Source organism: Bradyrhizobium sp. USDA 4449 (assembly GCF_054056275.1).
On record NZ_JBSRYD010000001.1, the window covers coordinates 3,125,409 to 3,240,751 of the forward strand.

Genomic DNA, 115,343 nt, shown 5'->3' on the forward strand with positions numbered 1-115,343 from the left:
CAGAGCATGGCTTTGGCGTTTTCACGTACCCACAAGACCGAGCGGTCCTTCCTGACTTTCTGGGCATCCCACGTGCGCGTTTGTCCGACATTCTCAAGGCAGCTGCGAACGCATTCGCGAGCGAACGCGCGATCCTCCTCGAGAAATACGTCCAGCACACATCGGCCGATCAGTTCGGCACGAGTATAGCCGAGTTGTGTCGCGCCGAGCGTATTGACGTTGAGGATAGTACCGGCTTCATCGACCATGACGTACATGGCCGGGTTGTGCTCGAAGATCGCGCGCCAGAGTTTTTCGCGATCCTCCAAATCCGCCGCACTCCGCTGAAGTTGGGCTGCGGCCCCACGCGCAGTCTCTCGTTCCTGGCGGAGCTTGCCCATCAGGTACGTTCCCGCAACGGAGACAATAAAAAATGCAACGACGACTGGAAGATCGTGGGGGTCATCGAATCGCAGACTGAACGCCGGCGGCGCAAAGTAGTACGCGAGAACAGCGATCGCTGCGACGCAAAGCGCGGACGACGCGATGAAGATGCCCATTAACGAAAATAGCAATACTACTAACATATAGGCGAACGCCGCCGCGGCAAAATGCGCCTGAAGGTATACGCATATCAATGTAACGGCGGCGAGCGTCATGCCGCCGAAGGTGAACTGCGGGGCTGAACGTTTACGACTGCTGATCTGGACAAACATTTTGAGACCGTCCGGCCTGTTCTCCGGCGAGAGCTATAGCATTTTCGGCAAAAATGGGGCAATCTTCAACGCTTGGGTTTAGCGTGTGCGAGATTGGTCACCTCCGACCGAACTCAGCACGCGCCGGGAAAAAACGCATTATAAACATACGTATAATTGTCCTAAACTTTCCGATGGGTGTCACTGACGGGGCTGCAGGCGAAGCTTAAACGTCTGCTTTGCGCCGCCTCCGGTAGCCATTCGGCGCACTCGCTCGCTCGTTTGGCCGATGCACCCTCTACACCCGCTGCGTACTGCCGAACCACTCACCTCGCCGGCAAGGCCGCTTCTACGAAGAACTGCAAGTTCAGGCGCCGAAACAGACGCCGGCGTTACGTGAGTGCTACCTATCGGATCAGGCCATCACGAGTAGTCGCAAAAGACTCGTCTCCAACCGGTGTCGCTGGAATTGAGCGCCGACGCCGAAGCCAGCGCAGCCTTATATGACCCGCGACTGCTCCGTCGAGTGCCATCTAATCCAAGCTGATCACCGCCATGGCTTGAATGAGGCAGCGCGCATGAGGAAATGCCGCTTATTAAGAGTATTCGTCGGCGGAGAAATTCCCAGTTCGGCATGCGGAAATCACTCTTGATCTGGTTCGCCAAACGCTCCCCAAGCATTGCACCGCCGGTAGCCCCTGACCGCGAAAGAGAAGCCGCGAAAGGAGCCTCTACTTCTTTGCTCGCCTGCCTCTAGGATAAGCTGCCTGGCAGCGGTGCTGACCGAGGGCCCTACGCCAGAAGCGCACGGGATAAAGTTCGTGTCGGACGGGCGGCGGATAAGTTCCGGAACCTACCTCGTTGTGCTTGTCGAGTCGCTAGTGGTGGAAACGTTAGGCTGGTTGAGCCGAGACTGCAGCGTTGCGTGATCGAGCTCGCCTTCCCACCAGGATACGAACACGCACGCGATGCCATTGCCGATGATGTTGGTAAGGGCGCGCACCTCGCTCATGAACTTGTCGATCGAAAACACGATCGCCATGCCGGGCACCAGAGCTGGGTTTACCACCGACAATGTCGCAGCGAGCGTGATGAACCCTGCGCCGGTGACGCCGCTGGCTCCCTTCGACGTTAGCATTGCTACGAGCAAAATCGTGAGCTGCTGGCCAAACGTGAGATCGACGCCGAGTGCCTGCGCAATGAACAATGTTGCAAGTGTCATATAGATATTGGTGCCGTCGAGGTTGAAGGAGTAGCCAGTTGGCACCACCAGCCCGACCACCGGCTTAGAGCAGCCTAGCCGCTCGAGCTTCTCCATCAATTGCGGCAGCGCGCTTTCGGAGGACGAAGTGCCGAGCACGATTAGAATCTCGTCCTTGATATAGACAAGGAACTTGAATATCGAAAAGCCAACGAGGCGGGCGATTAGACCAAGCACTACCAACACGAATAGCGCGGCCGTCACGTAGAATAGCGCGATCAGACCGATGAGATTGCCGAGTGCTCCGGGCCCGAACTTACCGACTGTGAAAGCCATGGCGCCGAAGGCACCGATCGGAGCCGCTTTCATTATGATAGCGATCACCCCGAACGCCGCGTGCGCGACGTCGTCAATCATGCCGCGCAGACGCTCTCCCCGCTTTCCCAGCGCCATCAGCGAGAATCCGAAAAGGATCGCGAAAAGGAGAACTTGCAGAACATCGCCGCGAGCGAAGGCGCCGACCACGCTATCGGGAATGATGTTGAGAATAAAGTCGACGCTCTTCGAGGCTTCCGCCTGCTTGACGTAATTGGCGACCGCCGCAGCATCTGGCTTGACCGCAAGGCCATGGCCAATTCGTACCAGATTGCCCATAACGAGGCCCAACAGTAAGGCAAAGCTGGAAACAATCTCGAAATAGAACAGCGCCTTGACGCCGACGGACCCGACTTTCTTTGCATCCTGAATATGGGCAATGCCAGATGCGACGGTGCAGAATATAATCGGCGCGATCACCATCTTGATGAGCTTGATGAACCCGTCACCGAGCGCCTTAACCCAATCGTTGGTGGCGACAGACGGCAAGAGGCAGCCGAGCACCGCGCCAATCAAGATTGCGATTAGCACTTGCACGTAGAGTATCTTATACCAAACTTGCGACGCGCGTAGAGGCGATGCAGCTGCCATGGTAGTCATGACGCTTCCTTCCCGAAAATACTCGTTGAGACGCCGAGTCGCTGCGAGGCGACAGCGTCATACGAGACTCATCATTTTAGCCGTGTCCGATTGAAGGCAGTTCCGGGAGCCGGTGCGACCATCTAAAGGCAGGCGTTTAGTTGCGTTATCCATTTTCCGTAAGCAAGATCTGCACCAGATGTCCGAACTGGGCCGATCAACTAGCGGCCGACAACTCTTCTTTCGTCAGCGGCACCGGCTCACTGGTATGACCTCGTTCCCAAGGTCGAGCACAAAAATGGAGCATAGCGGGCTCAAGCGGCGTAACTTCCCGGCCGTAGGTGCGGAGTGCTGAGATCGATGCATCAATACGTAGCATCGGTAAAATTGATAATTTGGATTTCTGTATTTGCTGTATGGAAGCCCGGTTTAAGCACTATCTTGCGCGAAAAATTCTTGGCATGAGCTGCGTTGTGGCTAGCGGCTAAGCTCGTTCTTGCAAGGAGGGCGCCAAGGCTGCGCTGACGATCCGCATCAGCCAAGTCGGTCAGAAGCGGCATTCACTGGCGGGCCGTCGCACCCTTTTGCCAAGTCGCAGAAGCAGCCTACGGCGTTTCTTAGCTGCACCCTTTGTGTTGCCGCCATACACAGGCTTCCTGCGCGGCGCGAACCGTCTACCATTCTTAGTAACATCTTTTCGGGAGAAAAATTCCGATGCTTCGTTGTGCGGCTGTCGCTGTCTGCTCAGGAACAAAGGATGCCGGAACCCTGACAGAGCGTCGTTAGGTCCGCTCCAAAGCGGCATTGGCACGAACCCGACTTTCTCTCACATTTGAGGATAGAGACCTCAAGGTTCGTAAGCGGCACAAGAATTGCTGATGACAGTGAGAAACGACCTGTCAGATGAATCGAGGCGGACCCGCCACCGGGGTTGTCGATGAAGCTCGCGATGTTGGTCTTTCTCCTAGACGAGGCGCGCGTGAATTTGGCCGCGGCGACGACCTGCGGCGCGAGCAAATCGCGATTCGCGCCACATCACCAGGTGAGACCGGCGTACAAGCGATCGATGTCTCGATACGGTGACCTGCGCCCACCTGTGAGCTGACGCACGTGGATGTCGTTTGGGCAAAGATTTCGCAATCTGTTGTGCTCACGATCGAGCTCGCCAGCGTAACGACCGTGATCCTTCTCATGGTTGGAGTGCCCCTCGCTTGGTGGTTGGCGCGTTCGAAGACTCTCGCAAGTGAGGCGGTGGCCGCGGTTATCGTCTTACCGCTAGTGCTACCGCCCACGGCTCTCGGCTTTTGCGTAGTGGTTTTGCTTGGCCCCCACGGACCGGCTGGCGTTATCGCCTTTTTCTGAGGCGAGCGCACGCTCTCCTTTACTTTCGCAGGAATCGTGGTCGGATCGGTCCTGTCGGCGCTGCCGCTGGTCGTGCAGCCGATCCGCAACGCCTTTGTTGCGATGGACGATTGCCCGTTGGAAACGAACCGGCGCGTTTCGCCGTTGCATGCCTTCGGCGCCGTGAGCGCGCCGCTGGCGCGACTGGAGTTTGTCAAAGCCGCCCTAATTGGCTTTTCTCATACGATCGGCACATTTGGCGTGGTGATGATGATCGGGGCAATATTCCTGGGCGCACCAAAGTGCTGTCGGCTTACGTCGTAGACTACGTCCAGGCGGCGCGCTGGCGCGAAGCAAGCGTGCTTGTGGGTGGTATGATGATGTTCGCTTTGGCCATAATCTTCACTTTGGCGCTGCTCAACAGACATAGTGCCGGCAGGATTACCTAATCGTCTTAGATCTGCCGCCCGACGTATCTGAGCAAGCAGCGGTCTTGCAAACCGGCCCATCGATCCTTGTGAGCTTGCAATGAACAAGCTAGTTGTAGCCGCAGCCGCTGCTGGAATCGATCTCAAATCAATGCACTCCGCGCCTCTGCCCGAGCGACGGCCGATGAGGTTGGCGTTTCTCAGCAGCGCCTTGGCAAACTAGACGAGTTCTGCGCTAGCGAGATCGCGAGCAAACGCGTGCCGGGTGCGGTGATCGCAATTGCCAGAGGCGGCAAGCTGATTCACTATAAAGCGTGCTGGCAACTCGATGCGGCAACGGGACCGTGGATGCGGAACTTCGTCAAGACTGGAGTTGGTTGTTGGTCTTCTGGGAGCGGAGACCGCAAATTCGCACCGATGTATCCCTATCGCGCAGTTTTGACGGTCGGCCAATATGTCGCACGATCCGCTCGGCACACGCGGGTTTGAAATCCTGCGAAGGGTGTCAAATATCGCTTAATTCCTGCGTCATTTTGGCCGGGTGCGTCGCGATATCGCTGCGCACTTCCGATAAGAAGGGCGCATCAGGCTGGGAGTGTTCAAATGAAGGTCGGAGTCCCGAAGGAAATCAAGACGCACGAATATCGCGTGGGTCTTACCCCTGGAGCTGCCCGCGAGTATGTGGCAGCGGGCCACCATGTGGCGATCGAGACCAATGCCGGTGTTGGCATTGGTGCAACCGATGACGATTATCGCAAGGCTGGCGCGACGGTTCTGACCTCGGCAGCTGAGGTATTCGCATCGAGCGAGATGATCGTAAAGGTCAAGGAGCCTCAGCCGTCGGAGTGGGCTCAGCTTCGTGAGGATCACATTCTGTTCACTTATCTGCATCTGGCTCCCGACCCTGATCAAGCTAGGGGCCTCTTGGAATCTGGATGCACCGCGATCGCGTATGAGACCGTAACTGATGCGCATGGCGGTCTTCCACTGCTGGCGCCGATGAGCGAGGTCGCGGGTAGGCTTGCGATCGAAGCAGCGGGTAGCGCACTGAAACGCAGTACAGGCGGACGAGGGCTGCTGATCGGTGGGGTGCCCGGTGTTCAGCCTGCCCGAATCGTAGTGATCGGGGGTGGCGTGGTTGGCACTCACGCGGCACGCATGGCGGTCGGCCTGGGCGCAGAAGTCACCATCATCGATCGGTCGATAATCCGGCTACGCGAGCTGGACGAGCTATTCGAAGGGCGCGTTCGCACCAGGTTTTCGACCATCGAGTCCATAGAGGAAGAGGTATTTGCGGCGGATGTGGTGATTGGTGCGGTGCTCGTTCCAGGTGCGAGCGCGCCGAAGCTGGTCAGCCGGAGCATGCTGCGCTCAATGCGCAAGAGGGCGGTGCTCGTGGACGTCGCTATCGATCAGGGCGGCTGCTTTGAGACATCGCACCCGACCACTCACGCTGAACCAACTTACGAAGTAGATGGCGTTATTCATTATTGTGTAGCCAATATGCCCGGAGCGGTGCCGCTTACGTCGAGCCAGGCACTGAATAACGCGACTCTGCCGTTTGGTTTGGCTCTGGCCAACAAGGGGTTTTCCGCCGTACTCGAGAACCCACATCTGCGCACAGGCCTCAACGTCCATCGGGGCCGGCTAACTTACAAAGCGGTGGCCGAGAGTCTCGGGCTGCCCTTCTCACCGATCGAACAGGCTGCTGCCTGATCCCAGAGGCCCTCATGGGCGTTTCCTCCCTGACTTAAGGCCACCTTTCGGGGTGGCTTTTTTTTTGGCTGCATCAATCGGCTACATCAATCCGATGACCTCCGCATATTTGAAGTGCGGAGCGAAGCAGAGGATCACCAGACTAGCGCTCGCCTCACCTGCCACCAAGATGAAGACAAATGTTCTGACCCCTGCAGACAACTGAGAATGCATCCCTAGGTCCAGGGGATGCCCAGGACCGGCGCGACTCTACTTGAGGCAATCGCTGCGGCCATTCTGAAGGGGCTTTGGAGACGCGGTCCCGACCTGCGATGACCAGCGTGATGCTGTCGCCTAAGTCGCAGCTGTCCTGGTGACTGGAGCCGACGCGATGCGCTCGGGGCAGACCTGATCCTCCCCGGACCACTTTTTGATGTGGCTTGATGCGTCGATTGTAGTCGCGATACGGTCCCCTTGGAACAGTCTCAGATCGTATCCGTGAGGCTAGCATGGTTCACGTGACCGCGGTGCCGTGACATCGATCATGTGCAAACCCCAGCATCAAGATCAAGCTGTCGTGTTTCGTTGTAGGATTTGCGACACGTGTCCACGCGGCGACTTGCGGCAACGAAAAGACTTCGGACGATTCAAGCGTAAACTGCCTGGCACAAGACTTGATAGCGAGAAACTGTCCCGCACCTTTGCTTATGGAACCGCAGTGATGGCCTACAAGATAATTGCATCCCAGTGCACCGTCTGCGGTGCGTGTGAGTTCGAGTGTCCAAATGCTGCGATCAGCTTGAAGAACGACATATATGTGATCAATCCGTCCCAGTGTACCCAGTGTGAGGGACATTTTGACGCGCCCCAATGCGCCGTCGTTTGCCCCGTGCCAGATACCTGCGTGCCAGCACAGGTGGGCTAGCCGATGGGCGGATCTCCTGCACGACACATGATGAAGGCGCTTTCGACAAAACGCCGGCTTTCCGATCGGTCTCCTGCTTTTCCACTCACTAGCCCCATATTCGAAGTGACTTGCGGGAGCCGCTCTCGCAATCCTCGCTGGCGGGGAGCTGCCGTTGCGCGAGTGGAGCGGGCAATGGTAGCTGACCGAGCGATGGTCGAGCGCGTCAAGCGCATCGACGTCGATAGGTATCGTTATGGGTTTGCGGCCCTGATCGAGTCCGACAAGGCCCCCGAGGGGCTAGCGGAATAGGCCGTTGAGCTGAAGAAGGCCGGCGTGCCTTTCATGCCGATCTCGGAGGCGATCCGAACCGGTGCAGAAATATCTCGGCTCGGCGGTTCCGCCCTCAGATAATTTCTACGCGACGCTGAACTCGGCGGTGTTGTCCTACGGCTCGTTCATCTACGTGCATCCTGCGCGGCGATAACTCCCGCGGTGAGCTCTACTCCATCGCGATCTCGAACGGCTTCCAGCAGGTCGACTCGGGCACCAAAACGATCCATCTCGGCAAGATCACGTCGAGCCACATCATCTCCAAGGTCATCGCCGCCGGCAAGTCGCTGAACACCTGTCGTGACCTCGTCACCGCGCACCGCAAGGCGGTCGGCGTGCGATAACTTCACGGTCTGCGATTCCCTGATGATCAGCGTGCGTGCACTTATCAACGCGGAAACTGCTCACGTGATTGGTGGCCCTACGCATCTTGCACTGTGATCGGACCTATGAGGTCGCGTGCGCAGCACCTGAGATAGACGCTTGGCAAGCCTCGGTTGGTAAGCGCGCATTGCAGGCAAGTTCCCCCTTTCGTCGCATGAGGCTGCTGCCGCGGGCAAGCGCGAAGAAGAGTGACCCACGACGCGCCTTCTTCCATTTCGAACAAGGCAAAGCGAGAGTTCTCTGACAAAGCGTGATGTCGGATTTGCAACAACACCTCGGTTACGGGACTAAGCGCACTAAGCAATTTTGATTATTTGACTTTTTGGTGCTCGCGGCTCGCTGGCATGCTGGTTGCAAAAGTCTTGGATCAAGAAGCCTCCCTCGCAACAGCTAACCTTTGAAGGACATCAGATGAGTCTGGCCACGACCCGGAGCACCGCAGAAATCAGGGCTCGCAACAAGGAGCTGATCGAGGAGGTGCTGAAGGTCTATCCGGAAAAAACCGCGAAACGGCGTGCCAAGCACCTCAACGTTCACCAGGCCGGCAAGGCCGATTGCGGCGTGAAGTCTAACATTAAATCCATACCTGGCGTGATGACGATTAGGGGATGCGCTTATGCAGGCTCAAAGGGGGTGGTCTGGGGACCCATCAAGGACATGGTCCATATCAGTCATGGCCCGGTAGGCTGCGGCCAGTATTCGTGGGGGTCCCGGCGCAACTATTACGTTGGGACGACGGGCATCGATAGCTTCGTGACTTTGCAGTTCACCTCCGACTTCCAGGAAAAAGATATTGTATTCGGCGGCGACAAAAAGCTTGTCAAAGTCCTTGATGAGATCCAGGAGCTCTTTCCCCTCAACAACGGCATAACGATCCAATCGGAATGCCCGATCGGCCTGATCGGTGACGATATCGAGGCCGTCTCAAGAGCGAAATCCAAGGAATATGGAGGCAAGACCATCGTTCCCGTCCGTTGTGAGGGTTTCCGGGGCGTGTCGCAATCATTAGGCCATCACATTGCAAACGATGCGGTGCGCGACTGGATTTTTGATCATATCGAGTCCGACGGAAAACCGAAGTTCGAGCCGACGCCGTACGATGTTGCGATCATTGGCGACTACAACATCGGTGGTGACGCCTGGTCGTCGCGAATTATGCTGGAGGAAATGGGCCTGCGGGTAATTGCTCAGTGGTCCGGAGATGGTTCACTTGCAGAGCTCGAAGCAACCCCTAAGGCAAAACTCAACATTCTGCATTGCTATCGTTCCATGAACTACATCTCGCGTCACATGGAAGAAAAGTTCGGTATCCCTTGGTGCGAGTACAACTTCTTTGGACCCTCAAAAATAGCGGAGTCGTTGCGCAGGATCGCCGGATATTTCGACGACAAGGTCAAGGAGGGTGCCGAGAGAGTGATCGAGAAGTACCAGCCGCTAGTGGACGCGGTGATCGCAAAATTTCGCCCGCGCCTGGAGGGCAAGTCGGTGATGCTGTACGTCGGTGGCCTCCGTCCACGTCACGTGATTGGCGCATACGAGGATCTCGGCATGAATGTCATTGGCACCGGATACGAGTTCGGTCACAACGACGACTATCAGCGCACAGCTCAGCATTACGTGAAGGACAGCACGCTCATTTACGACGACGTCAATGGCTACGAGTTCGAGCGCTTCGTCGAAAAACTCCAACCCGATCTTGTCGGCTCGGGCATCAAGGAAAAGTACGTTTTCCAAAAGATGGGTGTGCCGTTCCGGCAGATGCATTCGTGGGACTATTCGGGGCCATATCACGGGTACGATGGGTTTGCGATCTTTGCGCGCGACATGGACATGGCCATCAACTCGCCGGTTTGGAAAAAAACGAAGGCTCCCTGGAAGAAAGCGCCGATCGCCGAGCTCCAGGCTGCAGAATAAAGCCATTCATTTCGCTCCGTGGGAAAGCCCGGGCGATGCCAATCTCGATAGTGAAGGATTTCACCAATGGCGCAGAGTGCCGAACACGTGCTCGATCATGTCGAACTGTTTCGCGGTCCAGAATACCAGCAAATGCTGGAGAAGAAGAAAATATTTGAGAATCCTCGCGATCCCGCCGAGGTCGAACGTATAAAGGAATGGACGAAAACGGCCGAATACCGCGAGAAGAACTTCGCGCGGGAGGCGCTAACTGTCAATCCGGCCAAGGCGTGCCAGCCCCTTGGCGCAGTATTCGCTTCTGTTGGCTTTGAGCGCACGTTGCCCTTCGTCCACGGCTCGCAAGGCTGTGTGGCCTATTACCGCAGTCATTTGTCGCGGCACTTCAAGGAGCCGAGCTCCTGTGTCTCTTCATCAATGACGGAAGACGCCGCCGTATTCGGCGGTCTGAACAATATGACCGATGGGCTCGCGAACAGCTACAACATGTACAAGCCCAAGATGATTGCGGTCTCCACAACCTGCATGGCCGAGGTGATCGGCGATGACCTTAACGCCTTCATCAAGACGTCGAAAGAAAAAGGCTCGGTTCCGGCGGACTTCGACGTGCCGTTCGCCCACACGCCGGCGTTCGTCGGCAGCCACGTCACGGGCTATGACAACGCGCTCAAGGGCATTCTGGAACATTTTTGGGATGGTAAGGCGGGAACAGCGCCGAAGCTGGAGCGCAAACCTAATGGAGCGATCAACATCATTGGTGGGTTCGATGGCTATACCGTCGGGAACCTTCGCGAGATCAAGCGCATCTTAGAATTGCTGGGCATCCAGCACACGGTTCTCGCCGACAATTCCGACGTGTTTGATACTCCTACAGATGGCGAATTCCGGATGTATGACGGTGGCACGACTCTGGAGGACGCCGCGAGCGCGATTCACGCCAAGGCGACGATCTCCATGCAGCAATGGTGCACGGAAAAAACGCTAACCTTCGTGGCGGAGCATGGACAGGACGTCCTATCCTTTAATTACCCGGTCGGCTTATCCGCAACGGATGACTTCATCGTCGCGCTGTCACGCATCAGCGGCAGAGAAATTCCCGAGCAGCTCGAGCGAGAACGTGGTCGCCTGGTGGATGCCATTGCCGACTCGAGCGCTCATGTACATGGCAAGAAGTTCGCTATCTATGGCGACCCGGATCTTTGCTATGGACTGGCAGCGTTTCTGCTCGAACTCGGCGCCGAGCCGAGGCATGTGCTGTGCACCAACGGCAACAAAGCGTGGCAGGAGAAAATGCAAGCGCTGTTTGGAAGCTCGCCATTTGGGCAGGGCTGTCAAGCTTATCCGGGCCGAGATCTCTGGCATATGCGCTCACTCTTGTTCACTGAGCCGGTCGATTTTCTGATCGGCAACACCTACGGGAAGTACCTGGAACGTGATACCGGAACACCGCTGATTCGGATCGGCTTTCCGATTTTTGATCGGCATCACCATCACCGCTCCCCAGTATGGGGCTACCAAGGCGGCCTGAATGTGCTGGTGAAGATCCTGGACAAGATCTTCGACGAGATCGACAAGAACACTAACGTTCTTGGCAAGACGGACTACAGTTTCGACATCATTCGCTGAGGCGCGTTGGGCGTGCCATCGCCCAACGCAATGGCACGTTCGATGCTACGCGACGGCTTTCATTGTTTGCCCTGAGAGGATACCGGATGACTGCACTAGCGGCCACGGTCCAGAATGTGTTCGATGAGCCGGGCTGCGCCAAGAATGGCAGTAAGTCGGAGGCTGAGCGCAGGAACGGCTGTACCAAACAGCTGCACCCGGGTAGTGCTGCCGGCGGCTGTGCCTTCGATGGCGCCAAGGTTGCGCTACAGCCGTTCACCGATGTCGCTCACTTGGTGCATGGTCCCATCGCCTGCGAAGGTAATTCCTGGGATAATCGCGGTGCGGCGTCATCGGGTTCGAACCTATGGCGCACCTCATTCACAACTGATTTGACCGAAACCGATATTGTATTCGGCGGCGAGAAGCGGCTCTGCAAAGCGATCAAGGAGATCATCGACAAGTGGGATCCGCCCGCCATCTTTGTCTATCAAACCTGCATCCCCGCGATGATCGGCGACGACATCAACGCAGTTTGCAAGGCAGCATCTGAAAGATTTGCCAAGCCCGTCATCCCAATCAATTCCCCTGGATTCGTCGGCTCGAAGAACCTCGGTAACAAGCTCGCGGGCGAGGCTTTACTCGATTATGTGATCGGAACGCGTGAGCCTGACCACGTGACACCGTATGACATCAATCTGATCGGAGAATACAACCTTTCGGGAGAGCTCTGGCAAGTGAAGCCGTTGCTGGACGAGCTTGGAGTGCGGATCCTCTCCTGCATCTCTGGCGATGGCAAATATCACGAAGTCGCTTCATCTCATCGCGCGCGGGCAGCGATGTTGGTGTGCTCAAAGTCCATGATCAACGTGGCACGCAAGATGGAGCAACGATACGCGATCCCATTCTTCGAGGGGTCGTTCTACGGTATTCAAGATTCAAGTGAAGCGTTACGGCAGCTAGCCCGCTTGCTGGTGGAACGCGGCGCCCCGACAGATCTGGTCGGGCGCACCGAAGCGGTGATTGCGCGCGAGGAAGCGCGGGCCTGGGCTGCCATCGAGCCGTACAAGCGGCGGTTCGAAGGCAAAAAGGCGTTGCTGATCACGGGCGGTGTCAAATCATGGTCAGTCGTTGCCGCACTCCAGGAATCCGGGCTGGAGTTAGTCGGAACCAGTACCAAGAAATCGACCCGAGAAGACAAGGCGCGCATCAAGGAGCTGATGGGGCAGGACGCCCACATGATCGAAGACATGACCGCCCGCGAAATGTACAAGATGTTGAAGGACGCAAAAGCGGATATCATGCTATCGGGTGGCAAATCGCAGTTTGTTGCGCTGAAGGCGGCGGTGCCATGGCTTGATATCAACCAGGAGCGTTGCCACGCCTATATGGGCTACGTCGGAATGGTCAAGCTGGTGCAGGAGATAGATAAGTCGCTCTCCAGTCCGATGTGGGAGGAGGTACGCAGACCAGCGCCATGGGAGGCTTTGGCCAAGGCGAGGGAGCAGATGCAATCTCGCATGGTCGCGGTCACCCCCGATCCGGCGCACGCCGAAGCGGCGCGCCGCACGCGAAAGATCTGTGAGTGTAACAACGTTGGTCTGGCTACGATTGAGGATGCAATTTACCCGCACGGCTTGAGGAGCGTCGCGGCGGTCCGAGAGCATACCAATGCGGTCGGTGGCTGCTGCCAGAGGCGCATCGAAGGCATGTCGGTGTGTGAGCCATCTGATATGCGACAAGCTGCGGAGTAGGGAATCGTCATGGCCCTGCTCCTGCCGCCATCAAAAGCCTGCACTGTCAACCCGCTCAAAATGAGCCAGCCGATCGGCGGCGCATACGCCTTCATGGGGCTGCGCGGGGCGATGCCGCTTCTGCACGGCTCCCAAGGGTGCACATCCTTTGGATTGACGTTGTTTGTTCGGCATTTCAAAGAAGCAATACCCCTGCAGACCACCGCGATGAGTGAGGTGGCGACCGTCCTCGGCGGCTACGAGAATCTCGAGCAGGCGATACTGAATATCTCTAACCGCACCAAGCCGAAGGTCATCGGAATCTGTTCGACCGGTGTCACCGAGACCAACGGCGACGATGTAGATGCTTACCTAAAACTAATCCGGAGCAAGTATCCGCAGCTTGCAAAGTTGCGGCTCGTATATGTATCAACGCCTGATTTCAAGGGTGCGTTCCAGGATGGCTGGGAGAAGGCGGTCGCACGCATGGTGGAGATGCTGGTGGCCGGGGCCAGCGCCCATGGCCTGCGGGATCCATCAAAGGTCAATGTTCTACCGGGGTGTCACCTGACCCCCGGCGACCTTGATGAACTCCGTGTCATCATGGAGGATTTCGGATTGTGCCCCTCCTTCCTCCCTAACATTGCGGGATCGCTCGACGGGCATATCCCCGATGAGTTTACGTCAACGACCCTGGGCGGCATTGACATCGACGAAATCGCGAGCATGGGGCGCGCGGGCTGGACGATTGCAGTCGGCGCGCAGATGCTGCGGCCAGCTGAGGTCATGCAGGCCAAGACCGGTGTGCCTTTTCGTGTGTTCGAGCGGCTGTGTGGTCTCGGTCCGAACGACGAATTCATGACGTTTTTGAGCGAGATTAGCGGTCGCCCCATACCCCAAAAGTATCGACGTCAACGCGGTCAGCTCGCGGATGCTATGCTTGACGCTCACTTCCACATTGGTGGTCGGAAAGTCGCGATCGGTGCTGAGCCAGACCTTCTATTTGATTTGTCCGGCATGCTGCACGATATGGGCGCGCAGGTGACCGTCGCCGTGACAACCACTCAGTCGGAGGTGATCGAGCGGATTAAGACCAAGGAAGTTCTCATTGGCGACCTCGAAGATCTGGAAGGGCTTGCCAAAAAGAGGCATTGCGACCTGCTGATCACGCATTCGCATGGAAGGCAAGCGGCGGCCCGGCTGAAAGTGCCCTTCCACCGTGCCGGCTTTCCGATGTTCGATCGAGTTGGCGCTGGGCATCAGGTATCGGTGGGCTATCGTGGTACCCGGAATCTGATCTTCGAAATTGCCAATCTCGTGATCGCGCATCGCGAGGAGAACGAAAGGCCTACGCCACATAGCTGGCGGACGCCCCCCGGACTACCGCAACGTTCGCCGCATCACCGCTCCGCCGAGGCGACTGAAAGGTCATTTGCATGAAGGTCGCTTTTGCCACTCAGGACCTGAGACGCGTCGACGCTCATTTTGGTTGGGCGAAGAATATCGCAATCTACGATGTCTCGCCCGACGCCCATGTGTTCCTAAATGCGATAGAGTTTGAGGGTGATCTTAAGGAAGACGGCAGCGATGATAAGTTGACGCCGAAGATCGAGGCAATCAAGGATTGCGCAATCCTCTATGTCGCTGCCATTGGTGGTGCCGCGGCCGCGCGAGTGGTGGCTAACAAAATCCATCCTATCAAAGTGGGCAAACCGGAAAGCATTCTGGTGTTGCTAGAAAAGCTCAACGGGGTGCTGAAGGGTACGCCACCTCCTTGGCTGCGCAAGGTCCTGGCAAAGGACCAACCGCGAACGTTCGAGTTCGACGAATGAGGTGATATGACCACAAAAAGTGAGCATGAGAGCAACGAGGCAGCGTTCCTCATCGAACTGGCCAAGATTTGGCGTGCTCAGGACACTAACGGAGCTTGGGGCGGGAAGAGCGATCTTGATCTGCTTGAACCCTATATCTTGAACAAGGAGAAACGGCGCGCATTGCCGATTATTGGTGATCCAGATCCCAATACACTGTGGCGAATTGAGCTGTTCTTCAATGCGGTCGCGCTGTCAATAGAAAGGGAAACCGGCATTATGATCCAGCCGATACTGAAGCTGCATCCTGAAGGGTTTGGCCGCGTAGTGCTCATCGCAGGGCGGTTGGTGGCCGTAAACAAGCAGCTTCGCGATGTGCATCGCTTCGGATTCGATAATTGCGCCAAGCTGGCTCAGGGGGGCGACAAATATGTCAGCGAGGGAATCGGCCTGATCAGGAAATTTCCAGACGTGGCGAACTATTGAGGATACTCGCTGATGGGCGATCGTGAAACACTTAAGGCCGAGCTAAGAAAATTGTCCGTCAAGGCGATACAAGCCAAGATGGATCTGCACGACCTTTCGGAAGAATTACCTACCAACTGGATCTCCATCATGGCAGTGGCGCAGAAGGCGTACGATGCGTATGCCGAACTTGAGCGCAAGGCTTGCGACTTGAAGGCGCTAGAAAATACCTGAAGGGGCAACGCATGTCGTTTCAAACACGAGACGGGCGCGACTGGATACCACAATACCTGATCTCGATCGATCCCAAGAAGTGCATCGGATGTGGCCGCTGTTTCAAGGTGTGCGGCCGAGATGTCATGAATTTGAAAGGAATCGGTGAGGACGGCGAACTTGTCAACGCCGACGACGAAGACGATGAGATCGAAAAGAAGATTATGGTTCTGAAAGATCAGGGCGCCTGTGTCGGATGCGGTGCATGCGCCAGGGTTTGCCCGGCCAATTGCCAGACTCACAGTTCGGCCGAATCTGAAGCGGCTTGAGCGAACACTCGAGTCGCAGCCGGCGAGATATAAGTGTGCGAAAGCTCTATTGCGATCAGGTGAACTCATGGCGAGGCGGCGCGCCAGGAAGGTGTCGGTCAGACATCGAACATCAGGATCGAGCGAGCTAACGCGCTCGCAAGGACCGGCAATGGTTGGGCGCGAGCCACGCATGCCGATACCATAACCGTTGCCCAGAAACACTCGGTCTCTGATAGTCCCACGTATTCGTGGAAAGCGAACTGCGCCTCGCGCAACTATAAGTCGATCAAAGTGCTGTCAGGATGAGCAGAGTTCAAAAGTAGTTAGCCACACATCAGGCGGTCTGATCGAAGCCGATGCTATGCACGTCCGCTTGCGGATCGGGAGAAGGCTAGTTGGCCGCAGCTGCCGATATGTCCGCCTAGATGGTTGGTTGATTCCTTGATAACGTGAGCCAGAAACGCCTCAGTTGGTCTATGGGCGCGTCTGGGCGGCACGACATTTCGCTGGACAGCGGTCCTTGCAACAAACAGCGGGCATCGAGAGCACATTGCAAAATCTCGACACGGTTCGCACGCTTGTTTCCAAATCTCCGTTGCGCGCATTCTTGGGCCAATGTGCCTACTTGGCCGAGTACCATGGGCTATCAGGAGAGGGCGGGTCATCGCCATTAAGCGTTAGCTTCTTGGAAGGACCCGGTTTAGGGAGCCCCTACAATTCACGCGCAGATTGCATCCGTAGTCGCGACCAGGCGCTCAGGAAGCTCTGGTCAGACTGTGGTCAGCTAGGATTATTATCCTTGTCGGCAGAGCTTGCACGGCACGAGCTCGATTGCGTGCAATTTTGCCGATAGGAGAGCGGTCTGATGTATGGCAGAATCGTTGGCTCATCCAGCCAGTTCACAAGCGGTAACCAAGCTGACGATTCGTCAGAGGCGGGAGATAGTCCTCGCTTTGCGGATACAGTTGCGCGGATGGGGCTGGCGGGCTCTTCATCCGAACCAGCGCCGTCATACTCTCTCGTCCCCGAACCGCCCATTCGAAAGATCGACCGCAAAACGTTCAACGATGAAGTTCGCAGATACTTGGGCAGTGATATCAGGCACATCGCCGAGAACCCAGAAGAGTACTCGCCATTCGTGGCTAACAAGGCTGCGCGTGCAGCAATGGTTGCTGGAAGCTACGCTAACACCTATGACGATCCAGATAAGCCAGCACGATTTTTCGGCTACCATTTGGGCGACGAAATTGTCGGAGTTCTAAGAGCCGGAGGTCCGGCGCGGATTAAAGGAGATCATTTTAAACAACAGTTTGGGCGCAACGATATCACATCCGTCGTAGATCTTAGGCTGACTCATCCACTTGTCGAGAACGCTGGCGACATCCTGCTAGAACATCAACTGCGAGAAGACGGCGAACATCCGCTCATCATGTCGCGGCCGGCCTTAGCAGGCATGGAACCGCGTCTTGCCGAAATGGGGTTTGTTCCCGTAGGTCGAGACCACTGGGTGCTTGATCCTCACCAGAACCCGGATGCCTGGACGAAGAACGAAAATGACCAGTGGCAGCGGGTAGGCAAGCCTACGCAGTATCTTTCGAAGGCTGGGGGCGATGACGTCGGTCCGCAAAGAAGCTACGAAACGGATTCGTCGGACGATGATCCTGCATTCTACTTGGAGCGGGCTCTTAGTGGGATGCGCATGGATTGAATTGGCTGCATACAGCAACGGTTTAGGAGTGACGGATTTCACCGTTCTAACCGGGCTCGGTGGTCTTGCTTCACAGGGGGGACGCACGCTCGCGGCGTCCTCCCTCGTTGGCTGAAATGACTGTTCAATCCTTCTCAGAAGGCAGCTATGGCGCTGCCGCGAGATGCACGGTCCGCGGTCATAACGGAGCTTGGTGGCATTAATGGGAAGCAACGACTAGCCACGGCGTCAGCTACCCGGCCAACGGAGTAGAATGCATAGAGCTCAAAGCCGCAGTTGCGCAGCCATCATGGAAAGGGCATCCAATCGCCGAACAAGTTCGGAGTTTGCGCCGGATAGTTGGATGAGCGACCAGACTAGTCGGGTTGGGTCACCACGGACACGAAACGCTCCAGGACTTGTACGGTTCTTGCAAGTCGATTGCACGCCGACATGAACAGCGTCTTCCAACAAACGTGCGATGAAGCAGACCATACCAATCTACGCCATTTGCGGCTTTAAGGACATTCCGAGCCGCCAGGCCATAGGATTCCATCTTATGGTCGTCGAACATGACGGCAAGCAACGGCCGTGGCCCGTTGTCGTAGTTCGGTGGGGCAAAAACGTGCTTGGCTATGTCAATGAATGCCCGCACAACAGCGTCCGATTGGATTGGGAGCAGAACCAATTCCTCGATCCATACGGTATCCGGTTGATGTGCGGCAAGCACGGTTCGACCTTCGAACTCGGCAGCGGCCGGTGTGTCGAAGGTCCATGTCACGGTAGAGCGCTCACGCCGATCGCGTTGGCCGTTCTGGAGGGCGATATCTGCGTCGTGGGTGTTCATCTTGTCGAAGACGATGCATCGACCATCGACTGAAAAGCCCTCTCAGACCGGTCGGTTCTCATTGCGGTTTTTCACAGCGTCCATCCTCTTTAGTCCATCCTCATACGAGATGTCATCATAAGACAGATCGATTTTGTTTGCAGCATCGAGGAGGATATCTAGCTTGCCGCCCGGGTCCAGCCTCTTGATGTCGTCCCTGTTCAGCCCAGTCAGGTCCATCATCTCCTTCCAAACTGTGGACTCGTCGCACGGTAAGACGTGGAAGTTTATATCGCCAAACTTGACTCGGTACTTCGCCAGCAGATCGACGTTGTTGCAGAACATAAAATAGCTGCCTGTGGGGCTTAAGGCGCCGTTAAGAACGGTCGAAACGTCTCCGAGATAGGCAAAGGAGTGTAGGTAGCCGGCCAGCACCGGAATGGTGTGTTCTCCGTCCTGCGCGATGGTTAGAACTTGCTCGATCGAGTAGTCCGGCGGTCGTTTCTCATCCGCGAGCTGAGTTTGGAACTTCAGCGCGATGTCACCGCGAAAACCGAATCGACCCGGCTTGGTAGTCGCGCCTTTGAGTACGGCGTTGAGCAGGCGGCCCTCTCTCTCAAGTCTGCCGAGTGCGGTATTTTCGATTGAAGTCATCAATTTGGTCCTCGATCTAAGGTCTTCACCGGCCCACGGGCCAGGAAGCCAAATGCGATGCAATTTGCCTGCCGCCGGATGTGGAGCGGCCGAGCTTGAAAGAAAGCGGGTTGGTGACTTCGGGCGCCGCAACTACTTGTCAGGAATCTGACTGTTGTTCCAAACCTTACGGCACCGAACCAAGTATCAATAAGAAGCTGCGCGGTGGCACGTGACTTGCTCTTTGCGAGGTCCACTATTGATGAGGCAAAGACATGATCAACCTGACCGACAGTGCGGTGAATGCGATCAAGGGCGCGATGTCATCATCGACGCACTCGCCTGGCGGTCTGCGCGTCGCGATTGAAGCGGGCGGCTGCAATGGATTCAAATACAAAATGGGTCTGGCGGAAGAGCCAAAGCCTGACGAGACCGTGATCGAGTACGCTGGTCTGAAGGTGTTCGTCGATAACAACAGTCGAGAGTATCTGGTCGGTACGACCATTGATTTCGTGCTGGCAACGGAGAGCCCTGGATTCACCTTTCACAACCCGAACGCGACAGCGAATTGCTCCTGCGGAAAATCGTTCAGATGATGGACGGACCTGATCGGCCGATGAGGATGAAAACATTGAACCATGTTGACGGAGCCAGAGCAACTGAAGAAGTTGTCGCTGTGGCGAGGCCGGCCAGTGCTTGTACGTCGTCAAAGATTTCGAGTGTACGGTTTGCAGGTATTCAGGCGCAATTGGGGCGTGAGATCGGAGGATTGGATCGCCTGGTCCTCGTTGCTGCTGCAGACGAGGTGCTGGATTGAGCAAAAATCAAGCACCGATTTACCTCGATAACAATGCAACAACGCGGACTGATCCATCCGTCGTGCAGGCCATGTTGCCGTTCTTTACGGAGCAATTCGGCAATGCGTCGTCCACGCACGCCTTCGGCAACGAGGTCGCAATCGCTCTGAGGCAGGCCCGGAGAGGCTTGAGGCGCCTGGTAGGTAGTGCATACGATCACGAAATCGTCTTTACCTCGGGAGGGACCGAAGCCAATAATGCGGCAATTCTTTCTGCGCTTGCGACGCAGGAAGGTAGAGACGAAGTGGTCACCACTTCGGTTGAGCACTCGGCTGTACTTGCGCTGACGGAGCAATTGAAGACAAGGGGAGTCAAGACGCACATTGTATCCGTAGATGCCTGCGGCCGGCTAGACATCGAGGCGTTTCGCTGTGCTCTTGGACCACGGACAGCGATTGCCTCTGTTATGCTGGCCAATAACGAGACCGGAACGATCTTTCCTGTGGAGTTTTTGGCCGGGTTGACCCGAGAGGCAGGCGCGCTGTTTCACACGGATGCGGTCCAAGCCATTGGCAAGGTGGGTTTGAACCTAAAGGACAGCGCGATCGACATGCTGTCGCTATCCGCGCACAAGCTGCACGGTCCCAAGGGCGTCGGCGCGTTATATCTGCGCAAAGGGACGAAATTCCGGCCGCTGATCCGCGGCGGATCACAGGAAAGAGGGCGTCGCGGGGGGACCGAGAATGTTCCCGGAATTATCGGCCTGGGAAAAGCTGCCGAGCTTGCGGCGGAACGGCTTGAACCTGAGCGCATTCGCATCGGCGCTTTGCGCGACCGCCTTGAACAGGGGATTTTACACAATGGCGGGTGCGTTGTGCTCGGCGACGTCACCAATCGGCTCGCTAACACGACCAATATCGCCTTCGACCATCTTGAAGGCGAAGCCATCGCGCACCATCTCAATCAGGCGGGCATCGCCGTGTCGCTCGGATCAGCCTGCAGCTCCGGCTCAATGCAGCCATCGCACGTCCTGCGCGCTATGCAGGTGCCTACCTGGCGGATGCACGGCGCCGTGCGCTTCTCGCTTTCGCGTGAAACCTCGTTCGCTCAAGTCGATGAAGTCGTTTGCGCAGTGTCAGATATCGTGGCTCGCATGCGCGCCAACTCCCGCCTTACAGTCGGAGAGTAGACTCTATGAAAATCATGATCCGCCGTTCTCCGGATACGGGTCTGTCGATCTACGTACCAAAAAAAGACCTCGAGGAGCCAATCATAGCCTCAGAGTACGAAACCCTTTGGGGCGGCTGGATCAAGGTAGCTAACGGCTGGGTGCTCGATCTGCCCGAGATGGCGAGCGACACGCGATTACCGATTACAATCGACGCGAAGAAGCGGGACGAAAACGGCGGCGATCCGTGAAGGACTCACGCAAATCACTTTGCTGATGCGGATGCAGAGGTCACTGTCGTGGGCCCGGCGCTGGGCCTTCGGACTGCGAGCATTGCACCTATGTCGTTCGGGCATCAGGGAATTATGCAGACGCGATGGACTGAAGGCCGGCCAGGCGCGTCAGCCTGCCTTTGCGCTGGCAAGTTGGCGAGATCCCGCCGTCTCTGGGGAACGAATGGCTCTCGTCGTAGCATATTGAGATCAGCAGAACTACTCCACGACGGCGTTGATGATACAAGGTTTGCTTGGCCATCGGGCAGAAGGGATCGCACTATCATCTTTGGCCCTCATTTCTGCCTGTCAGCGTAGGGCGCGTCGTAGCGGTATTGGCCTTACAAGTCCGAGGCGGCCGGTTCGGATCCGCTTGTTGTGAGAGCGGCAACGCGTGAACCCCATTTAGCTGGAGTCAGGTCGGGCGATCGCAGCGCGAGAATGAAAGCACAAGCATGGAGCTCTGGGTGAGACTGCGACCCATCTGTCGCTTTGATAACAAGCTCATCATTGCTGTTCCTGCAAGCGCGAGTGCGAGCTACGCTAACTCGATAGACCGCGACCTTAATTACTTAATTCTTGCTATGGCATGCAAGTTGCTACCTGGGTTCCTGAGGCTCGCTCGAGGATGATCTTGGGAGGGCGATGATGGTGGGGAAAATAAAATGATCGCGGTCGACGGACGCGGAAAATATGTCGGAGCTGCAATGAACAGCAGCGAGAGGACGCGATCCGCCACCGAGCACGGGGGCTGCAGCGCTTCTGCTAAGACTGGACAGGCGAGCTGCGGCTCCGCAACCGGCCAAGGCGGGCTCCCGACCAAAATTTGGGAAAAGGTCAAAAACCATCCCTGCTATAGCGAGGATGCGCACCATTACTTCGCTCGCATGCATGTCGCGGTTGCGCCTGCCTGCAACATCCAGTGCAATTACTGCAACCGAAAATACGACTGCGCCAATGAATCGCGCCCGGGCGTGGTGAGCGAGAAACTCACCCCTGAGCAGGCGGCAAAAAAAGTGATCGCAGTCGCGACGGCAATTCCGCAGATGACAGTGCTTGGCATTGCTGGTCCCGGCGACGCCCTGGCCAATCCCGCAAAGACGTTCAAAACGTTCGAGCTGGTCACCAAGGCTGCTCCCGACATAAAGCTGTGTCTGTCAACCAACGGACTCGCGCTGGCAGACTATGTTGACACCATCGCGAAGGCCAAAATCGACCACGTCACCATCACCATCAACATGATCGATCCGGAAATCGGAGCCAAGATTTATCCTTGGATCTTCTTCAACCACAAGCGATATACCGGCGTCGAGGCGGCAAGGATACTCACTCATCGTCAGCTGAAAGGCCTCGAGATGCTTACCGATCGGGGCATCTTGTGCAAGATCAACTCAGTGATGATCCCCAACATCAACGATGACCACCTAGTCGAGGTCAACAAGGCGGTCACCTCACGCGGTGCCTTCCTCCACAATATCATGCCGCTGATCTCCGCGCCCGAGCACGGCACCGCGTTTGGCCTCAAAGGTCAGCGCGGGCCGACGGCACAAGAACTGAAGGCACTGCAAGATGCTTGCGAAGGGCAGATAAGCATGATGCGGCATTGCCGTCAGTGCCGCGCCGATGCGGTCGGTCTACTCGGCGAGGATCGCAGCGCAGAGTTCAGTACGGATCAGGTGATGAAAATGGACGTCCGTTATGACTTGGAGAAGCGCGAGGCGTATCAAAAGAGAATAGAGGATGAGCGAGTTGCCAAATTCGCGGTCGGCCAACAGGAGCTGATCGAAACCTATGGAAACATGAGCGCCATAACCGTTCTAGTGGCTGTCGCAACCAAAGGCTCTGGGTTGATCAACGAGCACTTTGGACATGCCAAGGAATTCCTGGTGTACGAGCTTTCCACATCCGGCGCCAAGTTCATCGGTCCGCGTCGTGTGCAGGGGTACTGTCAGGGCGGGTATGGTGAGGAAGATAGGCTATCCTCCATCATGCGCGACATTAGGGACTGCCATGCTGTCTTCGTGGCTAAGATTGGCGGCTGTCCGAAAAACAATCTGATAGAGGCGGGCATTGAGCCGGTGGATCAATTCGCCCATGAGTTCATTGAGAAATCGATGATCGCGTGGTTCAGAGCCTATCTAGGCAAGGTAAAGCGCGGTGAGATCCACCACATGCACCGCGGAGAGCACGCGTATCGTTTGGTAGATAGCATCTCTACGGCCTAAGGAGGAATATGTGCCATTCAAAATCGTAGCCTCGCAGTGCACGGGCTGCTCAGCTTGCGAACCTCTATGCCCGAACATTGCTATCTCTGAGAAGGGCGGGAGCTTTGCTATTGAAGGGGCCAGATGCACCGAGTGCGTTGGCCATTTTGATGAGCCGCAATGTGTCGCTGCCTGCCCGGTCGACAATACCTGCGTGGTTGACAGATCCTTGCCTCGCTACCAACCGCCAGTTTAAAGCGTGAAGCTGAGCGGTGCCCCAAAGCGTTGGCATGAGGAGTGGCAGATGAGCAGAATTCCTCGGGACAGCGACATCGTCGAGCTAAGCGGCCCGCCAGTCTTCAGCTTTGGCCAAAAGCTTCGAGCCAATCGCGTCATCCGAAATGATGGCACCTATCGCGGGAGGGAGGTCGGCGAGGTCTTAGTAAAAAGGGGGGAGATCGGTTACGTCGTCTCGATCGGAACATTCTTGCAGCAATTCTATATCTACGGCGTGGAGTTCTTGGAGAGTGGCCACCGCGTTGGCATGAAACGCAACGAACTAGAGACAATGGATGCCTACGAGGAGGTCGATGATTTGCCATTACCGGAGGAGTCATGACTCAGCAGAAACTTCCGAAAGATCGGCGAGGCGCGCGGACCCAAGCCGCAGTCGACCTTGTCCAAGACTGCTCATTGGCAAAACGGAACACTGGAGTTTCGCTCCCCGTCGGAGCAACGCGCAAGACCATCATCGCCGTTCTCAATAACGAAGCTCACGAGCCAATCTATGTTGTTCGATTCTGTTCAGGCGTCTCATTGGGTGTCTTGAAGAGGAAAACACGGTGCTTTGAAAGGAGGCCTTCGCGATGAATGGCGAGCTGATGAGGAAAGTGAAGGCGGGGCCGGTGTCTCACCCCAACGAGCTTGATCGCAAGCGCATCGAACGCGGCTTGTGCGAGCGCAAGCGTTATCTCTATGTCTCACCAAGCGTGAGGCTGGTGAGGGGTGGCTATCTCATCGAGAGCCCTTGTTGCTCGCGCAACATCGACAAGGATGGCGCTCTCGTCGATGTAGCTCTCATTCTTTATGATGCCGTGAGCGGCATCTGGAAGCTGTTTCGCAAGAATCACGCGGTCGGAATCTGGGAGATTTACAGCCTTTACGATCGCTTGACTCCTGCTATCGAGGAATTGAGCGCGGATCCAGAGCGCCTGTTCTGGCAGTGAGGGACAACCGTCCTCGAGGCATAGAGAGCGACGATGGCACTCACCACGGAGGAACTGATCGAAATGGAGCGACTGCTTTCTGCCGATGGAGCCGAGGTCGGGAAATTGTCTGAGCTGCGCCGCCGCTTTCCGCAGCTTGCTTTTGTGCGGTGTGATGCGTCGGACTTGTCAGATGTGCCGTTTCGGCAGGCTCCTCGCTTCGATCTTCATCTGCTCGATGGATCGAATCACTGCGCGCAGATAACGGGCGAACCAACGCGAGCGAGTGGGATCGTATTGGCCAAAAGGAAAGATACGAGGTGAGTACCGGGCCCGCAAGCTTTTCGATGAAGTCCTAGAGTGGCGTCGAATGGCCGAGCAGCATTCCGAGCGCATCTGCAGCTTCCGGTGCCCGAAATCACCTTCAACTCCGGCCGTCACGCGGCCAATTCCTGGATTGGATCAGATGTGCGATCGCGTCATGGCACGCCCATTTCGTACCGGTCCCATGAACAAGTGGCTCGAGTTCATCGTTTAGAGCGGGATGCATCGACAGACCTCGCGATCGAGCAAGAGTCTCGTCCCTAAGATACGGAAGCACGGGGAGTTCATTGTGATCATTGTAGGGTTTATCAGGGGGAGGTGGCAAGCTCATGAGTAATGTGTACCAGCGTCGCCAACCTTGAAGTACGCGCCAACACCTCCGCAATCAAACACATTAAAAGGGAGATTGTCGGTGTCCGGATCGTGATCGTAAGTGACCAAAAGCAGGGACCGATATGGACTCACAAGAAATCATAATCCACCTCCGCTTCGCCCCGAACGGGAGGGTGATACAGATCAACGAGCGTCCAGCAAAGCTCAGTCCTAACCAATGGTTTGATGTCCTAAACACCCGTGACGCCTCGGCTTATCGGCCGCTGTCTCGTGGCCGCGGGGTGTTTCGGTTGAGCCGGACTGCCGTCGATGATTTCAAGCAGCAAACCGAGGGGCTTGGATGAGAAAACCGAGGCCCGGCGACTTGATGAGCCGATCTGTCGGACCGATGCCACCAGTCTAGGTGAGAGGAAGGGCTTTTAGCACGTCTCGGATCGCTCATAGGAGCGATGAGCGCCGGCAATGGCAGCGCTAAATTGTGAAGAATGTGCGGGACGCCTCTGGTGTTAGGCTTCCCTTGGAGCAGATCGACCATTAGTGGGTGATGCGGGTGATTGCAATGATGGACGAACAGGTTGGTCGCAATCAGGACTTCGAACGGGAATGTATCGCTCGCTCATCATGCGCGAAGAGAATGACTATAGCGCCTGATGGCTCTCAGCGGCTTTCGCAAGCGAGAGCGAGAACCAGTAACATATACCGGCCAACGGTCGTTCAATCATTAGGCATTGTGGGCCGCCATCGCTTCAGCTGAAGTTGAGTAGCAGAGGATAGTCGCGTGAGCTCAGAAACTGAAATTGCTCCTCCCCAGATCTACAGGCATCATGTCTTTGCGTGCAACACGCAACGTCCGCCAAGCCATTCCCACGGCAGTTGTGGTGCCTCGGGGGCGCAAGCGTTGTGGGATCGAATGAGCAAAGCGATCGAAGCGCAACGATTAAACGATATCGGTTTCGCGACGGCGGGGTGCCTCGGCTTTTGTAACTCTGGTCCCTTGCTGGTTGTCTATCCTGACGGAGTCTGGTATCGCGCGAGCACGCCTGAGGACGTCGACGAGATCGTCATCTCGCACCTCAAGCAGGGCAAACGTGTCGATCGACTTGTCATGGTGCTCAAGCGAAGCTAAGGGCGTGGCTTGGCGGCGTCGCTTGCCGGTCTCGGCAAGCATGGACGGCTTGCTCGACCATGAGCCTGCCGTTGGGAGCCGCTGGTCTGAGCTAGCCTGGCACTTCGCGCTTACTATGCCGTTTACCTATAAGCTTGGCGGCGTCATATGACTGCTGACTACGTCCGCTTCGCTCCAATTGCGAGCGAGAGCGAGCGGCGGCGTGATATGTCGCGATGGCCCACAGCCGACGTTCTGATAGCGCGTTCGTATCGAGGTCGCTCAGATCATGCCGAGCCACCGCCAGTACGTCGATGCGCAAATCGCATAGACGATGCAGGCGAGTAGGCTGACCGGGACACCTACCTTTGGGAAGTCGAGGACCGTCAAGCGGCCCGTGCCGTAGACCATGATATTCGGCAGCGTGTTGTAGAACATCAGTACCGGGTAACCGCCAATGATCATGCCGGCCGGCAGGACGAGCACACGAGGATCCACCTGAGCGGTCTCCGCGAGAGCCAACACGATCGGAATGATGCCTGTCGCCATCGCAGTTGTCCCGACGAAGAGCACATGGAGCAGCTGCAGGACGATCATGACAATAAGCAGCATAGTGACCCGGCCTGCCCCGCCCAGACCGAGTCCATGAAAAATCTCCACTGCAAGCCAGTCCGCAGCCCCGGTCTTGATCAGCAGATCGCCGAGCGTGATGCCGCCTCCGGATACGAGGATGACTTGCCAAGATATCTGTCGGTTGGCATCGGCCCAGTCGATCACGCCGAGTTTCGGCAGGAACAGCAAACCGGCACCGGTCAGGCAGATGACGGTCGTGTCGAGTTTCGACCATCCCTGGGTCACCCACCCGACTACGACTAGAACGAAGATCACAAGGGTTCGCCATTCCGCGGGGGTGGTGCGGCCCATCTCGGAAAGCCGCTTTGCGATAGCATCGCCGGCCAGAGGCGCGTCATGTCGTTCTTCGGTCCCGACGACCACTTGAACGACGAACAACGTCAGGAAGGTCATGATCAGCGCCGGCGGAAAGCCGTAGATCAGCCAGTCGACGTAGGTCACTGGCCGTTCCGCCTCGGCAAGAAAATCGGCGGTCACCGGATTTGGTAGCGTCGCGGTCAGGATTCCGGCGCTGATCGTCGCATTCGTGTAGGCAAGCGTCAGGAGGAGACTCACGACGAATCGGATGCGGCCTTCGCCTTCGATCACAGAGGCGATGCCAAGACACACCGGGAGCAGCACGGCAGTTCGTGCGGTTGAGGACGGGATCAGGAAGGCAAGCACGATATTGGCGATCGTTACTCCGAGAGTAGTACGGGTCGTTGTCCCGCCGGCGACCTTGAGAATTCCGTATGTAATCCGCTCGGCGAGCCGCGTCTTGACCATCGCTGCGGCGAGAATGAATGCGCCGAGGATGAGATAGACGGATGACGAGGAGAATCCACTCAAGGAACTCGCCGGCGTCGCAATGCCCAGAAGAACGGCCGCTGGCGCGATGACCAGGCTGGTGATCGCGAGCGGGATGGCTTCCGTGAGATAGAGAATGAACACCGCCGAGAACAGAACGAGCGCGCGATGACCCAACGGCGAGAGCCCCTCGGGCGCGCCAGCCGTCCAGACGGCAAGGCCTATGCCCACCGCGAGCGGAATACCCACCCCGCGCCGTATCGCGTCGAACGAGGCATGATCCGTCAAATCAAAGCGCTCTTTGCGCGTCGCAGATGACAACCGTCTCATTGTATGGCCGCAGAATAGAACCCACGAAAGCTACAACGTAGACCGCGAACAGACGCCACCGTTCTAACGTCAACCCGGCAGGCATCGCGGAGAGCAACACGATGCCCGGCGCGAGAATGCAGGCCAGGAGCCGCCATTGGCCGAGCGCTTTCTTGAGCAAATTTAACTTTAGAACGGCCTGTAGCGCGATATCAATGGACGACATTTAATGATCCCTAGCGTATTTGGCGACTGCGCTTCTTTTGGAGCCTCGTTCATGATCGTTAGGCCGGGCTGAAGTCGCGTGGTGGCTTCCCTGTGTAAGAATAGGGGACGCCTGGAGGCATCGGCCCCTTGATACGACCGCCCTGCTGCTTCTGTTCCCAGGCATGCGCGAGAATGCCCACCGAGCGCGACAAGATGAAAAGTCCTCGCCCGAGTGCCGGCGCGAAACCGAGTTCGGAGTAGATGACGGCGGTGGACCCGTCGATGTTCATCGGGACCTTGCGGCCCTTTCCCTTTTCGAGATGGGCTTCTACCGCACGGCCGATGTCGGCAAACTTGCCGGAAATCACGCCGCGCTCATGAGCGGCATCGACCAGAGACAGCAGCTTCGGTGAGCGAGGGTCGATCGGGTGAAAGCGATGGCCAAAACCGGGCAAGACTTTCCCGTGTGTTCCGACGGAGGCTGCCATGCCGGCCTGCGTCGCCGCTACAAGCGGCGTACCTTCACTCATCCGTCGCGCGATGTCGGCGTACAGCTCCATGCATTGTTGACCGGCGCCTCCATGAACGTCGTCGAGCAAATTGATGGCCGACGCCATTGCTCCGTTGAGCGGCAAGCCGCAGGTGATGGACATCCGGCCGACCGCGATCGAAGGCGCCTGCGGTCCGTGATCGACCGCAGCCACAAGGGCTGCTTCAAGCAGAGCGGCATGATCGGGCGACGGGAGGTCGCCGCGCAACAGAAGCCATATCATCTGTGGAAAGCTGATCGAGCCAATCATCTGCTCGATCGGAAAGCCACGAAAGCGGATGACGCCCGGCTTCATGTCGATAATGTCGGTCGACCACCATTTGGTTGCCGCGGTCAGGAGATCCGCGGGAGTGGATTCGGACATGGCCAGGATTCCTTTTCATGCGACGCGCACCACGCCCCGTTCGGCCATTTGATCGATCTGCGCGCGCGTGTAGCCGAGCCGTCCGAGCCATATCGCCGTGTCGGCGCCAAGTAACGGGGGAACGGACGGTTCGGGAAAGCCTTCGTCCAGAAGGAAGCCTGGGCGCGTCACCTGTAGCTGTCGCCCTTCGGTCGGTTCGAGAGGCAGCCGCTCGACGAACCGGCGTTCGACCAGCTGCGGCTGCTGCAGTGCGTCCTGGACCGAGAGCACGCACCCGGCCGGAACGCCGGCGGCGTTGAAAACCTCCTCCCATTCCTCGGCGGATTTCGACTTGAGCGCCTTGTTGATCTCGTCCCTCAGGGCTGCGCGATGCAGCTTGCGCGTGTGGCGTTCACCGAACCGTTCCTCACTCAGCAGATTGGGTCTTCCGATCAGTTCGCACAGCTTCTCGAATTGCTTCTGTTCGTTGGCAGAAATGTTGAGCGGACCGGTCTTCGTCTTGAACGTGCCGGATGGGGCCGCCGTGAAATTCTCGTTTCCCATTGGCTCGGGGAGCATGCCGGCGTTGAGGTGGTTAGAGACCACCCAGCCCATTGCCGCCAGAGTCGATTCCAAGAGTGACACATCGATGAACCGGCCGCGGCCGGTCAAACGCTGAGCGACCAGCGCCGCCGAGATTGCGAAGGCTGCCGTGATACCGGCCATGGTGTCGGAGATCGGAAAGCCGGTGCGCAACGGCGCCGATCGGTGATCGCCGGTTACGCTCATCGCGCCCGAGAGACCTTGCACGATCTGGTCGTAGGCGGGCCGGTTTGCCCAAGGGCCTTCCTGACCGAAGCCGGATATGGCGCAGTAGATCAGCCCGGGGTTGCGCTTCGCGAGGACCGCATAGCCTAGGCCGAGCCGCTCCAAGACTTTGGGTCGGAAGTTCTCGAGCAGCACGTCGGCCTGGTCGACAAGTCGAAGGAATGCATCCCGACCCTCCGGCGATTTCAAGTCGATCGCGATCGATTGTTTACAGGCATTCACCGCAACAAAGGACAGGCCGAACAGGCGCTGTGCCATCGCCGGATCTGCCCCGAGACGACGAGCCAGATCGCCGCCCTTCGGATTTTCGATCTTGATCACTTCGGCGCCGATCCGGGCCAAGTTGTAGCCACAGAAGGGTCCGGCGAGCACGTTGGACAGATCGAGGACGCGTACGCCGTGAAGCGGCAAACTCATGGCGATCTCCCTAAGGCAATCTACCCTACGCGGAACGTGAACGACCGGTAGCAACTGCCATTGTCGGTCATGACGCGGGTGGCGGTGACGCCGAGGCTTTTGTGGTAGGCAGCCACGGCTGCTTTGAGAAGCCAACGGCACTGTCGGTCGGCTTGTCCGGCTTGATCTCGGAGAACGCGAGGCGGGAGTGGTCGTCAATGCAGACGTGCACGAAATCCAAGCCAGCGCCGCGGCTCTTCTTCGGATCACTCGGATCACCGGTGATCCGGTGGCCGACCCGCCGGAAACGCCCGAGCTTTTTTGATGTCGATGTGAATGATCCCGCTGGGGTTCTCGCGCTCATAGCGGCGCTCCGGCTCGAGCGACCTCCAAATGCGTATCCGGTTCAACCCCAGGCGGCGTAGGACGCGGCTGACGGTAGCCGGCGAGATCTCGACCCCGGCTGCAATCTGCTTGCCCGTTTGGCGCTGCCGGCGCAAGGCCTCGATGGCGGTGCACGTGGCTGCGGGGGTTGGCTGGCGATGAATGAAGTCGCGACGTGCGATCGAGCAAGCCATCCACACCTTCTGCGCGGAAGCGCTTGGTCCATTTGGCGACGGTCTTCGGCATCCTGTTGAAAAGGTCAGCCGCGCCGGCCTGGCTCAACCCATTCCAGACTACGCTTCGCATCATCGCCTCTCGACCTTTGGGCGTCAAAGGCGCATTCTTATGGACGTTCATCTGGTCTCTTCTTGGAACACTGAAGCTTCGCAACCTCAGCTTTCTTGGTTGAGACCAGATGAACAACCTCCTGACAGACCACATCCTAGTACGCCGAAACTTCCGTGTCGCGTACCGAATGTCTATTTGGATAACAAGGAAATTGCGCCCTTGCAGCGTGCGACAAGGCAAACATCTCATATGCGGTATCGATCTATCTGTTGTCGGTTACCTACGCGCGGCGCGATCCCTTAATGGGAAGCGCGAACGATGCTACGAACCGTTCTCTCTCTCTCTCTCTCTCTCTCTCCCGTTCGCGAGCGAGCTGAGGCGTTGACGCGTCAGCCGGTCTCCAACCACGCTGCGGTAACGAGGAGGAGACGCGCTCGACGAGCTTGCTGCGTTCCGAGTTGATCAAACGAAGTCCTCTTTCTGGCCCATTCTGGCGTCAGAACTTGTAAGCGACGCCGCCGCTGACGAGCCATGGATCGATATTGGCGCGTCCGCTAACGGCAACCGCATTGTTCACAGTTGCGGAGTACTCCGGCCGCAGCCACAGCTTTTTCACGTTGGCGCCACAGGAACATTAACCGAACTTCCTCCGGTATCCGGCAAAACGCCGAGCGCGCGCAGGCGGATCATCCACGGGTTGGAGGGTTCGATTGGAGGCGCTTTATAGTAGACCGGATTCGACCCCAAATCCGCACCGCGGACCGAGTTGCTGGCCAACGAGGTCGCTAGCGCGAGGGTCGATGCCGTGGCCAGAACTGTTCTTGCTCTCATCGAATTCTCAATTCCAAGAGTCGCGCGAGAAACCGCGCAAGGTCGCTGTTGCGCATACGGAAGACTGAAGAGTTGATATTGTGAAAAAAACTTCGCAATTCGTCCGCTTGCCATGGCTTCTTCAAGACGTCTCGAATGACCATTGCGCGGCGCTCCTGCATCCGCGAGCCGCTTCGAACTGTCTGCCGGCCAGCTCCGATATCGGCGTGCCGAGTGTCACAATGCATTTGCGAGAATCCCTGCTGGTTGGGATGATTGGAGCGCCTCCGGCATATTCACTCTTCTCGAATTGCTGGCGTTGCGAGAGGATCAGCAAGTTCCGTTCCATAACTGCAGACGTCGAAATGGTCCGACCCCCACCATTTCTTGCGCGTTGATGCTTGCAGTTTTTTGTTCGTTGTCTGACAGCGACGCAGATACTCTGTCAGATCCAAAACGCTCAACGAACACGCAAACTGCTGGCTGCATTTTGCAGTGCAATCATAAACTTAAGGTACGTAGTCGAGTGTTGGCACAGCCATTGCTACCAAGGGGCAGCAACACTGAGTGAGGGCTGAGTGCACGCCGACGCGCAAAGCGAGCGATGCGCTCCTTCCCTTGATCCCGTGTGCCCGCGCTTTTGTGAGAGAAACAAGCTCGCACAAGAAACGCGCAACTTTTGGCAAATCGGTTAATGGAGAACAACATGTCTTCACTAAGACAAATCGCGTTCTACGGGAAAGGTGGCATCGGGAAGTCCACCACTTCGCAGAACACGCTGGCGGCGTTGGCCGAGATGGGGCAGAAAATTCTGATTGTGGGCTGCGATCCGAAGGCGGACTCGACCCGGCTGATTCTGCACGCCAAGGCGCAAGATACGATTTTGAGCCTTGCGGCCAGCGCCGGCAGCGTGGAGGATCTAGAACTCGAAGACGTAATGAAGGTCGGCTACCGGGACATTCGTTGCGTGGAGTCCGGCGGTCCTGAGCCAGGTGTCGGCTGTGCGGGTCGCGGCGTCATCACCTCGATCAATTTTCTGGAAGAGAACGGCGCCTACGAGAACATTGACTATGTCTCATACGACGTGCTTGGCGACGTCGTATGCGGCGGCTTTGCCATGCCGATCCGCGAGAATAAGGCGCAGGAAATTTACATTGTGATGTCCGGTGAAATGATGGCGATGTATGCCGCAAACAATATCTCGAAGGGCATCCTAAAGTACGCCAACTCTGGAGGGGTGCGGCTGGGGGGACTGATCTGTAACGAGCGGCAGACCGACAAGGAACTGGAATTGGCAGAAGCGCTGGCCAAAAAGCTGGGCACTCAGTTGATCTACTTCGTGCCGCGTGACAACGTGGTGCAGCATGCAGAGCTACGCCGTATGACGGTTCTTGAATATGCACCCGATTCCAAGCAGGCCGATCACTACCGGAAGCTCGCTCATAAGGTTCATAACAATGGCGGTAAAGGTATCATCCCGACCCCGATCTCCATGGATGAGCTGGAGGACATGCTGATGGAGCACGGCATTATGAAGCCGGTGGATGAATCGATCATCGGGAAGACCGCCGCCGAGCTCGCAGCCTCGTAAAGGTCGCGAGTCGCGGCCTTGTAAGGGCGCGCGACAGATGCCGGTCTCCTCACCGTCCCCTCCCGGGAGACCGGCATACTGACGATCGACCGTCGCCAAACTCAATGCGCGCCCATGCAGACCTCGCGATTGTGAAAACTCACAAGATTATGTCCGACCCGCACGTCGCTTCGTTCATGGCTGTAGGCCCTGCTGCTTGCATCAGCCAGCTGCACGTGGGAGTTGCCGCCTACCGTTTGCTCACCGGTGAGGCTCCTGCGGATGCTAATATCGCTACAGACGCTAACCTCGATCGCCATGTCCTGGCGTCCATCCTGGCGGCTGCCGCTATGGACGGTGGCTCCCTTCTTGAGAAGGTTGGCCTCTCCGGCGTTGAACTGGCGGCCCTGCTGGAGAAGTACTTCCCCTCAACCACGATCAATGCTGCGCAGCAGGCCTCGCCCTCCGAGGGCGCGGATCACGAGGAGATCGCAATGCTTCGCGATCTTTTACTCAAGGAGCGCTCGACGCAAGGGGACATCGGACGATGGCTGGCTGCAATGATCGCACGTCGCGCCATGGAGTCGGACCATTTGTGGGAAGCTCTCGGCTTGCGCAATCGTGGCGAACTCGTTCTCGTGCTGAGCCGTCATTTCGGGCCGCTCGCCGCGCGCAACGTCAATAATATGCGGTGGAAGCGTTTTTTCTACCGCATGCTTTGCGAGAACGATGGCGTTGTGATGTGTACGACACCCGTGTGCGACCAATGCAACGAATTCAACGTCTGCTTCGGTGAAGAAAGCGGCGAGAGCCGGATGGCCGAGCGGCGGCGCGATTTGCAAGAGCCTGCTCGGTAGGTTGTGGTCGGCGACCCCTCATCTGAACAGTCGAAACGGTCGGAAGTTGCATCGTCATCCGAGAAGGCCACGCCGGATCTGTAGGCAGCGCGGGGAGGAGCCTAGTTATGACGTTTGGCTGCAGGCGCATGGCCATGCGTCCAAGGCGGCAGCGTGAGGACTGGCGATCGGAACACGATACGCGCCGTGAAGCCTGGCGCGAACCGCGCATCGGCGAGGCGGCCGGGAACACAGGGCTTAATGAACTCGCGGTGACATTCGACCAGAGTTACCGGAGGCCCGCGTCATGCTCCCGAAGTTCAGGAGCGCGCCCAAGCGCTAGCCAGCCACACCGCATGTGCGACGGTCATGAGCACTGCGGAGTCGGCGAGTGCGTATTTGCGCAGGGATCCGGCGGTCATTCCATTCCAAAGTCCAGCACACCTATCTCGCTTGATCATTGTTTGCTTGAGCGCGACCCAGAGGTAATCGGAAGGAGATTGCTTGATGATCAACTCGTCCCCGGCAGCCGGTATCCTGGATCGGCTCGGCAAGGCTTGTGCGGCAGAGGAGTTTTTTTCGCTACTTGGCGTCGAATACGATCCTAAGATCGTCAATGTCGCGCGCCTTCATATACTAAGGCGAATGGGACAATACTTCGCCCAAGAGCAATTCGCTGATGCATCAGAGGCGGAAATAAGAGCGCGGTGCAAGGCGATGCTGGAGCAAGCCTATGCCGATTTCGTAGCTTCTTCGCCGATCGAGCAGCGGGTATTCAAAGTGTTAAAGGATGCTGTCGCAGATCCTAAGAAGATTGGGGCCTTTGTTCCTTTGAGCGAGTTGAAGTAATGAGCACTCCACTGTAAGCCAACTGCGCCCCACGGACGCCGAGGCACTTCGTTCGCGTGGGCGTTCTCTTCATCGGCGCAAGTCTCTGCGGCCCGAGCGGTGTTTGTTGTATTCCTGACCTTGTCTGGATTGTCGTGCCAACGATATCAGGGGCTGTATGAAGTGCCGCGCAAGCGATTACGTCTCTGCTGACGTTCTATCGTCTTTGCGACTGGTACGACACTTGCTTTTGTTGTGCCGATCGGATCATCGATGCGACCGACGGTAGCGTCCTTGATGAGTTCGACGGAGGACCTATGATGCTGCTTTTAGTGCCTGCCGTGCCGCCCCGCGCCATCACGTCGAGGCTTATGATTCCGTCAGGTACGTTCGCAGTAGACTTAGGCGCGGCCGCAGTCTCGCAGCGGCGGTGAGACGGTGGTCAATGAACAAGTGTCCCCTTCGCGCTACTCCTGCAACGGGTATGACAGTGGCATTTGCATCAAATCAGCCTTCGATTCCGATCAGAGTTGTCTCCATCTCATGGCGGAAAGAAACCACGCCACTAAGAGCGGGAGCACCGACCCGTGCGGATTGCTGCTAAAGGCCCAGCATGGCTTGCGTGGCAGACGCGTTGCCAGGATCGCCCTCGTTGCGGTCGCCAGTGTGGAGCCGTTGCAATTACTCCGCAGCAAACGGTGTCGCGGGTTCGGATCCGAAAGCGATCGGTCAAGATCATTGTGCCGCCCTAGCCAGCCGCGGTCGTGCTCGTCAAACCGGCGTGCAATGGCTCGGTTTGCAATAACCCTCCAATCCGCCTGAACGGGCGCGTCTGTCGCGACGACATGTTGTTGTGTGACCCGGTCCGAGTACGCAGGGAAAATGCTCTTCAGTTTACGAAAGCGAGAAAGCAACCGTGGCGCGGGGGCGCCTATTGTTGAAAGGAATTTCGATATGAGCAACGTCAGCAAAACGGGCATGCCAGCGGGGGCCGGCCGCGCAGCAGCAAAAAAGGAACTGCCGGAGCACTTCAAGTCGTACAAACACGTCTGGGTTTTCGTCGAGCTGGAGCGTGGCCAGGTGCATCCAGTTTCCTGGGAGCTCATGGGTGCGGGGCGCACCCTTGCTGACAGGTTAAAGGTGAATCTTGCCGCCGTCGTACTCGGTCCGGAGGGGCAGCACACACGTAATGCCGCGCTTGAAGCGTTCTGTTATGGCGCCGATCTGGCCTATCTCGTAAGCGACAATGTTTTGTCGGACTATCGTAACGAATCCTATACAAAGGCAGTAGCCGAACTCGTCAACACCTACAAGCCTGAGATCCTGCTCTTGGGTGCGACGACGCTTGGTCGCGATCTCGCAGGTTCCGTTGCGACGACCCTGTCTACGGGGCTGACTGCCGACTGCACCGCGCTGGACGTCGATGCAGATGGTTCGCTTGCGGCGACGCGTCCGACCTTCGGCGGCTCGCTGCTCTGCACAATCTATACCTTGAATTATCGTCCGCAGATGGCCACCGTCCGGCCGCGAGTCATGCCGATGCCTGAGCGCGTTTCACGCGATGCCGCTCATATCATCGTTCATCCGCTCGGCCTTATGGAAGAAGATATTGTCACAAAAGTACTGTCGTTCCTAACCGACCGCGATGCGGAATCGTCCAATCTGGCCTATGCCGATGTAGTGGTTGCGGGTGGCTTAGGACTTGGATCGCCCGAGAACTTTCGTTTCGTTCGCGAACTCGCAGCTCTTCTTGGCGCTGAATATGGCTGCTCGCGTCCTCTTGTGCAAAAGGGCTGGCTTACGTCTGACCGGCAAATTGGCCAGACAGGCAAAACCATCCGCCCGAAGCTCTATATTGCCGCGGGCATCTCGGGAGCGATCCAGCACCGGGTTGGCGTCGAGGGCGCGGATCTGATCGTTGCTGTCAACACTGACAGGAACGCTCCGATCTTCGACTTTGCTCATCTCGCGATCGTCAGTGATGCAATACAATTGCTGCCCGCGCTGACTGCCGCGTTCCGCGCGCGGCTTTTGCCGGAGTCGCACGCCCGGATCGCGGTTTAGAGGAGATAATGATGATTGAAGAGAGATTCGATGCAATCGTGGTCGGAGCCGGTATGGCCGGCAACGCAGCGGCATTGACGATGGCCAAACGGGGCATGAAGGTGCTGCAGCTCGAGCGGGGAGAATATCCTGGCTCGAAGAATGTGCAGGGCGCAATACTGTATGCCGATATGATGGAAGAGCTAGTCCCAGAGTTTCGCGAGGAGGCGCCGCTCGAACGTCACCTGATTGAACAGCGGTTCTGGATGATGGACGATCGCTCCCATGTCGGCATGCACTACCGTTCGGAAGACTTCAACGAGGAGCGGCCGAACCGCTACACGATTATACGCGCCCAGTTCGACAAATGGTTGTCTTCCAAAGTTCGGGAGGCTGGCGCGATCGTGCTGTGCGAAACCACCGTCACAGAGCTCGCGCAAGACGACCGTAAAAGGATCATCGGTGTCCGTACAGACCGCCGAGACGGCGAAATACATGCCGACGTCGTCGTCCTGGCGGAAGGGGTCAATGGCCTGCTCGGCACGCGTGCAGGTCTGCGTGCGCGCCCGACCCCCGATAACGTGGCGCTTGCGGTGAAGGAAATGCACTTTTTACCTCGCGAGACCATCGAGGCACGCTTTAATCTCAAGGGCGATGAAGGCGTCGTGATCGAGGCGGCTGGTACTATTTCCCGCGGCATGACCGGAATGGGATTCATCTACACCAACAAGGAGTGCATTTCGCTCGGCATCGGTTGTCTCGTCGCCGACTTCCAGCGCACGGGCCAAACGCCGTACGGTCTACTCGAACAATTCAAGAGGCATCCGTCGGTGGCGCCTTTGATAGCAGGGTCCGAAGTGAAGGAATATGCCGCTCATCTCATTCCCGAAGGCGGTTACAAGTCAATTCCACAGCTCTATGGAGAAGGCTGGGTCGTGGTGGGCGATGCAGCCCAACTCAACAATGCCATTCACCGAGAGGGCTCCAATCTCGCGTTGACCTCCGGTCGTATCGCTGCCGAAGCGATAGGTCTAGTAAAATCGCGCGGCGCATCGATGAGCGCAACAAATCTGTCAATCTATAAGAAGATGCTAGATGAATCCTTCGTCATCAAGGATTTGAAGAAGTACAAGGATATGCCGCCCCTAATGCACACCCACTCCCAAAATTTCTTTCTTACCTATCCGCAGCTCATCTCGAAGGCAATGCAGAACTTTCTGCGCGTCGATGGTACGCCAAAGATGGAGAAGGAGAGGGCAAGCCTAAAATCCTTTGTCAAGGCGCGGTCGTGGTCGGGTCTGGTCGGCGATGCTTGGCGCTTTGCCCGCGCCTGGCGCTAACCGCAACTGGAGAAGTTCAACAATGGAAGACCAAACATGAATTGCGATACCCCAGTGCGTGTCGAAGACAAGCTGTATTACAATCGTTATCTCGTCGACGTCGGACACCCCCACGTCAAGGTCCGTCCGCACACGACGCCGTCCCCGCAGTTACTTGCACTTCTGAAAGTCTGCCCCGCGAGATGTTACGAGCTCAACGACAACGGACAGGTCGAGATAGCTGTTGACGGCTGCATCGAGTGCGGTACCTGTCGTGTGATCGCCGAGCCGACCGGCGACATCCAATGGAGCCATCCGCGCGGGGGATATGGCGTGTTGTTCAAGTTTGGGTGATGGTAGACGATGGCCGAGCGACTGGGGCTAGGCGACAGGAACTCGTCCTTTCCGAGCCGCATTCGTCGCTCGCAGGCCGGCCGGAATTCGACGACGACGTTATTCCCTAGACGGCTAGGCTGCCGAAGTGGCCGCAAAGGGCTCGATGTGGTGCCACTCAGCGGCACCCAAGCTCCGTTGATCGGAATGTGGCGTAAAGATCAGCCCCTCGCCTAAGGGCGCACAGGCTCAGGAGTTTCGATTGCGATTGCCACTATTTGGGTGATCGCAGCAAAGCGCACGCCCGTGTGTATCGCTTCGGATTCGGCACTCGCGGCTCTCAATGTCTTCCTCATGGGCATCAATGCAGGCACCGCAACCGTTTATGACGGAGACGGCAAGCGACGATAGCTCGAAATCGGCTTGGTCACGCCGGGATTGCCGGTCACATCCATATGTATCCGTAACGGCATCGTCTTGTATTCCGGACGCGGAAACGAGGTGAGCGAAGCGGTAGTGGACGTTGTTCATCCCCTCCACTGGGACTGTGGGTAAGCGCTAAGTGGGAACCCTTGCTTCGGGACTGGGATAGCTGTGCGAAGAAGCCTCCGGCTGGGACGGAGGCTTGGGATGGGATTGGACAGCAAAAAGGACGTCCATTTGGACGGCTCATCGGCGGGGTCGGTGAGCCGGCTGGAGGTTCTGGAAGGGCCGTCAGGACGTCGTGTGCGGTCGGAAGCTGAGAGAGCTCGGATCGCCGCCGAGAGTCTGTTGCCGGGCGCCCAGGTATCCGAGGTGGCGCGCAAGCACGGAGCGACGCGCTGGCAGGTCTACGATTGGCGACGGCGGCTTCGACAACGAGGTATGTTGCCGCTGTGCGAGGCGTCTCCACCAACGTTTGCGCCTCTGGTTTTGGAAGATGCGTTGGAGCAGCGTCAGCCTCCGGCGGTCAAGCTTGAGATCGCGATCGGCGATGTCGTGCTGCGGACGGACACAGCCATAGATGCTGACCAGCTATGCCGGGTGATCCGTGCGGTGCGAGCGTCACGATGATCGCGGCCGGTACTGATCTGAAGATTTACGTTGCCACGCGGCCGATCGACTTCCGCTGTGGCCACGACGGGCTTGCGGCGAAGGTGCAGGAGATGCTTCGTCTCGATCCGTTCAGCGGCGCAGCCTTGGTATTCCGATCGAAACGAGCGGACCGGATCAAGATTTTGGTCTGGGATCGAACGGGCCTGGTGTTGGTGCACAAACGCCTCGAAGGTTGCAAGTTCGTTTGGCCAACGATCGCGGACGGCGTGATGCGAATGTCGCCGGCGATGTTTGCGGCCTTGTTCGAAGGGCTGGATTGGAGATTGGTCCGCCCGGAAGAAGCACGGCGCCCGCAGGTCGCGGGATAACTGCGGCAGAATGACTCGGCAGCTATTTTGATCGTGGCACGCGCGGCGGCGATGTGCTCGAAATAGCGCATGAGCATCGCGGCGCTGCGCGACGAAAACGAACGCCTGAAGGCGCTTCTGGCGCAAACGCAGGCGGCCTTGAGCGAGCATCAGGGGGCGCTGGCGGCGTCGGAGGAAGCGCGGCGTCGGCTAGAGGTCATTCTCGGCGAATTGCGGCGCGACAGGTTCGGCGCGAAATCCGAAAAGCTGCGGCCAGATCAGTATCACTTACCGTTGGAAGACGTGGAGATCGCGCAAGGCATCCTGGACGCGGCGCAGGAGAGAGCCGAGGCTGTGATCAAGGGCCGATCGCGGCGCGTGCCGGATCAAGGTTCTCATCGCAATCGCGGCTGCTTGCCTGCCCATTTGCCGCGCGTGGAACGGATCATCGAGCCTGCAAGCACGCACTGCCCGTGCGGTTGCGGCGCCATGACGAAGATCGGCGAGGACGTCAGCAAGCGCCTCGATGTGATCCCGGCGCAATGGCGCGTGCTGGTCACGCGCCGCCCGAAATACATCTGTAGCCGCTGCTCGGGCCCTGTCGCGCAGGCGCACGCACCGGAACACGTCGTGCCCGGCGGGCTGCCGACCGAAGCGGCTATCGCTCATGTGATCGTCTCCAAGGTAGCGACGACATGCAGCGTCAAGCAACTTTTAAGATTTCGCCGCCAATTTCGCGGTTGCAGGCGCAAAGCTCGTCCGTTTGCAGCGCGTCGAGAACGCGGAGCGTGTCCTTGGGACTCCGCCCGACACGAAGATTGTTCGCATAGACGTGCTGAATCGTGTTCTGGGGGTCCACAATAAAGGTGTAACGGTAAGCAACCCCTTCGGGTGATCGCACGCCAAGGCCGTCCACGAGCGTTCCCCTTGTGTCGGCAAACTGCCAGATTGGTAGTTTGTGCAAGTCGACATGTGAGCGCCGCCAAGCAAGCTTGCAGAACTCGTTATCAGTCGAACCACCCAGTACGACCGCATCGCGGTCAGCAAATTCCTTAGCAAGCCGGGCAAACTCAGCAATCTCCGTCGGACAGACGAAGGTAAAGTCCTTGGGATAGAAGAAGATGATTTTCCATTTTCCCGGAAAGCTCATTTCAGTCAGGGTCTCGAATGCACTCCGCCCTTCTTCTTCCTGCGCTTGAAAACCTGGCTTGACGCCCGTGATGTCGAATGACGGCAACTGACTTCCAATTCCGAGCATGCTGTCCTCATAAACTTGCGTTCTGTAGATCGTGAGTTCACCGTTGAAGCAATCCATATGCCATCCGTTCTCGCGAAAGGAATCAATCGGGTTTAGACCGGCATGCTCGCGCTGGGCGCGTCAATCAGCGCTCTTACGACGTAGCCAATCGCTTTCTTTGCTAAACCCAACAAGTCGTTGGTTGCGGACAGCGCGCTGACCGGTGAGAAACTCTAGCTTCGCGGCGAGCGCCTGAGATGTTCGCGTACAAGCGTTGATCTGCCGTTATAAGGCTTGCGTCAAAACCGCCAGATCTAGCGCCCCGCAGACGCTCGCTGACATTGTTCAACAGCAGATTTTCCGTCTTCAGCAGGCTGAGCGGCGTCAGTTCCGCTGAAACAGGTTAGCTAGATCCTCCACCTTTGTATTTGTCGTGGAGCTTCACTAAATAACAGAGCGCAAATGCGCTGAGTCCAAAAAAGGCTGCTAGGAATTCGACGACATGCAATGTCGCCGGCTTCAGGGTTCCCAGTGGATTGCCGCATAGATAATTGTCTATCCCAATTGGGATATTATTGGCGCCACTTAGTTGCGTTCGATAGCGCCAGCCTAAGACGGTGCGACATCGTGGGTTAATCAAGGATCCCTGGGCTTCAGTAGCTGATTTGACACTTGGGTTGGGAGCGATAGTCATGCCCTGCGCATTCTCGGATGCGAGCAGGGTCAAAGCTAAGTCCAGCAGGATGAATCGGATAAGTCTCATTTGGACCCCGCGAATCTACTCGACGTTTACGCGAGCAATTCGCGTGCCGTTTGTTGGAGTATCGGCGCCCCTCACTCGAACGACGCCTTAACGCTCTCGCCTGCAGCGTTCACCCGCCGCAACTCGCTGTAGGGCTTTAGACGCTCGCGTCGCCAACCGCACGTGTAAGACTACGCGATGAAAGTGAGGTTGATCTACCGCCGTTGTATTGGAGATGGAGCTTCCGCGGGTAGTGCTGCCCGTGTGCCGTGTAGACGCAGCTTGTCATCGATCGGGTCGATGGATGCCCTATGCACCTTGACCCCGCAATCGGCGAAGCGTCATCCGGGAAATTTGAGACTTTTGGAAACGAGAGCAGGCCGTCAAGCCTGGAGGCGTTGGAATTCATTGTACCGCACCCCAAGTGGGGCCACGTCTAAGAATATATTTACAATTGCCGAAAGCTAAAAAAGGCTTGAATCGATCGTAGCGTCAGGTTGTACTCCTTCCGTAGGAGAGCGCGATGTATCGAGGCGAGCATTGCCACACAAGCGTGCTGACCAGGTTGTGTCAGTCTTGCCAACGACCGTGTTGCGCTTGTCGATGATGATTTCGGATGCCTTATTCAGGAGTTGCCGCACAGCGAGACGGCCGCAGCCGAGGCGGCCAAATCCGGTGAACTGAACATGCGGGGGAGAAATAGGTACAGTGAAGGACATGCGGCCTAGAACAGGATGCGTGGATCAAGAGCTACGAATGAGCTGCGTCCGCTATGCACATCCGCGTGTGGTCGCCGTTGCTGTGATAGTGATTGCGGCACCATGGTGGATAGGATGCGCACATGCGCGAGACGGTCGGGCTGTGCAGGTCTTGACGTCGTGCAGATCAGAAGTGACTCGCTTCTGTGGCCAATTTACACAGCGTGGCGATGAGGACGTGGCCATTTTATGCCTTAGAGACAATTTCGAGAACTTGCGAGATAAATGCCGCCGCATGGTGCCGACGGCGGCAGCGAAAGGTGATGGACCGGTACCGCGTATCAACAAGCTTCCGCTCGTCCTCCACCGAGGGAGCGATCGGTCCGGGCGGCAGTTGCAAAAATCGAGCGTCACTGAGGCATTCAGACGACGAGCGCCGGAGTTTGGCCAGCTTGGTAATTAAGCTGATCTGTCTCGAGTCGGCGTCCTGTCCAGCTTCGAATCCTCAACCGGAGGACTGAGCTCCGTGCATCAAATTGGTCTCGATCACGGCAGTGGGGAACAAGGTGCCATGACGATCGTCTCCTGCACGGAGATCCTCAGACGACGAATATGGGACATTTGGTCTCATGTCTATGTGACCAAGGTGTCATACGTCTATCTCCAGCCGGACTGGAACTGGCTATCTTGCCGGGGTTTTGTAGCACGGCTGATGCAAACCTGACTGGCTCGCTGCTGGTCCGAATTATTCGACGTGGAGATCGAGCGCGCCCTCCATGCGGGCGACGTATTCGCCATCGACCTCCGGAATGCACCCATGTCCTTGCGCCCAGGCTTACCGTCATTCTCTGCCAGACGTCACGGACTGCCTTGTGCCTGGCATTGCGCGCTCTTGATCGCAGGCTCGGCGGCAATCGGCTCCCTCGATGGCAGTGCTCTTGGGCGACTGTACTTTAGAACTCAAGGTCAAAGGGAATGCCGTCGACAAGAGCCGTTCAAAGGCAAAAAGATGTTCAACCAGACGCTTCTCAACGGCGATACGCTCAGCAACAGGCGAGCCACTTTTAAGTAATCGACGGCAGCGCCAGATTTCGTTCCGCAACCATCTGATCTCACTTAGTGTATCGTCAATTGAAGTCATCACGGATGTGGTGGTCCTGGAGCGTCAAGCAAGCTTTATCGCGCGGCACACGTTTGTGCCAGGTTCAATATCACCATCACGCCACGACCGTGGCGAGGAGTCTCCGCAGACCATAGCGTTTTACGGCGCTCCGGTTGGGTGATTTGCATAATTCCTGCGCGGCAAATCATTGATTGGTGTGCGAACAAATAACCAAGAGCCGGAGAACCGGTGATCGAGCTCCGACAACGCAGAGAGCTCGGCAGAACGACTGAACGCCGAGCAGATCGGAATCTCAAGTAGCCCTTGTGTAACGTAGACTGTCGATATCTGTCCCCCGGGATCGAAAGGTCGTTCGCAGCATCACGCTCGCATCTAGGTCGCGAAACATGCTGTAATTCTGACGGATCCACTGATGTAGCTCGGTTGACCAGTCCTTCTCGTGGCGCAGATACCCAGTAAAGGAAAAGCCAAGCCGATCTATATATCTGTTGAGGAACGGCGGAAGCGCGGCGATCCGAAGAATGCGTTCGCCGTCAATCGCTTCAGATAATCCGCCACGTAGCACGAATTCATTGTGAATGGTGACCAGCGAATTGGCCGGAATTCGCCGCCGCAGCATTTCGTAACCGCGAAGAGAAATGCGTTCAGCGCCTGAAACGAAGAGTATCATGGGAGCGACATAACGGCGCTCCGTCTCCTTCATGAAGCCAATCTCCTCGCACATCTTGAAGAACTCATCGAAGGCGTGAAAGCCGAGATCAATCACCTTCGGCACCCGATCGTGGATGACAAGAGGGTCCATCAGCTGCATCTTGCTGTAAGTGTCGATCAGATCTGCGGTTTCAGTGATGTTTGGCAGGTAGTCGAGCAGCGATGGCTCGTTCAAGTTGACGTCGATCGACAGCGCTGTGCCGTGTTTGAGCAACAAGAACTCGCTCATAATCCGGGCGATGAGAGTTTTACCGACCTGCGGGCTAGGAGAGCATATGATGTAGATGGGCGTCGCTAACATAGCCAGCAAGTCAGTTTTAGTTCGTACGCGGGCAGCCGAAGCTTACCGAATATGCGCCTAATCGTCGCCGGCCCGGGTGCCGGACTTTGCCCCGGCCAATTCCGTCAAGTTAATCCGGTCAAATTCGCTCCAGACGTTTGCCAGCCAGTGGCGGACATAGCCTCGAAGCACGAAGGAGTTGTTCGCAGGTTCATCGTTACGCCCCTTGTTTGCGACGAAGTCTATAAAAGGCACGGATGCTACTTCCACCTGCTCGTATGCCATCTCGTTAAGTTTTGGTATTACCAGCTCTGTCGCATGTTTGATGCGGTGAAAATACGAATTATACGTCGCTTGATCCCACTGGAAGAATTGAGTGTCGTTGATGAAGTTCTTGACTAGATAGTACTTTGCGCCGCTCATGAAGGTCGCGGTTTCCGCGATCTCGTCCAGTGAAGCGATAGATGATCCAAGAATATGGAACACAGCAAACGTAATCTGGCCAGACCGCGCCGAGTCCAGAAATCCGATGTCGCGTAAAGAAGCCAGCGCAGACGATAGTAATCCTGCGCGAGCATCAATGACAGTAACGGACAGACCTGCGTTTAGCGTGTCGAATATCTTCATCTGGTCCGCCGTCGTCGTCATGTCGACGATCTCGGTGATCCCGGGATAAAAGCGCTTCAGCGTTCCCCGTGGAGACTCCGTGTCAAAGGCGCGAGTTTGAACTTTGTTGACGCTGAAGTAGTCCAGTAGCGTTCGTGATACGGTCGTTTTACCCACTCCACCCTTATCCGCACCTACCACAATTACAACTGGCTTCACCATAGGAATCTCCTGAGACACTCGCTTATGCCGTGCGCAGATGCGCAACCGACGCGGCTCTGCTTTGGGTGCGAACGTGGCAGAAAGAAGGGGCGATGAACCGCATGCGCAATTGATCTGCGACTGATGGACGTTTTCAACATCAACCGATTGACGTCCTTGGATTGCAACGACTATGGAGGCCGAGATGGGGCGTAAATCACTCGTACTGGTGGTCTACGTGAGGTTTGTAAGCGGCTGTAATGCGCGCCGCCGCCATATCTCTGCCCCGCCATCTAGATTGGCATGAAGCGACCGAATCCTACGTAGGGTCGGATTACGAGCGCGGGGAAGCGCAATCGAGTCGGGCGGCGCTGTCCCCGTGATAGCTCGGAAATCAACACAGGTGTGATGGATCAGACCGTTTTCTGTTCGGCAGACAAGCGCCGAGAGATGAGGCTCAACAACCGATCTCTCACTCTGCTGAACAGTATTGTGATACGCGGCGTGCGCAAAGAACCGCGGAGGTGATCATGGGTCGAGTGAAAATGCAGATCAATCGCGCGAGGCCGGGCCGCTCAGGAAGGGTCTTGAAGACATGTCCGGCAGAACCTTCCCTGAGCAGGCCAGCAACCATGTGGCTTGCGGGAGGTATTTGAATGCGCTCCTGAGTCGCGCCGCCTGTGAGGGCAGATTCCATCGCTATCAACGGGGCAGTGGAATCCTGCACGATCCGGGCTTCAATACCGCAAGACGAAGCTCTTCGCTAATCCTGGTCCGGGCAAGCGTCCTCGCGGCGGCGAGCGAATTTGCCGAGCCGAGCATCGCGATTGGGAGCGCGGCTCCCGGAGGAGGATCTCACGTCCTGTGCAAGGATGGATCATGAGCGTCTCCCCGTGTGAAGGTGGACTCTTTGATAAGATAGCGGGCCACCGACCGTTTCTTGTCGAGCCATTTCCACATGGCCTCGTGCAACTGCTGTACACCGACGGCGTGGATGCGGTCTGGCCAGCCCCGAATATCGTCAATGGATAATCTTGTCAGGCCACGGCCATGCAGCATTTCGGTTGCGAATGGCCGAGGTAAACAATTGGTCAATCTCCGCTAGCGTCGATGAGACGGAAAAAGTCATAGTTGTGTGCGCGATGCTGTTTCTGGAGGCAAGGGATGCGGACACAAAGGACCGCTGTCCGCCTTCGAATCATCACTAAACGAATTGCTCAAATTGGTTAGTGAGGATTCCAAGACAGGGCAGTTCACAGCCATCCTGATTGAGATTGCAAATCGAAACGTGCTTAGTTCGGCCTAGCTGTTGCTACACTCCGCTATCCGGCCAATAAACTGAGCCAACGGGCTGCAGAAGCGCCCGAACGGAGCGCTGCCGAGCCGGGATTTCATGTCGATGTGCTCCTTGTGGCTATCGGCCACCGCCATGTCGGCAACGTTCTGCCAACCATTCACAGCCTCCACTCCGAGCGCTAACAGATCGAAAATGGTTTTCGAGCAAGTTCTTGCCCGAGATTGCAGGGGAGGAGATCCACACATGACAGGACCGGCCGTTATGGAAGATGTGCGCCGTTATCGCGCGATAGCTTCGTTGTGCCGTCAGTCCGCGGCATTCCGGCCAACCCAACGAGCCTCATTGCTAGCGCAAGCTACAGAGTGGGAGGAACGCGCGATCGCGGAGATCGAGACATACTTTAGTTGTTCTGCTGCACGTCCTGCTTGATTGCGCTCGACGATCAAAAAAGCGTCGCGATCTGGTCAATAGGCCGGATCATGAAAGGCAATGCTAGCTAAACGATCCAGTCGGCAAGCGGGCGCGCTGGAAATTCACGTGAGAGCTTCGAATAGAACGATCTACACCTCAGCTCTGCGAACGCTTTCGCCTCGCAGACGCTGTGCCAAAGTCGCCGCTACGACGAGGTCGCGGGGCTGGCACCGATTGAATATTCCGCGCGGATGGTAAGCCTAGCTTTCGGCAAGCTAACAGCAAAGCCTCAAGACGCTACCATTCCGAGCCGCTCCCGCATTGGCCCGTTCGAGATAGCGCCGCGAAGTGCCGGCCGTCCTCCTGCGGTGCTGGGTTGGCGCCGCTGGTCTCCGTCTTACCTTCAAGGGCCAGGGACAGGTTTAAATTATTGCGCAGCATCAGGTTTGCGGGTTCCGCAGCGAGAGCTTGGCGGTACAGTTCTTGCGCCTCTCGATGCTGGCCTTCGTGATCGAGAACAACTGCTTTGGCATTCAATGCGCGCAGGTCGCCAGGGGCTGCCGATAAGATGCCGTCGAGGACCTCAAGCGCATCGTTCGGGCATTTGCGAGCCATCAAGGCCCGCGCAAGAGGAATGGCCGCATCCACATTGTCAGGTTGTTGCTTCAGCGCATCGCGTAAGGCTTTCTCGTCAGCATCGCGACCGAGGGCGTGAGCGATGCGCTCGCGCATAGCAGGATCGAGCTCCTTGGCCCCGAGCAGCTCTGCCGTGGACGCCGGCTGATGTGAAAGACCAGACTTGTGTGAGCCAGCGCAACCTGCGAGCAGCACGATGGCAATCATGGGGAGAACGGCCAAGCACGAATGGCGAGGAAAGTGACGCCAGCGGCGCAGAATGTCAGCCTTATGTGAATTCATAAGCGATCTCACCCACAACTACGCTCGTCAGCCAGCCGCAGGGAGGAGGTCACGATGGCCGCCTGTAGGAGCCTTGTCCTTGCCAGGCGCAAGTTTTACGGAGCCAATCGGCTGGACGGTGAAATCCGGGGCGAGATCCTGATACGAGAGAACGGGTAGGTCTATTCCATTGCGGGTGAGAAAGCCGCGGATGAAGCGCCGGATATCCATCGAGCCCAGGATCACCGGCTGGTTCTGACTGCGTGCGATGCTCGAATGGATCTGACGAAATTGCGCAAGCAACATCTCGCTTTGCCGATCCTCCAAAACGAGGTAGGGACCGACAGCGGTCTCGCGCACCGCACTGCGCACGATATCCTCGGTCTCACGCTCGACGATAAAGGCCGCCACAACACGATGGACGTTGGCGTAGCGGTGACAGATCTGTCGCTTCAGCGCGGAGCGCACATATTCGGTGAGCAGTACGGCGTTTTGCTCGCGTTCGCTCCATTCTGCTAGCGCCTCCAAAACCAGACGGGTGTTCCGGATCGGAATGCCCTCGTCCAGCAAGCGACGTAGGACATCCGCGATGCGAGGGATCGGTGTCGTTCGCAGCACCTCTTTCACCAGATCGGCATATTCCAGTTCCATCCGGCCAAGCAACTGACGTGTCTCCTGAATGCCCACCAGGCGCTGTGCATAGCGTGTCAACGTGGACTGGATCCGCAAGGCGATGATTTCGCTCGGACGGTGATGCCCTATTCCGGCAGCTTTGAGAGCAGGCGCATGGCGTTGTTCGATCCAGATCCGATTCGTGTCTTGCTCGTGCCAAAAGGGGATCCCGCTCAAATCAATGTTCGCCACGTCGTCGTTAAGTAAGAGTTGTGTAGGTTTAATGCCGCCCTCTTCCACGGGCACTCCTTCGACATCCACCCGGAATTGCGACTGGGCCAGGTGCGTTGCGCTTTGGGCGGGAATGCGTGGAATAGTGATGCCCAGATCAGCTGAAACCCGCGCCGAAACCCGAGCGACGCACTGCTCCAGTTCCCCTACGTCGATCGCCTGCATCAGGCTCGGCGCTAGCAACAGCGTAATCGGAAGTGCTTCCGCCGGCACGGCTTGCTTCTGACCCTGTGCGGAAGCGGGAGCCGAACCCGTGGGACCAGCGCCAGCCTTGGGAGCGGTCTTGCCCTCTTGCACGCCAACCTTGAGAAAGCTGGCGGCGGAGAAGAGGGCGGCCAGTATGATAAAGGGGAGCAAAGGGAAGCCAGGAACGAACCCCATCACAAGCAAGACACAGGACGCCAAGCGTAGCGCTTGTGTGCTGGCCGTAAGTTGGTTGACGATATCGGCGCCGAGATTGAGTTTGGAAGGACCGTTGACACGAGTGACAATGGTTGCGGCGGTAATTGACAGCAGCAGGGCAGGAATCTGCGAAATGAGGGCATCACCGATCGTCAGGATCGTGTATTGATGCATCGCCTCCTCGAGGGACATGCCCCTGGACAGCGATCCGATCGTGATGCCACCCAGCATGTTGATACAGATGACTATGAGTCCGGCTATGGCATCGCCCTTTACGAATTTCATAGCGCCGTCCATTGCGCCGTGCAGTTGACTTTCTCGCTCCAGCGCGCCGCGCCGGCTGCGGGCTTCGTGCTGATCGATATGGCCGTTGCGTAGCTCCGCGTCGATCGCCATCTGCTTGCCCGGCAACGCATCGAGGGTGAAGCGCGCCGATACCTCCGCCACCCGTTCGGCGCCCTTGGCGAGAACCATGAACTGCACCATGGTCACGATCAGGAATATGACAATGCCGACGGCGATGTTGCCGGATATGACAAAATCGCCGAAGGTATGAATGATGCTGCCGGCATCGCCCTCGGCCAGGATCAGTCGCGTCGTTGCAACTGTAAGAGCGAGACGAAACACGGTGGAGATCAGTATGACCCCCGGCAGGGACGAAAAGTCGAGTGGCGTGTTGAGATACAGGGCTACCATCAACAGCAATATGGCAAACCCCAGATTGAAGCCGATCAGCATATCGATCACCACGATCGGGATCGGCATGATCATCATTCCGATTGCCAGAAGAAGCATCAACGCGACCATCAAATCGGGGTGAGCCGGCGCGCGCGTGATGAGTTTTCTTAGAAGGTTGGCCATGGGAAGCCTTATTGTTGTTCGATTGCAGCTGTGCTGCCACGCAACAAAACATAGCGTTTGAAGACGGCTCGCGCTTCGGTCATGCGGCCAGCGTGACGCAGGGCGTGGCTGCGCATCAGCATCAAGGGCAGACACGAAGACGGCTCATCATCCAGTCTGTCAAGCTTGTCCAATACCGACAGTGCTTCGTCACCGCGACGCTCCGAGATGAGAGCGTAGGCTAGGATGCGGAGCAGGCCGATGTCTTGAGACTGTTCGTGGGCGATCAGCCGTAACAGAGTCAGGCTCTTGGCGCTTTGTCCACACGCAAGGTGGGCATAAGAAAGCACGCAGAGCAAATCTCGCTCAGGCCCGGAGATCAGCTCGACAGCGCCGGCTTCGGCAACGATTGCCGGCTGTGTAGATGTGGAGTGTTGCACTTTGTCTGACCCGGCCTTTACTAGCCTTTGATCAAGCCGTTGTGGCTCTGTCGGAGCAGGATTAATCGCTTCAGCTCCAGTTGCAGAAGCGCGGCGCCTTCACGTGAACCCAAATCTTCGGGGGGCGCGGCTGATAGCGTATCAGCCAAACGCTCCAGAAGAAGGCCGTGTTGCTCTGGACGCAGAACATGCGAATGACGTAAGCGCGGTGTCACGAAGGAGAGGAGACTTTGCGCCAGAGTGGGCTCATTAAGCCAAGCGAGTGTCGAGCCCGGTTCCACTTGACCTGGCGAGGCGCGCGCCTCGTCGAGATTGATGCGCGAAACTGCATCGATCGAACTGAGCTCGAGCGCGCTCTCGATCGTGGAGTCCACCAACCGATCCAGCACGTGGCTATGATGAGAAATTGAGGTGTGGCTCTTGTTATCATTCCCCCGTGTCCGATCAATCCAGATGGACTTGGCTCGAGAATTAACCGGAGTGTTGTCAGATGCATGATGGTCAACGTTTGGCTCCTGAAAAGAGGTGCCAGGCTCGAGGGCATTGGGGGGAAGCCTAGTCATGGCACTTTCGTTCCTTACCTGCGGCCTAAAAACTAATAGGGTAGAGTGGCAAGCCGGCCATCCCGGCTCAGCAGAACACGCCCTTTCTCAATCCCGTAGACGGTCCATCCATTGGTCAGGAGCGCGCCGACGAAATACTTTTGACCAGCAATGACAATATAGGGATCGCTCCCGCGCCAAACAGCCTCGACCCCGATTGTGGGGGGCGTCTTCTCATCCTTGATGGCGACCGCATTGACGAGCGTATAAGCCCCATGGCTATTGTGATCAAACCGCTGCTGGACGTCTCGCCATGTGGGGAGCGAGGCGGGTGTAACGGTGCCGTCGGCAGTGACAACGCCCGCCCCAGAGCCGATCTTGATCCCGACAAGGCCTGCTCTATCAACCTCCTCTTGCAGCCGCCCGGCAGCTGCATCGGTGGCGAGAGCATCAGGAGCGCTGAGCGCCAGTTTTGGTGCAATGTCGCTAGCTGGGGACGACGCACTTGATGCCATGCTGCTGTCGGTCTGGACAAAACTGGATGCGACTGCGGCAACGGCGGCAGAGCTGATCAGGGCCAGGGCGAGCACTGCGAGCAATATACGCCGGCGGTGGATGGAGCCAGCTTGTTTGTAGTCCTCGATTGTCCAGCGAATTGACATCGCGCCGGCATGCAAAGTGACAGGAAGAGCGACAACAATTGGCTCATTTGGTAAAATTGTCTCGTGCCCCTCGATCCTGACGTCCCCCGCAAGGGCCTCGATCTCGATTGCATTGGAATGCGGGGTGACACGAAGATGGCGCGGTTCGAGGCCTTGTTCGACGAAGATTAAGTCTGCATCGAGGCTGCTGCCAATCAGGCACGATCCGGTCCCTACTTTACCTGTCAGCCCGGAATAACACCCCGACAGCACTTCGAAATGCGGGCAATTTGGTTCATTCACGGTTGGTTTCCTGAACAGCGAACGGGACCGTACGGCAAAACCGTACGGCCCGTTGCGACTTCACAGACTAAGCAGCCGGGGAAGGTGGGGCGGCGACGCCGCCCCGTTTCGTCCCTTACTGCACCCGTTCGTCGGCCGCTTTCTTGACAGTCGAGAGCTCGGTCGAGACGACGCGAAGTTCCACGTCCCTCTCAGCAGCCTTTGTGCTGGTCGCAGTCAGAGCTGCAATTTGCCGTTGGAATGCCGCCTCTCCAGCAACTTCAGCGGCGGTGGAAGTGGCTGCAGCAGTTGCGGTGCCGGCTGCCCCACCTGCGGCTGAGGTATGAGACGCACCAACATTTTTAGTCATACTATTCTCCTGTGTGCTCGAATTTCGCCGCTACATGCGGCGACTATTTCCTAGCGTCGCAATATGCGGCGTCAGGAATCCTCGTCTGTCTCGGCCATGACATCGTCGAAATGGCTCATTGCACTATTCGCAAATTGGAGAGCAACGGCTCCCAGAGCGACGTTGAACGCTTGCTGCATGGCGGCTTCATGCGAGTTGCCGCCTGGAGTGGAGGCGCCGCTGTTTACGGGAATGTTTGCATCAGGCGATCGGCCATGATTCTCGCGCTCGCCCGGCTTGTGAGATCCTGTTTTGCCGCCACTTTTGCCGCCGGCGGCGTGGAGGTCAGCATCAGCGTGCCCAGCGACGTTAGAGCTCGTAACGCGCATCGGGTTCTCCTATGTCAGTTCGATGTGCCAATGGAGGCAATTTCCACCCTTCAGTATGCAAGTCTTAGCTTTCGACAAGCTGACGAGCCGTAGAAGTGCAATGAGCCGATCGTCGATCCTCATTAAACGTCTTCACCAGCACGCCGTATTTGATAGGTCGCCGGCGAAAGCTGGAGATCAGATGGATAGAGACAAGCGATGGTCTGTGAAGCTTGATCGGGTGAACACGTTGCTCATCGCTTCGAAAGCGTTCAAAGGCGGAATATCAAAGGCACTACTAATAAGAGCGTTTTGGGGCCGACGTGCTGCAAGCTCGGGCTCACGTTCGTTGCGATGCCTCCGAGCTCTTTTCAGCGATTTGCTTGCGGTCAGGCGAAGCGGCGCGGAGCCTGACCCGGTCGGGAGCGAGGCGGACAGTCAGAGTGACGGCTGATTTAGCACCGGAACGATCCATCGATCCCGAGGCAGCCTTATGGCAGATCCGTCGATCGCGACCTTTCACGGAGAGCGATTAGGAGCCCGCCGCTCGACTAAAAGCCCATCGGTTCCTACCGCTCGCGACCAAGGTGCTCTCGATCCTTGTGCAATCGACAGGCTTGGCGCTGCGGCCAGTCTGTGGCGCAATGTTATTGCATCGTGTGTTGAGAGGCGGCGTCAGCGGCAGACTGGGTTTGAGGTCGGACTTGGGCGATCGAGTGCGGCCAACATACATGCGCATTGAAGTACCGAAATCAGTTCCCCGGATTCCGGGGCGGTCTCAAGTATCTGGTAGAGCTTGCGCCACCTACTGCTCGGCAGAGAGGCCCAACCGCGCGGAGGCCGCGCAAGCTCAGTTTCCAGCGTGATGAGAGGATAGCTCTTGGCCTAAGCGTAAGCGCCTGCAGCTTGCAAGCGATCGGACTCGATGCGGGCCTTCAGGCTATTCAGATAATCCTCCGCGTAGGACTGGGCCACCGAAACCGGCAGGTTGATGCCGGCGGTCGCGGCTTCTTGAATTGCCTGCTTCACCAGGCCTTCTCGCATTGCTAATTTGACCTCAGGTCCCGCGATGCAGCCCACCGCCTGTGCCGCAAGGCTCAGCCCGGCTTCTTCCAGCGCTTGCTTTATGTTGCCGCCACTGATCGCAGTGTGAAGAAGATTTGCAGCTTGCGCCTCGGCCTCGAGCACCATTGACGCCAGATCGGTCAATTCACCCAACCCTGGAATGAAGCCAAGTACACCGACTGCAGTCGCGGCCCAGTCGAGTACCTTAGAGCCAACTTTGAGCACGTCATTAAGTGCGTGCATGAAGGCGCCACCGTTCTTTTTGGGGGTTTTGACATCGGGCTGGTCTGTCACGCCCATCGTCATGTCCGCGACCGCGTCTTGCTCGGCAGGCGTTCGGGCGGCATGCGTCTTCACCTGATGGACGGTGCGGTTCGCGCCCGACATGTTGTTGAAGAACTGCTTGAAGTCGCTGTTGCTGATGTTGCCGGAATCGACCGTATGCCCGCCGCCGAAGTCGAAGAACTTGTGGTGGGTTTTGTAGCCCGTAATAGCGTTGTTCATCAGCCCGAACAACACAGGATCCGAGAGCAGCTGGGAGGCCGCCTTTCGCACCTCGGGCGCGAGGCTCTTATCATCGACCATGCTCGCCAGATTTTCCAAGGTCAGGTCGCCCTTCCCGAAGAAAGCGTTTTGGTTCGTGCTGATGGTATTGAGAGTATCGAGCTCGGACTGCGTGAGATTCATCGATGATGAAGCAACCTGCAGGAAGTCCTCCTTGTGAACCTTGTCTATCGAGCCACCGTACAACTGCTTCCATTCATCCGGGTGGTCGAGGAAATATTGAGCGGCCGCCAGGACCTGCGGCGGGCATTTGCCAGTTTTAGCTTCGCCGTCGACGATCCGCTTGAAATCCGCAAGGCTCAGGGTCCTAGGGAGGTTGTCGGAATACCGATAGAGCTCGCGCAATGCATCGGTCTGGGTCATAACGGATGGCTCGCCATTCCGGGTGCCATCGGAAGGGATGTAGTTTTGCGTATAGCTCTTTGCCCGCTGCTCCTGGAAGGCAGCAACCTGCGGATGGTGGTCGGAGAAGCCGGAGAGATCATCTGCTTTGATCTTCCCGCCGCAGCGGCCGTCACCTTGCGAACCTATCGCATAGAAGAGCTCTGGGTCCTGTTGCAGAGCCTCAATCGCCGCCTTTAGATCGGGCGGTGTGGACGGATCGTTGGCCAGATCTCCAAGAGATTTCCAATCCAGCGGACATTTGTCTTTGTGTCGGTTCAGCACTGACACAATCTGCAGCTCGGAATCGGTCAGCGTACCGCTGTTCCACGTAATCCTGGAGCTTTGTACGGGTGCCTCTGCAATCTTCGGGACGCTCACAGTGGTGGAGGAATCGGGCGAGGAAGACTCTGGGGTCTCTTGACATCCGTCCAGTGCGGCCTTGATCTCCGGCGGGAGGATGTTCCGCACCTCCTGCGTAAGTTCCTCGGTCAGCTGCTTGGCTGGGTCCGTAGCCGCCGGATCCTGCGGTGCGGAATGGGCCTCGGTTTTGTCTTTCAACGAGAAACTAGCCAGCATCGCCTCGAAATTTGAAAGATCCCGCGCCGATGATGGCCCCGGGGCCAGTGCGGATAAAGTCGTGCTGGCGGTTAGCGATACGTTGTTGACTGACATTATACGTCCTCTGATTTGAGATCGCACCACAACCGGTCATGTGGCGCAGCCCGAGAATGGCGACGAACCGCGAGCAAGAAATGTCGATAGGCGTCTGGCTCCTACCGCTTGCTTCCGATTGCTCCGTGCGCCTCCAGCACTCAGTTTCCCTACAATCTATAGGCACATCGCCCCTAGACATTCACGCCGTATGATAGGTTTGATTAGCTTTCCAAAAGCTGACGGCGCGCAGAGGTTTCACGACGAGACGCAAAATGACAGTTTGTGAAAGACGGCGATGGGGCCTCGATATCGGAATCGGCCTGCTTGCTGTGCCCGATCACTCGCCTCTCCGGGCCAACTACCCGTCCTGGCTGTGCCTCACATGACCGAATGCGAGAGAGGGTTTTATTCATCTCAGACCCTCGCTGGACCATACTCTTTGACTGGCGCTTCGAGCGAACACTCGCCAAGCGGCTAAGCATGATGACATGAAGAATGCCTGGCGCGTCGATCCGGAAGAATACCGTCGGACTATCTCGATTATCATTCGGTATATAGTTCAACGTCCCAGGCGCCGTCGGTACAAGATCGCGGTTCCCTAGCATTTCGATCAGAGCATACCTCGCAGTTTGGCCAGTGAAGAACCACTTGGTCTGGCGCGACGACATTTCGTCAAGGCGAAATCTCCAATCTCCAGCGGAGCAACCGGTGCGCGCAACGTGGGCTATGCCCGCGTTAGCCCAGGATCTATAATTGCCAAACAGGGTCGTTGCCGAAATCGGAGGCGTCCGCGGTATTGAGCGATCGGCTGTTGGGATGTGGGCCGCTCGCTGATGGCTCGAGACGCGATGATCTGCCTCCGAGGACCAGTGGGACGCTGGGCTGTTGTCCACCGGGCTTAGCACGGCAAAGTCCATCCTGTTCGTCCCTTTGAAAAACCGGCTGGCTTTCATTCTTGTGCGACGAAGCTCATTTGCATGACGGATTTCGTAGAGTTGTTCAAAAGCTCGCGTGAGGCGCTAAAGTGCAAAGCGCGACCGCCAATGCTGCTGGCCAAAAGTCTGGGTCGCATCCGGCTGCGGTCTGGACTTTTATTGCGCCGTGCTGCGGCAACGGCCATCTACACACCCGAGCTCTGACATTGGCAGCAGTAGCTTTCGTAAAGCCGACACAGGTCATAAGCATAAGTCATTTATTAGTTGAATCGGGTGTGTGGACCACGCCCTCTTGATGTGATACCTCCGGCGAAGGATTGTCATTCGGTCGTCCTTCGCGAACGACCACGCTGGAAGATCCCCGAAATAGCATCAAAACAGAGTCGTTCGGTGGCTTTCCGCTACCGCTCGGGTTTCGTCGTGCCTGTGCCTCGGCCACAAGTCCTTTCAGTGTTTGCTCCACGAGCGCGACAAAGCGGGGTGGACCAGAGGCGAAGACGAGGCCATCCCCCGGTACTGCTCTGACAATGTAACGCTCGTCTGAGATGTTGAGTGCATCGAGTGCCGCCTTGAACGCATCAAAGTTGATTGGGCTCGAGACCAAAAGGCGGCTCTGCGCCTCATGCGCGTCGGATACGTAGAGCACCAGCCCATCGTAGTACCATTGGAGATTGTACAAATTGATCAACCGTTCGAGGAAGTCTCGCGGTGGGAGATCGGGCATTCGCCCGCGAATCCGCCCCTTCACCCCGGTGCTGACATTGACTCTGATATTTAGGTTGTTGCCGAATTCCTGCAGCGCGGCCGCGAGGTCCTGATCCAGAACTGTGTAACTATAAGGCGTCGACGGCAGCGCCAGGGGCGCGCCGAGCGCCTCAACGACGCCCAAGGAAATGAAAACACCGGCATAGAGAACTTTCTTCAAGTTGTGCTGTCCTGTGGAGGAGATGAGCATTTCTGCTCTTTTACACATGAAAACGAGCACCGGATGAAAGCCGATGCTTCCCCCCAAATTGGAAGCTGACCGTGATCATTAAATGGCAGCTGCTCGTCAGTTTTCGGTCAGCTTGCTTTTCTAAGGTCCCGCCCCATTCGTGTGAACAGATGGCTCATCTCACTACGGGATAGCAATGATTTCCTCCATGTTGTTCGACATCAAGTCGGTCTCTTCCAATTCGGTCGAGTGTGCCGCCGGCGGATGCTCGCCGGCACATGCCCAGTTCGACGAGAGTCTTGCGCAGGCCGCCTCGAGCCAAGGTGCTGGCTCTTCTGTGGCCGAGCGCACGCCGGCTCCATCGCTGCCGGAAGTCCAGCGCGCTGTCACGCCGGCGAGCCCGTTCGGCGATCGCATCCTTCAGAGCATTTCTGCTATGCACCAGGTTACACCATTTCCGTCGAGTGCAGTTTCGCCGACGATCGTCGACGAGCCTAATCCTACCAAGAGTCTGCAGCTTGGCCCGGCGGCGCAACCAGTCTTGCGTGTACAGCAAATCGAGGTACGTCCAGCGGGCAAACCGGAAGGTGTGGATCATTTCGAATCGGCGCTGGTGAATCTGCGGGGTGTTTACAACGGCGTCATCCAGGTTTCGCTCCTCTCGAAGGGGACAGGTGCTGTTAGTTCATCTCTGAATAAGCTTCTATCGGCGGGCTGAGCGACCCTTTGGCTGTCTTGACGAAAGATAAGCTCAGGAGCGGCTGTCCCGCAGGAAAGCGGATTTATGCTCTCGTTCTGTTGCCGCTCTTGCTGAGCCTGGCCGGCTGCAAAGCTGACCTGTATACCAAAGTTCAGGAGCGCGAAGCTAACGAGATGCTTGGGCTGCTCCTGAGCAAGGGTGTCGATGCCATTCGTGTCGTGGGTAAGGATGGGACCAGCACAATTCAGGTGGAGGAAAAGCAGCTCGCCTACTCAATCGAGCTGCTGAATGACCAGGGCCTGCCGCGCCAACCGTTCAAGAGCCTTGGTGAGGTGTTCAAGGGGGCGGGCCTTGTTGCCTCTCCGGTTGAGGAGCGAGCTCGCTACGTCTATGCTCTCAGCGAAGAATTGTCGCGCACGATCAATGATATCGATGGGGTTCTCTCCGCGCGTGTTCATGTCGTTCTGCCGAAGAATGATCTTTTGCGACAGGATGCAACTCCGTCCTCGGCGTCGGTGTTCATTCGACACGCCTCGAACGCCAAGCTCTCAGCGTTGCTACCGCAGATCAAGATGCTCGTCGCCAACAGCATCGAAGGTCTATCATACGACAAGGTGGCGGTCGTGTTCGTGCCGGTTGAGCGGGCTCAGCATGAGGTCTCCGTCGTGCCAGCAACAGCTTCCGCTGGTCCAAGCAAGTTGATCGCAACCCACATCGCGGTCGGTGCAGGAGGTGCGCTCGCCGCGTTGGCCATGCTATCTTTGCTGCTGAGCACACGTGGGCAACAGCTTCGTCAATCCTGGCGCAAAGTGACAAGTCTCGGCAGAGATGCCGGCAAGCCGACGGTCCGGTCCGCCGGCAAAAAGCTCTCCTCCGACCCGAAATAGTGGCAGCAGGTCCGTATCGATGGCATCCACTGACCCAAATTATTCATTCAACCCGCATTCCGATCGCCTGCGCGGGCTTGCCGCTTTGATCCATCCCAGCCGGTTTGCCCGCCATCTTGATGGGCCGCTGTCGGCCGACACAGTGCTGCGGTTACAGAAGACTCGGAGACTGCAGCAAAGACTAGTAGAATTGCTGCTAGGCAATGAGCTGGCCTCGAACGGAATCGATTGGGGTAGGGACGTTCTGCTCGGGCATGATCCGCGTACGGCGGCGCTGCTCGCTGGCAGTATCTGGCATGCCCGTTCGGTGCGGAAGCTTGTGTCAAGGCATGATGTCGCGATTCTGATCGAAAATATTGGTGCGGAAGCACATGCTTTCGCAATCCGACACTTATCGAGCGCCGTTGCAACCACATCGATTGACGATCCGCAGAAGCTTGCGAGCCAGATTGAACATGACGGATGTGCCTGCCTTGGCGCTTGGCTCAAGGACGCGTCAGAGCTTGACCGTGTGCGCGTTCTTTTCCGCTTACCCGTGGGGACCACCGCCGAATCCCCCGCAGCGGAACACCACAACTCAGCGGGTCAGTTACTGGCTTTGGTGGTGGCCCACTTGGCCACGGAGGAGCCTGCGGCATGACTGACAATGAAACAGCCTTGCCAGATAGCCCGCGGATACGGCCGCTTGGTCCCCTCATACCAGCCGCGGAACTTGGTATCTGGTCCGATGCGGTGCAGACGCGCGCGCTAGCCGAGCGATACCTGCGGCAGGCTCGCAGTTGGGCAAGGAAAGCCTATCAGCAGGAGCGGGAGCGCGGCCACTGCGAGGGTCTTGGGTCAGGCTCGGAGGAAATGGCGCAGCTGATCGCCCAAGTTGCTTCCGATGTGGCCCGGCGAAAAGCCGTTCTGCAGCGAGAGTTGCCGCAGCTCGTCATTGAGATATTGACCGATTTATTGGGCTCCTTTGATCCGGGTGAAATGTTGGTAAGGACCGTTCGTCACGCGGTCGAGCAAAGATATGGCAGCGCGGAACTATGCCTTCACGTGTCTCCTGTGAACGCTGATGCACTAAGGCATGAATTTCTGGCGTTCGATGGAACGGATGGTCGGCCGAAAGTCAGAATTAATCCGGACCCGGCCGTAGCGTCGGACCAGTGCGTTCTGTGGAGTGAGTTCGGCAGTGTCGATTTAGGACTCGCCGCCCAGCTCCGCACATTGCGTCTCGGCCTTAATCCATCCTCTCAGGAACTCTATCCGTGATGACCCAACGATCAGGCCATGATCAAGCGGCCGGAGAAGGAGATGTGCATGCGGCGATAACATCTCTACGAGTCGCAGCAAAGGATGTCGATACGCGTGCCGTGCGGGGACGGATTACGCGCGCGATTGGCACCTTGCTTCATGCCGTGTTGCCAGGGGCTCGTGTTGGAGAACTTTGCCTGTTGCAGGACCACGCTTCCGGATGGTCACTTGAGGCCGAAGTCATCGGTTTGCTGCCGGACGGGGTGTTGCTGACGCCCATCGGCGATATGGTAGGCTTGTCCCATCGCGCGGAAGTGCTCCCGACCGGACGCATGCAGGAAGTGTCAGTTGGGCCTGACTTGCTAGGCCGCGTGATCGATAGCTTCGGCCGTCCACTCGATGGCAAGGGGCCGATAAAGACGGTCCAGACCTATCCGCTCCGCGGCAAGGCGCCGAACCCGATGAGGCGGCGTGGCATCGAGCAGCCGTTTCCGCTCGGCGTTCGCGTGCTGGATGGACTTCTGACGTGTGGCGAAGGTCAGCGAATCGGAATCTATGGAGATGCCGGTTGCGGTAAGTCGACGCTGATGTCGCAAATTGTGAAAGGCGCGGCTGCCGATGTCACCGTGGTTGCGCTCATAGGAGAGCGTGGACGCGAGGTGCGTGAATTCATCGAACGTCATATCGGCGATGCCCTCGCTCGCACCATCGTTGTCGTTGAGACATCCGATCGATCGGCAATGGAGCGGGCGCAATGCGCTCATATGGCGACCGCACTCGCTGAGTATTTTCGTGATCAAGGCTTGCAGGTCGTTCTGATGATGGATTCGCTGACGCGATTTAGCCGTGCGATGCGCGAAATCGGCCTTGCCGCCGGAGAGCCTCCCACCCGGCGCGGTTTTCCTCCTTCCGTCTTTGCTCTGCTTCCTGGTCTGTTGGAGCGAGCCGGTATGGGCGAGCGGGGCTCGATCACGGCATTCTATACTGTGCTTGTCGAAGGTGACGGCACGGGCGATCCGATCGCCGAAGAGTCGCGCGGCATTCTCGATGGTCATATCATTCTTTCGCGCGCGCTGGCCTCGCGAGAGCATTTTCCCGCCATCGACGTGCTGTCGAGCCGAAGTCGTGTCATGGATGCGGTCGCCTCTGGTCCACATCGCAAGGCGGCATCCGTCTTCCGCGATTTGCTCTCGCGCTACAATGAGGCTGAGTTCCTGATTAAGGTCGGTGAATACAAGCCGGGCAGCGATCCACTGACTGATCGGGCAATCGATTCAATTGAGGAACTGCGCGCATTCTTGCGCCAGGGACAGGACCAGCCGTCTAGCTTTGAGGAGACCATTTCATGGATGTCGCGTCTGGCGGCCTGAATCTCGTGCAAGCGTCGAAATTGCGACAGGTGAAAGACATCAGAGAGCGAAGCGCGCTTCGTGAATTGTCGAACATGGAAGCCAGACTCCAAACTGCGATCAATGCGCTGCAGCGAGCGTGTGAGAGTCTTAAAGCCGCGGAGAATCGTCGCGCCAAGGTCGAAGCTGAACTTTATCAGGAGTTGGCGTCGCTCGAGACGATGTCCGTGACCGAGCTCGACCGTCGCTGTCAACTAGTCCTTGGGCGGCTGGCAGCAGAGATCGAATCGACACGCCAGGAGCGCGAGCAGGCGCACATCGCGCACGAGCAGGCCCAGCAGGCAGTGAACGAGGCGCGGAACATATGGGCCAAGCGTTCGACTGCGAGCCAGAAATGGCAGGAGATCGAGGGCGATGTCCAGCGCACTACCGCTCTCTGTTCGGAGTTTGCAGCCGAAATCGAGGCCGACGACGAGGTCTTGCTCCGATACAAGGGTGGTTCGCGCTGCCAGGCGGTCGGTAGCTCGAACTGATGGCTAGTTATCTTAATGCGTCGCGAGCTGCGCCCGCGGAAACTGTCGGTAAATGCTATGGGTGAACTCGCACCATTTCAGCCAGCGGCAAAGCTGTCGCATGAAGTGATCTCGTTGCTCAACGAGATCGCCGCACCGCGCACGGTTTTTCAGGGCCGCACCGGCGATAGGCCGCTATCGATCCGTATGAGTCGACTCGTTTGGCGGGCCGAGCCATATGCCATGTCGATGCTCGACTGCGTATTTTGCGTCGGAGGCGAGACCGCTGTGTTGTCCCTGCCCCGACTTCTCGTCGAGGCACTCATTTCAACGGTCCAGGATGGCCTTACTTTACCTTCCGATCCAACCCGCTCGCTTCTTCTCGAACTTGCACTGGAGCCTTGGATCGCTCAATCAGAGATCGTGCTCGCGCGAAATTTGCAGCTAATCCGGGTCGAAGACGCAACGGCCAAAGACCCCTATTTGGAGCTCGATGTTACTTTCGGGCCGCTGAGGGCCAAGGCCCGCCTGTTCTTGTTCGCGCCTCTTGACGGTCTGGTTCCGCCTGCGTTTCGTGCCTTGGGCGAGTTGATCGGCCAATTACCGCGAGACTTATGCAATATTTCTTCGGAATTGCCGGTCGTAATTGCGAGAGAGATTGGCTCGCTGCGCGCGCCCATCAAGCTTCTTCGCCAAGCGCAGCGCGGGGACGCGCTGCTGCCCGACGTCATTCCATTTGCCCATGGCCAGCTCATCCTCGCTGCCGACAAGTTGTGGGCGCCCGCGCAAGCCGCGGGCGACAGACTTATCCTTCGGGGGCCATTCCGCCTGCAGTCCAATCCTCTAAGGTATGCAAATATGACCATACGCCCCCAAGCTGAGCAAGCAATCCCACCCTCGGAAGCCGACCTCGACAGTGTTGAGATCACGCTTGTGTTCGAATGCGGCCGCTGGCCCATCCCGCTGGGTACGTTGAGAAGCATCAACGAGGGGCACGTGTTCGAGCTTGTGCGGCCGGTGGACGCTCCGGTCGATATTGTTGCGAATGGTCAATTGATCGGCCGCGGCGACATCGTACGTGTCGGTGAAGCGTTGGGTATCCGGTTACGTAGCAAGTTGGCGGTCAATGGTTGACATTCAACCGAGCATCCTTGCGCTTGTTGCGGCGACCGCTGGCCTTGGCCTGCTGGCGTTCGCAGTCGTCACAACAACGGCGTTCATCAAGGTTTCTGTCGTTCTCTTCCTGATCCGTAACGCGCTCGGCACTCAGTCCATACCACCAAACATCGTTCTGTATGGCGCTGCCTTGATCCTTACCGTGTTCATAGGCGCCCCAGTATTCGAGCAAACCTACAACCGCATCACCGATATGCAACTTCGCTACCAAACCGCCGATGACTGGTTGACCGCCGCAAAGGAGGGCAGCGAGCCGCTGCGCGCCCATCTGAAAAAGTTCACGACTGAGGAGCAGCGCACGTTCCTCCTGTCATCGACGGAACATATCTGGTCGGAGGAGATGCGCGCCAACGCAACAGCCGATGATTTTGCGATCCTCGTGCCGTCTTTTTTGATCTCGGAGCTCAAGCGTGGGTTTGAAATCGGTTTCCTTCTCTATCTTCCCTTCATCACAATTGACCTAATTGTGACGACAATTCTGATGGCCATGGGCATGTCAATGGTGTCACCAACAATGATATCCGTTCCTTTCAAGCTCTTTCTGTTCGTCACAATCGACGGCTGGTCGCGGCTCATGCACGGGCTGGTCTTAAGCTACGCATCTCCGGGGAGTTGAGATGGACGAGGCCAGCATCCTCACCCACTTGAGCCGATCACTGGTCCTGTTCATGATCTGGGTTCTACCGCCGCTCCTGGCAGCCCTCGTGGCTGGATTGGGTGTCGGCATCGTGCAGGCAGCAACTCAGCTCCAGGATCAAACCTTGCCGCTTACTGTGAAGCTCCTCGTGGTCGTCGCCGTGCTCGTTCTGTTTGCTCCGGTGCTGAGCGCGCCGCTGATCGAGCAAGCCCAGCATATCTTCACTGAGTTTCCCGCTCTCACAGCGAGGTATTAGTGCGCGGAACGCAAGACTTCGCATATGTCGTGTTTGTCGGCCTTTATGATGAACCGCAAGAGGACGAGTTCGTCAGCTTATTGAAAGCTCGCCTCACTAGCATGAGACGGATAGATATCCGAACTGTCGTGTTCGGCTCCCTGGGCCGGCCGTATTCGGAGGAAGAATGATCCCATTTGGAATTTTTATCAATCCGATTGAGACGAATTACCTGCTGAGACTCTTTGCCTGGCGAGTTGTCGCGCAGTGAACGGGCGAACCGCTTTGATTGCAAGCGGCTCAATGATTCTGGCGTTCTTGGGAATGAGCCTGCGAATGAAGAGGCCGCTCGAAACCGACCCCATAGAATGGCGAGATTGATGAAAGATTCGAGGCTCTCAGACCTCCAAACAGCGCTTCGAGCGGTGAGTGTGGAAGAAGCCTGGTGAGTCCGCCGGTCCTTTCATCGGATGGTCATACCTCGGCTTCGAATGGCTATAGTCATGTGGACAGTTGAATTCGAAGTCACCTGCGTTGTGGGGTGGCATGTCGCTCTCCAGCCTCTGGGAAGCGAGATCTGCAGAGTTCTTGACATCTCACATGTGGCGACGCAGGTGCGACATTGCATTGGCTGATTTAACCACAAGCTGAGCTCAGATGGATGCGTTGTCACCCACCGATACGCAAGGTCTGATTCAGACTGCTGTCGAGTTCGTCGTTGCGGCCGGACTTGGCGCGGCCCGGCCGCTCGGCATTATGCTGGTTCTTCCGGTATTCACGCGACCGCACATTAGCGGGGTTATCCGCGCAAGTGCGGCGATTGTGATTGGATTGCCTTGCTTGATGCAGATCAGGAACGGCTTGCAGACACTAGATCCGGGCACTCGTATGATTGCGGTCTCACTCCTGGGATTGAAGGAGATGTTTATTGGCCTGCTGTTCGGCTTTCTCGTTAGTATACCGCTTTGGAGCATCCAGGCCGTTGGTGACATCATTGACACCCAGCGCGGCATCTCCAGTCAGGTGGACGATCCTGGTACACGCAGTCAAACCGCCCCGATGGGGCTCTTTCTCGGGACTGCCGCGATCACTATCTTCGTTGTATCAGGAGGTCTGCAGACCATGGTCAGATCCCTCTATGGAAGTTACCTGATCTGGCCCGTGTATCGGCTGCTGCCGCCCCTGACCCACCAAGGAGCGATGGAGTTTATCGGGCTTCTCGACCATATCATGCATACGACGCTCGTGGTCGCCGGGCCCGTGCTGGCTCTGCTGCTTCTGATCGACGTATCTCTCATGCTGCTCGGGCGCTTTGCGCCGCAAATCAAGCTGAACGATCTCTCTCCGACCATCAAAAATGCTGCCTTTGGCATCATTATGGTCAGCTACGCCGTCTTCCTGATCGACTATATGGAAGCAGAGATCAGTCAGTTCAACGGCGTGCTGGAGTGGCTCGAGAAGCTCTTGAAATGAACGACACGAGCGAAGAGAAAAGCCTTCCACCAAGCCACAAGAAGCTGAGGGACGCGCGCAAGAAAGGGCAGAGCCCGCGCAGCGCCGACTTTGTGACTGCGGCAAGCCTTTGCGCTGGTTTCGGCTGCCTGTGCTTCAGGGCCGGCCCGATCGAAGACGGATGGCGCGAAGCCGTGCGGCTGATCGACAAGCTGCAGGAACAACCCTTCAACAGTGCGGTCCGGCAGGCGTTGCTCGGATTGTTGGACCTTTCTATAAGTGCCGCGGCTCCCATCCTAGGTGCCGCGGTCGTTGCGGCGATGCTGGCTGGTGCCTTGGCCGGAGGCGGGCTGACGATTTCGGTTGAGCCGCTTAAACCCAGCTTTGAGAAGTTGAACCCCGTCAAAGGGCTGAAGCGGATTGTCTCCCAGCGGTCGGTTGTCGAGCTTGGAAAGTCTATCGTTAAGGTGTTGGTTCTCGGCGGTGCGTTCGTGTTCACCGTGCTCGCAAGTTGGAGGGCACTGGTATACTTGCCGGTTTGCGACTTGAGCTGCTTCGGTTTCGTCTTTGAGGAGCTCAAAGTTCTGATCGCCATTGCTGCCGGCGCTCTTCTGATTGGCGGCTTGGCCGATCTGCTCATTCAGCGTTGGTTGTTCTTGCGCGACATGCGCATGACGCAGAGCGAAGCCAAGCGCGAATCCAAGGAACAGGATGGTAATCCGCAGATCAAGGGTGAACACCGCAGGCTCCGCCGGGAGTCGTCGAACGAGTCTCCGCTCGGAATTCAACGGGCGACAGTGATACTGAGGGGGCGCGCGACATTGATTGGGCTGCGCTACGTTCGAGGCGAGACCGGCGTCCCGGTGCTGGTGTGCCGCGGTGAGGGCGAAACGGCCTCACAGCTACTGGCGGAGGCGCGCGCGAGACGTCTGAGCATTGTCAAGGATGATGTGCTGGCGCGTCAGCTGATCCGAAAAGGTGTCATGGGGAAGGCCGTTCCGATGGAGTGTTTCGAGAGGGTTGCAAAGGCGGTCTTTGCCGCCGGCCTAGTTTAGCGTCCGTACCAAACCAGCTATGGCTAAACTCTCTTGTCAACGACCCCACTGTCCGAGAACCTGATCTGCAAGATCCCAAGAAAAGAACCCGGGGAATTGGAGTCCAGATCGCTCGTCGGCGGATTCCAAGACTGATATGGACAAGAACGCCAACCAACGGCCATGCTGCTTGGGTCTCACGAGCCGCTTATTGGTTCTCTTGCGCAACCCTGTTATGGCTTTCATCGTCCGAATTGCTCCTGTTGCCCGACGACGTGGCCCCACGTTGGGTAATGGGAAGTACTGCACGATCACCACTGGTCGGCATGACAGCGCTATTGCCTAACAAGTCGCCAGGTTCATTGATCATGACGGCAAGGTTATTTCGGACTGAGCAGCCAAGGGTTGGACTGAACGAATTGTCGTTCACTGTAGGACCGACGATGGAGAGCGACGGGCAGACCGGAGGATGGGCTTCGAAGGTAATGGCTTCGATCCTCACCCCGGAACGAGCCGGCAAATCCATACGAGAGGCGAACAGGCGGATGTTGTAGTTGGCAACGCCCATGGCGCGAACCTCGTGGGCGACCTGTGCAATGAGTCTTGGTGCGCCGATGATACCCACATGGAGCGCATCCGGCCGGCCGCGACTAGTCATTGCAATAAAGCTTCGCAACCGATGCCGTTCGGGGCCACGAAGGCTCTGCAGGAACAATACGCTACTCTTCTGCTCGACCTCGATCTCTTGGCCGGCGGGCGCGGGACGGATCGAAGCAGTATTGGCGCAGCCCCCCAATGTTGCTCCGATAACGATGGGGTAGCACAGATATCGCAAACTCATTGTTTAGTGATCCTCATTCGATAATAAAACCGGCGCTGCCGGTCAATCCTGGTGCGCTGGCGCGAGGCGCATCGCGGTCTCGCGGCGGTCTGGCCACCGTGTTCGTCAAAATCCGCCCCGCGTCTGAAGGCGGTGAGATGCGCTCGCTCGGAGTACTCATCCGGTTCGGATTCGGTCCGGGCCGCACGATGTAGGGGGTGACAATAATGACCAGCTCGGTTTCACGTTTTTGAAACGATGAGGAGCGAAACAGCGCGCCCAGGATCGGCACATCGCCGAGCCAGGGAAACTCGTCGACATCAGTGTTGAAGTTCCGCCGGATGAGGCCGCCGATTGCAAAGCTCTGACCGCTGGCGAGCTCGACCACGGTGCTCGCCCGCCGAGTCGAGAGGGCAGGGACCGCCATGCCGTTGATTTTGACTTCGCCTTCGCTCGACAGTTCGCTGACTTCGGGCTTCACACGGACATTGATCTGATTATTGTTGAGAACCGTCGGAACGAACTCGAGGCTCACGCCGAACTGGCGAAATTGGACCGAAACCTGCCGGTTATCCTGCATCACCGGAATGGGGAATTCGCCTCCGGCAAGGAAGCTTGCGGCTTCGCCGGACATCGCTGTCAGATTCGGCTCAGCCAGGATTGAAGCGAGGTGCTCGCTCGCGAGCGCGTCCAGAACAGCGCTTAAATTCGTTTTTCCAGCGCTAAACCCGATCCCGATAGTGCCGCCGCCGGCCGCCGCGCCAGCTGCCGCGCTGGAGCCGCCCGGTTTGCCGGTAACCAGGAAAGCGCCGTTTGGACCGGAAGCGGAGAAGTTGATATTGAGATCCTTTACCGCGCTCCGGGAGACTTCTGCCACCCTTACGCTGAGATTGACCTGCAACGAGCCGGCGACCTGGATCTTATTGACAACCAGCGAGCCCGCCCCAAGAAACTGCTCAGTAACTTTCCTGGCTAGCTCGACGACATCGGCACTGGGTGCCGTGCCGCTAAGCATTGCGCCACGCGGGGTATAGCTGACCTGGATTGGATAGTCGCCGACCTCAGCCTTTAGTGCGGCTCGCAGATCTTCAATCGGTTGGGTAACGACAACGCGCAGCTCGGCCAGAGCCTCTCCCTTGTCGTTCAGAGCGAACAGGCTCGTCCGCCCGGACTTCTTGCCGAACACGAAAATCGTCGTGTTCGACGGCGCCTGATAATCAGCAATTGCGGGGTCGGCAACAAAGATGCTCGCTGCCGGTCCGTTCAGACGAACCGTCTTACCCTGTGAGGAGGTAAGATTGAGCGTGCCGGTGTTGCCGTCAGGCGCAGCACGTTGCGGTTCCCCACTGCTTTTTGTTTGAGCTGTGACAGCAATTGGAAATAACAGAGCAAGCGCGCATAGAGCGCGTGCGAGGCGGAGAAGCGGGACATGATGGGAGCCGCTGGCGACCATCGACGGCGCATCAGAGCCGTGGTCCATTTTAAGGAGCTTCAAGGGAGTGTTGCTTTCAAGTTAGATCGGCTAGGCGGCCGATGCTGCGCTAATGAGTTCAAGGGTGTAGCCGACACCGCGCGCGGTCTTGATCCTGAGCGTTGCTCCCGCCTGGCTTAAATGCGTGCGTAAGCGATAGATCCCGACCTCCAGCGCATTGGTCGAGACCTCGTCGTCAAATGCATACAAGCTATCTTCGAGAGATGTGCGCGGCACGGTACGGCCCGCGCGGCTGAGCAGATGTTCAAGAATGCACACTTCGCGGCGCGCAATTCTCAGCACTCGGCCACCGACCGAGACTTGTCTCGCGATGGGATCAAAATGCAAATTACCGAATGTCACCACCGGCGCCGTCATCTGCGTTGACCGTCGCAGAATAGCCCGCATGCGAGCAATGAGTTCGTCGATAGAAACAGGCTTGGGCAGAAAATCATCCGCGCCGGCATTGAAGATAGCAATCCGCTGACTGAGATCATTGAAATTACTCATCATCATGGTCGGCATAGACCGCCCGTCGCGCCGTAACTGCTTCAGCCAGTCCAATCCGTCTCCATCCGGCAGAGCCAATTCGAGCAGGACCATATGGTAATTCGCGCAATCGAGCGCTGCCGCGGCCTCATCCAGCGTTCGTGTCACGTCAACGGCGAAGCCGCAATTTAACAGTTCGTCCTTCACGTCACGAACGAAGTCCGCGTGATTGTCAACCAGAAGAATTCGCATTGCATCGCCTTTCGTCCACCACACCACGACCTGAGCAAGTCACATCTACCTCTGGGATTCGATGAGCCTGAGAGGCGGTTGCACTGATGTGAATACGAAGAGTTCGAAGCGAGAGGACGGAACAGACCCAAGGGCCATCAAAGCTTGCCGATCTGTCGTCTTCGACTCGACTGCTGAGCGCGGCCTTTTTACACCGTCGGCGCTGCTCGGCATGCCTGCGGTGTCAGCGACAGACCTGCTCTTTTTTGAGGACATCAAGGCCGCAGCGGCCTGCCGACTGGTTTGTAGACCGATCACAGCCCCTCTTCCATCCGCTGGCGGGGCGCCCGCAGGGCGAATAGCGCCAAGTGGCGCGATCGAAGCCAAAGCGCGAAAGACGATTGCATTTGTGGCCGAACGAAAGAATGAAACCGACATGTTAGAAACTTTCCTATTTCGTTGGGTCCATGGCGATGTTGCTGGGTTGTTGAGCCGTCGTGCCGTGGAGATCACGCCAATACAACAGCACCGGGCTTGCGACACGGATCTGGCGATGACTCGGACCGAGATGCACGATACGAGAGACCAATGCAGTATTCGGCTTGAAGAGGGCGCTCGCGGTAGATCTGGACGGCGCTAAAAAGATACGGCGGTCTAATTTGACATAGCTTGGTGCACGGCAGACGCGAGATAGAGATCTCAAGCGAATTGCTCACGTGACGACTCCTCTTTTTGCCAGAGTAGCAGCGTGAGGTCTTCTGCTCCCACATAAGCGATGTCGGGTGGACTTTGTGATTTTCAGACGTTCGCAATTTCGCTACCTGTCAGGAACGGTTCACGCGTGCGGGGGGTGTGTCGCGGTCTGTCGGAAATGCTACAATCTGACGCTAGGTGAGATTCAAGTGGATTTGGGCGCTGGTCCAGCATTGTCGAAACCGCGACGGTTATTTAAGCGAGGGCGACACGGTCCGAAGCCAGACTATCGACCGCCAGGTAACACTCGCGTCTCTCGCCATGTCATGAGAAGCTCGTCGACCCGATCAAGGCGTCGCTTGATGACAGCCGATTACAGCATTTGGCGCTAGTCGTCTTTGCTGGCGCTAGGGACGTGACGTCTCGGTGTTAGGTCAAGCCCGTGCGTCTCATTTTTGGTGAGCAGACGCTGACGAGCGGACTGACGCCCCTATGAGGAAGCGAGTCTTGGCATCGTGGACGCGCGAGCGCGCGAGCCGAGTTAAGCGGCAGAGAGCTGTAAGAGAATCGATTGCCACGCGACATTCTTGAATGCTGCCTCCATAGGTCGCGATCGATTATGAGACGTTTGGGTAAGATCGGCAAAATCGATTGTTTTGATGGAACACATCCAGGTAGCGAATAGGGGATGTGTGCGACGAAAAGCGGTGCGCGCGTTTCCTCCAGGAAGCAGCAGCGACCTCTTTGGATGTCGGCGCGCTTCATCCCTTGCTCAGGGTATGGGGTGATGTAGTCGCTAAGTGTTACCCGGGTCGTGAAACGGCACTGCTGGGGCAAGGAGTCGTTAGCGTGGGCGTTATGGCGAAAGGGTGGAATGCCCGAGAACTGCTCGTTTGCCGCCTGTCAAATCACTTCTCGCCCGTTTTCCGCTGGTAGGGGTTTTCTTGGCTGGCGGTTCGGTAGCTGTCCAAATTGCCGCCCAGGAACAAGCGTTCGGTCTCTTGGGTCGGCGTTCTGCCCAGCGAGCACATCAGTTCCACATCCGCATCGACGTTGTCCTGGTCTCCCGCATTCATTCCGATAGCGATACTGCTCAGCACGTCGTCAGGTGTCCAGACCGCAGATTTCGGTACCACATAAGTGTGCAGCGTTTTGGCATTGTTGGCTATCGCTCTCGCCCAGTGGTCACGCGAAACGCTCAGTTTGGCGGGCTCTTCGACCAAAGACACGAATGGAGAAGTTGTCGTCTTGCCGCGCATATGCCATCCAGCCTGGCGTGCCCGATCCATGGGATACCGTTCCAGAGGATCTCCAACGGAAGCATGATCCCGAGCCGTGCTTCGAACATGAGATATTGCGCTTGTGTTTTCTTCGGTATGGGGCTTGCAATCAGTGTCCCGATTCTGAAAACGACGAAGTATGACATATGACGATCCCGCAACGTCGTCGAATACGCGGTCTCGATCATTGGCAACTTCGGTCTCCGATGACCAACGTGCTGCTTGCTGTCGGGCGAGTTCGATTTCCTTCTGAAGTGCTTCGAGAGTGGCACCTGTCAACGTTGCGGCAAGCTGAGCGCGCGCACTGACGAATGATGAGGCTGGATAGCGACTGAGTTCAGGGGCCGCCTCGCTTGGCGCAGACCACGGCGCTGCCATCGCGGAATTTGACGCTAAGGAGACTGACTCCAAGGTTGGGGCGGACGAGTCCGAGTCGGCTAGAGCCAAGTCATTTAGCTGCTGCTCAAAGCTCGCTTGAGCTTCTGAACTTGCCGGTGCGCTCGTCTGCACGCTAAGCTGGTCCTGCTGTCCACCGATGTAGCGCGGCTGCTGAATCTCAAAGGAATTGTCGGCGGCATTCCTCGGATCGACGTTCATCTCTCTTTCTCCCTTCCAAGTGCCGCCTGTCAGCGTTGACTGTTGCAGGTGCAGCTTTCGAGAAGCTGACGGTCGGAAAGAGGCCATTGAGCTTAACCGCTGCCTTCTGTTTCTGCCACTTCCGATTCGACTAGGCTTAGATCGGGATCGCGGCGTCGGGTTCGCTCCGCCACCTTGTTGCGGATGCGTCGCCTATCGCAGACAGTCCTTGACGAAGATGTACAAGCAATCGCATGCGGATGATCGAGTGATTCTTTCGTGCATCATCTGATTCCACAGATGTGACGGCTTCATCTCCTGGCTCGTTAGGCCTGCAGCGGACTAGCGCGACCGCTCGTCTTTTTTTTGTGGGTTCCAAGCGGCCATCGAGCAAATCCTTCTAGTCGACGCCCACGAGGTGGAGCCCCTCAAAATCCTGACCTACGATCTTGTGATGTCTGAATAGCCGTTACAACGACTTGCGCCTGATTGCGGGACGCTGCTTTTGTACAGGCGTGAGCGCGCTTGCTGAATGAAAGCCAAACAGCTTGCCAGCACGAACATCTTGAAGAACGTAAGCTGTGGTACTTATCGAGGGAGAAGAGAATATGAAGATCACCGGCAAAGGACTGACTATCCTGTTGTCCTTGCTTTCGGTCGCGAGCGTTAGCGCGGTCGCGCGAGCCGATGAGCCCTCGCCGAAATACACCGAGGTTCTCAATGCCCTGCAGGCGGGGAAGAATGTGAAGCTCGTACTGGATATGAGCCGCTGTAACTCCGCTGAGGGCGGCAAGCCTGCATCGGCGACGCAGGCCGGTCTGGTCATCAATGCATTCAGGGTGACGGTCCAGAACGGAATCAGTTTCGCCAATGCTCACCAAACAGTCGACAGCTCTGGACATGCCGTGACCGAGTACATCCGCCATAGCCTTAGCCGCGAAGGCAAGCTGACGGTGCGAGCCTCGAAGCTTGTTGTCGGAACCACGGAGCTTGTGAACCAGGGCGAATTCATCTGCGAACTGCCGGATGGCGCAAGGTTCATCTGGTAAGGAAGAGCACAGGGGCGCTCAGGGGTTTTCTGGCTGTCTTTCCGCTCTGGGAAAGTTCGAGGTGCGCCAACTTACTACGGTTCGACCAAGGTAAGTCATGAGGGCCGTCGATCTCCAGTCCATCTCAGCGATTGGAGGATCGGCGGTTCGCCCTGTCACCAGATGGTTGGTGCCAAGGCTTCTCAGCAGAACACTTCAGATGAGCCGGGTAAGAAACGTCCGCACTCCCTCCGGCCTGTTGGGTCGTGTATTCATAAGCCGATCAAGCCGCGGGCTCGGGGATGATTTCGCTTGACCCGCGGCCACCCCAGGATGCGCTCGTATCTTTCATGCGCGGCTTTGTCTTTCAATTGAAAGGTCCGCGCTGCCGAATGCAGTCGTAGGGTTGGAGCACCGGCTAAAGATCATTTTATGAATGGCCGCTACGGGGCTTGCTCACCGTTTCAATTGTCGTTCGGACGCGACTCTGATTTCTGAAAATAACATGATCCGACCTGGATGCGGGACCTTTAGCGGTTGCCCGCGGTGCCGCCGAGCAGTCAGCCAAATTGCGGCCGATGGAAGAGAATAACGCGCCCTCCGGGTAGGCTTTCAGCCGTGTAGGGCTGGCCGTGGATCAAAAAGCCGGTCATCGGGACGCCTTGGCTCGGCAGAAGGCCCAGGTTTTGGAGCATGTCAATCACGAGAGGCGAAGCTTCTCGCGGACCGTGCCTCCAGTCGTGCCCGAACAACTCTCCGAGTTCACGCAATTGCGGAACCAGGGGGTGGCCGGAGAGCGGCACTGCGGTCGGCAGTTGGAGGTGCGGCGCGGGCGATTCGAACCAGGAGGGTCGATCAAACCCAGATGCGCGGCCGTCGTAAGTATCGGGGGGAGCCGCCGGCGTCGCAGGCGCAGCTTCTCTCCTCGAAACGAACCTTGGGTGATGAATCAGTTGAACGTCATTGGATCCTCTTGGCCCCAGCACGGCCGTATAGCGTTCGCCGTCAATCTCATAGTTCATGAGTGGATATTCTGCGTTAGGCAAGAAGTCCCACTTGCCCAACGTGGAAAGCATCACGTCGGGGGCCAGTTGCGTGCAATGGGAAAAGTCCTTTCGTACGGCGAACGAAACATCAAATGTATCGCCGACAGGAGGAGACTGCAGATGGATGAGCTGAACATCATCACGCCCACGCGGTCCTAACACGGCCGTATAGCGTTCACCGTGAATGTCGTAGGTCTTTACCCGCTGTGCTGCATCCGGCAACAGACCCCAGCGTCTGAGCTCAGAGCGCAGCATGTCCGGTGCCGGCTGGGTGCCATGGAAGAAATTCTCGGGAACGGCGAAGGAGGCGTCAAAGCTCTCGCCGGCAGCGGAGAATGTCGAATCAAGTGTAGGCGGGGCCGCAGCATCTCGATTCATCATTCGTCCAAAGTCTTCTTCAGGGGCAGGACTCGGCGACTGAGCGCTGGGCTGCCGGATCGCCGCATCGAAAAGCGCTTCCTGGGCGACATTTTGCACGAGCAAGGGGGCGACGGCACTCATTGTTGGCCAAACCACCAGAGCATCGAAAGCGGCGGCTGTCTGCAGGTCCTGGCGATCTGCGGCATCGAAAAGCTCTTCCTGAGCGACACTTTGCGCGGGCGAATGGGCGACGGAACTCATTCTCGGCCAAAACACCGGAGGATTGAGGGGCGCGCCTGGCAGCAGGCCCTCGCGATCCGCGGCATCGAAAAGCTGTTCCTGGGCGACACTTTGTACAGGCGAGTGGACAACCGAACTCATTGTTGGCCAAGGCACCGGAGCATTGAAGGGTGCGCCTGCCAACAGGCCCTCGCGATCCACGGCATCGAAAAGCGCTTCCTGGGCGACACTTTGCCCGGGCGAGTGGGGGGCCGAACTCGTCGTTGGCCAAAGCTCCCGTGCATCGAAGGATATCGCTGGCAGTAAGCCTTCGCGATCGGCGGCATCGAAAAGCGCCTCCTGAGCGAAACTTTGCACGGGCGAGCAAGCTGGGCCACGCATTCCCTGCCAAAGCAAGGGGGCATTGACGCCGAAGGCTGGAAGCTCGTCGCTCCGTTCCGCGTCGAAAAGCACGTCCTGGGCGGCACTCTGTATGGCAGAATGAGCGGCTAAACCTATTTCGTGTCGAACCGGCAGAGGATTGGAATTGCCAGCCGGCGGTGAACCCTGATCCGCAGCATTCCCCAAATGATGATCAACGAGAACCTGCATGGAAGAGCGGGCGGCCGGATCTGTTGCCACACTCGAGCTGACTCCTTGTCCTCCCAAATTGTCCTGACCGGTGATCTCCCGATACTCGCGAAGCCTGTTCAAGGCGTAGATAAGGTTCTTGTCATTCCGAAACAAAGTGGCGGCATGACCGCGCAGCGCGTCGTCGCTGAGCTCAGTAATTGACGAGGGTCGCAGTGCTGCCGCTAGCTTCCGTAGACAGCTAGCATAGTTTAAAGCCGTTCTGGGGTCGATTGCTCGACCGAAGCCTGCCTCAGCGGCCACCTTGATGAGGCGTGCATCTTCCTTGCAAGGACGGTAATGTTCAGTGGACCAAGCGATGGCGTCAGGCTCGCGGTAGCGGCTGACCATCAACAATGCTGAAGCGATCACCTTGTCATTTGGCAGCAGTTTCTTGGCGTAACCGAGTAACGCATCGTCATCGAGCCCAGCCATTGAATTGCCTGACTCCTTCAGCAGCAACTCGGCTAGTTTACGAAGTCGACGATCATAAATGCTGACAGTGGTTGGACCTGGCGGTGGGCCTCGCTCGAGCGCAGCGGTGGACGCTGCCTGGATCAAGCGATCATCTTCCTCAGAGACATCATAAAGCTCCCTGTGCGGATATATTGGGCCAGCCGAACGCGCATCTCCGACGTGCTGCTCAAAATCGGCTTGCTGCCGTTCGGGTTGCTCTACGGTGGCATCGAACGCGGCCGGTTCCTTATCGGCGGGGTGGATATTGTTGAATTGGTCCATGGTCTCGTTCGCTAGCGTCGCCCTCGTGTTCTTTCGCTACTCACGTCAGCTTTCCAAAACCTGACCGCCTGGCCGGGCGGAAAGCTGAATGAATAATGGTCGGTAAGTGCATTTTCTAACCCACGACAAGTGCGGCGAATTTAAAGAGATGCAGGTTTCAGCTGAAAACCCCGTCCAGTGCGCTACGCGCCGGCTCCTTCCCCGCTGGCCAGGCGGACGGAGTGTTGTAGATGGCGCGAACGCCGCTTTCGATTTTTTGGAGTGTCGGAAAAAGGCGAATCGGCCTTTCAGGTTCAGGAGCTCCTACTCTCAGCTTTTCCCCGACTTTCTGTATGGATTCGATGCGCTAGCGGTCCGATAGTTATCCAGATCCCCGCCCAGAAACAGTACCTCGCGCTCCTCAGTTGGGGTATCGCTCACCCAGGCCAGATTGGGTTCATCATTCTCAGTCCCGTCCTCAAGAATACTGACGATCTCTTCGGCCGTCCATGTGGTGACCCTTGGCACCGTGTAGGTGTGCAGCTCGCTTGCGTTTTCCGCGATTGCCTTGGCGCCATGCTCGTTATCGTCGTCCGGCGAAAGGAGCAGTTGAGAGGCCTCTTCGGACAGTGATACAAAAGGCGAAGAATGGGTATCGCCCCTCATGTGCTCTGCGGCTGCGCGGCCGAGATCAAGTTGTTGGCCTCCCCAGATATTCCAGGGCGCGACGTCGTAACGCAAAGCCGCCATGGAACGCAAATGGGCCATCGCGCTTTGACCGTCCAACACGTGGGGCTTGCAATGGCTGGCGTGGTTTTGAAAGCGCTGCAGCTCCGCGTAGGACGATGCCACCAGGTCGTCGTAAACGCGGCTACGATCCACGCCGCCGGCCAACGGCCCAGTCTCGCTTGCCCATTGTGCTGATGTTTGCGCAGCGAGTTCGATTTCTCTTCTGAGTTCCGCAATGTTCGCGCAGGTCAGCGTTGCGGCGAGTTGAGCGCGCGCTTTTACAAAGGATGCGGCTGTGCACCGTTCGTCCTTTGGGATAAGGTGCGCTCTCCTATTGCCGTCCGTTGCAGTTCGGCTCGATTCAGCCCCGGCTGAGGCTGGTGCGGACAGGATTGGCGGCTGCTCCCTAAGCCGCAGCTCAAAGTCTGCTTCGGTCTCTTCCTGTTGCGGATCGACGTGGCTCATGCGAGCCGCGGACGGATTCAAGTTGTCAAATGGGCCCATTGCTTTCTCCCATTGGTTGCCTCGTCAAGGTCGTTCGAGCAAAGTTGGTCCGAGAGATTCAGAAGCCGAGCGGCAGTTGATAAAATTTCCAGCGGATATGATTCTCGAACGGGTGGGTATGTTGAGCGCGTACGGATCGGGCTGACCCAGGATCCAGGTCCTTCCTTTCCAGGTCTTGAACGATCAAGCGGGCCTGCTAGTCCGGATAGAGACGTTTGCTTATGCTAGAGGGCTTAGCTGTCGAACAGCTGACCAGGCCCATTGGTTGAAACAAACTTCGGCCCTTGCGGCTGTGCTGGCGTGCCGGTTGGTCACTGTAGAGTTGAGTTTGGGCGAGATGGTCCCTTCGCCCCTGTCCAGCCCCACGGCAGGCCCGAGCGATGGGGCCGGGCGAAGCAGGTCGCGAAAGCGATGCAATCGCTGATCGTGCGCTGCGTGGATAAGCCTATCTGGGCCAGGTTTGCATTTTGCGCGAGTGGATCTCGTTGAACGGTGCGTCGAGATGCCAGCTCCGATCCGAGTGGCCGGTGCCGCAGCCACCTGGCTCGTGATTTCGCCGCCGTGGGACGAAGCTCATTGTGCTTTGTTGGGACGGATTGGGGGTGAGGAGTCGCGCGGACGACCCGGAAGCTGGTCGCAGAACACGACCCGGTCGACGCAATTTCAATCCAGCATCCGACATGAGACGTTGAGTTGCCAGCCAGACCTTGGCAAGACCACGAACGATCCATCTCAAGAGACGCCCCACTCTCATGTATGTAAGTGACGTGATTTCGTCGACGTTGATGCGCCGCCATTTTTGATGCTCAAGGGCGGCTGTGTCCAAGATAGCTGAGTCCGCGCACATATCGGCGCGCTCCGGGGCCGCGAAGACGGGCGCTCGGCAAATTGGGGTCCGCCATCATACCCGTACGCGAGGACATGCGCCGCGCGCGAGAATTAAGGAGATCGCAGCATCCTCGTATCCGCAAGACCGCGGGCGTGGTGCAGAACGAAGTGCAGCCTCGAATTGTTGCCGTTGCGAGGCATCCATAATCTAAAATGTTTCATCGCAATATTATATGGTGGGCTTGGGAACGCCTTATTGATTGGATGTCACTTTGCAGCGCGGCAGCAAGCCGTTGCCTAATCATGTCGCCAAATCTGCTCCGTGTTCTCGAGTGCATCCAGTCATCTGGTTCGCTTCGCCGGTGCCGCCAACTGCACTCGATGCAATTAGGTAGCGTGTCCGACGAACCCGATCAGAGAACACGTTGGAATAAGCGGCTGAAAGTTAAACAGCGCAATAGAAGAGGATGCCAAGGGACGATAGTAGATTGAAATACTCAACTACTGCGTTTGCATGGTTTGGACCTCTAGAGGTCCCTAGCTGATGATTGCTAGCTCGGTCGGAAGTCCAAAGGTTTCGATAGCGAATGCAATCCAAAACATCTTCGTGAAAAGGGACAGCTTTTTGATGAAATCTGGAGAGCCGATGTGAGTGTACGCGTGTGGAAGCAACCAGCCGCTGGAGGCAAGCTATCACCTCGGCGTCAATCGGCAACCGACGTGCTCGGAGCGCGTCTCATCCCAAGGCCTAGCAAAAGCGTCTTTGGTGTCGTTCAACTCACATCAGCCGACTGTTTGTTGTCTATCCCTCAAATTGGCTGCCCGAAGCACGTTCAGGGTGAGCATGCACGAAACGCTGCCGAGATCAACTTGTGCACAAGGCCGCTGAGTGGCCCAGCGGCCACCGCATGAGGGGCTGTGATGTCTTCCCGCAACTCCATGCTTCATCTCGGCTTGAATCTTCATGGTGCCGGTGGTCATTCTGCCGCGTGGCGCTGGCCAGGCACAAATCCAAGCGCTCTTTTTCGACACCGCTACGTCCGCGCTGCGAAGCTTGCGGAGCGCGGTCGCTTAGACGCCGTATTCCTGGCCGATACCCCGCGATAAGCTTCGACATCACCCACCAGCCGCCGCTTAATGGGCTTGAACCAACGCTGGTCCTGGCTGCGATCGCACGTGAAACGAAGCGGATTGGGCTAATCGCCACCGCATCGACCACCTACAATGATCCCTACAATCTCGCCCGGCGTTTCCAATCGCTCGATGTCATCAGCGGTGGCCGTGTGGCGTGGAACGCAGTCACGACCTCGAGCCCCGCGACGGTAGCTAATTTGGCGGACCAGAGCTCGCACGAGCGGATCGCTACCGGTGCGCTGAGGACTTTGTTGAAACTGTTCGGGCGCTCTGGCTCAGCTGGAGTGGCGAGATGATCATCGCGGACCAAGCAGCGGGAGTTTATGCAGATCAGCGTCTGTTTCGGCTGCTCGACCCTGAAAAGAACAGTTTTGGCATCCGTGGCCCACTCACACATCCCGCTTCGCATCAAGGTCATCCAGTCATCGTTCAGGCGGGCGGTTCGGATCCTGGGTTGCGGCTCGGCGCCCGCAGCGCAGATGTCGTGTTCGCGGCAGCCGGCGACTTGAGAACTGCGCTGCAAGAGGCCGAGCGCCTGCGTACTCTGTCTCGTCAATTCAGCCGCCCTACGGCTCCGCTGATCCTTCCAGGTCTTGTCATCTGTATCGGCGGGACTGAAGAAGAGGCGGCTCGCCGCAAAGCGCAACTTGACGAGTTGCAAGACCTGAATCGCGCTGTCGCCGCTCTTGCACGAAGCATGGGCTTGGCGGTCGAGAAGCTTAACCTCGAAAGGCCCATTCCGGAGGAGATTTTGCCCGATGCAGACAGCGTTCCGTTTTCTGTTGGGCACCATCGCACGGTCGAAACTCTGGCGCGTCGAGGCCTTACAGTTCGCGAGATCATCACCAGCGTTCAGGCGTTTGGCCACCGCTTGCTGGTGGGCGCACCCGAACAGATCGCAGATGCGATCGAGGCTTGGTTCCGCGCCGGCGCGGTGGATGGCTTCAATATCATTCCGGACGTGCTGGCTGACGGGACTGCGTCCTTTGTCGACCATGTCGTGCCTCTCCTTCAGAAGCGCGGTCTATTTCGCACAGAATATCAGGGGGAGACATTGCGCGAGCATTTGGGAATTCCCCTCCCCATCGAACCGGCGAGTACGTCGCGTTCCTCAGTGGTGTGACGCTGCATTCGGCCTTTCCGTATTCATTGTCCTGGAGCTCGGACATGTCTGTATCCAATACGCGTTCATCGATGCGCTTCACTTGCCGGCCAAACTGTCTCGCAAGAAAAGTAGCCGCGAGTCTATTGGTGCTGCAAAGCCTGTCACAGTTCGCGCCGAGCGGCCATGCTCAAGAGTCGCCAGCGGTCAAACGAGGAGGGGTTGTTCGTTATGGGCATTTTCAAGAGCCACCGTGCCTCTTCGGAGGGTGGGTGCAGCAATGGTATTTGCAACGCCAGTACAGTGACAATCTGGTCGCCCGCAGTGAAGATGGCCAGATTGTGCCCTGGCTGGCCGAGTCATGGACAATTTCCGATGACAAAAGGGTATACACATTTGAAATAAAGCCGAATGTGAAATTCACGGATGGCACGTCTCTGGATGCTCAGGCCATCGCCGACAATATCAACGGGTGGCTCAGCAACGACCCTGATCGCCGTAATCCAACTGCCGCTCCCTATCTCAGTGATAGCTTCGAATCGGCAAGTGCAATCGCTCCTCTGAGATTACAGGTCACCTTGAAGGCGCCATTTCAACCCTTGCTGAACGTGTTAGCCCAATCCTCACAAGGCATTCTCTCACCCTCCGCGCTCAAACGCGGACTTACGGTAAATTGCGAGAGTCCTGTCGGCTCAGGTCCATTCATTGTGGACAAATGGCGCCATGGAAGGGAGGTCACTTTCCGCCGCAATCCCGACTACAACTCGGCGCCTGCGACCGCCAGGGTTTTTGTGGCCGCTGTGCCTTTCTGCGCGACTGCGATCTTGAACACGCAGACCTCTCTAAGGCCTATCTCTACAGGTCGATGATCACCGGTGATCCCCCGCAATCAATGGCGTTGAACCACGCAAATCTTGAAGGATCCAATCTTGTTCAGGCGTATCTTGCCGCGGGAATGGCTAAGAGCAACCTTGAGGCAACGCGTGCCGCATACGTTCGCATGAATCAATCATCCTTGCGCGGGGCGAACCTGAGTGGGATGTCACCGTTCCAGGCCAGCTTCGTGAAGGCCGACTTTTCGGACGCCAAGATAACCACATTCGAGCCGCCATTCTTTGCTGACCGATGTCCGGGCCTGCAGGCTGCTCTGAAGGGGCAGGAGCGGCGTGAGCCATCAAGCTATTTCGCTGAATTGTCATCGTTGATCAGACGGGGGCGAGAAGGATCCACCTGACCTGTTTGGACTGCACAAGGACGGTTTGGGCGATCATCGGAGCTGTGCGCGGAGCTCTTTGAGATTCGCGGTCAGGACGAGACGCGAGGGCAGAACTTCTGCGCGATCGGACCGACTAGATCGCCTTTTTGGCATTCAAAAAACACTGGAGTAAGAAAATGCATCTGGCAGGTCTTTCCGCAGGTAAAGCGTTCATCCGCGAGGTGGCGAGAACAGGGCAGACAATCGGGACGGTACATACGCTCGGCGCCCTACATCGAGGGCATGCAGAACTGATCAGAAGGCGGCAGTCGAAAATGACGTCCCGATTGCCACGGTGTACCCGAACAAGATCCAGCTTAGGCCAGGTGGGGGTTACGATTTCAATTTAGATGAGGATATTGGGGTCGCGTTACGGTCGGGCGCAACTGCCGTAATTTCGTCCAACGACACCGAGATGTTCCCGCCCGGCTATCGAACCTTTGTGTCGCAGGGTGAGGGTCATTTGCGGTTAGGAGGGCGTGATGCCTATTTGGAAGAAGCCGTTACTGGAGCAGTCCGCTGCATCTGCTATGCGCGACCAACACGCAGCTACTTCGGCCTGAAAGATATCGGCCAGGCGATCATGGTGAAGCGCGCCGTCGCAGACCTCCTTCTGGATTGCGAGATAAGGTTTGTGCCGACGGTGACATACAAGAAAGGAGTGCCCATCTCGTCGCGTTTGAGGCGATTTAACCGCTCTGAGCTTGATGAGCTGTCGTGCCTTTTCACGGCACTCAACCATGCGAGGAAGGAGGTCGTCCGAGGGATATCTAGCGCCAAGATCTGGTTGCATCCGCTACGTCTCAGATCAAGTTCCGCCACTTTAACCTCGACTTTGTTCGAATTATCGACGCTGACAACTTCGAAGACCTGGAGCATGCCAAGCTCCCTTTCATCATTTTTGGAGCGGCAACGGCTCATGGTCTTAAGATCTTCGATAATATCTACGTTCCAGATCAGGATACTCTCCTGAAAGGCCCTTCGAACATCTGGATCGACCTGCCGGATCAGCCCTAGCCAGCCGATTGTTCATCCATGACTTGAACACAAGGCATCCGCCGTATCCGAAGACCGGCTATCTTGTGTAGGTGCAATCGGCTTGATGTGTTGCGCTCCAGAACATAGCGATCTCTCTCACCAGCGCTGAGAGCCCTCACTGATCCACTGAGTAGATCGAGTTGTCAATGCGTTCCTCCCTGCCCGACACGGTAGGGTAGGCTGGTTGCCGTTTGAGGTATACTGGTCCAGCGGCCCACCATAGCCAGCGCTGCGGCAGCTCGAAACGATGGCGCCTCCAGACGGTAAACTCTCGAGAGCAACATCTGCAGAGATAACCATGACAACGCTATCGGAAGATCACCGGACGGACGATTCGTATGTTATCCCGCTGAGGAAGTTGGATGTAAGCGATGGCAAGCGCTTTCAAGACGACAGCATATGGGTTTGCTTTGAGCGACTGCGAAAGGAAGATCCCGTTCACCACTGTCAAGACAGCGCTCATGGTCCATATTGGTCCATAACGAAATACCGGGATATCGTCGCCGTAGACACAAACCACCAGGCGTTCTCGTCAGAACAAGGGGTCACTATTGTCGACGTGCCTTGCGAGCACTGGACCCCAAGCTTCATCAAGATGGGGCCTCCCAAGCACGCCGAGCAGCGCAATACCGTAAGCCCGATCGTCGGACCGGAAAGCTTGAACAAGCTCGAAGGTTTGATTCGGTCCCGTGTCAGGGCGATCCTCGCGGGCCTGCCGCGCAATGAAGTCTTCAACTGGGTGGACAAGGTCTCAATAGAGTTGACGACGCAAATGCTCGCCACGCTATTCGACTTTCCATTTGAGGATCGGCGACTGCTGACCTATTGGTCGGATGTAGCTGTTACAGCTCCGAAAGCAGGCCATGCAATTGACAGCTGGGAGAAGCGAAGCACCATCTTGTCCGAGTGCCTAGCCTATTTCACCCGACTTTGGAACGAGCGCATCAAAGCCGAGCCGCGCCTCGACCTGATCTCCTTGATGACGCATTCGGCGGCCACGCGCCGCATGGTGCCAAGTGAGTTCCTCGGAAATCTTATCTTACTCATTGTTGGGGGCAATGACACCACGCGCAACTCGATTACTGGCGGTCTCCTGTTCATGAATCAGTACCCATCCGAACGGCGAAAGCTCATTGACAATCCCAAGCTGGTCTCGAACGCCGTGTCCGAGATAATTCGGTACCAGACGCCAATTGCACATATGCGCCGCACTGCCGTGATCGACAGCATTGTAGGCGGAAAGCAGATCAGGAAGGGCGACAAGGTCGTCATGTGGTACATCTCGGGTAACAGGGACGAAGAGGTCATTGAGAGTGCCAACAGTTTCGTGATCGACCGCAAGAATGTGCGGCAGCATCTCTCGTTCGGATTCGGCATCCATCGGTGTCTTGGCAGACATCTTGCGGAGCTGCAGCTGAGGGTCCTCTGGGAGGAGATTTTGTCCGCGGAATTGTGGTTCGAAGTTGTCGGCGAACCCGAGCGGATTGCGTCTAACTTCGTGCACGGCTATTCGGCTCTCCCTGTGCGGATTACAGCCTAGGCCCACATTGCGCTGCTCACGCAGACGGCAGGCGGCGGAGCGGGCTTGTCCTAAACCATCTTGCGTTTCTGCAAGGAGCGCAGATGGGTGATCGACGCGAAACGTTGTTGCATGCGGGGAGCTGATTGCGGGCCCGCAGACGCTTGGAACGAGACCCGCAAGAAGCGATAGGTGAGGCGTACGTCCGCCTCGCACGCGCTCGGCAGGTGGATAATTGAACCTCAACGGCTACTCCGATGCAGGTGTCTGGGCTGCCTTAATAGTCGGAACCGTAAAGGCCGATCACCTTGATGTTGAAAATTGTAGCTGTGGCAGCGATCTTTCTTGGAGAAGCGCTTTCGATACTGGCCGAGTTGATTGCCTCAAGACAATTCGGAAAAACAGGTGGCCACATGGCGATGCTGTGGCCGATGTTTCTCCTGGCATCCTTCGCCGGCATCCTCCTCGTATTCGGATACGCACTTGGCTACATGCATCTGAAGAATATCTGGATCATTGTCGCGATATCCGTTGGCGCCATCCTGGTGCTGGAGCCGATACTCACGCTTCTGCTCTTTAGAGATGTACCGACCGTCGGTTCGCTAATTGGGCTGCTTCTGGGTGCGTTTGGCGCACTCGCTGCCATATTTCTATGAAGGTAATTTGACGGTGGCGAAAATGGCCCCGCGGCTTTTGCGAAATGCAGTCTGAGGAGCTGCGGAGGGGCGAGTCTGCCGGTTCGGACGAGGATAAATATCGATACTGGTTCAGCATCTCTTCACCGGTATACGGCGGCTGGCTCTCGGCTAGCTCTATTGAGCGCTTCTGTCAAACTCTACTTAAAAGTTCGTAGGATGCCGCCGCAAGGCTAGCTCTGTCAGTCGATTTGAGCTGGCCATTTCTCCTTGACAATAATTCGCCGTTTAAGGGCGAGGTTTGTCCCAACTACCCATTTACATCGACGGAGCCACCGGCAAACGACCAAGACTCGTACCGGATGGCGACGCGGCCAAGGCGCCTCAGCGGCCGTGACGTGTCTGATCAAACCGCAATCGAGGCATTACCCACATCGATCTCTTCAGAATCATTGGAGGTCCCATGGAAATGAAACTCCAGGTGACATCGACTTTCTTTTGCGTTCGCAAGAACGGTTTTTGGTCAGGTAGTCGTCAGTCGGGCGGTCTACCCAGACGGCCTGCACATTCGTAACTTTTATCGGAGACGAAGTATGACAGGCATTGGCCGAGCTGGCGCATCGGATGTGGGGGCCACAGGAGTCGGTAGCAGCGGGGACATAAGCCGTTCGAGGCCGGAGATTGGCCTGCTTCCCGGAGGAGGCAGACAGTCCTTCGATGCCGTTATCGAGCGGCTGCGCTCTGGGCCTCAAGACAGAAGCGCGGTGCTTGGCAAGCCGAATCTCCCGGCGCCAACGCGCAACGAGATCAGGGCAGCAAGGCAAAAGATGGACAGCCTGCTTGCCGAGCTTGATGCTAGCCGTCGAGCGGCCACGCACCCCCCGAACCTACCAGAGGCACAAGAGCTGATCGATCGAGTCGTCAAAGCAGGCTCAACAGTTCTGGAGTACTACGCGGATCTGCCGGCCAATTTAGCGCGTCGCATTATGCCCGACGACCAGGCTCGCAGGCTCCGCGATGACACGCTGGCCGCGGCCGACCGGTGTAACGAGGTGGCCACCCATATTATCTACGAGCTGGAAGACAAAAGAAAGGAAGCAAAAGGCTGGCTCGTGAGGATCAGAAGCACCGGTACGCCTGCCCAGGTGGACCGCGCGCTTGCAAGTGTGGCGAATCGTTATGCAGCCTGCATGGAATGGTGGGGAAAGAAGGTGTTGCGCCTGGAGCGGGTTCAGTCTGCCTGTGTGGCTACTGCCAATTTGCCGAGTAGCACGCCCGAGATGCGCAAGGCCGAAGAGGCCGCACTAAGGCTGCACACCGGCGAGGCTCTCAATATGAAGTGCATGTTCCTGCAACAGAGGATCGCTCTCGCGGAGCTCTTGATTGACTCGCGAGCGAGCACGTTCGATCCAGGCGTGCGCGAGGCCCTCATGGACGAGAGCGGGCGGGTGCGTCTGCTCGGGAGCTTTATCGGAGATATTTTTCCGGCGTTTGTTTCCACGGCCGATGCCGTTCTGAAGAGCAATGGAGCAGCGCTCGACGCGGAGCATCGCGCCGTGCTGGAAGGAGTGATGGAGCGGCTTTCGGAATTTGCGTCGGGGGTGAGCGGCATCGTTGCCAATGTGAGGGGGACCGGAACGGGGGCTGACCTTCCGCTGCAGCTGCTGGACGAGATTGTAGAGAGTGCGTGGGCGACAGCGAACGAGGTCATGCGGCTGCTGGCATTACAGCCAGCAACGCCTGTCACGCTTGAACGGGCGGGTTCGGCTGCGTTGCCAGAGAATATTGCTGGGGCGAGCGAAGTCAATCCGGGCCGCAGAAAGGGCAAAGGGAGGCGCGCAGCGGCCGGAGGCGAGGGGAGTTCAACGATCAGCTTATCCGAGCCGCAACTCGCAAGGCCCGCTACCGCTCCAGCTCCTACGCGCAAGGTTATCGTGCGCTCCGATCTCGGGACGAAGAAGCTCGCCACCGCGGAGGAAGCACGCGCCTCTTCCGCTGCAACCGAGCACCTACAAATGTGGCAGGCACCGCCGTCCAAGGAAGCACTGGCGGGATTACTTGAGCGGCTGGACAAGCTGCTGCAGTTCGATCTGCCGGCTCAGCAAAGGACCGTCTCGCAAACGCGCCAGATGAATCCCGAGGACGCCGAATACGTCTTGGATCGCGTAATTACGCGGTTGCAGACCCAGGCTGACGAAAGTGAAGCCTGTGTAACCGCGCTGCACGAGCCTCGCCGACGTGGCCTGCTTACGCCTTCGCAAGTGCCCGAAGTGCACGATAAGTTAGTCCGGCTCAACGGGATGCTGTCCGAGCTGCACGGACAGGCAAACTCCTTGAAGGCGCGGAAGGTAGCAATCACGAGCGATTGCATGAAGACCTACTCCTTTCCATCGCAAAAGTATCTCGAAAAGTTGCGCGCGGCGGGGGAGCTGGAGTCAGTGGGGCCCCCGCACCCACTGAAGGGCGAGCCAGGTCAGCTATTCGAGATCAAGCTGCAGCCCAAGGCGCTGCGCAGTGGTGCGATGCCAAGGCCTATGTGGGTGCACATCCATACCGAGCGCCCAGTTCATGCCTGGCAATTAGCAACGCTTGGCGATCGCGAATTTGCCGCATGCCACGTGAAATCCGACGAACAGCGCGGATACAATCGACATTGGCAGAACGCTCGAGCCGCCGAGGGCCACGACAAAGTCGTGATCCACCGCGGCAAGCTCACTCCTGGGTTTTGTAGGTCCTTGTTGAGCAACGCCGCTGGCCAGCCGTGGCAACCCCATCCGGAGCTCGTTTCATCGCAGATGGCTCAACTAGGGATCTAGTGTGCTGGTTGTCTTGCTGCGGTCAGCAATTCTTGGCGGCGTGCATGCCTCCGGATCGGCTCGGCGCATTGCATTAGCAGCGCCGAGCTCCTTCGGCTTAATTTTACAAAAGAATGGAGCCCGGAAAACGCCTGCAATCATTAGCTCCGACAGAGCCATACGATACCCGAGCTTATTCGTCCCGTAGATAGATCTAATCAAGAAAATCAATTTTACCGCTCCCACCGTAGTCATATAGACCTCGAGGAAGGTTGGGGCCAACCAAGGGAAGCGATTTCTCGGATGAAAAAGTCTGTGTTAGTGACAGTCAGCGCCCTCGCGCTTGCAACGGCGGCGGTGCCGCCTTTTGCTGCGACGGTGACCGCGCAACCGGTCACCCCCCGGCTGCAGGTAGCCGATACATCATATCCGCAGTGCGCCGATGACCCGTTGGATGGCATCTGCGACCTGTTTTTTTGCTTGACCGATCCATCGTGCGTGCGACGCTGATAGCGGAAAACCAATCAAGCAGAGAATGAGGATAGAGCCTCGTGCGGCCGCTTGCTTGGGGAGCGGCCGTTTCCTCAAGCCGTAGGTTTATACTGGCAGACTAATTGATTGCTTTCAGTTCGTCGGTGATGCCGCCAATCGCTCGTCTGTAGCGCCGGAGACGGCTCATTAAACGGGCAAGTCGATTTGGACCACAGCACTGTTCCAAGTGCGAGCCGCCGCTCGATCTAAAACTGGTCCGATATATTGCTTTTTCATGCCCTCCGACGCCCTTCAATTCGATAATTTGCATTCGGACGTCATGAATGTCCATTCTTACCGCCATGCCTAGGTAGTGGTCGTGGCGTTACAAACGATCGTTTATCAGTCGGGCGCCAAATCGAGCGGTGCCGTCTCCGGCATCATGAGCATGGCAAAGAGCCCGGCGGCGCTCGCTAAAAGCATGTACCAGGCAGGGACGAGTGCGCTCCCTGTAAGGTGGATCAGCCAAGTGACGATCGGTTGGGCTGTGCCTCCGAAAATCGCTATCGCAAAAGCGTAGATCGTCGCGAAGGCGCCACCACGAATGTTCCTGGGTAAACCTTCGGCCATGCTCACGTAGAAGGCGCTATACGGAATCATTCCGATCAGAGTGAGTGCGCCGAGACCCCCTAGAATTGCGAAGGTGCTGCGGCTCTCTACGATCCATAAGAATACCGGATAGATCATTACCAATGCCATGACCTGCGGCCATATCATGACCCGCCGCCGGCCCGCGCGGTCGGCGAGCAGACCGCCCAGCAGTGCGGCAGCAATTCCGACCGCATTGCTGATGAGCGTGGCACCAAAGGCCAGAGGCGCTGAAACATGCAGCGTGTTCATCGCGTAGGTGGTCATATACCCAGTAACGTAAGTGGTGATCGTGCAGCTGGCCAAGATAACAAATCCCAAGCACATGATGCGACGGTCGTCAGACGATTGACCTCCAGGCCGGGCGACCAGAACGGGCACTTGGTGCAGGTGCAGCGTTTCGGGTAGTGCGCTTCGCAACCAAAGTCCGAGCGGCAACGTCACCGCACCCAACAAAAGCGCGATCCGCCATCCGTACGCATTGAGCGCATCGCTTGTCATGCTGAGCGAGAGTATTTCTCCAACCAAGGCTCCGGCGGTCGCAGCTAGCTGTTGGCTCGCGGGCTGAAAGGAGACAGCAAGACCGCGACCTCCTTCGGGGGCCGCTTCCATCAAATAGGCTGTCGTCGGGCCCACCTCACCCCCGAGAGCAAAGCCTTGCAGCAAGCGTGCGAAGACGACCAGTGACGGAGCGGCTAGTCCTATTGTCTCGTACGATGGCGTAGTAGCTAACAATAAGGCTGCGGCACTCATCATGGTAAAGCTGGCGGTCATCGCGGGCCGGCGGCCAGCCCGATCCGAATACGAGCCCAGTACGATGGCCCCGATCGGTCTGGTCACAAAACCTGCGCCGAAGGTTGCGAGTGACAGCATAAGGCTGGCGAACGGGTCGTCTGCCGGGAAGAACGTCTGACCGATCTGTATCGCAAAAAAGCTGTAGGTCCCGAAGTCGTAGAATTCGAGAATATTGCCGATGGTTGCGCCCAACACGGCGCGGTTCCTCAGGCGTTGGTCTGCGGGATCGAGGACAGGCTGCAGCCTCTCTCGAGCAAATTGCCTCGACATCCTCGACCTATCTGACGCGCGACCCCAAGACCCAAACATTTTCGCCAGGTAGAACGCACCGTTGCATTCCACTTATCCGAACTCGTCCCTTACGGCACATTACGCCAGTCAACATGTAGGCTGAAGCGTGTCACGACGAAGTTCACCGCAACCTCTGCAATAAAAATGCCTGTCGCTGCGCCACGATAGCCCTTGATCTGATCGCTGGCCTGTCTGGCAAGACGATTCTGAGAACCTGCTGAGTTCGGCGGATGGCTGCAGACGTTTGAAGCTGCTCTGGCGGGAGTGGGACAAAATTGACGGACGTCACACACGACTGACGACGATTCGAGTCATTCCGCCTCGGTCAGGCAGCCGAATTAGTCGAGGGTGGGTTCGTTAAGCTTAGGCGGGTATAAGACGCAGCCGACGGTGAAGTGATCGCGCGGGACTGGAGCCCTGCGGTCGCTCCGATTGTTCTTACCTGGATGGACAATTCACCGCTTAGAAGTGGATTGCTCGCCCCACCAGCGGGTGTGCTTCATCGCGTCCGCTGGCAGCCCACGAAATGAACGGTTATCCCGGCCCTCTCGTCCGAGTGGTGCCGACCTATTGTCCGGGCTGCGATATTGCCCCCGTTGTCGGGCACGTGGAAAATTGACCCCCGTATTGCCTCACCTGAGAATGTTACTTTCTCCTGACCGATGTAACTCCGGTTATCGGCCAGTCCGAGTTGCACACAGCACCCAGGATCAGAGACTGGAGGACGTCGCGGAATGCCGAGTACATGCGCTCAGCGCCGCACCTGAGCCGAGCGCGGGATGATCGTCTCGGCTGCTTTGCTTCTGAGCGATCCCACGCGCGCTGCACGACGGTGTGCCGCGGCGGGCGAACTGTCGAGATATTGTTCAGCGAGGCGGAGATGTCCCAGCGCGCTCAGACCGCGCTTGCCTGCCAAATCGGCGGGCGTCGGCGCGGTTCGCGCAAAATGGGTAAGCCAAACCGGTGACCGTGGAGCGCATACTCGGGCTGGGCGTAGTCTTTGCCGGTGTGAACCTACATAGTCCGCTAGCCGCAACCAACCATCGCAAGTGGTGCGGTCGCTTTGCTAGCAGTGCGACTGCGTGAGCTCATTTATCGGACTGGTTGGCCCTACCAGATCTGGGCGTTTTTCAAGCAGCACCTCCACCATAGGATCACGTTAGATAGCATGCACCGTGCAGCCAGCTTCGAAACGCGAGACGAGGGGCATGGCCAACATCAAGCTTTATCATTCAATTACGGATGCGCACGCACAGCGAATCAGCTCCGCTCAAAAGATGAGATGGAGAGCGGAGGCCCCGAGACTTCGAGGCGTCCAGATGATACGCGACATGAAGCCGATGGCGCGTATGGTTTTAGCAGCAAGGCGCGCGCTTGCCATTTCAGATCTCGACCGGTGCTGCGCAATCTGGTGGCTCTATCGCATTCATTTCGGATTCACGGGCAAGGTGATATTGGGGCTCGCTGCGGTCACTGTTGCCCAGGAGACATCCCGCTGCGGAATCTAGGAATCGTGGCATCGAGCGCATTCCGGCTCGGTGTCGCGCGTCATGGAAAACTGCCCCCCGCATTGCCTCACTAAAAATGTTACCGGACAACTTTCCTGTCGTGTCTGGGGCGGAGCTGCCGAATCAGTTCGGTGGCGGGTATGGCAGGGAAGATCAGCATGCGCGCAAAGCGCGAGATCACATCAGCGCTGGTGGAGCGTTATCGGGCGAGCGGACGGCTCGAGAAGGCACGGATCCTGGACGAGCTGTGTGCCCTTACGGGATGGCATCGTAAGCACGCGATCCGAGCACTGTCGGTGGACGGGGCATCGGGATCGGCCGTGCCGCGGCGACGGGGCCGCAGTTACGGAGCTTCCATTCGCGTTGCACTGATTGTGCTCTGGGACGCCTCTGACCGGCTCTGCAGTAAGCGGCTCGTCGCGATGATCCCGTTTTTGCTTCCGGCACTTGAACGGCACGGCAGATTGAAGCTTTCTGCCGATGAGAGGTCGAAGGTTTTGAAGGTGAGCGCGGCGACGATCGATCGCCTGCTGAGCGACGTAAAGATCGCAGCAGCCGGAGGGCGCCGACGGCGGGCGGGCTTTTCTAGTGCCGTACGGCGGCAAGTCCCGGTGCGTACATTCAATGACTGGGGATCACCTCCGCCGGGGTACTGCGAAGCGGATCTGGTTGCGCACGGCGGCATGTCCGTATCTGGCGCGTTCATTCAGACGCTAACAATGGTGGATATCGCAACGGGGTGGACCGAATGCTTTCCGCTCGTCGTGCGTGAAGCAGCTCTTGTGATCGAAGCTCTCGAGCGGGCGCAGAACCTATTTCCCTGGCCCATTCGGGGGCTCGATTTTGATAACGACAGCGCCTTCATGAACGACACGGTCGTGTCGTGGCGCCGTTCTCACGATGTCGAAGTCACTCGTTCCAGGGCCTACAAGAAGAACGATGAGCATTCGTTGAACAAAAGAACGGAGCTATCGTTCGCCGCCTGGTGGGCTACGGGCGGTTTGAAGGCATGATGCCGCTCGCTCATTAGCTCGCCTGTTTGCGGCGGCACGGCTGCACATCAATTTCTTCCAGCCCTCGTTTAAACTGAAGGAGAAGCACCGCGAAGGTGCCAAGATGATCAAGCGCTATCTTCCTCCCGCTACGCCGTACGAAAGAGCATTGGTCCACCCGAGGCTCAATGAGGCATTCAAAGGTCGGCTGCGGGAGATTTACCGGACGCTTGATCCGGTGGCATTGCTGACACAGATGCGGGACGCTCAGAATGAGCTGGGTAAGCGCGTCGATCAACGGGCTGGAAAGCCAGCGATGACTGTCGCGCAGGGGCATAGCGACTTATCGGCCTTTGCCCGAGAGCTCGGCGACGGTTGGAAACAGGGTGAGCAGCGGGGCATTCATCGTCGTCGCTATGTGCGGCGCAAGCCTGTGCCACGTCGGCCATCGATGCTCGACCCCTACATTCCCATCATCGAGGAATGGCTCGCCGCGGCTCCGCACTTGTCCGCGGTCGATCTTCTCTCCCGGCTGGACGCGCATGCGCCCGGTCGGTTCAGCGGCCATCAGCGGCGCACGGTGCAGCGATTGGTCAAGAATTGGCGATCAAAGGCCGCTCGACAGCTCATCAGCAGCACAGAGATCACACTACCGGTCCAAGCCTCGCATCTTCGTATTTAATCCTGACAGGTTCTTTCGCCGAAGCACCGCAAGCCGCTCGCTCGCTACGGCGCTCTGTAGGGCGCGCTTCGCGAGCAGCTTGCTCCGACTCGCGGCAGCCGATCCAGAAAAACACCAGGGTGCGCTTCGGTAACATTGTCATCTGAGGCAATATGAGGGGGCAGTTCCGGATGGCGTTTGACAGGCTCGGCACCGAACCTACCCAGGTTACGCGTCTGGTTGGCGGACAAAAGCGTTGCCCAACGCCAGTCGCCTCAAGTCTCTCCAAGCCAGCACAGCCGCTAATCGCATCAAAAACGGCGGCCGGCGCGGGGCACTGATGGTGCCTCCAACGCGAGCAGCCTGCCGTCAAGCTCGAACCCGTGCTCGCACTTCACGCCACAACTTGAACTGTTTCGATGGATGATGCTGCCAAAGCAGAGTTGTGAGCGGCCGAACGGAAGGCGCAGGCGATCGTTCAGGATGTTTCGCGTAACCGACACGGAGCAAGGTGATCGCTGCGTAACATGCCGTCGTTGCTAAGAACCCGATTGTCAGTTTTGAGACCGACGTCAAAAAGCTGACACTTCAGGGGCTGGGGACGACTGGACAACCTCCAAGTATCAAGCGGCACACTCCTTGCACCATCGAAAGCCAGCGGACCTAATTCCCGAGTACGCATCTTCCGAATGCTTCCAGCCCACCTAGCGAGACGCCCAAGTCCGGCTCGCTAACGTCAGGACAACTTCCATGAAAAATTCGCCTTTTCTGGCAGCATCGCTATCCCTGAGTTGTTTGATGTCCGCTGGACTGTCCCAGACGCTAACCCCTGCGAGCGTGCCTGAGGATCCTTTTCTTTGGCTCGAGGAGATCGAAGGGCCGCGCGCATTGGCTTGGGCTCGCACCGAGAACGATAAGACACTCAGTGCTCTCCAATCCGACCCCCGTTACCAGCGTTTCTACGGCGAAGCGCTCCACGTTCTCCAGGCTAAGGACCGGATTCCCTACGTTTCGCTGGGAAGACTTGGTCTCGAAAATTTCTGGCAGGACGAGAACCAGGTGCGCGGCGTCCTGCGGCGTACCACGCTTGAAAGCTATCGCACGCAAAGCCCACGATGGGAGACCATTCTCGACGTGGATGCTCTGGCGCATAGGGAAAAGAAGAACTGGATCTATAAAGGGGCGAGCTGCCTTCCGCCCGAAGAGCGCCTGTGCTTGCTCCACCTTTCAGAAGGCGGAAAAGACGCTGTGTTCGTCCGGGAGTTCGACGTAGCCTCCAAAACCTTCGTCGCGAACGGCTTCAAACTTCCCGAGGGAAAACAGGAAGTCACTTGGGTAAATAGCGACACGCTCCAAATTGCACGAGATTGGGGCGAAGGCACCATGACGCAAGCCGGTTATCCTTTCGTGGTGAAGGAGCTCAAGCGCGCCCAGTCGCTCGCCGAAGCGCACGAGGTGTTCCGTGGCGAGCAGACGGATGTCGGGGTCACTCCATTCGTGCTGCGCGACAGTGAAGGGAGGATCCATGCGACCGGCGTAGATCGCGGCATCAGCTCGTTCGAGCATGAGTATGTGCTCTTTGGCCCGGAGCCAATTAAACTCAATCTGCCAAAGAAGGCGACCATCGGCGGTATCGCGAGTGGTCGCCTGCTGGTGACGCTGAACGAAGACTGGTCGCCACCGTCCGGACAAAACCCCTTTTCAGCCGGCTCGATTATCTCTTATGACCTGGCCGAATGGAAGAAGAATCCGCTGCGCGCCACACCCACGCTTGTCTTCAAGCCCGGGCCTAAACAAGCGGTCAGCAGGTTCACCGCCACAAGAAGCTTGTTGATCCTAACGATTCTCGACAATGTTCAGAGTAAGGCGTTCGTCTACAAGTATCATCAGGGCGCCTGGCGTGCCGCGCCGATCCCGCTTCCCGAGAATGCGAGTATCGGTCTTGCTGCGGCATCGCATGATACGGAGGAGGCGATGTTCACTGTCTCAAGCTTTCTTAGCCCGACGACGCTGTGGTACTTCGACGCCGCAACCGAACGCCTTGAGACAATGAAGACGACCCCTCCCAGGTTCGATGCCTCGCGACTTGTCGTCGAACAGTTCGACGCAACGTCGTCCGACGGCACACGCATTCCATATTTTCTGGTACGACCCAAGAGCGCGAGGTTTGACGGATCAACTCCAACACTTCTCTATGGCTATGGGGGGTTTCAGATACCGCTCACCCCCTCTTACGTGGGCCTCATGGGACGACTCTGGCTCGAGCAGGGCAACGCGTATGTTGTCGCGAACCTGCGCGGCGGCGGTGAGTTCGGGCCAGAATGGCATCAGACTGCCCAAGGAGCAACGAAGCAGCGCACATGGGATGACTATATCGCCGTCGCGGAGGACTTGATCCGGCGTAAGATCACGTCTCCCCGCCGGCTGGGCGTAGTCGGCGGTAGTCAAGGAGGTCTGCTGGTAGGAACCGCAATCACTCAACGACCCGAACTCTTCAATGCGGCCATTGTCCGGGTTCCGCTGTTCGATATGCTTCGGTTCACCAAGCTGGGCGCTGGAGCCTCTTGGGTCGGCGAGTATGGCGATCCCACCAACCCCGAACAGCGCAAGTCGCTCGAGGCCTACTCGCCCTATCAGAGCTTGGTGCCGGGCAAGACCTACCCGGCCCCCTTCATTCTCACCTCCACCAAGGACGACCGAGTGCATCCAGCGCATGGCCGCAAAGCAGCGGCGAGGCTCGCTGCATTGGGTCAACCGTATCTCTACTATGAGAATACCGACGGGGGGCATAGCGCGGCCGCCAACCTCATAGAACAAGCACGCCGGATCTCTTTAGAATATACTTACGCATGCCGGCGGCTCGTCGATGAGTGATGTTGAGTATCGAAGTTACATTCAATGGTAACGCTTGGCGGACGTTATCGGCAGCGGCCTGGGCAGGCTCAGTTTTTGCTGAGTCCGGCAGAGTTGGTATCTCCCCGATTGGATCCGAAAGATCAGCGTTGCCCTCAGTCTCGCCTGTCAGTCCGGGTCCAAGGCCAATTTCCGAGGTATTTCGTCGGAACAGCGTTAGGCCAGAGCCGGTGCGTTAGCCTCTCGATCCCGTGGCTGAGTTCATTGGTAGTGCGGAAGTGGATAGGGAGGGGGTTTTCGCATCAGTCGTGACGAATGACGGCAGTGAGAGCATGTCTGAGGGGATGCGGGACTTTCGTGGCAGATCGAGCGGAGGTTGATAGCCCACACGTAACATTGACCAATTGCACCCAGGCCAGTCAGCTTGCGGTAAGCTAACACAGATACAGAGCCTTCGGGGTTGACGGGATGTGGCAGGGACAGCGCTATTGCTCCAGATCGATCAGCGCCGAGTCACCTTTCGGCTAATCTCAACGGCAGTGCGGATGTGGTAGGGACTAATCGGCCTGGAATCAGCCCCCGGGTGGATTAGCACGAGCCGCGCCCGCACTGTTTTACATCTCGCTCGGCCGATCGCCGCGGCTATCTCGACAATTTGCAGATACTCTAGCGAAAGGTCAGTACACCGCCTTATACTGCGACGAGCGCAATAAGAGAGCGTTGGGCACGACACACCCCATGAGAGTCGCGCCGCCTTATGCTTGTCCCAAGTTATGGTTTGTATGCACTCGGCCGGCGCTCAACTTTGCAGATAGAAGCTAGCTAGCCGGTGCCGATCTAGAATCATGATCTCGCGTTGAGTATTGGCGACGAAATCAACATCGCCATCATTATGCAATTGCGACACTGCACGTGAGACGTTCTCGATGGTTAAGCCAAGGTAATCCGCGATGTCTCGTCGAACATCGGCAGTGATATTACATCAGCAGCGATCAGCCGCGCATCCATCTCATGCAAAAAAGCCGCAACGCGCTCGAGAGCTGTCTTACGATCCAAGCAGCATCATTTGGTTCTCCGCGTGCTGCAATTTAGCGGTGGTCACGCTGAGTAATGTGCGCCAGACAACAACGTCAGTCTGGACGATCGCATCAAGAGTGTGCCTCTTGATCAGCCGAGAGTGCTCTGTGTAACAGCTTCCGCCGTAAATCGGTGTAGCCCACTGTTCTCGAAATCCAAAAATTTCACCGGCTAAATGAAACGCGCCAATCTGGCGTCGCCCATCGCCAGCAGCTTGGAGGCCCGTACCGCTCCTTTTATAGCCGGATAGACGTACTCGGCGGGTTCGCTCTCGATGTGGATCGTCCTACCCTTCTTGTACGTGAATTGAGTGCTCTCGTCGTAAAGCCTCGAAGCGTCTCGAAAAAGATATTCGATCTTCGTGAGAGATGCGGCTAATGCTCTATGTTCTTCACTCCCGAGAACGTCTTGTTGTCGGGCGCAGTATTCATCACAGGGGGAGGCGAATGAACGGTCGTACAATTGTCCTGCTACGCGGGCCCGCAAAAACATGCGGAAACGTGCCCATAAAGGTCGTTTTGCCAAAAAGCTCGCAGGAAAACTGCGCCCGGGTTTGCTCGATGTTCGAGAAGCCTCATTCCGGGGTTGGCCCGCGAGCCGGCACTCTGCCATTGACTTATATCAAAGCGTGCAATTCATGTTTATTCTCTGGTGAAGTTAACGGAGGCAAGAGGTCTCATGCGCTACCTTCTCGTTATCGGAGTGCTCGCACTCCCTATCCTTGTCGGCTCAGGATCGCCTTCGATCGCCGGTTCGCGGGCTCATTCGAATAAGCTACCGGTACGCCAGGACGTTTATTGCCTGCAGGGACGCCATTGGGGATATCCGGGCAATTGCCAGTTTTCGACCTATGACCAATGCACGGCTACTGCATCAGGTACGGACGCCTATTGCGGCATCAATCCGACCTATGCTTTCGAGCGACAAGGAAGACAATTGCGCTGATCTGAAGCAGAATTGCCGTACGCCAAGCGGCGGGCTGCAATTAACGTGTGCTAGTGCGGGCTCCTGTTGCCCTTCCTCCGCCTGACCTGTTCTGCGCTGGATCGCCTTTTTTCTCAAATGCCGGCCAGGCAATGCGGATGATCAAAGCCCTGGGTTTCTCCCGCACAAGCAATTTAGAGTATACCATCTTTCGTGAGGCAGTGGCCGAGCTGAGATTCATCAACACGGCCATCCGAGAATGCAGAAAATCATCAGGCGATAGCATGAGGGAGCCGGCTGCGGCTGTCGATTGGGCTGGCGGTTGTAAGCAGATTGGCAACGGGTCGTTCTGTGCGTTGAAACAAGGCGGCCCAACTTCTGTGCTGCCCGGGTGTGGATGCGCCCGGCCGCCCCGGGTGGCGACTACGGAGCAGAATGCGCAGAAATGTGGAATGTTTGCTTTTGCAATTGCCGATGGGTTGATGTTGCACCGCCATATTCGTAGTAGAGATCGGCTCTTGGTTAGATGGTTCTAACGGTGCTTCTTTTGGGCGCCCTCGAACCGCCTTTCTACTCTCCTCGTAAGGAGCCCTTCCAATCGTCGCACCGATTGGTCTCATTCAACTTAGCGCTGCTGTTAGTTGTGGTCTTGCGTCGGCCCGAAGTTGCTCGCCAGGAATTGCTCTTGGGTCCATCGCTTTAGTGCATCGTTGTTGAGTACCGACTCCACCAAGGCGTTCCAACTCTCACCAGCCTCTCTCCATTTAAGTTTTCGGTGCGGAATATTCCGTAGCAGTCGAAATGCTGTCGGTGCGATCTTGCTTGCCTCTTTTCCTTCAGAAGCCTGCCGGATCAAGTCTTTGAACAACTGTTCGGGAAAGGTCCAGCTGTCGCTCGTGAAGCGGTCGGAAAACAGGTATTCGAACGAGGCGCGAAACACGACCGCCGCTAAAGCGTCCTCATGTTCCGAGCCTGCGCTGCGCAGGTCGAACCATTGCAGCAGCCGCCGAACGGCTGCAGCAGGCGAAAACTGGCAGTCCCCCAGCGTCAGAGAAACGAACATATACGCGATGTCCATTTGAAGTTCGCCGTCTAGGGACATGTACCAACTTTTAATGGCTCTAATAGGGGTCATGTGAAATTACTATGAAAGCGCAAGAATGCGGAATGGGCTCGATCCGGAGCGCTTGTTAACGTATGCCACGGCTCTTGCGATGCCAGATTGTCCGCAGAGGGCCAGCTGCCTAGAAATCTGCTTTCCTGCTGCAAAGCATCGACGTTGGAACTGCTGCTGAGTCACATAATACGTGCCGCCTCCCACAAGGCATCTCGGTCAGACGTAATTCGATTGGACGGTGAATCATTCTTGCGCTTCGTCCGAACCGCGCAACCGACGATGCGACGAGCTGGCAAGGATTGCCAAGACCCGCTGGCGCAGCGCAGGATACCGCGCTCCAAGCAAAGCACCGGCAAGATACCGAAGAGTTCTCGGTTATCACCGATCGCACTGAAGAAGATGAGTTCGCAGCACCGGATTTCATCGGTAAGCATGCGGCGTAGGCCGCGGGCGGGCTGGTTTGTCCGGTTAGCGGCTAAACCTCGGGCTTTTCGGCCTTCGGCTTAACGATCGCCGCGAGTACCTGGCGGCGTTCTTCAATAATCCAAGGAGCGTCCTTGTGGATTGCGATCAGCTCTTTGAGGTTCTCGATCCCGTCATCGGTGAACGCCATCACCCCGTCTTCACCGACGCCGACGACCCATAGCTGGCCATCCTCGGTGTCCATTTCTTCGGCGACCTCGAACAGCCATTCCCCGTCTTCGCCGAGCATCTCAGCAACATGGCTGAGAGTGAACACGTGGCTAACCTTGTTGACGTGTCCCATCAAGCCGCCTGTGCCGCAAGGCCTTGCTGTTGCGCTGTCTTCCAGTTCCAGGGCAGCAGCTCATCGAGCCTGTGGGCGGAGTGGGTGGCGATGCGAGCGAGTACATCGGCGAGCCAGGCCTGAGGATCGACGTCGTTCATCTTGGCAGAGACGATGAGGCTATACATGGCGGCGGCTCGGCGCCCTCCGCGGTCGGACCCACAGAATAACCACGACTTTCTGCCCAATGCGATGCCGCGCAGCGCTCTTTCGGCTGCATTGTTCGAGAGGCAGACGCGGCCATCGTCGAGGAAGCGGGTGAAGGAGGTCCAGCGCTTGAACATGTAGTTCATGGCCTTGGCCAGATCGTGACCGCGGGTGAGCTTGGCGCACTGCTCGCGCATATAGGCTTCCAGATCGGCGACCAGCGGCGCGCTCTGCGCCTGGCGAACAGCTCTTCGGTGATCGGCGCTTTGGCCATTGATAGAGCGCTCTATCTCGAACAGAGCGTCGATGCGGCGCACGATCTCCATGGCGACGGGCGAGATGACGATCTCCTGCTTTCCGGCCGCTTTGCGCCGCGCGTTCTCCTCAAGATCCGCCATGGCGAAGAACGGCCGCCGGGCATGGACCCAACAGGCCGCTTCCCTGATAGGCCCAGGACTTCGCTGGGGCTCGTAGAGTTTGGTGTATCCACCGAAGGCGTCGGCCTGCAGGATGCCGCTATAGTTGGTCAGATGCGCCTGCGGATGCTCGCCCCTTCGATCGCGCGAGTAATAAAACATTGCTGCCGGCGGATCTGAGCCGCCGAAGGGGCGGTCGTCCTTCACATAGACCCAGCATCGAGCGACATCGCACTTGCCCAAGGCCAACACGGGCACGGTGGTGTCGTCGCCGTGGAGGCGTTCAGCTGCCATGACGTGGGCTTCCAACAGGCGCGATAGCGGCTCCAATACCGTGCAGCAAGCCCCAACAGCGTCGGCTGCGGTCGACAGACTGACGGGCACGCCCTCCAGCGCGTAACGCTCAGTCTGCCGGTTCAGAGGCTGATGCTGGCCGAACTTCTCATAGAGGAGCATGGCCAGCAGGCTCGGCCCCGCCCATCCTCGCGGAATCACATGGAATGGCGCCGGTGCCTGACTGATTTTCTCGCAGTCCCGGCAGGTGAACTTTTCCCGCACCGTCTCGACCACTTTCCACTGGCGCGGTATTGATTCCAGGGTCCGGGTCACATCCTCACCAAGCTTGCGCAGGCGATTGCCGCCGCAGCATTCACACGTCGTTGGCGAATCGATCACCACGCGCTCGCGGGGAAGATGATCAGGGAAGGTATTGCGTTCGGGACGCGTGCGCGTAAATCCGCGCACGGTCGTTGTCCTGGCGACAGCTCTCTCGGCCGCAAGCTCGTCTTCGGTGGCGCTGGATTCCAGCTCTTCAAACGTAAGCGCTAACTGGTCGATCAGACGAGACGAGCGTTCTGATCTTTGCCCGTGGACCTGGCGCTCAAGCTTGGCGATCCGCAGCTTCTGGCGGGCAATCAGCGCACTGTCTTCCGACGCCTTGGCACGGGCGACCGCAAGCTCCGCTGCAATATCCAGAGCCTTCGCGCGTTCGCTCGCCAACGCCTCTTTCAGAGCGGCTATGTCTTCGGGAAGAGCGTCGCGAGGCGTGTCCATGCAACCAGAGAATCACAAATTCAGTGCTTTGTGGTGCCCCAAAATGCGCATGATCTCATATTTTATTTCGCTCAGCCGGCGCTCTGCGGTCGCCATGTTAGTTGCGGATTCCTCCAGTCGATCCCTTCCAGCATATAAGCCATCTGAGCCGCTGAGATCGATACCGCATCTCCCGACGTCGCAGGCCAGATAAACTTGCCGCGGTCCAAGCGCTTGGCATACAGCGACATGCCTAACCCGTCGTGCCAAAGAATCTTGAGCAGATCACCGCGGCGGCCGCGGAAGATGTAGAGATCCCCCGCATGCGGGTCACGCTTCAAACTCTCCTGGACCGCGAGCGCCAGGCTTTGCATGCCGCGGCGCATGTCTGTGTGACCGGTGGCAATCCAGACCCTGACGTTGCTTGGGATCGGAATCATCACCGCCTCAGAAGCTCGAGGACCCGCTGCAGTGCTTCAGTGTCCACGTCACGGTCAACGCGGACCCGACAGCCGCTAAGCTCGATCTCGATTATGCCTACCTTCGCGCGCTCTTTAGCCGGCGATGGCCTTGTCTGCGCGACCACGGCCGATGCCGGAGTTGGTGTCGAAGTGATCTCCACAGGAACAAGCAATGGCGCTGCATCCCCGCCCAGCCGACCCTCGCGCGCCAACCGTCGCCACGTGAACAACTGGCTCGTGGACAACCCGTTGCGCCGCGCCGTCGCCGACACCAACCGGGAACCATCATAACTCTCAGCAACGATCCGCTGCTTCTCGTCCACTGTCCAACGACGGCGGGCGCCAGTCGAAACTACTTCCAATCGGGAGACCTTCGAAATAGGCGTATGGTCAGTCATACGCCTATGTCTTCATCCTCCGTCCTCAGCGCGCAAGGCGGCCCTCGCCGGAGCGATACTTTCATCGAGAGGCTCCGGCCCGAGCTGTTGCAGGGCGGCAGAGCAAATTTCAGGCTGCGGTCCTTAGATTTCGGTCGTGCTCGCTGTTTCGCAGCGACGAGGAGGTTCGTCTCTCAAGCTGTTGACCGGCTCGGGGCGGCCACTGCTTCTCTCTTGATAGTTCTTGCACCTTCAACGGCGTGCAGAGCGGCTTTGCGAACCATTGCCTTTCCGCTAGGACAACTAGCCAGCTTTGCAAGGTCTGCAGATAACCAGAAACAAATCGTAGAGTATCTGCTGCCAGGCACGCTGCTCGGCAGCCTTCTGCGAAACCGTCGGTGCCCATTGATCGGCACAGTTACCAGACGCGTATGAATGTATCAGTCCCCTTCGTCTTGCTCGGCTTGCCGTGTTTGTCAACGTAGAACAGCGTCCAGGACGTAGGAATGGTCGACCCGTTAACCGCGCCAATCCACCTGGTAAACGAATTGCACTGGGCAAAGGTAACCACAAAATACAGCCCGGTTGAATTGACGGCTCCGGATGCCGGATACGGAATCCCTTGACACGAAAATCCTTGGGCGCGGTTCGTAAAAGTGGCTTGTATTGCCCCGCTGTTGACCGACCAAACAAACAGTTCTGACCCCCGTTCATTCTTCCAATACGAGGGCGCAGGAAGTCCCTGCGCCGTGGCCTGAGCGGACACAAACAACAAATGGGCGAAAAGCATGAATCCCAGAAATCTCGCCATATCGAAGCTCCACTAGAAATCGATCAAAGCAGCAACTTAGATCAGGAGTTTGGTGCAGGTTGAGTTCACGTTCACTGCTTTTATCTGAGGTTCGACAGTGGAATACGGCTCATATAGCAACTTTGCGCTGAATCTCGGCTTAGGTGGATTCATCAACCACGCAGGGCTTCTCACGGTGGCTCCGGGCCAGCTGAGGCGTTACAGTGGTCCACCGGGGCAAAGTCCCGATCCTTCTTTTTTCCGTACTCTAATCCGCAAAACATGCTTCAGATGAGCATCTACGACACGACGCATGCGGGTGAGGACATCTGGACCGTCAAATGATGGGTCCTTCCGCTCCGGGCGCCCTCTCTCCTCAATTATTTGCGGAGAGCGCGATTGTCGTGAGGCTAAGGGCCGTGTTTCCATGACGCGCGACGATATGCCGTTCGCACCTGCCGGCAGCGCATCCTGCTCACGTTTCGCGCCGCCCGATGAGACTTGTGATCTGGACTTCCCGCTTCCTGGCGCTCTCAGAAGGAGACCGCAAGTTGGCTCCGCATCCGAAATCCGTAACCCGTTCACTGATCGAGCTGTTTTCTGTCGAAAGACGCTCTGGTCCAGTGTACGAAGCTGTGGTCTTCTCGTTTGCGCAAGGTGATACGCAACGAAAGCTACCCGGGCGTGAACGCGCAGGTCGGATCGCCGCGCGACAGCCAACGCCCGTGATACTCAGCAAGGTTCAAAATGGCTTGCAGGGATCTGAAATATGCAGCCTCGCTCCACTAGCGTTTAGTTGAGCTTGTAAGAGGCCTGTAAGAACATACCCCAACGTTCCATGCTGTACTTCGCAAAGCCTCGGGAGTGTCTGATGCAACCGTTTCCGCAGTCCATGGACTCGGCACCTGTTTTCGTCCACATGGCCCAATAGCGGCCACCAACTCCGACGCTAAAGTTGTCGCTGATGAAGTAGGACAGGATGCCTTCCAGCTGGACTCCCCCGCCACCATTGCCGCGTTGTTCGGCAAAGGTCGTTTTGGGACGCAACAGATGATAGTCTCGCCCCAAGAAGGTGGTCCAGGGCAGGTAAGCGACATCGGCATTCAGGCGCCAACGCTCGGTCAGCATGGCTTCGGCGCTCACGCCGATTCGAGGCGCATTCCATTGAGTATCCTGGCTGCCAACGATCCTGTCGTCGCCAGGAGCGAGACTTAGATCTGGATGAGTAACCCCAACGAGGCCAGTCGAGTCTGAGGTCTGGCTGTAAGAGGCCCAGCCTATAAAACTGCCGATCTTGTAGGTCGCACCGCGAAGGAAGTCGTAACCGGCGTCGGCGGTGTAATACGCGAACCTACCGTTAGACTGACCCGAAAGGGTGTTCTGGTAGGAAACTCCTAGGTGCGGAATCCAGTCTTCATCGTTAATCTTCCCTTTGTTGAAGCCTCCGATGCCCAAGTTGCTCTTCAGGAACACTCCCCACGGACTATCGACACGGCCGAATATCTCCCCCGAGAGGCCATCCAGCCCATGATAGGTGAGCCGGGATATTAGTATGCTGGGGTCTTCAGTCGAACCGTACGGAATTGCGCTGGGATCCCACTGGAATCGCCCCCGGCTCAGCCAAAGCCGCGAGCCGGCTTCGAACGACCAACCGGGCGCGTAAGAAACGGGTTGTCCGCTGCCAGCTGATTTCGCATACAGCGGCGTATCGGATTTTGGTGCGCCCGCGGGGTCCGCACCAAAGTGGTAGTTTAGACCCACTTTCCCGATATGATAGCTGCTGGACAGGTTGGTAGCGTTCGCCGGGAGAACCGCAAACGGAGGGAATTGCAATGTCGAAGCAGTCGGGACGCTTGGTCCGCCAAAGTGCAAATAGTCATACTCGACATTCACAGACCATGCAGGCGTAAGGGTTTGCTCGACGCCGAGCCCGATGACCCCACCAATTCGGCCATAGTCGAAATGAGTTTTCTCCTGTGGCAGGTCGCCACCTTCGAAGTTGTTGACAACATCTCCCTGATTGTTTTGCCAGGCTACACCTGCCTTGAGATAGGCAAGTGTCTGCCCCAGTGCGCCAAAGGCGTAACCAATGCGGCCGGCCCCGGCCGCAAACAAGTTCGGACCTGCGTTGCAGTTTGCGCTTACAAACAAGTGGGACGCGGCGAGGCAGGTGTTTGAGCCGCCCCCGACCGCTGTGCTGGCATCCAGTTCGAGGCCGAACACCCAGCGGTTGTTCTGCCAGTTGTAGCCGATCTGGCCACCTGCGATGAACGATGGAACATCGACGACGTCGCCGTAGATCGAGGAGCCGAAGGGATTGCTGAAGGAGGTTTGGCCATACCCGCCGCCTACGTGGCCTCCAATGTACCCACCAGACCAGTTCCACACTGCCGCTGGGAGTGCTTGTCCCCCGAGGTTCGCCATGGCTGTCCCGGCGGTGACGAGTGCCATCGTCACAGTACCCAAAAAGAGAACTCTTGATCGCATAAAGATTGTACTTCCTCCGGGCAGAGCCCGGCTCTCTAAGCTCCCCGAAGGGCAAACCATCGGAGCCAGCCAGCAACGCCATGATGTGCGAAGGCCGCTCCGAAGATCACCCCACGAAGATTGGTGACGATGTCACGGCGGGAGCAAACCGCGTGCCGAACTAAATCGCGACCCCGCAAGGCCTTTCCGAGAGTGTGTCGCGTCAGCTATCCGACAATGGTTTTGAGGCCGACAATTCAACTCGACAGCTCCTATATGGCGCGACAGTCCTGGGCACGGCGCTAGTTTCAAGTCCTTCGAGCATGCACAAAAGCGTTCAGCTTGGATCAACGTAGTGATTTGAAGCACAACGGTTTCTTTCAATGCGCGAGCTGGCGCCCGCGCTACGAATTCAGCGCATGCTAGTGTCAGTTCCGGGAAGAGTGACTGCCGGCGAGGTGAGGAGTGCTGCCTCTGCTTCAAAATCGACGCGCTGATCGTCTTCGAGTGCGATGGAAGTTAGCCGAACGTGTCAAGATCGCACCTGGCGAGCAAGTGCGAGATCGGGCGCGTTTGCTACTATCTTGCCGAGTAGGCTCTACAGATCCAGTGAACTCAAGCTCACACGCTTGCAATTTTGCAAGCGCGTCCCGGCTATGTCACCCCACTCTCCGCGCGGAGTGATCTGCCTCGAAACCTGCGTTCCCTTGTCATCTTAAGTTCGTCGAGCATCTTGGAAAAGTCGCGTCGGTCGATGGCCAGAACCAGCGCAGAATGCCGCCATGCAAAGTCGTCGGCAATCACATCGTCAGACCGCAAACTCAATACACAGCCACTTAGACCGTTGCGGCACAAACGTTCGGCGATTCCTCTTTATTTCACGATAAGTCACAGCTTGGATCGAACGACAAGTAATCACACGTCAGTTCTTCACCAGGTTTAATGTCACGGGTTGTGAAAATGCGGCAATGATCGTCTTGATCTGTGTTTGGGTAACTGCTGTGATTCATGGACCGAGCGTTGTCAGCATTGTACTCGACAACGCCGTCATTAGCTTTGTGGTCTCTTGGATAGGCATGTTTATCAAGCAGAGCTTGAAATGTTGGAGCTAGAGCCTTGTATTGCTCGGGCGTGACGGCGATGTCAACGATCGGGTTGTGAATCCAAACTAGAGCATCTTTTGGCAAATGAGTGGGGGAGAAAAGACCGATGCCGCCAAACTGGTCGGGCTTCAAAATAGTACAACGATCAACATCGAAGAAAGCTCCGAAATCACTAATGCCTGCAAGCTAGCTCGCGTCAGGTGCGAAATCTCCTCCATGGATTGGTAGGCCTTTATAGCGCTTCCATCGCACCTCGGAGTTCCTCAGCATTCGTTCGGCGGCTTACGGCGGATCGCGATACGCAGCACCGCCATCGTGCTGACAGCTAGAAGGGCTGTGAATCAATGGGGCTCCGAGCATAGATCGACGTCGATCGGTTTAATGCCGCGTGACGTTGAGCCGGACCTCTCAGCGCGGCGCCACGCTAGAATTTCTCGCGGCCAGGCAAGCTACATGTCCTGGATCAGGGCTTCGAAGAGCCGCCACCTAACGCGTCGATCCCAACCGTTCCTGGCCTCGGGCGTCCAGAGAAAAGTGGAGATATGGGCCGATATTGCACCAAAGAGCGACCGTTGGAGATCGTCGGCAGGACCGTCGATCTCGTCGTACAACGCCTCGTTGCGACTAGGCCGCCAACGTGATCACGCTCCGAGCAAGCAACAAAGGAGGGAGAGCTGTTCGCCGTGACAGGGAGTCGCTAAACGGTGACGTTGGCAAGCGTATCCCGGGGGCACGCCGCTTATCCGCAACGCCCGGTGCCCCACTAAGTCTCGCAAGATTGGCTGAAGCGAGTTATAGTCCACCAACATGTCCTTACACGAGCTGTGGGGATTGGCACCTCGTGGGACGGCTGTCGCTGGCGTCTACATTTGTGGGTGATGGATGAGCCGAATGTCATTGGGTCCTCCCGGCCCCCGGAGGGCCGTGTAAAGCTCACCGCGAATGTCGTATTGCTTCATCGGCTGCGCTGCGTCAGGCAAGAGGCGCCAGCGGTCGAGCTTCGAGATCATCGCGATTGGTGCAGGTTGGGTGCCATGTAAAAAGCCCTCAGGAACGGCGAATGAAGCGGCGTAGATCTCGCGGGCCGGGGGCGTGGTCTCAGCTATGCCGGAAGCCGGAGCGGCTTGCTCCGTCATCTGTGTAAGCAGTGCTGGCGACGGCCGATTCGCCGGCTGTGCGCTCGGTTGCGATCCGCTTTCCGGTCGAGATCCGGAATGAATGGTTGCGCCTGACAAATTGAGTGGAACCCCGCTCCTCATCGCCACCTCGGGCACGAACAGCGCCGTGAAGCGGTCATTGTGGAATATGAAAGGAGCAGGCGGAGTGTCCTGGCTCGGCACGGCGCTACGTCCCTCGGGCGCAGCTGACATGAGTCGGTCGCCGAGGCGCGGATCGAAGGAGCGGACGGCCACTCCCAAATCCTCGGCGCGGTCATGACGCTCTGTTGGCGCGACAGATGAAGATGGGGGCGTGGTCTCAGCTATGCCGGAAGCCGGAGCGGCTTGCTCCGTCATCTGTGTAAGCAGTGCTGGCGACGGCCGATTCGCCGGCTGTGCGCTCGGTTGCGATCCGCTTTCCGGTCGAGATCCGGAATGAATGGTTGCGCCTGACAAATTGAGTGGAACCCCGCTCCTCATCGCCACCTCGGGCACGAACAGCGCCGTGAAGCGGTCATTGTGGAATATGAAAGGAGCAGGCGGGGTGTCCTGGCTCGGCACGGCGCTACGTCCCTCGGGCGCAGCTGACATGAGTCGGTCGCCGGGGCGCGGATCGAAGGAGCGGACGGCCACTCCCAAATCCTCGGCGCGGTCATGACGCTCTGTTGGCGCGACAGATGAAGATGGGCCGGCGCTCTCCATCATAGGCCATAGCAGATCCTGATCGTAGCTTTCCGAAGGAACGACCAGCCGATCGCTAGCCCGAAGGGGTGTGCCCATGTCTTCTACTATGTGGCGAGCGGCGGAGTTATCAGGGGGATTGAGCTGGTGCTCAATCGCATCTCCGTCCGTCGGGCTGAGCGTCCTCTGCCTCTTCGCAGGCCTCAATTGCAAGTTGGAATTCTGGTCCGTGAGAACATCGCGACCAGAAAGGGCAGCGATCTCCGATCGCTTGTTCGCAACCGGCTGGTAACCGTCACTCCCGTTAAAGTGTCGAACGGCTGAATCTGGTTCCTGGTGATGGGGCACGGGTGAGTTGAGAGACGTGAGCGCTTCGAGCAGATTCCGGTCGACACGTCCCGCAGCAAGCTCATTCAGCCAATTCAGAGCTTCCGACGGTGCGCTATGCGGCGCAGCAGCGTTTTCGCGTCCGACGAGGGCGTATTCCGGATGAGGGCCATCGGACCTCTGGTGCTCAAGACCCGGCAACTCGGCGAGCCTACGCTTTTCTTCAGACACGTGAGGTTGGTAAGCATCTTGACAAGCTGGGTTGTCTTCGTCGGCGGTATCAGGCTGAGGCACTTCATTTAAGTACGGCTCGAACTTCGCTTGCTGCTGTTGCGGTTGTGGCGCCGCGGCGTTGTAGATAGCGAAGTCTCGGTCGAATGGATTGACATTGTTAAATGCGTCCATGGACCACCTCGTTGGAGTGTGTTGCTGTCTGGCTCCCTCTTTATGAAGATCAGCTGTCGGTGAGCTGACGTGCCTAGACCCAAAGGTTAAACTGCCCTAGCGCGATCGCTGTACGTCATTTGAAGACGCGAGAAGTGCTGCTTGCTACGTTTGCCTATACTGTTCTGAAAGTTGGAGCCGCGCGGATTCACCGCCTGTGCCGAGAAATGATACGACGCAATGAGCCTCAATGAACCTGTCGCGGAGCGACTCATTACGGCCATGCACCTGTGCTGGCCGTGCACCTATGTCGCAGCGGTGTATAAGCGCGCCATTCCACACCCTCACAATCCTTCCGCTTCCTTCCGTTTGCAATCTTGCAGGGTGCCCGGGTAAAGACTGTCGGTCCAAAACCAAGAACGGGCCCAGGCGACATGATATTCAGCGGACATTTGTTGTCCGATGTTTTCGCCGGGGGCAAAGCCCTCGGATCCCCTTCACGTCCGCTCAACGAGTGCTGCCCAACAGGCTACATTCGCGCGGCGAGTGGAGAGCGAAAACCGCGACACGCAAGGGCTGATCGCGTTGGCTATTTCCTTGATTCTTGTTAACGATGAGCCGGCTCCTCGCGCAATAGAACAGCGTCAAGCTAAATCGCAGCGGCCTAATGGCATCCTAGCTGTAGTCACACAGGAGGCGCCATGCTGGGGTTTTTTGAAAAGCTGCTGGAATATGCAAACCGAAATCCGGGAGAGTTTTTAACCGGGGTGGCTACGTTACTGCTGGTTGTCGCTACCGCTTTGCTGGTCAGAGCAACAAATGTTCTGTTCGAATCAGCTAAGGAAGATAGCCGCAATCGCAAGATACAAGCAACGGTAGGTGCTTGGATGAAGGTTAGAACCGAGCTAGATTTAGCTCATCTCTCCAAAGAGAGCCCCGAGAAAGAACTCCGCGCCCAACTGAGAGCTCTGGAGGCGTTTTCAGTTGGTGTAAATTCCGGCGTCTACGACCTAACAACGTTCAAGCAGATGTCTGGTAATTGGTATTGTTCAGCAATTTAATAGGATAAAGCCGATCATCGATGAGCGACAAAAAACAGCCCGGATGCGTACAAGGAATTAACGAGTTTAGGGAAAGCAGTTGAGGAAATGCGTCTAGACGCCGCCAAGAAACCTGCCGGGAAGGCGTGCTCGCAGCGCTCGTAGAGACGAAACGCAAAGTGTGCCCCGGCTCGCGAGCCGGGGCGTGCTAGGCAGCGCGCAACTCGTTGCAGGCCACCCGCATCCCGAGCGCGTTCGCAATGCTGCGCATCCAATTCGATGTCAGCATAATCACGGCCGTCGTTTGCGCCGCTACCAACGTCGAGCCGACCCGCGAAACGATTCGAAAATCAGTCGGTTGGCAGGACAGAATGCTTCAATATGCGGCTGAAATACTTTGATTGGCTTTTGGGATGGATGAAGGCGATTACCGGTGTAATGCCAAACGCGGACGTCATCGATTGGATGCAGAGGACGGGCGGGTTCGCCCTAGGCGAGCAGGCAAGCCTGCTCGTGCTTTGCTCTCGACGAAGCGAGTGAATGAAGCCATCCCTTGGTGAAAACGATATGGCCCACCATGCGGAATCCCGCAGCGCGCCACGCGCCGATGAACTTGTCGGCGGCATTCCAGCTGCAGAAGCTCTGGCATAAGGAGCCGGGCTTCAGTACGCGATGCATTTCAGCGAAGGCGGGCACAAGCCAGTCGTCGCGGTCGTCCTTGGCGATGGTCTGCCGATCGCGGGATTGGCCGCGACAGAGGTAGGGCGGGTGGGTGAGAATGAAATCCACCGAAGCGGACTGCATCCGGCGCATTACGTCGACATAGTCGCCATGGGCGACCGTGTCTGAGGCTGGTGCTGATGACCGCACCTCCCGATCAAGAACCTGCACGGGCCAGGACTCTTTCGCCGCTGTCGTTGACCGAGAAGTCGGCCAGACCGTCGATGTCGTAGAGGGCTTTGCCCTTGGTGATGGCTTCGCGCTCGTTCTTGGCGAGGACAGCGGGGCTCATCGCCGCGTCTGTGACGAACGGCGAGATCAACTGAGCATTTGAACCAACTGCTGAAGAAACAGTCCGAGCAGTCGACGCTGCCTCGAGCCTTGACTGGCAGCACGGGGCCAGAACATGCGCCTGCATTGATCATCTCCCCATGGCTGTTGAAACGGGCTTCCGTGAGTTGTTTCTTGACTTACCCAATAGTACCCAACTTCGATCTGAATGGGCGCATATAGGCAGACAATCACGGCTAGCGTTTCCAACACTCGCGGCCCTCAAGGACGAGAGGCACGTGAATTTGAGGGCCAAAGAGCCCAGAGGAGGGACTGATGCCAAGGACGCTAACCGCATCGCGCGGCCATTCTTCTCACTTTGTCAAAGCCGCTCTGATTTGCTCAACTCTATTTGCCGGTGCGGCCGCATCTTTCGGCCAGGCCAAAGCGGATGAGATCAACTGGCGACAGTTCGAGGGCGCTTCGATCGTGTGGGCTTACGACATCCATCCGTATGCTGACGCCGTTGCCGCACAGCTGCCTGAGTTCGAGAAGTTGACGGGTATCAAGGTGACGCCCGAGCTTTATCCGGACGACGCCTATTGGAATAAGCTGACGATCCAGCTGAGCACGAAATCCCCCTCGTGGGACGTCGTCGGCACTGGCATTCAGCCGGCTTGGGATCTCGCGCCCGGTCAACTGCTTGAGCCGCTCGACCGCTATCTGAACCACCCTAAGCTCACATCGGAAACTTATGACTACAAGGACTTCTTCCCCGCATTGCGTGAGGCGCTGACCTGGCAAGTCAATGGCGGGCAGATCGAAGCGGGCGGGGGCCAAGTATGGGCCATCCCGCACGGGTTCGAAAACATCCAATTGTTCTACCGTAAGGACATTCTGGAGAAACACGGTATCAAAGTTCCGACGACCCCGCCGGAAATGTCGGCGGCATGCGAAAAGCTGAAATCTGCCGATCCTAGCATCACGCCCCTGGGCGTGCGGGGAGTGCGCTTTTGGAGCAGCATCCACACGGCCGCGATCTCGATCGCCAAGTCGTACGGAGTGCACGACTTCGTCGTGAAGGACGGCAAGTTAGAAACCGGTCTCGATTCGCCTGAGTCGATCGCCTTCCACAAGGACTACGTGGAGATGATCAAGAAGTGTGCTGCCCCATCCTTTGCCAATGACAATTGGTACCAGGTGGTCGATGGCATCAATTCGGGTCGGACAGCGATGGCGATCGATTCCAACATGTTCGGGTTCTGGAACGATGTTGCCGGCAAGCCCGCCTCGGGCAAGATCGCCTTCGCTCCCCCGCTGCGCGCTCCGAGCGGCAAGACTTTCGAATCGAACATCTGGATCTGGTCGCTCGCCATGAATGCTGCTTCCCAGAAAAAGGGAGCGGCCTGGCTGTTCATTCAGTGGGCGACGTCAAAGCAGGTCGACCTAAACGGTGCAATCGCAGGCAAGCTCGTCAACTCGCCGCGTGCTTCGACCTGGAGAGACAAGGTTTGGCTCGACTATGCGGCTAAACCGGAATTCACAAATTTCGTCGACACGTTCAACACCGTGCAGGATAGGGCTGCGCTCGCCTTTACACCCCGCGTGGGCTTTGCAGAGGCCATGAACGCCTGGGCAGTCGCCATGCAGAAAATGGTCAATGGCGCGGACGTGAAGTCGACATTGACCGACCTCGCCTCCGAGATCCGTTCCTCCATGTAAGGCGCGGGGGCGGCATCGGCGGATTGCGGCCCCGCCACGAGCGAATATCTTTCGAGAAGTGAGCGATGAACTTTCGAGGCATCGACGCAACCGTGACGCTACAATCATCGCTAGGCCAACTGGCACCGCACAAAAACGAGCAGGTGCAAAACGCCGAGCAGCATGCTCTTGACTGGTGGAGCCTTGCTGCGATTGCTCCCGCGATCATCATACTGCTCGGATTTCTTTTGCTGTTTTCCTATGGCGTCTTCCAATCCTTGACTGATCTCAAGTTTGGCCGCCCCCTCGTTCGCTTCATTGGATTCACCAACTATGAAGCGGCAGTCAAGACCCAGGATTTCTGGAACAGCGTGCGTGCGACCATGGCGTATGCCTGTTCTGCGGTGCTCGCGGAAGCGTTCTTCGGGCTTGCGCTGGCCAAATTGTTCGTAAGCCGCGTGTTGCTTGCTCGACTGATGCGGCCTGTCATTCTCCTTCCGCTGGTATTGCCGCCGATGAGCGTCGCCTTGATGTGGACCACCATGATGGATCCGCAAAACGGGATCCTCAACTATTTGCTCTCGCTTGTTGGGATCGGCCGGTTCACATGGACTTCGGACGCCAGCACGGCGATGTTCTCGCTGGTTCTGATCGACATTTGGACTTACACACCATTTTTTACGTTAATCATCTTCGCCGCTTTGCAAGGCATCAACGAGGAGATCAGAGAAGCCGCGCGGGTCAACGGCGCCAAGGGTTGGGCGACGTTCCTCCATGTCGAGCTTCCGCTCATCGCGCCCTATATTCTGATCGCCGCAGTCTTTCGTTTTATCGAGTCGCTCAATCAGTTCGACATCATCTTCGGAACAACCCAGGGCGGCCCGGGTGACAGTACCTCTGTGCTCTCGGTCCGTGCCTACATTACGGCCTTTCAAAATCTCGCCTTCGGCCGTGGTGCTGCGCTCATGGTTGTCAATTGGTTGATCGTGCTTGTTGGGACCTTGGCCATGGTGAAATTGTGGCTGCTCGTCCGGCAGCGCGTAAGCTAGGCGAGGCAAAGATGCGTTTCCATCGCTCAACGCCTGCAAGCTTGTTCCTCAATGCGTTGGTTGTTGCCTGTACGCTGGTCCTGACATTTCCGCTGGTCTGGATAGTCATGATGTCGCTGAAGCAGCAGGCTGAAGTCACGACCTGGCCGCCGCGCTTTGTCTTCACTCCAACATTCGAAAACTTCCGCGTCTTATTCGATGCCGCCCAAGCGGGGGCAACAAGCTACGGCACCATCAAAGTTGATTTCCTGACACCGGTCACCAATAGCCTGGTGATCTCGCTTGGTGCGGTGCTGGTATCGCTGATCGCAGGGGTGCCCGCAGGCTACGTCCTGGCGCGGCGTGATCTCCCTATGAAGGAAGACATCGCATTCTTCATTCTAGGCTTCCGCTTCGCCCCCGCGCTCCTTGTCGTCATACCGCTGTTCAGCGTGTTCCAGAGGGTCGGCCTTTATGACACTTATTTTGGCATGATCTGGGTTTATCAGGTCGTCACGCTGCCAATGATCATCTGGCTGAGCCGTTCATATATCGAGGACATTCCAAAGGACATAGAGGAGGCGGCCGCCATGGATGGTGCAAAGCCATACCGTGTTGTCTGGCACATCGTTCTTCCGCTGCTAAAGCCGGGCCTGATAGGCGCTTCATTGCTTATTTTCTTGCTTGCCTGGCACAACTTCGCTCTCGGCGTGATCCTCAGTTCAACGAAAGCACCGGTAACCGTCGCCCTGCTCAAGCTGCTTAATCCGGGCGTTCAGTTCTATCCAGTCATGGCTGCGGGTCTGGTGGTGACCATGATCGTGCCGGTCATCCTGATCATCCTTGGCCAGCGTCATCTCGAACGTGGTCTTACCTTTGGGGCCGTGAAATGAGCCCCAGGCCATTGATG

Annotated in this window: 98 protein-coding genes and 8 pseudogenes (2 of these 106 cut by a window edge); 64 read left to right on the forward strand and 42 right to left on the reverse strand. The window is 57.4% G+C overall.

What is annotated here, in order from left to right:
- From ACVIIW_RS14825 to ACVIIW_RS14835, 3 genes are all read right to left on the reverse strand, one after another.
- Nucleotides 1-695 carry the start of a PAS domain S-box protein gene (locus ACVIIW_RS14825; RefSeq protein ID WP_456701427.1) on the reverse strand. 1,981 nt of this gene lie to the left of the window's left edge, so only the first 695 of its 2,676 coding nucleotides appear in the window; its start codon is at nt 693-695; its stop codon lies off the left edge, out of view.
- Between the two features lie 832 nt (nt 696-1,527).
- Nucleotides 1,528-2,850: a C4-dicarboxylate transporter DctA gene (gene dctA / locus ACVIIW_RS14830; RefSeq protein WP_456701428.1), complete on the reverse strand. Its 1,323-nt coding sequence runs from the start codon at nt 2,848-2,850 to the stop codon at nt 1,528-1,530.
- 344 nt (nt 2,851-3,194) lie between these two features.
- Nucleotides 3,195-3,389, reverse strand: coding sequence for a hypothetical protein (locus ACVIIW_RS14835; RefSeq protein ID WP_456701429.1), 195 nt, complete (start codon nt 3,387-3,389; stop codon nt 3,195-3,197).
- Between the two features lie 550 nt (nt 3,390-3,939).
- Here ACVIIW_RS14835 and ACVIIW_RS14840 point away from each other — a divergent pair.
- The 14 genes and pseudogenes from ACVIIW_RS14840 to ACVIIW_RS14905 all read left to right on the forward strand — a co-directional run bounded on the left by ACVIIW_RS14840 (nt 3,940) and on the right by ACVIIW_RS14905 (nt 18,530).
- Nucleotides 3,940-4,619, forward strand: a pseudogene (locus ACVIIW_RS14840) (molybdate ABC transporter permease subunit).
- Nucleotides 4,620-5,201: 582 nt separating this feature from the next.
- A complete protein-coding gene (gene ald, locus ACVIIW_RS14845; RefSeq protein WP_456701430.1) occupies nt 5,202-6,314 on the forward strand; it encodes an alanine dehydrogenase in 1,113 nt (370 codons plus the stop codon).
- 700 nt (nt 6,315-7,014) lie between these two features.
- Nucleotides 7,015-7,218 carry a 4Fe-4S binding protein gene (locus tag ACVIIW_RS14850; protein WP_456701431.1) on the forward strand — a complete coding sequence of 68 codons (204 nt, stop codon included), beginning with the start codon at nt 7,015-7,017 and terminating at the stop codon, nt 7,216-7,218.
- Between the two features lie 443 nt (nt 7,219-7,661).
- A pseudogene (locus ACVIIW_RS14855) lies at nt 7,662-7,902 on the forward strand (SufD family Fe-S cluster assembly protein); the annotation flags it as partial.
- A 423-nt stretch (nt 7,903-8,325) separates the two neighbouring features.
- Entirely contained in the window at nt 8,326-9,828 is a 1,503-nt protein-coding gene (gene nifD / locus ACVIIW_RS14860) for a nitrogenase molybdenum-iron protein alpha chain (protein ID WP_456701432.1), read from the forward strand.
- A 66-nt stretch (nt 9,829-9,894) separates the two neighbouring features.
- The gene (gene nifK, locus ACVIIW_RS14865) at nt 9,895-11,451 is read left to right on the forward strand and encodes a nitrogenase molybdenum-iron protein subunit beta (protein WP_456701433.1); all 1,557 of its coding nucleotides are present in this window, start codon (nt 9,895-9,897) and stop codon (nt 11,449-11,451) included.
- Nucleotides 11,452-11,537: 86 nt separating this feature from the next.
- Nucleotides 11,538-13,184 (forward strand): nitrogenase iron-molybdenum cofactor biosynthesis protein NifE, encoded by a 1,647-nt coding sequence (nifE, locus tag ACVIIW_RS14870; RefSeq protein ID WP_456701434.1) that lies wholly within the window; start codon nt 11,538-11,540, stop codon nt 13,182-13,184.
- A 9-nt stretch (nt 13,185-13,193) separates the two neighbouring features.
- Nucleotides 13,194-14,603 carry a nitrogenase iron-molybdenum cofactor biosynthesis protein NifN gene (nifN, locus tag ACVIIW_RS14875; protein WP_456701435.1) on the forward strand — a complete coding sequence of 470 codons (1,410 nt, stop codon included), beginning with the start codon at nt 13,194-13,196 and terminating at the stop codon, nt 14,601-14,603.
- Entirely contained in the window at nt 14,600-14,995 is a 396-nt protein-coding gene (nifX, locus tag ACVIIW_RS14880) for a nitrogen fixation protein NifX (protein WP_456701436.1), read from the forward strand. Before nifN ends, nifX begins: the two co-directional genes overlap by 4 nt.
- A 6-nt stretch (nt 14,996-15,001) precedes the next feature.
- Nucleotides 15,002-15,460, forward strand: a complete 459-nt coding sequence (locus ACVIIW_RS14885; RefSeq protein WP_456701437.1) for a NifX-associated nitrogen fixation protein — start codon at nt 15,002-15,004, stop codon at nt 15,458-15,460.
- Between the two features lie 12 nt (nt 15,461-15,472).
- On the forward strand, nt 15,473-15,673 hold the full coding sequence (locus ACVIIW_RS14890; protein WP_456701438.1) for a CCE_0567 family metalloprotein: 201 nt from the start codon (nt 15,473-15,475) through the stop codon (nt 15,671-15,673).
- Between the two features lie 11 nt (nt 15,674-15,684).
- The gene (gene fdxB, locus ACVIIW_RS14895) at nt 15,685-15,981 is read left to right on the forward strand and encodes a ferredoxin III, nif-specific (protein WP_456701439.1); all 297 of its coding nucleotides are present in this window, start codon (nt 15,685-15,687) and stop codon (nt 15,979-15,981) included.
- Nucleotides 15,982-16,828: 847 nt separating this feature from the next.
- Nucleotides 16,829-17,671 carry a host specificity protein gene (locus ACVIIW_RS14900; protein ID WP_456701440.1) on the forward strand — a complete coding sequence of 281 codons (843 nt, stop codon included), beginning with the start codon at nt 16,829-16,831 and terminating at the stop codon, nt 17,669-17,671.
- A gap of 460 nt (nt 17,672-18,131) precedes the next feature.
- Nucleotides 18,132-18,530: a Rieske (2Fe-2S) protein gene (locus tag ACVIIW_RS14905; protein ID WP_456701441.1), complete on the forward strand. Its 399-nt coding sequence runs from the start codon at nt 18,132-18,134 to the stop codon at nt 18,528-18,530.
- Between the two features lie 9 nt (nt 18,531-18,539).
- On the opposite strand, the gene ACVIIW_RS14910 is transcribed toward ACVIIW_RS14905, so the two are convergent.
- The gene (locus ACVIIW_RS14910) at nt 18,540-19,130 is read right to left on the reverse strand and encodes a hypothetical protein (RefSeq protein ID WP_456701442.1); all 591 of its coding nucleotides are present in this window, start codon (nt 19,128-19,130) and stop codon (nt 18,540-18,542) included.
- Between the two features lie 254 nt (nt 19,131-19,384).
- On the opposite strand from ACVIIW_RS14910, the gene ACVIIW_RS14915 reads away from it, so the two are divergent.
- From ACVIIW_RS14915 to ACVIIW_RS14955, 9 genes are all read left to right on the forward strand, one after another.
- Nucleotides 19,385-19,705 (forward strand): HesB/IscA family protein, encoded by a 321-nt coding sequence (locus ACVIIW_RS14915; RefSeq protein WP_456701443.1) that lies wholly within the window; start codon nt 19,385-19,387, stop codon nt 19,703-19,705.
- A gap of 217 nt (nt 19,706-19,922) precedes the next feature.
- Nucleotides 19,923-21,095 (forward strand): cysteine desulfurase NifS, encoded by a 1,173-nt coding sequence (gene nifS / locus ACVIIW_RS14920; RefSeq protein ID WP_456701444.1) that lies wholly within the window; start codon nt 19,923-19,925, stop codon nt 21,093-21,095.
- 5 nt (nt 21,096-21,100) lie between these two features.
- The gene (gene nifT / locus ACVIIW_RS14925; RefSeq protein ID WP_456701445.1) at nt 21,101-21,325 is read left to right on the forward strand and encodes a putative nitrogen fixation protein NifT; all 225 of its coding nucleotides are present in this window, start codon (nt 21,101-21,103) and stop codon (nt 21,323-21,325) included.
- Between the two features lie 728 nt (nt 21,326-22,053).
- Nucleotides 22,054-23,571 (forward strand): nitrogenase cofactor biosynthesis protein NifB, encoded by a 1,518-nt coding sequence (gene nifB / locus ACVIIW_RS14930; protein ID WP_456705157.1) that lies wholly within the window; start codon nt 22,054-22,056, stop codon nt 23,569-23,571.
- Between the two features lie 10 nt (nt 23,572-23,581).
- On the forward strand, nt 23,582-23,806 hold the full coding sequence (locus ACVIIW_RS14935) for a 4Fe-4S dicluster domain-containing protein (RefSeq protein ID WP_456701446.1): 225 nt from the start codon (nt 23,582-23,584) through the stop codon (nt 23,804-23,806).
- Nucleotides 23,807-23,854: 48 nt separating this feature from the next.
- The gene (locus tag ACVIIW_RS14940) at nt 23,855-24,169 is read left to right on the forward strand and encodes a nitrogen fixation protein NifZ (RefSeq protein ID WP_456701447.1); all 315 of its coding nucleotides are present in this window, start codon (nt 23,855-23,857) and stop codon (nt 24,167-24,169) included.
- Between the two features lie 247 nt (nt 24,170-24,416).
- Nucleotides 24,417-24,776, forward strand: a complete 360-nt coding sequence (locus tag ACVIIW_RS14945) for a DUF3024 domain-containing protein (RefSeq protein ID WP_456701448.1) — start codon at nt 24,417-24,419, stop codon at nt 24,774-24,776.
- Nucleotides 24,777-24,809: 33 nt separating this feature from the next.
- The gene (locus ACVIIW_RS14950; RefSeq protein ID WP_456701449.1) at nt 24,810-25,079 is read left to right on the forward strand and encodes a hypothetical protein; all 270 of its coding nucleotides are present in this window, start codon (nt 24,810-24,812) and stop codon (nt 25,077-25,079) included.
- Nucleotides 25,080-26,190: 1,111 nt separating this feature from the next.
- Complete coding sequence (locus ACVIIW_RS14955) at nt 26,191-26,538, forward strand: (2Fe-2S) ferredoxin domain-containing protein (protein WP_456701450.1); 348 nt, start codon at nt 26,191-26,193, stop codon at nt 26,536-26,538.
- A gap of 261 nt (nt 26,539-26,799) precedes the next feature.
- Here the strand turns inward: ACVIIW_RS14955 and ACVIIW_RS14960 are convergent, their stop codons facing one another.
- From ACVIIW_RS14960 to ACVIIW_RS14985, 6 genes and pseudogenes are all read right to left on the reverse strand, one after another.
- Nucleotides 26,800-28,224: an SLC13 family permease gene (locus ACVIIW_RS14960; RefSeq protein ID WP_456701451.1), complete on the reverse strand. Its 1,425-nt coding sequence runs from the start codon at nt 28,222-28,224 to the stop codon at nt 26,800-26,802.
- A 1-nt stretch (nt 28,225) separates the two neighbouring features.
- On the reverse strand, nt 28,226-28,471 hold the full coding sequence (locus tag ACVIIW_RS14965; protein ID WP_456701452.1) for an anion permease: 246 nt from the start codon (nt 28,469-28,471) through the stop codon (nt 28,226-28,228).
- Between the two features lie 58 nt (nt 28,472-28,529).
- On the reverse strand, nt 28,530-29,366 hold the full coding sequence (locus tag ACVIIW_RS14970) for a citryl-CoA lyase (protein ID WP_456701453.1): 837 nt from the start codon (nt 29,364-29,366) through the stop codon (nt 28,530-28,532).
- Between the two features lie 15 nt (nt 29,367-29,381).
- Entirely contained in the window at nt 29,382-30,725 is a 1,344-nt protein-coding gene (locus ACVIIW_RS14975; protein WP_456701454.1) for a CaiB/BaiF CoA transferase family protein, read from the reverse strand.
- A 119-nt stretch (nt 30,726-30,844) separates the two neighbouring features.
- Nucleotides 30,845-31,147 carry a hypothetical protein gene (locus ACVIIW_RS14980; RefSeq protein ID WP_456705362.1) on the reverse strand — a complete coding sequence of 101 codons (303 nt, stop codon included), beginning with the start codon at nt 31,145-31,147 and terminating at the stop codon, nt 30,845-30,847.
- Nucleotides 31,148-31,163: 16 nt separating this feature from the next.
- Nucleotides 31,164-31,490 (reverse strand): annotated as a pseudogene (locus ACVIIW_RS14985) (hypothetical protein); the annotation flags it as partial.
- 1,267 nt (nt 31,491-32,757) lie between these two features.
- Here ACVIIW_RS14985 and nifH point away from each other — a divergent pair.
- From nifH to ACVIIW_RS15015, 6 genes are all read left to right on the forward strand, one after another.
- Nucleotides 32,758-33,642, forward strand: coding sequence for a nitrogenase iron protein (nifH, locus tag ACVIIW_RS14990; protein WP_092235830.1), 885 nt, complete (start codon nt 32,758-32,760; stop codon nt 33,640-33,642).
- Between the two features lie 104 nt (nt 33,643-33,746).
- Entirely contained in the window at nt 33,747-34,478 is a 732-nt protein-coding gene (locus ACVIIW_RS14995; RefSeq protein WP_456701455.1) for a nitrogen fixation protein NifQ, read from the forward strand.
- Nucleotides 34,479-34,964: 486 nt separating this feature from the next.
- Complete coding sequence (gene nifW, locus ACVIIW_RS15000; protein ID WP_456701456.1) at nt 34,965-35,306, forward strand: nitrogenase stabilizing/protective protein NifW; 342 nt, start codon at nt 34,965-34,967, stop codon at nt 35,304-35,306.
- A 933-nt stretch (nt 35,307-36,239) separates the two neighbouring features.
- Nucleotides 36,240-37,349: an electron transfer flavoprotein subunit alpha/FixB family protein gene (locus ACVIIW_RS15005; RefSeq protein WP_456701457.1), complete on the forward strand. Its 1,110-nt coding sequence runs from the start codon at nt 36,240-36,242 to the stop codon at nt 37,347-37,349.
- Nucleotides 37,350-37,360: 11 nt separating this feature from the next.
- Nucleotides 37,361-38,668 (forward strand): FAD-dependent oxidoreductase, encoded by a 1,308-nt coding sequence (locus ACVIIW_RS15010; RefSeq protein WP_456701458.1) that lies wholly within the window; start codon nt 37,361-37,363, stop codon nt 38,666-38,668.
- Between the two features lie 36 nt (nt 38,669-38,704).
- A complete protein-coding gene (locus ACVIIW_RS15015) occupies nt 38,705-39,001 on the forward strand; it encodes a ferredoxin family protein (RefSeq protein ID WP_456701459.1) in 297 nt (98 codons plus the stop codon).
- Nucleotides 39,002-39,213: 212 nt separating this feature from the next.
- Here ACVIIW_RS15015 and ACVIIW_RS15020 read toward each other — a convergent pair.
- A pseudogene (locus ACVIIW_RS15020) lies at nt 39,214-39,520 on the reverse strand (carboxymuconolactone decarboxylase family protein); the annotation flags it as partial.
- A gap of 90 nt (nt 39,521-39,610) precedes the next feature.
- Here ACVIIW_RS15020 and tnpA (ACVIIW_RS15025) point away from each other — a divergent pair.
- From tnpA (ACVIIW_RS15025) to ACVIIW_RS15035, 3 genes and pseudogenes are all read left to right on the forward strand, one after another.
- Nucleotides 39,611-40,033, forward strand: coding sequence for an IS66-like element accessory protein TnpA (gene tnpA, locus ACVIIW_RS15025; RefSeq protein ID WP_456701460.1), 423 nt, complete (start codon nt 39,611-39,613; stop codon nt 40,031-40,033).
- Nucleotides 40,030-40,383: an IS66 family insertion sequence element accessory protein TnpB gene (gene tnpB, locus ACVIIW_RS15030; protein ID WP_456701461.1), complete on the forward strand. Its 354-nt coding sequence runs from the start codon at nt 40,030-40,032 to the stop codon at nt 40,381-40,383. The genes tnpA (ACVIIW_RS15025) and tnpB (ACVIIW_RS15030) overlap by 4 nt, the downstream gene beginning before the upstream one ends.
- Before the next feature lie 69 nt (nt 40,384-40,452).
- Nucleotides 40,453-40,893 (forward strand): annotated as a pseudogene (locus tag ACVIIW_RS15035) (IS66 family transposase); the annotation flags it as partial.
- Nucleotides 40,894-41,065: 172 nt separating this feature from the next.
- Here ACVIIW_RS15035 and ACVIIW_RS15040 read toward each other — a convergent pair.
- Nucleotides 41,066-41,620, reverse strand: a complete 555-nt coding sequence (locus ACVIIW_RS15040) for a peroxiredoxin (RefSeq protein ID WP_456705158.1) — start codon at nt 41,618-41,620, stop codon at nt 41,066-41,068.
- Nucleotides 41,621-43,965: 2,345 nt separating this feature from the next.
- Between ACVIIW_RS15040 and ACVIIW_RS15045 the strand changes: the two genes are divergently transcribed.
- Nucleotides 43,966-44,322, forward strand: a complete 357-nt coding sequence (locus ACVIIW_RS15045) for a hypothetical protein (protein ID WP_456701462.1) — start codon at nt 43,966-43,968, stop codon at nt 44,320-44,322.
- Between the two features lie 132 nt (nt 44,323-44,454).
- Here the strand turns inward: ACVIIW_RS15045 and ACVIIW_RS15050 are convergent, their stop codons facing one another.
- Complete coding sequence (locus ACVIIW_RS15050) at nt 44,455-45,174, reverse strand: hypothetical protein (protein WP_456701463.1); 720 nt, start codon at nt 45,172-45,174, stop codon at nt 44,455-44,457.
- 57 nt (nt 45,175-45,231) lie between these two features.
- Nucleotides 45,232-45,981 carry a hypothetical protein gene (locus tag ACVIIW_RS15055; RefSeq protein WP_456701464.1) on the reverse strand — a complete coding sequence of 250 codons (750 nt, stop codon included), beginning with the start codon at nt 45,979-45,981 and terminating at the stop codon, nt 45,232-45,234.
- 1,519 nt (nt 45,982-47,500) lie between these two features.
- On the opposite strand from ACVIIW_RS15055, the gene ACVIIW_RS15060 reads away from it, so the two are divergent.
- On the forward strand, nt 47,501-47,686 hold the full coding sequence (locus ACVIIW_RS15060) for a hypothetical protein (RefSeq protein WP_456701465.1): 186 nt from the start codon (nt 47,501-47,503) through the stop codon (nt 47,684-47,686).
- Nucleotides 47,687-47,965: 279 nt separating this feature from the next.
- Here ACVIIW_RS15060 and ACVIIW_RS15065 read toward each other — a convergent pair whose 3' ends face one another.
- The 9 genes from ACVIIW_RS15065 to ACVIIW_RS15105 all read right to left on the reverse strand — a co-directional run bounded on the left by ACVIIW_RS15065 (nt 47,966) and on the right by ACVIIW_RS15105 (nt 57,889).
- Complete coding sequence (locus ACVIIW_RS15065) at nt 47,966-48,511, reverse strand: tetratricopeptide repeat protein (RefSeq protein ID WP_456701466.1); 546 nt, start codon at nt 48,509-48,511, stop codon at nt 47,966-47,968.
- A gap of 102 nt (nt 48,512-48,613) precedes the next feature.
- Nucleotides 48,614-50,731, reverse strand: a complete 2,118-nt coding sequence (gene sctV / locus ACVIIW_RS15070; protein ID WP_456701467.1) for a type III secretion system export apparatus subunit SctV — start codon at nt 50,729-50,731, stop codon at nt 48,614-48,616.
- Between the two features lie 8 nt (nt 50,732-50,739).
- Nucleotides 50,740-51,150: a type III secretion apparatus assembly chaperone SctY gene (gene sctY, locus ACVIIW_RS15075; protein ID WP_456701468.1), complete on the reverse strand. Its 411-nt coding sequence runs from the start codon at nt 51,148-51,150 to the stop codon at nt 50,740-50,742.
- 20 nt (nt 51,151-51,170) lie between these two features.
- Nucleotides 51,171-51,524: a hypothetical protein gene (locus ACVIIW_RS15080; RefSeq protein ID WP_456701469.1), complete on the reverse strand. Its 354-nt coding sequence runs from the start codon at nt 51,522-51,524 to the stop codon at nt 51,171-51,173.
- A gap of 221 nt (nt 51,525-51,745) precedes the next feature.
- Nucleotides 51,746-52,636 carry a SctD/MshK family protein gene (locus tag ACVIIW_RS15085; protein ID WP_456701470.1) on the reverse strand — a complete coding sequence of 297 codons (891 nt, stop codon included), beginning with the start codon at nt 52,634-52,636 and terminating at the stop codon, nt 51,746-51,748.
- A 115-nt stretch (nt 52,637-52,751) separates the two neighbouring features.
- Nucleotides 52,752-52,985 carry a nodulation protein NopA gene (locus ACVIIW_RS15090; RefSeq protein WP_456701471.1) on the reverse strand — a complete coding sequence of 78 codons (234 nt, stop codon included), beginning with the start codon at nt 52,983-52,985 and terminating at the stop codon, nt 52,752-52,754.
- Nucleotides 52,986-53,056: 71 nt separating this feature from the next.
- The gene (locus ACVIIW_RS15095) at nt 53,057-53,353 is read right to left on the reverse strand and encodes a hypothetical protein (RefSeq protein WP_456701472.1); all 297 of its coding nucleotides are present in this window, start codon (nt 53,351-53,353) and stop codon (nt 53,057-53,059) included.
- Between the two features lie 864 nt (nt 53,354-54,217).
- Nucleotides 54,218-56,017, reverse strand: a complete 1,800-nt coding sequence (locus ACVIIW_RS15100) for an HrpF/NolX family T3SS translocon protein (protein WP_456701473.1) — start codon at nt 56,015-56,017, stop codon at nt 54,218-54,220.
- Between the two features lie 1,170 nt (nt 56,018-57,187).
- Nucleotides 57,188-57,889: a secretin N-terminal domain-containing protein gene (locus tag ACVIIW_RS15105; RefSeq protein WP_456701474.1), complete on the reverse strand. Its 702-nt coding sequence runs from the start codon at nt 57,887-57,889 to the stop codon at nt 57,188-57,190.
- A 187-nt stretch (nt 57,890-58,076) separates the two neighbouring features.
- Here ACVIIW_RS15105 and ACVIIW_RS15110 point away from each other — a divergent pair, with 187 nt between their 5' ends.
- The 11 genes from ACVIIW_RS15110 to ACVIIW_RS15160 all read left to right on the forward strand — a co-directional run bounded on the left by ACVIIW_RS15110 (nt 58,077) and on the right by ACVIIW_RS15160 (nt 67,113).
- Entirely contained in the window at nt 58,077-58,586 is a 510-nt protein-coding gene (locus tag ACVIIW_RS15110) for a nodulation protein NolB (protein ID WP_456701475.1), read from the forward strand.
- 62 nt (nt 58,587-58,648) lie between these two features.
- Nucleotides 58,649-59,455 (forward strand): type III secretion system inner membrane ring lipoprotein SctJ, encoded by an 807-nt coding sequence (sctJ, locus tag ACVIIW_RS15115; protein ID WP_456705159.1) that lies wholly within the window; start codon nt 58,649-58,651, stop codon nt 59,453-59,455.
- A 19-nt stretch (nt 59,456-59,474) separates the two neighbouring features.
- Nucleotides 59,475-60,095, forward strand: coding sequence for a nodulation protein NolU (locus ACVIIW_RS15120; RefSeq protein ID WP_456701476.1), 621 nt, complete (start codon nt 59,475-59,477; stop codon nt 60,093-60,095).
- Nucleotides 60,092-60,715, forward strand: a complete 624-nt coding sequence (gene sctL, locus ACVIIW_RS15125) for a type III secretion system stator protein SctL (RefSeq protein ID WP_456701477.1) — start codon at nt 60,092-60,094, stop codon at nt 60,713-60,715. Before ACVIIW_RS15120 ends, sctL begins: the two co-directional genes overlap by 4 nt.
- Complete coding sequence (sctN, locus tag ACVIIW_RS15130; RefSeq protein ID WP_456701478.1) at nt 60,715-62,067, forward strand: type III secretion system ATPase SctN; 1,353 nt, start codon at nt 60,715-60,717, stop codon at nt 62,065-62,067. The genes sctL and sctN overlap by 1 nt, the downstream gene beginning before the upstream one ends.
- Nucleotides 62,043-62,579 carry a hypothetical protein gene (locus ACVIIW_RS15135; RefSeq protein ID WP_456701479.1) on the forward strand — a complete coding sequence of 179 codons (537 nt, stop codon included), beginning with the start codon at nt 62,043-62,045 and terminating at the stop codon, nt 62,577-62,579. Before sctN ends, ACVIIW_RS15135 begins: the two co-directional genes overlap by 25 nt.
- Nucleotides 62,580-62,636: 57 nt before the next feature.
- On the forward strand, nt 62,637-63,692 hold the full coding sequence (gene sctQ, locus ACVIIW_RS15140) for a type III secretion system cytoplasmic ring protein SctQ (protein WP_456701480.1): 1,056 nt from the start codon (nt 62,637-62,639) through the stop codon (nt 63,690-63,692).
- Nucleotides 63,685-64,350, forward strand: a complete 666-nt coding sequence (sctR, locus tag ACVIIW_RS15145) for a type III secretion system export apparatus subunit SctR (RefSeq protein ID WP_456701481.1) — start codon at nt 63,685-63,687, stop codon at nt 64,348-64,350. The genes sctQ and sctR overlap by 8 nt, the downstream gene beginning before the upstream one ends.
- Before the next feature lies 1 nt (nt 64,351).
- Complete coding sequence (locus tag ACVIIW_RS15150) at nt 64,352-64,627, forward strand: EscS/YscS/HrcS family type III secretion system export apparatus protein (RefSeq protein ID WP_456701482.1); 276 nt, start codon at nt 64,352-64,354, stop codon at nt 64,625-64,627.
- Nucleotides 64,628-65,263: 636 nt separating this feature from the next.
- Complete coding sequence (gene sctT / locus ACVIIW_RS15155) at nt 65,264-66,079, forward strand: type III secretion system export apparatus subunit SctT (RefSeq protein ID WP_456701483.1); 816 nt, start codon at nt 65,264-65,266, stop codon at nt 66,077-66,079.
- Entirely contained in the window at nt 66,076-67,113 is a 1,038-nt protein-coding gene (locus ACVIIW_RS15160; RefSeq protein ID WP_456701484.1) for an EscU/YscU/HrcU family type III secretion system export apparatus switch protein, read from the forward strand. Before sctT ends, ACVIIW_RS15160 begins: the two co-directional genes overlap by 4 nt.
- Before the next feature lie 187 nt (nt 67,114-67,300).
- On the opposite strand, the gene ACVIIW_RS15165 is transcribed toward ACVIIW_RS15160, so the two are convergent.
- The 4 genes from ACVIIW_RS15165 to ACVIIW_RS15180 form a co-directional block, all read right to left on the reverse strand.
- Nucleotides 67,301-67,933 (reverse strand): CpaD family pilus assembly lipoprotein, encoded by a 633-nt coding sequence (locus ACVIIW_RS15165; RefSeq protein WP_456701485.1) that lies wholly within the window; start codon nt 67,931-67,933, stop codon nt 67,301-67,303.
- A gap of 13 nt (nt 67,934-67,946) precedes the next feature.
- Nucleotides 67,947-69,392: a type II and III secretion system protein family protein gene (locus tag ACVIIW_RS15170; protein ID WP_456701486.1), complete on the reverse strand. Its 1,446-nt coding sequence runs from the start codon at nt 69,390-69,392 to the stop codon at nt 67,947-67,949.
- A gap of 42 nt (nt 69,393-69,434) precedes the next feature.
- A complete protein-coding gene (locus ACVIIW_RS15175) occupies nt 69,435-70,124 on the reverse strand; it encodes a response regulator (protein ID WP_092235790.1) in 690 nt (229 codons plus the stop codon).
- A gap of 1,580 nt (nt 70,125-71,704) precedes the next feature.
- Complete coding sequence (locus ACVIIW_RS15180; protein WP_456701487.1) at nt 71,705-72,673, reverse strand: hypothetical protein; 969 nt, start codon at nt 72,671-72,673, stop codon at nt 71,705-71,707.
- Between the two features lie 587 nt (nt 72,674-73,260).
- On the opposite strand from ACVIIW_RS15180, the gene ACVIIW_RS15185 reads away from it, so the two are divergent.
- Nucleotides 73,261-73,701, forward strand: a complete 441-nt coding sequence (locus ACVIIW_RS15185; protein WP_456701488.1) for a VirK family protein — start codon at nt 73,261-73,263, stop codon at nt 73,699-73,701.
- 539 nt (nt 73,702-74,240) lie between these two features.
- On the opposite strand, the gene ACVIIW_RS15190 is transcribed toward ACVIIW_RS15185, so the two are convergent.
- Together ACVIIW_RS15190 and ACVIIW_RS15195 are read right to left on the reverse strand one after the other, a co-directional pair.
- Nucleotides 74,241-76,673: a hypothetical protein gene (locus tag ACVIIW_RS15190; RefSeq protein WP_456701489.1), complete on the reverse strand. Its 2,433-nt coding sequence runs from the start codon at nt 76,671-76,673 to the stop codon at nt 74,241-74,243.
- Between the two features lie 309 nt (nt 76,674-76,982).
- Nucleotides 76,983-77,885 (reverse strand): hypothetical protein, encoded by a 903-nt coding sequence (locus tag ACVIIW_RS15195; protein WP_456701490.1) that lies wholly within the window; start codon nt 77,883-77,885, stop codon nt 76,983-76,985.
- A gap of 1,736 nt (nt 77,886-79,621) precedes the next feature.
- Here ACVIIW_RS15195 and ACVIIW_RS15200 point away from each other — a divergent pair.
- The 8 genes and pseudogenes from ACVIIW_RS15200 (at nt 79,622) to ACVIIW_RS15235 (ending at nt 88,212) form a co-directional block, all read left to right on the forward strand.
- Nucleotides 79,622-80,143, forward strand: coding sequence for an LLM class flavin-dependent oxidoreductase (locus ACVIIW_RS15200; RefSeq protein WP_456705160.1), 522 nt, complete (start codon nt 79,622-79,624; stop codon nt 80,141-80,143).
- Nucleotides 80,125-80,970: pseudogene (locus ACVIIW_RS15205) on the forward strand (LLM class flavin-dependent oxidoreductase); the annotation flags it as partial. The gene ACVIIW_RS15200 and the pseudogene ACVIIW_RS15205, both read left to right, overlap by 19 nt.
- Nucleotides 80,971-81,014: 44 nt before the next feature.
- The gene (locus tag ACVIIW_RS15210; RefSeq protein WP_456701491.1) at nt 81,015-81,818 is read left to right on the forward strand and encodes an ABC transporter substrate-binding protein; all 804 of its coding nucleotides are present in this window, start codon (nt 81,015-81,017) and stop codon (nt 81,816-81,818) included.
- On the forward strand, nt 81,815-82,183 hold the full coding sequence (locus ACVIIW_RS15215; RefSeq protein ID WP_456701492.1) for a pentapeptide repeat-containing protein: 369 nt from the start codon (nt 81,815-81,817) through the stop codon (nt 82,181-82,183). Before ACVIIW_RS15210 ends, ACVIIW_RS15215 begins: the two co-directional genes overlap by 4 nt.
- Before the next feature lie 158 nt (nt 82,184-82,341).
- Nucleotides 82,342-83,177 (forward strand): annotated as a pseudogene (locus ACVIIW_RS15220) (pantoate--beta-alanine ligase).
- A 363-nt stretch (nt 83,178-83,540) separates the two neighbouring features.
- Entirely contained in the window at nt 83,541-84,782 is a 1,242-nt protein-coding gene (locus ACVIIW_RS15225) for a cytochrome P450 (protein WP_456701493.1), read from the forward strand.
- A 290-nt stretch (nt 84,783-85,072) separates the two neighbouring features.
- Nucleotides 85,073-85,417: a hypothetical protein gene (locus tag ACVIIW_RS15230; protein ID WP_456701494.1), complete on the forward strand. Its 345-nt coding sequence runs from the start codon at nt 85,073-85,075 to the stop codon at nt 85,415-85,417.
- A 572-nt stretch (nt 85,418-85,989) separates the two neighbouring features.
- Nucleotides 85,990-88,212 (forward strand): hypothetical protein, encoded by a 2,223-nt coding sequence (locus ACVIIW_RS15235; RefSeq protein WP_456701495.1) that lies wholly within the window; start codon nt 85,990-85,992, stop codon nt 88,210-88,212.
- 852 nt (nt 88,213-89,064) lie between these two features.
- Here the strand turns inward: ACVIIW_RS15235 and ACVIIW_RS15240 are convergent.
- On the reverse strand, nt 89,065-90,375 hold the full coding sequence (locus ACVIIW_RS15240; protein ID WP_456701496.1) for an MFS transporter: 1,311 nt from the start codon (nt 90,373-90,375) through the stop codon (nt 89,065-89,067).
- 1,229 nt (nt 90,376-91,604) lie between these two features.
- Here ACVIIW_RS15240 and ACVIIW_RS15245 point away from each other — a divergent pair.
- The 4 genes from ACVIIW_RS15245 to ACVIIW_RS15260 all read left to right on the forward strand — a co-directional run bounded on the left by ACVIIW_RS15245 (nt 91,605) and on the right by ACVIIW_RS15260 (nt 96,431).
- Nucleotides 91,605-91,904 carry a hypothetical protein gene (locus tag ACVIIW_RS15245; protein WP_456701497.1) on the forward strand — a complete coding sequence of 100 codons (300 nt, stop codon included), beginning with the start codon at nt 91,605-91,607 and terminating at the stop codon, nt 91,902-91,904.
- 140 nt (nt 91,905-92,044) lie between these two features.
- On the forward strand, nt 92,045-92,917 hold the full coding sequence (locus ACVIIW_RS15250; RefSeq protein WP_456701498.1) for an integrase catalytic domain-containing protein: 873 nt from the start codon (nt 92,045-92,047) through the stop codon (nt 92,915-92,917).
- A 103-nt stretch (nt 92,918-93,020) separates the two neighbouring features.
- Nucleotides 93,021-93,578: a hypothetical protein gene (locus tag ACVIIW_RS15255; RefSeq protein ID WP_456701499.1), complete on the forward strand. Its 558-nt coding sequence runs from the start codon at nt 93,021-93,023 to the stop codon at nt 93,576-93,578.
- A 729-nt stretch (nt 93,579-94,307) separates the two neighbouring features.
- Entirely contained in the window at nt 94,308-96,431 is a 2,124-nt protein-coding gene (locus tag ACVIIW_RS15260) for a prolyl oligopeptidase family serine peptidase (protein ID WP_456701500.1), read from the forward strand.
- Between the two features lie 778 nt (nt 96,432-97,209).
- Here ACVIIW_RS15260 and ACVIIW_RS15265 read toward each other — a convergent pair.
- Nucleotides 97,210-97,844, reverse strand: a pseudogene (locus ACVIIW_RS15265) (helix-turn-helix domain-containing protein).
- 321 nt (nt 97,845-98,165) lie between these two features.
- On the opposite strand from ACVIIW_RS15265, the gene ACVIIW_RS15270 reads away from it, so the two are divergent.
- Nucleotides 98,166-98,432 carry a DUF3551 domain-containing protein gene (locus tag ACVIIW_RS15270; RefSeq protein ID WP_456701501.1) on the forward strand — a complete coding sequence of 89 codons (267 nt, stop codon included), beginning with the start codon at nt 98,166-98,168 and terminating at the stop codon, nt 98,430-98,432.
- Between the two features lie 616 nt (nt 98,433-99,048).
- On the opposite strand, the gene ACVIIW_RS15275 is transcribed toward ACVIIW_RS15270, so the two are convergent.
- The 9 genes from ACVIIW_RS15275 to ACVIIW_RS15315 form a co-directional block, all read right to left on the reverse strand.
- A complete protein-coding gene (locus tag ACVIIW_RS15275) occupies nt 99,049-99,489 on the reverse strand; it encodes a hypothetical protein (protein ID WP_456701502.1) in 441 nt (146 codons plus the stop codon).
- Nucleotides 99,490-100,003: 514 nt separating this feature from the next.
- Nucleotides 100,004-100,294, reverse strand: coding sequence for a hypothetical protein (locus ACVIIW_RS15280; protein WP_456700490.1), 291 nt, complete (start codon nt 100,292-100,294; stop codon nt 100,004-100,006).
- Nucleotides 100,294-101,949 carry an IS66 family transposase gene (gene tnpC, locus ACVIIW_RS15285; RefSeq protein ID WP_456700491.1) on the reverse strand — a complete coding sequence of 552 codons (1,656 nt, stop codon included), beginning with the start codon at nt 101,947-101,949 and terminating at the stop codon, nt 100,294-100,296. The genes ACVIIW_RS15280 and tnpC overlap by 1 nt, the downstream gene beginning before the upstream one ends.
- Nucleotides 101,950-102,020: 71 nt before the next feature.
- Nucleotides 102,021-102,368, reverse strand: a complete 348-nt coding sequence (gene tnpB, locus ACVIIW_RS15290) for an IS66 family insertion sequence element accessory protein TnpB (protein WP_141340086.1) — start codon at nt 102,366-102,368, stop codon at nt 102,021-102,023.
- A complete protein-coding gene (gene tnpA / locus ACVIIW_RS15295; RefSeq protein ID WP_310880253.1) occupies nt 102,368-102,787 on the reverse strand; it encodes an IS66-like element accessory protein TnpA in 420 nt (139 codons plus the stop codon). The genes tnpB (ACVIIW_RS15290) and tnpA (ACVIIW_RS15295) overlap by 1 nt, the downstream gene beginning before the upstream one ends.
- Nucleotides 102,788-103,184: 397 nt before the next feature.
- The gene (locus ACVIIW_RS15300; protein WP_456701503.1) at nt 103,185-103,577 is read right to left on the reverse strand and encodes an avidin/streptavidin family protein; all 393 of its coding nucleotides are present in this window, start codon (nt 103,575-103,577) and stop codon (nt 103,185-103,187) included.
- A 771-nt stretch (nt 103,578-104,348) separates the two neighbouring features.
- The gene (locus ACVIIW_RS15305) at nt 104,349-106,007 is read right to left on the reverse strand and encodes an outer membrane protein (protein WP_456701504.1); all 1,659 of its coding nucleotides are present in this window, start codon (nt 106,005-106,007) and stop codon (nt 104,349-104,351) included.
- 893 nt (nt 106,008-106,900) lie between these two features.
- On the reverse strand, nt 106,901-107,257 hold the full coding sequence (locus ACVIIW_RS15310) for an SET domain-containing protein-lysine N-methyltransferase (protein WP_456701505.1): 357 nt from the start codon (nt 107,255-107,257) through the stop codon (nt 106,901-106,903).
- A gap of 731 nt (nt 107,258-107,988) precedes the next feature.
- The gene (locus tag ACVIIW_RS15315; protein ID WP_456701506.1) at nt 107,989-109,695 is read right to left on the reverse strand and encodes a hypothetical protein; all 1,707 of its coding nucleotides are present in this window, start codon (nt 109,693-109,695) and stop codon (nt 107,989-107,991) included.
- A gap of 680 nt (nt 109,696-110,375) precedes the next feature.
- Between ACVIIW_RS15315 and ACVIIW_RS15320 the strand changes: the two genes are divergently transcribed.
- Entirely contained in the window at nt 110,376-110,735 is a 360-nt protein-coding gene (locus ACVIIW_RS15320) for a hypothetical protein (RefSeq protein WP_456701507.1), read from the forward strand.
- Between the two features lie 468 nt (nt 110,736-111,203).
- On the opposite strand, the gene ACVIIW_RS15325 is transcribed toward ACVIIW_RS15320, so the two are convergent.
- Both ACVIIW_RS15325 and ACVIIW_RS15330 read right to left on the reverse strand, forming a co-directional pair.
- Nucleotides 111,204-111,605 (reverse strand): hypothetical protein, encoded by a 402-nt coding sequence (locus ACVIIW_RS15325; RefSeq protein ID WP_456701508.1) that lies wholly within the window; start codon nt 111,603-111,605, stop codon nt 111,204-111,206.
- Nucleotides 111,592-111,852 (reverse strand): hypothetical protein, encoded by a 261-nt coding sequence (locus ACVIIW_RS15330; protein WP_456701509.1) that lies wholly within the window; start codon nt 111,850-111,852, stop codon nt 111,592-111,594. The genes ACVIIW_RS15325 and ACVIIW_RS15330 overlap by 14 nt, the downstream gene beginning before the upstream one ends.
- Before the next feature lie 188 nt (nt 111,853-112,040).
- On the opposite strand from ACVIIW_RS15330, the gene ACVIIW_RS15335 reads away from it, so the two are divergent.
- The 4 genes from ACVIIW_RS15335 to ACVIIW_RS15350 all read left to right on the forward strand — a co-directional run.
- Nucleotides 112,041-113,426: an ABC transporter substrate-binding protein gene (locus tag ACVIIW_RS15335; RefSeq protein ID WP_456701510.1), complete on the forward strand. Its 1,386-nt coding sequence runs from the start codon at nt 112,041-112,043 to the stop codon at nt 113,424-113,426.
- A 65-nt stretch (nt 113,427-113,491) separates the two neighbouring features.
- The gene (locus ACVIIW_RS15340; RefSeq protein WP_456701511.1) at nt 113,492-114,454 is read left to right on the forward strand and encodes a carbohydrate ABC transporter permease; all 963 of its coding nucleotides are present in this window, start codon (nt 113,492-113,494) and stop codon (nt 114,452-114,454) included.
- Nucleotides 114,455-114,465: 11 nt separating this feature from the next.
- On the forward strand, nt 114,466-115,326 hold the full coding sequence (locus ACVIIW_RS15345; protein ID WP_456701512.1) for a carbohydrate ABC transporter permease: 861 nt from the start codon (nt 114,466-114,468) through the stop codon (nt 115,324-115,326).
- A gap of 14 nt (nt 115,327-115,340) precedes the next feature.
- On the forward strand, nt 115,341-115,343 hold the 5' end (the start) of the coding sequence (locus ACVIIW_RS15350) for a ribokinase (RefSeq protein WP_456705161.1). 921 nt of this gene lie beyond the right edge of the window; only the first 3 of its 924 coding nucleotides appear in the window; it begins with the start codon at nt 115,341-115,343; its stop codon lies off the right edge, out of view.

What these genes read in the sequence shown, in the direction of transcription:
- ACVIIW_RS15040 (WP_456705158.1), bottom strand. Translation starts at nt 41,620, where the DNA reads ATGCTCGGAATTGGAAGTCAGTTGCCGTCATTCGACATCACGGGCGTC.
- ACVIIW_RS15110 (WP_456701475.1), top strand. Translation starts at nt 58,077, where the DNA reads ATGTTGTTCGACATCAAGTCGGTCTCTTCCAATTCGGTCGAGTGTGCC.
- ACVIIW_RS15005 (WP_456701457.1), top strand. Translation starts at nt 36,240, where the DNA reads ATGAGCAACGTCAGCAAAACGGGCATGCCAGCGGGGGCCGGCCGCGCA.
- nifX (WP_456701436.1), top strand. Translation starts at nt 14,600, where the DNA reads ATGAAGGTCGCTTTTGCCACTCAGGACCTGAGACGCGTCGACGCTCAT.
- sctR (WP_456701481.1), top strand. Translation starts at nt 63,685, where the DNA reads ATGGTTGACATTCAACCGAGCATCCTTGCGCTTGTTGCGGCGACCGCT.
- tnpC (WP_456700491.1), bottom strand. Translation starts at nt 101,949, where the DNA reads ATGGACACGCCTCGCGACGCTCTTCCCGAAGACATAGCCGCTCTGAAA.
- ACVIIW_RS15185 (WP_456701488.1), top strand. Translation starts at nt 73,261, where the DNA reads ATGAAGATCACCGGCAAAGGACTGACTATCCTGTTGTCCTTGCTTTCG.
- nifN (WP_456701435.1), top strand. Translation starts at nt 13,194, where the DNA reads ATGGCCCTGCTCCTGCCGCCATCAAAAGCCTGCACTGTCAACCCGCTC.
- ACVIIW_RS15175 (WP_092235790.1), bottom strand. Translation starts at nt 70,124, where the DNA reads ATGCGAATTCTTCTGGTTGACAATCACGCGGACTTCGTTCGTGACGTG.
- ACVIIW_RS14900 (WP_456701440.1), top strand. Translation starts at nt 16,829, where the DNA reads ATGTATGGCAGAATCGTTGGCTCATCCAGCCAGTTCACAAGCGGTAAC.
- ACVIIW_RS15345 (WP_456701512.1), top strand. Translation starts at nt 114,466, where the DNA reads ATGCGTTTCCATCGCTCAACGCCTGCAAGCTTGTTCCTCAATGCGTTG.
- tnpB (WP_456701461.1), top strand. Translation starts at nt 40,030, where the DNA reads ATGATCGCGGCCGGTACTGATCTGAAGATTTACGTTGCCACGCGGCCG.
- ACVIIW_RS14890 (WP_456701438.1), top strand. Translation starts at nt 15,473, where the DNA reads ATGGGCGATCGTGAAACACTTAAGGCCGAGCTAAGAAAATTGTCCGTC.
- ACVIIW_RS14980 (WP_456705362.1), bottom strand. Translation starts at nt 31,147, where the DNA reads ATGGCTTGCTCGATCGCACGTCGCGACTTCATTCATCGCCAGCCAACC.
- ACVIIW_RS15255 (WP_456701499.1), top strand. Translation starts at nt 93,021, where the DNA reads ATGATCAAGCGCTATCTTCCTCCCGCTACGCCGTACGAAAGAGCATTG.
- sctL (WP_456701477.1), top strand. Translation starts at nt 60,092, where the DNA reads ATGACTGACAATGAAACAGCCTTGCCAGATAGCCCGCGGATACGGCCG.
- dctA (WP_456701428.1), bottom strand. Translation starts at nt 2,850, where the DNA reads ATGACTACCATGGCAGCTGCATCGCCTCTACGCGCGTCGCAAGTTTGG.
- tnpA (WP_310880253.1), bottom strand. Translation starts at nt 102,787, where the DNA reads ATGACTGACCATACGCCTATTTCGAAGGTCTCCCGATTGGAAGTAGTT.
- sctQ (WP_456701480.1), top strand. Translation starts at nt 62,637, where the DNA reads ATGGGTGAACTCGCACCATTTCAGCCAGCGGCAAAGCTGTCGCATGAA.
- ACVIIW_RS15210 (WP_456701491.1), top strand. Translation starts at nt 81,015, where the DNA reads ATGTCTGTATCCAATACGCGTTCATCGATGCGCTTCACTTGCCGGCCA.
- ACVIIW_RS15245 (WP_456701497.1), top strand. Translation starts at nt 91,605, where the DNA reads ATGGCCAACATCAAGCTTTATCATTCAATTACGGATGCGCACGCACAG.
- tnpB (WP_141340086.1), bottom strand. Translation starts at nt 102,368, where the DNA reads ATGATTCCGATCCCAAGCAACGTCAGGGTCTGGATTGCCACCGGTCAC.
- ACVIIW_RS15275 (WP_456701502.1), bottom strand. Translation starts at nt 99,489, where the DNA reads ATGGACATCGCGTATATGTTCGTTTCTCTGACGCTGGGGGACTGCCAG.
- ACVIIW_RS15225 (WP_456701493.1), top strand. Translation starts at nt 83,541, where the DNA reads ATGACAACGCTATCGGAAGATCACCGGACGGACGATTCGTATGTTATC.
- nifT (WP_456701445.1), top strand. Translation starts at nt 21,101, where the DNA reads ATGAAAATCATGATCCGCCGTTCTCCGGATACGGGTCTGTCGATCTAC.
- nifK (WP_456701433.1), top strand. Translation starts at nt 9,895, where the DNA reads ATGGCGCAGAGTGCCGAACACGTGCTCGATCATGTCGAACTGTTTCGC.
- ACVIIW_RS15340 (WP_456701511.1), top strand. Translation starts at nt 113,492, where the DNA reads ATGAACTTTCGAGGCATCGACGCAACCGTGACGCTACAATCATCGCTA.
- ACVIIW_RS15060 (WP_456701465.1), top strand. Translation starts at nt 47,501, where the DNA reads ATGACAGGACCGGCCGTTATGGAAGATGTGCGCCGTTATCGCGCGATA.
- ACVIIW_RS15305 (WP_456701504.1), bottom strand. Translation starts at nt 106,007, where the DNA reads ATGGCACTCGTCACCGCCGGGACAGCCATGGCGAACCTCGGGGGACAA.
- ACVIIW_RS15095 (WP_456701472.1), bottom strand. Translation starts at nt 53,353, where the DNA reads ATGCGCGTTACGAGCTCTAACGTCGCTGGGCACGCTGATGCTGACCTC.
- ACVIIW_RS15215 (WP_456701492.1), top strand. Translation starts at nt 81,815, where the DNA reads ATGATCACCGGTGATCCCCCGCAATCAATGGCGTTGAACCACGCAAAT.
- ACVIIW_RS15160 (WP_456701484.1), top strand. Translation starts at nt 66,076, where the DNA reads ATGAACGACACGAGCGAAGAGAAAAGCCTTCCACCAAGCCACAAGAAG.
- ACVIIW_RS15300 (WP_456701503.1), bottom strand. Translation starts at nt 103,577, where the DNA reads ATGGCGAGATTTCTGGGATTCATGCTTTTCGCCCATTTGTTGTTTGTG.
- ACVIIW_RS14905 (WP_456701441.1), top strand. Translation starts at nt 18,132, where the DNA reads ATGAAGCAGACCATACCAATCTACGCCATTTGCGGCTTTAAGGACATT.
- ACVIIW_RS15150 (WP_456701482.1), top strand. Translation starts at nt 64,352, where the DNA reads ATGGACGAGGCCAGCATCCTCACCCACTTGAGCCGATCACTGGTCCTG.
- ACVIIW_RS14995 (WP_456701455.1), top strand. Translation starts at nt 33,747, where the DNA reads ATGCGCGCCCATGCAGACCTCGCGATTGTGAAAACTCACAAGATTATG.
- ACVIIW_RS15165 (WP_456701485.1), bottom strand. Translation starts at nt 67,933, where the DNA reads ATGAGTTTGCGATATCTGTGCTACCCCATCGTTATCGGAGCAACATTG.
- nifE (WP_456701434.1), top strand. Translation starts at nt 11,538, where the DNA reads ATGACTGCACTAGCGGCCACGGTCCAGAATGTGTTCGATGAGCCGGGC.
- ACVIIW_RS15230 (WP_456701494.1), top strand. Translation starts at nt 85,073, where the DNA reads ATGTTGAAAATTGTAGCTGTGGCAGCGATCTTTCTTGGAGAAGCGCTT.
- ACVIIW_RS15135 (WP_456701479.1), top strand. Translation starts at nt 62,043, where the DNA reads ATGGATGTCGCGTCTGGCGGCCTGAATCTCGTGCAAGCGTCGAAATTG.
- ACVIIW_RS15055 (WP_456701464.1), bottom strand. Translation starts at nt 45,981, where the DNA reads ATGGTGAAGCCAGTTGTAATTGTGGTAGGTGCGGATAAGGGTGGAGTG.
- ACVIIW_RS15190 (WP_456701489.1), bottom strand. Translation starts at nt 76,673, where the DNA reads ATGGACCAATTCAACAATATCCACCCCGCCGATAAGGAACCGGCCGCG.
- nifB (WP_456705157.1), top strand. Translation starts at nt 22,054, where the DNA reads ATGAACAGCAGCGAGAGGACGCGATCCGCCACCGAGCACGGGGGCTGC.
- sctV (WP_456701467.1), bottom strand. Translation starts at nt 50,731, where the DNA reads ATGGCCAACCTTCTAAGAAAACTCATCACGCGCGCGCCGGCTCACCCC.
- ACVIIW_RS14915 (WP_456701443.1), top strand. Translation starts at nt 19,385, where the DNA reads ATGATCAACCTGACCGACAGTGCGGTGAATGCGATCAAGGGCGCGATG.
- ACVIIW_RS14950 (WP_456701449.1), top strand. Translation starts at nt 24,810, where the DNA reads ATGGCACTCACCACGGAGGAACTGATCGAAATGGAGCGACTGCTTTCT.
- ACVIIW_RS14850 (WP_456701431.1), top strand. Translation starts at nt 7,015, where the DNA reads ATGGCCTACAAGATAATTGCATCCCAGTGCACCGTCTGCGGTGCGTGT.
- ACVIIW_RS15090 (WP_456701471.1), bottom strand. Translation starts at nt 52,985, where the DNA reads ATGACTAAAAATGTTGGTGCGTCTCATACCTCAGCCGCAGGTGGGGCA.
- sctT (WP_456701483.1), top strand. Translation starts at nt 65,264, where the DNA reads ATGGATGCGTTGTCACCCACCGATACGCAAGGTCTGATTCAGACTGCT.
- nifW (WP_456701456.1), top strand. Translation starts at nt 34,965, where the DNA reads ATGATCAACTCGTCCCCGGCAGCCGGTATCCTGGATCGGCTCGGCAAG.
- ACVIIW_RS15240 (WP_456701496.1), bottom strand. Translation starts at nt 90,375, where the DNA reads ATGTCGAGGCAATTTGCTCGAGAGAGGCTGCAGCCTGTCCTCGATCCC.
- ACVIIW_RS15280 (WP_456700490.1), bottom strand. Translation starts at nt 100,294, where the DNA reads ATGGGACACGTCAACAAGGTTAGCCACGTGTTCACTCTCAGCCATGTT.
- ACVIIW_RS15250 (WP_456701498.1), top strand. Translation starts at nt 92,045, where the DNA reads ATGGCAGGGAAGATCAGCATGCGCGCAAAGCGCGAGATCACATCAGCG.
- ACVIIW_RS15120 (WP_456701476.1), top strand. Translation starts at nt 59,475, where the DNA reads ATGGCATCCACTGACCCAAATTATTCATTCAACCCGCATTCCGATCGC.
- nifH (WP_092235830.1), top strand. Translation starts at nt 32,758, where the DNA reads ATGTCTTCACTAAGACAAATCGCGTTCTACGGGAAAGGTGGCATCGGG.
- sctN (WP_456701478.1), top strand. Translation starts at nt 60,715, where the DNA reads ATGACCCAACGATCAGGCCATGATCAAGCGGCCGGAGAAGGAGATGTG.
- ACVIIW_RS15195 (WP_456701490.1), bottom strand. Translation starts at nt 77,885, where the DNA reads ATGGGCCCATTTGACAACTTGAATCCGTCCGCGGCTCGCATGAGCCAC.
- ACVIIW_RS15315 (WP_456701506.1), bottom strand. Translation starts at nt 109,695, where the DNA reads ATGGACGCATTTAACAATGTCAATCCATTCGACCGAGACTTCGCTATC.
- ACVIIW_RS14940 (WP_456701447.1), top strand. Translation starts at nt 23,855, where the DNA reads ATGAGCAGAATTCCTCGGGACAGCGACATCGTCGAGCTAAGCGGCCCG.
- ACVIIW_RS14885 (WP_456701437.1), top strand. Translation starts at nt 15,002, where the DNA reads ATGACCACAAAAAGTGAGCATGAGAGCAACGAGGCAGCGTTCCTCATC.
- tnpA (WP_456701460.1), top strand. Translation starts at nt 39,611, where the DNA reads ATGGGATTGGACAGCAAAAAGGACGTCCATTTGGACGGCTCATCGGCG.
- ACVIIW_RS15335 (WP_456701510.1), top strand. Translation starts at nt 112,041, where the DNA reads ATGCCAAGGACGCTAACCGCATCGCGCGGCCATTCTTCTCACTTTGTC.
- ACVIIW_RS15050 (WP_456701463.1), bottom strand. Translation starts at nt 45,174, where the DNA reads ATGTTAGCGACGCCCATCTACATCATATGCTCTCCTAGCCCGCAGGTC.
- ACVIIW_RS14970 (WP_456701453.1), bottom strand. Translation starts at nt 29,366, where the DNA reads ATGTCCGAATCCACTCCCGCGGATCTCCTGACCGCGGCAACCAAATGG.
- ACVIIW_RS15100 (WP_456701473.1), bottom strand. Translation starts at nt 56,017, where the DNA reads ATGTCAGTCAACAACGTATCGCTAACCGCCAGCACGACTTTATCCGCA.
- ACVIIW_RS15180 (WP_456701487.1), bottom strand. Translation starts at nt 72,673, where the DNA reads ATGAACGTCGATCCGAGGAATGCCGCCGACAATTCCTTTGAGATTCAG.
- ACVIIW_RS15105 (WP_456701474.1), bottom strand. Translation starts at nt 57,889, where the DNA reads ATGCTCATCTCCTCCACAGGACAGCACAACTTGAAGAAAGTTCTCTAT.
- ACVIIW_RS15065 (WP_456701466.1), bottom strand. Translation starts at nt 48,511, where the DNA reads ATGATTGCCATCGTGCTGCTCGCAGGTTGCGCTGGCTCACACAAGTCT.
- ACVIIW_RS15045 (WP_456701462.1), top strand. Translation starts at nt 43,966, where the DNA reads ATGGCAGTGCTCTTGGGCGACTGTACTTTAGAACTCAAGGTCAAAGGG.
- ACVIIW_RS15330 (WP_456701509.1), bottom strand. Translation starts at nt 111,852, where the DNA reads ATGCAGGCGCATGTTCTGGCCCCGTGCTGCCAGTCAAGGCTCGAGGCA.
- ACVIIW_RS14910 (WP_456701442.1), bottom strand. Translation starts at nt 19,130, where the DNA reads ATGACTTCAATCGAAAATACCGCACTCGGCAGACTTGAGAGAGAGGGC.
- fdxB (WP_456701439.1), top strand. Translation starts at nt 15,685, where the DNA reads ATGTCGTTTCAAACACGAGACGGGCGCGACTGGATACCACAATACCTG.
- ACVIIW_RS15270 (WP_456701501.1), top strand. Translation starts at nt 98,166, where the DNA reads ATGCGCTACCTTCTCGTTATCGGAGTGCTCGCACTCCCTATCCTTGTC.
- ACVIIW_RS15320 (WP_456701507.1), top strand. Translation starts at nt 110,376, where the DNA reads ATGCTGGGGTTTTTTGAAAAGCTGCTGGAATATGCAAACCGAAATCCG.
- ald (WP_456701430.1), top strand. Translation starts at nt 5,202, where the DNA reads ATGAAGGTCGGAGTCCCGAAGGAAATCAAGACGCACGAATATCGCGTG.
- ACVIIW_RS15170 (WP_456701486.1), bottom strand. Translation starts at nt 69,392, where the DNA reads ATGGACCACGGCTCTGATGCGCCGTCGATGGTCGCCAGCGGCTCCCAT.
- ACVIIW_RS15235 (WP_456701495.1), top strand. Translation starts at nt 85,990, where the DNA reads ATGACAGGCATTGGCCGAGCTGGCGCATCGGATGTGGGGGCCACAGGA.
- ACVIIW_RS14945 (WP_456701448.1), top strand. Translation starts at nt 24,417, where the DNA reads ATGAATGGCGAGCTGATGAGGAAAGTGAAGGCGGGGCCGGTGTCTCAC.
- ACVIIW_RS15010 (WP_456701458.1), top strand. Translation starts at nt 37,361, where the DNA reads ATGATTGAAGAGAGATTCGATGCAATCGTGGTCGGAGCCGGTATGGCC.
- ACVIIW_RS15015 (WP_456701459.1), top strand. Translation starts at nt 38,705, where the DNA reads ATGAATTGCGATACCCCAGTGCGTGTCGAAGACAAGCTGTATTACAAT.
- ACVIIW_RS14835 (WP_456701429.1), bottom strand. Translation starts at nt 3,389, where the DNA reads ATGCCGCTTCTGACCGACTTGGCTGATGCGGATCGTCAGCGCAGCCTT.
- ACVIIW_RS15260 (WP_456701500.1), top strand. Translation starts at nt 94,308, where the DNA reads ATGAAAAATTCGCCTTTTCTGGCAGCATCGCTATCCCTGAGTTGTTTG.
- ACVIIW_RS15200 (WP_456705160.1), top strand. Translation starts at nt 79,622, where the DNA reads ATGAGGGGCTGTGATGTCTTCCCGCAACTCCATGCTTCATCTCGGCTT.
- nifD (WP_456701432.1), top strand. Translation starts at nt 8,326, where the DNA reads ATGAGTCTGGCCACGACCCGGAGCACCGCAGAAATCAGGGCTCGCAAC.
- ACVIIW_RS14965 (WP_456701452.1), bottom strand. Translation starts at nt 28,471, where the DNA reads ATGTCGTCCATTGATATCGCGCTACAGGCCGTTCTAAAGTTAAATTTG.